Raw genomic sequence first — 115,343 nt, 5'->3', positions numbered from 1 at the left:
AAAGTCGAAGTATCACCAGACACCTCCTGACCAGCAGCCAAATTCCGTAATAACCGCCGCATAATCTTACCAGACCGTGTTTTCGGCAAAGCATCACTAAACCTGATTTCACCAGGACGTGCGATCGCCCCAATTTCACTAACAACGTGCTTTTTCAGATCCTTGATCAACTCCTCACTAGGTTGATAATTTCCATCCAAAGTCACAAAAGCTACAATTTCTTCACCTTTTAACTCATCGGGTTTACCCACCACAGCAGCCTCAGCAACCGCCGGATGAGAAACTAGGGCAGATTCCACTTCCATAGTTCCCAGGCGGTGTCCAGAGACATTTAGCACATCATCAACACGTCCCATCACCCAGAAATAACCATCTTCATCCTTCCTTGCACCATCCCCAGCAAAATACGTATATTTACCATCTTTCGGGGGAATATGTTCCCAATAAGTCCGACGAAAACGATCAGGATCACCGTACACAGTCCGCATCATTCCCGGCCAAGGATGACGTACTGCTAAATAACCACCTTCATTTTCCGGGACAGAATTACCATCTAAATCAACTATGTCTGCAATAATACCGGGGAAAGGTAAAGTGGCTGAACCGGGTTTAGTGGCGATCGCACCGGGTAAAGGTGTAATCATAATCCCACCTGTTTCCGTTTGCCACCAAGTATCAACAATGGGGCAACGTTCACCACCAATAATTTTGTGATACCAGATCCAAGCTTCAGGGTTGATAGGTTCACCGACAGTACCTAGTAACCGCAAAGATGAAAGGTTACGGGTTTTAGGATGGTGTTCACCCATTTTAATAAAGGCGCGGATAGCTGTAGGTGCAGTATAAAAAATCGTTACACCGTATTTTTCAACTATGTCCCAAGTACAACCAGGGTTAGATGCACGAGGCGCACCTTCATACATCACAGTGGTTGCACCGTTGGAAAGGGGTCCATAAACTATATAGCTATGTCCAGTAATCCAACCTACATCAGCAGTACACCAATATACATCCGTATCTTGCAGATCAAATATCCATTTGGTGGTGATATGGCTGTATAGGTTATAACCTCCTGTGGTGTGTACTACTCCCTTGGGTTTACCGGTACTACCGGAGGTATAGAGGACAAAGAGCATATCTTCGCTGTCCATGGGTTCAGCGGGACAGTCAGCGGACACACCTTTTTGTAAATCATGCCACCAGTGGTCTCGTCCTGCGGCCATCTGGGTTTTTTGACCTGTGCGTTGTACCACTAGCACATCTGTGACGCTGGTTACAGCACCATCAGCTAAGGCTTTATCTACCTGTTCTTTCAGGGGGACGATGGCATCTTTGCGCCAACCACCATCGGCAGTGACGACTACTTTCGCTTCGGCATCATTGAGGCGATCGCGTAAAGCTTCAGCACTAAATCCACCAAAGACAACGCTATGTGGTGCGCCTATTCTGGCACAAGCTAACATGGCAATGGCAGCTTCGGGAATCATGGGCATATAGATTCCCACGCGATCGCCTTTTTTGACACCCAACTGTTTGAGAACATTAGCAAACTGACAAACTTCCCGATGCAATTGAGCATAAGTGAGAGTCCGAGAATCTCCGGGTTCACCTTCCCAAATTAAAGCCGCTTTATTTTTTCGCCAAGTATGCAGATGTCTGTCCAGACAGTTGTAAGAAATATTGATCTGGCCATTGACAAACCACTTGGCAAAAGGGGGTTGCCAATCTAGGACAGTATCCCATTTTTTAAACCAACTTAACTCTTTTTCTGCCAAATCTGCCCAAAACTTTTGAGGATCAGTTTTTGCTGCCTCATAAAGACGCTGATACTCTGCCAAACTTTTAATATTAGCCTGTTGCGAAAAATCACTAGCCGGAGGAAAAAGACGTTTTTCCTGTAAGATGGATTCTATAGTCGGTTGAGACATAGTGAGCTAGACGAAATTGTTACTAAAAACTATTGTTAACAAACTTATGGTCGTCCGTGGGTAGATTTTCATTAAGCTTAGTCCGATCAGTTACAAATTTCCATCCCAAAGCCTTTTATGGTCAGCATTTAAAAGCTGAACGCTATCCGCTGATAGCTGACAGTTACCGTATAAACCTAAAGGAAATATTAAGTGTCATTGAGAAAATGAAAATTTGTATCTCTTGTAGCTGATTAAAGGGTAAAATAGTTGTGTATCACCCAAAAGCAGGATACTTCACGCCAGCTAAATGGGTAGAACTTAATTTTTTAAATAGTTGAATTCAAGGCATTACAACATTTTCAAGCAATTGTCAATGAAATCTCTTTTCTCCATCAAATTCTCACACCGAAACATGAATCAGATACTTATCTTACGAAGTATAAATTAAAAACAACACTTTTATTTACTGAAAAGTAGGGCTTAGTTTGCAAGCAAAAGAGATCAAGGATAAACTAAAATCACTCATCGAAAAAGCTTCGATGATAGACCCTCAATTAGCAAAAAGATTAAACGAAATCAATCGTTGGTTGAAATATACTCGCCCTGGTTCTCTTACTGCTAAACCACTTGTCCTTGCCTTTCTTCTAGAAATAATTACAGATTCAACAATTTGGTTAATTATTCAATCATTACCAACAGCAGCAGCACGTCAAGCCAAATTTGATCAAATGACCGCAAATGAAAGGTATTGGTATGGATACTTATTTCCCAAGTGGATAAACTCCACAGATGCCAAATTTTATATTTGGAAGAAAAAAATGATGGCAGGAGAATTTAATCAGTTAGATGATGATATTATTAAATCATTAGCTCAAACTATTGTGCGTCGAGAAGGTACATTTTGGCAGCGTTATATTGCCGACCTTTCAATGGCAACAGATTTAATTGTTAGTAATCATCAACACAAACCACTTTGTATTCAAGTTACCAGCGTCAGCGAAGAATTACATGGCAAAAAATATGAGAAGTGGCAAAATGCACTACAGATGTGGGAGATAGAAAGAGGATTGTTCCTCAGTTACAATCCCGGTGAGATAGGTTTTATCCACCAATTAGTTAATGTGGTGCTGTATAACAGTGACCATCTTTCCGAAGGAAAGTATGTCAACTTTTCCTAACCACAAATTTTGGAAATTGAAAATCACAATCCTTGCTCACATAGTTATCTGCTCACTACAGCATTTATGCTTAACCAAACAGAAATGAACAGCATTACTCAAGTTGATGAATTTGCTGAACTTTTAGCAGCAGCCCGTAAAATGCAGCAAGACTGGCTAGAATGTGGGGTAAATTATGTTCATCTTTATGTTGAAGATGCGGACGGAGATTGGTTAGAAACTTGGGGAAATGATGAAATATTAGGTAATTCTCTATTAGATTCTATTAAAGAATTTCTGATTAGTAATGATGATGTTGCTGTCAAAATCAGATATCGTTTAGGAGATCAACCACTATTTGAATTAGCTGTGGATTTGGAAGAATGTTTGCGAATTTCCAGAGAAGAGGAAACACCATCGGCAGTGAGAGATATTTTAGCTCGTTATCTTCATACTTGTGATCTGGAATTATCTGATTTAGTCAGTAGTTTAGTGACTAGATTTTTGTAAACTGTCAATAGAAAAATCGGTGATAACATCAGAGGATGTTGTTAAAGTAGTCAGGGTTTATCAATACTAAACCCCCTACATTTTACGATTTCCTCTTTTTGCTTTTTAGCATTCCTCAAATTGCTTGGTTGATTCTTTCAACAAAAACAAACTAAATTTAACAATTTTCAGTTTTTTATTTATATACTTCAAGTTAATGATTTCTACGCTCAAAACAGCCTCAAATTCTTCAATAGTTCCAAAACCTTTTTTAAAATGGGCTGGTGGTAAAACTCAACTACTTGAACAAATTAGTCAATTCCTACCCCAGCAATTGGTTAACGGTAAAATCAAAAAATATATAGAACCTTTTATGGGTGGGGGTGCAGTTTTTTTTCACATCGCTAATAACTATCAAGTTCAAGAATTTTGTATTTCCGATATCAATATAGAATTAGTCATTGCATATAAAACAATTCAAAATTATGTAGATGAATTAATTGCCATGTTGACGGATACCGAAAAACAATATTTATCTCTAGATGAAATTCAGAGAAAAGAATACTTTTATCAAATTAGAAATCAGTTTAATTTCCACAGAAACGATATCAACTATCAGGATTATAACTCTGGGTGGATAGAAAGAACAGCACAAATGATCTTTTTAAACAAAACCTGTTTTAATGGTTTGTTTCGGGTAAACTCCCAAGGTAAATTTAATGTTCCTGTGGGAAAATATAAAAACCCGAAAATATGCGATCGCCAAAATTTAAAAGCCGTATCCTTAGTTTTACAAAATGTCGAAATTCAGCACCAAGACTTTAGTAAATGGGAAAATTTGATAGATAGTCAAACTTTTATTTATCTTGATCCTCCCTATCGTCCCTTAAATAAAACATCCAACTTTACCGCTTATTCACAACAGATATTTAATGATGATGAACAAATCAGACTCCGAGATTTTTTTAAAAATGCAAGTAATCAAGGTGCTTTCTTAATGCTGAGTAATTCAGACCCTAAAAATGAAGATATCGAAGATGACTTCTTTGAAACAGCTTATGCTGGTTATCGAATAGAAAGAGTCAAAGCATCACGCCTAATTAATCGAGATTATTTAAACCGCAAGACAATTAACGAACTACTGATCATGAACTATCAATCATCATCCATCATCTAACTTTGCTCCTTAGCACCTTTGCGCCTTTGCGTGAAACCTCAAAATGTATTTGATTTAACGACAGAGGAAAAAAGACAAATCCAAGATATTTGCGATCGCCTACCCCATTTACATATCACATTTATATTATTTTGTCAATAGCCTAAAATCCAACCAGCAAATAACATAATCAAGATTTCCCAAAAATAGTTTCACCAAACGAGGAGAGAATTATTAATGTGAGTGAAATTCTGAGAGTTGCTATTTCTTAAACGCTTATATATCAAGACTTTCCTAAATTCACCAGCAACCGACATTTACAAATAGACACTATAACCCACTTTACAAATTCTCCTAAATCATAGCAGATCGCTGAAAGTATTGCAATACCGTAAATAAATAGAAATAATTCTCAATTAATTATTAAGAAAAGATAAAGGAAAAAACTTCATTCATGAGACATTTATAAGTGTTTACCTTTTAACTATAACTTAAATCTATCTTTTATCCCTAACCTTAAAACTTTGCGCCTTTGCGTGAGATACTTGTAAGGTGCATTAATAATAACGCACCAAAATACTAAACTACAAAATATTTAAAATCCTCCGCAACAAAATTTGATCATCCGGCTTAGGTTTCAGACGACCATTTTCCACATCTCGAATCCAACTTTGACTTTTACCTATCAACTTCGCTAACTCCCTTTGGGAAAGATTGATACTTTTGCGGGCTTCTAAAACCTGTTCAGCTAATAAATTATTCGTTGTTTTAATCACCCTTTTATTGCTGACATTACGCCGCTTTTTTTTCCTAGTTTCTGAACTTAACTGTTCCCATTCTGGCGGTAATTCAAAAGCAGCAATTCTGGCATTCATCAGCAAATTCCACTTACCGCGAGGACCACTATCAGTTAAGCGATGATCACCACCACCATCATTAATCCAAAATTCCAAAGCCTCATCTGGATCTTCAGGAATATCTACTAACTTTGCCCATAAAGGTTGAATTTCTGGGGGATAGGTAACAGGATCAAAACTGGCTTTAATTCCATAATGATTAAGAACTTCCAAATCATTTTCAAAAGTTCGTAAAAGTCGTTTGCGCTCATCTCGTTGTCTAGCAGCTAAAGTAACTTTTTCCTCACCGTAAGCAACACGCAGTAAAGTAGGAACAGTGATGCGTTGTTCTCTACCCATTTTGGTTTTAAAAAGTAACCATAACATTAATCTGACTGCGCCTTCATGTTGTTGCCAAAGACTCATCACTGTAGTTAACAGCGTTTTGGGTAGACTACCATATTGATAGAAACCAGTTCGTTCTTTTGAGCCTTGTCTATTTAAAAAATGCCGCGCCCAAATGCCAGCTTTGACCTTTAATGTCAATCCAATCAAATATTTACACCCTTGCTTATCTTCTTGAAAATGATGTTTAACATCTGTCAAATGCCACAAAGGACAATCTTGAATAGAAAAACTAGGAACTTTACCCCGTTGCGGCCAGTCAATAGAAACTAAGAGTGAGCAAGCTTGCTGAACAATGTTTTTGATCAAACATATCTTGGCGGTTTTGTTGAGGTCTTTACGTTTTTCTAACCCCAAGTATTTTTCAATTTGGCGCTCATCAACAGTAAATTCTTCTTCCCAAGGTTGATCTACCGCAGTAGCATGAGCAGCAAAAATCAAATGAATACAAGCGGCGCGAATGTCGAGATTTTCAACCGCTTGTAAACTTTGAGCCAAATTACTATCTTGAAATGGATCTTGGATATGAAAAGAAATTGCACCGCGACCTTGATTAACTTTTCGGCTGTAGTGTAAATTGCCTTCTCCATCTTGTTCCCAATGTAGTGATTTACGTTGTGCAAGTAGATTGCAAGCTTCCCAAATAACTATTGCCGAAGCAAAGGGGTTATTCTTGCCATTAGAAAATAAATAAGCACTGGTAGGTTCTCGTACTTCTAATTTGGATCTACCTCTTTTTGCTTGCCAAGGTTTAGGGGAATTTGTTGGACAAGCAATGACACATTGTGGTTCTGGATAATAACCCTCACAATTGTTACAAAGACAGGGATCAATCCAATATTCATCATTTTCTTTTTTGATTGCACCCGTAGGACATTGGGGGCGGCATTTATCACATCCAGCACAAATTTTCGTAGGAATTGTATAAGGCATGGGACTGTTTCCTAGTCTAATTGCTGAGATGTTTGGTGTAAGTCTCCCCGTGATGCCTCCTCTTGATTCATAACTTGCTACCAAATAATCTCCATGACAAGAAAAGTTCTTCTCGCCTTACTTCTAGGTGAACAGTTATTAGTTTTCAGTTATGACTGTTCACGTAATTTAGAACTTTGAAATTAAGGCTTTATAGCTTCTTCATTAACTATACATTTCATAAAGATTTCGCGAAGTTTGTTCACAATGAGCGTGGGGAATTTTCTTAATATTTATGTTCTGCGATGACAGGAAATCATTACATAAACTGTTTTTCAGGAACACCTTAATAATTTAAAATTGTTTTTAAATACAGTAATTTATCAAAATAGCAATCAGGGAATATTCAATATTAAAAAAATCACGAACAGGATCCATAAATCATTTTTTGTTCACGATTTACCTTTGAGTATAAATGCAGGATATGATAAATATAACTTAGATAATCATAGAGTTTGTATAGATATTTGCATAATCTTAAATCAAGATTGTTTAGTGTTCATGAATACGATTTATACTTATTTTTTGGCATGATATATCATTTAACCTGGGGATTTTTTGCCAGAAATTATCAACATCTAAATTTATTGATCAAGATTATTATCTTGCCTGAAACTCTTGCTAATTAGTATATGTGATTAAATTCATTAATAATAAATCACATTTATTTAGTTATTTTTTACTATCTCAATTGAGACTATTTATCAAGTCAGAAAAGCTTGATAAAAAAGTTAATATTTATCATCAAAATCTCAAAATATTAGGCTAACATTAAGAGTAAATCACCAACTGACTTATAAGCGAAATTGCTGAGGATAGATTCATGGCAACATTGACAGGCGTAACTTTTGGCGGCGGTACTTGGACACCTAAATTTGCTACAGAAATTGACAAGGATAAATGTATTGGTTGTGGCAGATGTATTAAAGTTTGTGGTTACAATGTTTTAGGTTTGATGGCATTGAATGAAGAAGGTGAATTTGTGGAAGATGAAGATGACGAAGAAATAGAACGCAAAGTAGTAGCAGTCACCAATGGAGGAAACTGTATTGGTTGTGAAGCTTGTTCTCGGATTTGTCCTAAAAATTGTTATTCCCACGCCACATTAGAACAATAATAATTGTGGGAATTAATTAAGGTCAGTAAATGACAAGGAGACGTTATTTATCTCCGTCAATAAGCATCACCAAATTATTAGAGGGGAATACTCAATCCTTACTTAAATTAGTTAAACAGTTCATCCTCAACAAAAATATGAGTTATTAATTGTTATTGATTAACTATCTTAAAATTATAAAATTAATATGAATTACATTGTATCAACACATATAGTAATCCTATTTGAGTTATGAACTGGTTTTGGAAACGAACCACAGAGAACACAGAGGACACAGGGGTAGGAAAATCAGAAATGTATGTTCATATTTTATTTAGGATTGCTATAGTAATTAGCAAATATTGCTCAGGATAAAAATATTATTTTTACAAAAATTTTAAATATGAGCTAGAGATATGAAAAAAATATGGAAGTTTAGCAATTTTTGATTAGCTACAAGCTAAAACTGTAATAAGTAAAAGCCCAAAAATGTCATATTTCAGAAGTCAGTAGCCATCAGACAAGATAGATAAAATTAACATTTTATTTCTTGGCTTTTGTCTTTTCATACTGATTACTGATAACTGATCAAGAACAGGTAGTAAATATGCAAAAAGTTCCTGTGTCACTGTGGACACTTTTAGCGGGGATGTTTATTGCCCCTATCAGTATTTGGATTGGCCAAAATCATCATTTATTGCCAGTACAAGCATCAAAACAAGCACCTTTGGTAGACGGTTTTTTTAACATTATGTTTACCATTGCGATCGCACTATTTTTGATTGTTGAAGGAACGATTTTGATTTTCTTGTTTGTTTACCGTCGTCGTCCTGGAGATAATAGCGATGGTACACCGGTAGAAGGTAATTTAGCCTTAGAAATCTTTTGGACAGCCATACCTACAGTAATTGTCATTGTTTTAGGTATTTACAGCGTCAATGTTTATAACCAAATGGGTGGTTTAGAACCCGGTAGTCATCCCCATAGTCATGTCGCTATGGCTGCTACTATGGATGATACTCAATCTTTAACAGCGCCTAATATTGGGATTGGTATTGGTGCAAGTCCCCAAACTCAAAATAAACCAGCAGACTTGGTAGTTGATGTTAAAGGAATACAATTTGCTTGGTTATTTAACTATCCCAACACAGGCATTTTAACAGGAGAACTTCATGTTCCTGTAGGTGCTGATGTGCAGTTAAATTTATCCGCAGATGATGTCATTCATTCTTTCTGGGTTCCCCAATTTCGCCTCAAGCAAGATGCTATTCCTGGAATACCCACAGAACTCAGATTTGTGGCTACAAAACCTGGTACATATCCCGTAGTTTGTGCAGAATTATGTGGTGGTTATCATGGTTCAATGCGAACTCAAGTGATTGTTCACACTCAAGCAGAATTTGATAGTTGGTTAACAGAAAATCAGTTAGCACAACAGCAAGAAAAGCCTCAAATTGTAGCTGTCAACCCTGCTAATTTGTCAACTTCTGAATTTCTTGATCCTTATGTTCAGAAAATGGGAATAAGTCAGGAGTTAGTAATTAGTAACTGACAACTTTTCCCCATTCCCCATTCCTAAAAAGTATGACACAAATAGAATTTCCTAGAAATATACCACCGGAAGATAGTCAACAAAAGACAATGCTGGTAGCTAATTCTCAACATCAAGAACCTTGGAAATTTAAAGATTATTTCACCTTTAATATTGATCACAAAGTGATTGGGATTCAATATTTGGTGACAGCCTTTGTCTTTTATTTAATTGGTGGATTGATGGCGATCGCCCTGCGAACCGAATTAGCCACACCACAATCAGATTTTCTCGATCCCAATCTGTACAACGCCTTCATGACCAATCATGGCACAATCATGATCTTTTTATGGATTGTTCCCAGTGCCATTGGTGGATTTGGTAACTATCTAGTACCCCTGATGGTCGGTGCTAGAGACATGGCATTTCCGAAACTAAATGCGATCGCTTTCTGGTTAAACCCCCCCGCAGGATTACTATTATTAGCAAGTTTTATTTTCGGTGGTTCTCAATCAGGTTGGACAGCTTACCCACCATTAAGTTTAGTCACCGCTAACACCGCCCAAACAATGTGGATTTTAGCCATTGTTTTAGTCGGAACTTCCTCAATTTTAGGTTCATTAAACTTCGTCATCACCATCTTAATGATGAAAGTTCCCAGCATGAAATGGGATCAAGTTCCCCTATTTTGCTGGTCAATTTTAGCAACTTCCGTCCTCGCACTTTTATCTACCCCCGTCTTAGCAGCAGGTTTAATTTTGCTGTTATTTGATATTAACTTCGGTACATCCTTCTTCAAACCAGATGCAGGTGGTAACGTCGTTATTTATCAACATCTATTCTGGTTTTATTCCCACCCCGCAGTTTATTTAATGATCCTGCCCATTTTCGGGATCATGTCCGAAGTCATCCCCACCCATGCCAGAAAACCAATTTTTGGTTATAAAGCGATCGCCTTTTCCAGTGTTGCGATCTGCGTTGTTGGTTTATTCGTTTGGGTACACCATATGTTCACCAGTGGTACACCCGGATGGATGCGGATGTTCTTCACCATTTCCACCTTAATAGTCGCCGTTCCCACAGGTGTAAAAATCTTCGGTTGGGTAGCAACCCTCTGGGGTGGCAAAATTCGCTTCACCACCGCCATGTTATTCGCCATTGGTTTACTTTCCATGTTCGTCATGGGTGGTTTAAGCGGCGTAACCATGGGAACAGCACCCTTTGACGTTCACGTCCACGACACCTACTACGTAGTTGCACACTTCCACTACGTCTTATTTGGTGGTTCAGTCTTTGGCATTTACGCAGGTATCTATCATTGGTTTCCCAAAATCACCGGTCGGATGATGAACGAAACCTGGGGAAGAGTTCACTTTATCCTCACCCTCATCGGTACTAACCTCACCTTCCTCCCCATGCACGAACTCGGATTACAAGGAATGCCCCGCCGAGTCGCCATGTATGACCCCCAATTTGTCAGCCTCAACCAGCTTTGTACCATCGGCGCATTCATTTTAGGTATTTCCGTCATTCCCTTCGCTTACAACGCCTATAAAAGCTGGACAGAAGGAGAATTTGCCGGTGATAACCCCTGGGAAAGCCTTACCCTAGAATGGACAACCAGTTCACCACCAATCATTGAAAACTGGGAAGTATTACCCGTCGTCACCCATGGCCCCTATGACTATGGACATAACCAGGAAGAATCATCATCAGCGACAGAACCTATAGGTTAAAACGCAGACATAGACATAATTTACCCACCTTGTACTCAAGTACAAAGCTAATAGCAAAAGTCGGTTAAAACCGACTAACAAATCAGGTTTTCAGTCCGTTTTAACGGACTTGGGCTATTAGACTGGGAATTCATTCCCAGGGGGGTGAGATAGCTAATCGAGAAACGAATACTAGGTAAATAAAATGACAGCAATTACAACCAGTGAACATCACGAAGCTGGACATGAAGAACATCCAGATTTAAGAGTGTGGGGACTATTAACCTTTCTCGTTTCCGAATCATTAATGTTTGGGGGATTTTTCGCCACCTATATATTTTTTAAAGGTACAACCCCAGTCTGGCCACCAGCAGGAACAGAAGTAGAATTATTCATCCCCACCATTAACACCATCATCCTCGTTTCTAGTAGCTTTGTCATTCATTTAGGGGATGTCGCTATTAAAAAGAATAGCGTTGGTTGGATGCGGTTTTGGTATTTCATCACCGCAGTCATGGGTGCAGTATTCCTAGCCGGTCAAGTTTATGAATATCAAAACTTAGGCTATGGTTTAACCACCAATGTTTTCGCTAATTGCTTTTATATCATGACCGGGTTTCACGGACTTCATGTATTTATCGGACTGTTATTAATTTTAGGAGTTTTGTGGCGTTCTTTCCGTCGTGGTCATTATTCTTCTGCTAAACATACAGGTATTGAAATGGCGGAAATTTACTGGCACTTTGTGGATATTATTTGGATTGTTCTCTTTACTTTGGTTTATCTGCTTAACGCCTTTTAAATGTCAGTCCGTAGTCCGTAGGGTGTGTTAGCGACAGCGTAACGCACCATTATCCATGGGTTGGTGCGTTACGGATTTCATCATAACACTACTTCTTAACGTTTTTTAAATGTAAGGTTTTTATCAATGCTAAACCCTTACCCATTAACTTGCTCAAAAATCTGTAATGCTGGTAAATTTAAACTCTTAAATTGTGGAGAAATAACTAAATCATTCCCAGCAAAAATACCAACTTCATGATAAACTTTATCAACTAATTCTAAAACTAAAATACTTTGTTTTTCTGGATCAATAATCCAATATTCAGGAATACCACAATCTTGATATTGTAACCGCTTCGCTACAAAATCTCTATCTCTTTGTAATTCTCCAGGACTGACAACTTCCACTACTAACAAAGGTGGTAACATTGTCAGGCGAATAGTATTACGGTTTGCTAATAATTTAATATGTTCTTCTTGAATAATAGTCAAGTCAGGATAACGGTTTCTTGGTTCTCCCCTCACTTCCAATTCTAAACCATGTCCTCTGACTCTATCAATTCCAATTAATAATGCAAATATTAGCAAAATACGATTAGCAATTTGTACATTAGTTCCTGACTTTATCGGTAGTTCTATTAATTCCTCGTTGTATAATTCATAGAGTTTATCACTGCCATCATTGTATGATAAATATTCCTCAAAACTGGCAAATCTTTGTTTAGTTTGTACCATGACAATTACTCCATGATTACGGATAGTTTAATTTTAACATTATTTATAAGTATTACAACAATCATCCAATCACATCCTGTAAATCCTTAAATCCTGATTCTGACAATTAACCGCAATTCTGCTATAATCATCATAACTTCAATGTAATTACTGACACCATAATGATTACTACTATCGAGCGTCGTTATAGTTTAGAAGAATATCGCGCTATTGAAGAAAAGTCAGAAACACGCAATGAATATCATGATGGGGAAATTGTACCAATGCCAGGAGGATCACTCAACCATAGCCGTATCGGTCGTAATATATTAACATATCTTACATATGTTCTGCGTGATAGTCACTTTGAACCAATTAATAGTGATTTACGGTTATGGATACCTGAATATAAAAGAGGTTTATATCCAGATGTAATGGTTTTTGCAGGTGAACCACAATTAAATGAAAATCGCAATGATGAAGTTTTAAACCCTACCTTAATTATAGAAGTATTATCCCCTTCTACCGCAGATTATGACCACAAAGACAAGTTTAGAATGTATCGTTCAATTAGCAGTTTTTGTGAATATTTATTAGTTGCACAAAATGAAGTTTTTATAGAAAAATATAGTAAACTTTCTCAAGGTTGGTTATTAAGTGATTTTAATAATTTAGAAACATCTATTTCTTTAGAGTCAATTGGGGTTGAATTACCAATAAAAGAAATTTATCGTGGTGTTGTTTTTGATTAGATCCCCGATTTATTTATATCAATCCTCTAATTCATGATAAATTTCTTTTCTGAAATTGAGATTCTACCATTATAAATGTTGCAGATAATCGCTATCTAAAAACCAACGTTCATCAATAAATTCTAAATTCTCATTATAAACAAGTATCAACTCACCAACTTTTTGATAAGTAGTTTCTACTGCAAAATTAGTCTCAACAACAGAAAATTTGAGGTTAAACTTGAGTTGTAAAAAGCGTTCTTGATTAGTCACACCTATAGAACTACTAATTAATTCTGCTTCTAGGTTACGAGGTAAATTAATTGTTTCATAATATTTATCTTGTTCATCCCAATAACCGCATAATTGATAATCACATAGTTCTAGATGTTCATTAACAAGAATTTTAGCATCTAAATTTTCCACTATCTCAGTAAAATCTTGCCAAACTTTATGATTTTTTAATTGCAATTTAATCATAGTTATTGTAGATTAATGTTCTGTTACCCAACCAGGAAAGTGTAGTACACCATCAATAAACTTTGCATGAAAACGTTTATCGCCACCTTTACCTAATACCTTTGATTTTAAATCAAAACCTTCTTCTTGGGAAGCAACCAGTCCAACATTACCCCGTGCTGATACTTGTCCTTTATGTATTGCTTTTAAATGTTTACTGTTTAAATCATATTTTATTCCTAGTTTTATTTGCTCACTGGAAAATGATACTAATAAGCCATTAGCTGAAATATATACAATATCTGCTTGAATATCTGTCCAATTATTAGGTAAATCTCCCATTGAATTTACTATTGTTATTGATGGTATTTTAAAATTTGGAGGATGATTTTATCATTTTTTTTGCCTTTTGATCATTATTTTATCTCAAAAGTCGGGTATCTTTGCAGACATCCTGATATTGACTCATGGTAGCTGCTGAGTATTTTTATGGTTAATTAATAGTATAAACCCTAATCATTAACCCTATCTGCGTTCATCTGCGTTCATCTGCGTTTATCTGCGTTAAACTCACTTTCCCTCACATAAGTTTTTTCAATCTCAAGATCACCAAAAAAGTTTCACTCCCCAAATTTCGCAACAAAATATCCCTATTCTCAAAATTATTAAAAATAATTCCTAATAAAATCACGAACCTTGGTTATTTCAGCCATTGATATTGACACCTACTTTTTTTCTGGTATGATACCTATATAATCCAAGGGAGACAAATATCTAAAAACCTCTCAACCTCCCCTCTGCGTCTCCGCGTCTCTGCGTGAAATAAGAAATCATCAAACATAAAAAATATCACACAAAGTCTGCACTAACTTATCAATATGTGCTGGTTCATGAATTGCCATCAAAGTAATCCTGATCCGACTGGTTGGTACAGTAGGAGGACGTATCGCAGGTGCAAAAATTCCCGCCTCTTTCAACTTCTGCCCCACAGTTAAAGCCGTCGCTGCATCAGGTAACTGAAAACATAAGATCGGTGACTCTGTTGGTAATATTTTTAAGTTAGGTAAATTTTCCGTAACCAATTGTTTTAAATAATCAACATTTGCCCATAGTTGCTGACGGCGTTCTGGTTCTTGTTGTACTATTTTCATAGCTGCTAAGGCTGCGGCTGTGTCTGCTGGTGATAGGGCTGTGGTATAAATCCAACTAGGAGCGCGATTTCTTAAAAAGTCAATCAAGTGATGACTTCCTGCAACATAACCGCCTAAACTTCCCAAGGCTTTGCTTAATGTCCCGATTTGAATTAAATCACTCCCAGTACAGCCAAAATGCTCTACACAACCACCCCCCATTTTCCCCATGACACCGGTAGCGTGTGCTTCGTCTATTAGCAGCATACAGCTAAATTCTGCGGCTAAGTTTAAAAGTTCTGGTAGGGGACATAAATCACCATCCATACTAAAAACGCTATCAGTCAAAATTAAACAGCGTCTGTATTTTTGACGTTCTTGATTTAACTTAGCTGTCAACGCAGAAATATCGCAATGGGGATATTCCATCACGGTTGCAGCGCTGAGAATTGCCCCGTTTTTGAGGCTGGAATGGTTATATTGATCGGAAAATATTAAATCTCGTTTCCCAACTAAAGCCGTAATTGCACCTAAATTAGCTAAATATCCAGAACTAAATACTACAGCGTCCTCCGTTTGTTTAGTAGATGCGATCGCCTGTTCTAACTCCCTGTGTAATTGCCGATGTCCGCTGAGTAATCGAGAACCTGTACTACCAGTACCAAATGCTTGAATAGCTTGAATTGCTGCACTTTGTAAGCGTTCATCAGCTGCTAAACCCAAGTAATCGTTACTGGCGAAATTAATTACCTTTTGCCCAGATAACAGCACCGTTGCACCGGGTAGACTATCTACTGTTTGTACAGAACGATACCAGTTAGCCCGATGAATGGTTTCTAAAGATGCCTCTATCCAAGCATAAGGATTTTTGTTCATAACTCAGCACTAAAAAATTCTGTCACCTGTTACCTGTCACTTGCGACCTGAACCACTTCATTACTACTCAGATAAGCGATCGCTTGTTTAATCCAGTCTTCCACATAGGCATCCTTGGTTAAACCGACATCTTCGCTGACGACGTGCAAGGCATGACTGACTTCATTAGCAGTATATCCCAAAGCAAAGAGAGTCATTTGCACTTCTTCCAAAATTCCCGGTGCTGGACCTCCTGTAGCCACAAAAAAGCCCGCTGATTTGCGCCATTCTATCAACTTGCTTTTTAATTCTAAGCATAGACGTTCTGCGGTTTTTTTACCCACACCAGGGGTTTGAATTAACATCTGTACATTAGCAGCAATAATCGCTTGGACTAACTCTGGTAATTCCAAAGTATCCAAAAGTGCGATCGCTAATGCAGCACCAATTCCACTCACAGACAACAGGTGACGAAATAAATCCCGTTCCGAGGGAGAAGAAAACCCATAGAGTAAAGGAACTTCTTCCCGAATCTGGTAATGGGTAAAAATTTGTACCACATCACCAGTATTAGTTAATTGACCACCAAGGCGCTGGGGAATTTGTAAATCATACCCCGTGCCATTGACTTCTAAAGTCAAGATGGTGCGATTGGCGCTAACCGTTTGCACACCAGCCACGATACCTTTGAGATAACTTATCATTCTAGGAAACTAAAGTAGTTTAATCCTTCCATAATCCCCGCAGCACAAAAGTTTTGTGCTAGGTAACGGTAATCAGCAGGATTTTGATTATGCCATTGTAATAACTCAGGACGAGCATTACCGACAATGATTCCCCGTTCGTTACCTACTGCGAATAAAGCAATATCATTACCTGAATCGCCACAAACAACAGTTTGCTCGGCTGCAAATTTGCACTTTTGGCGTAGAAATTGCATTGCTTGACCTTTATCGCTGGTAAGGGGCAAAATGTCAAGGTCTATTCTGCTACGGTAGAACCCATTTGGGAAAAGCAAGTTTTAAAACTGCCTGTTGCTTCTAATCTTTCTAGTCAGGCAATGTTAAAGGCTTTGGGTGAGGCAACTGGGGTTTATATTGGTTGGCTAGATTTTAGTTGAAAGTTTTTCATCTAAATGAAATGATATAGATGTGGGTGAACGTCGGCTTCATGCCGTGTGTTTGAGTAGCTTGCCTATTTAAACAAACGTACGTACTAGGGTGGGTTGAAAGAAAAACAAATTCTGGAATGCGATCGCTAGTAAAGCAGGCTTGAATTTAAAATAGTTACAAAATAGAATTGATTATGGAAGGGTTGAAAGGCGCACTGCATTCGGGATTATTATCAAGATTTTTAGTATACCTAATCTAAGTGCTATGAAGTAAGTCAACTTTACTTCATAAAATGAGCGACAGTAATTTGCGAATGTACAAATCGGGATGACTGGATTCGAACCAGCGGCCCCTGCGTCCCGAACGCAGTGCGCTACCAAACTGCGCTACATCCCGTTAAAAAATTACTATATCAGAACCACCATATCACAATTATAGGCAAATCAAAAAAGTAAATTTTTCATCCAGGACTTTGCTTGCTACCATTAAACTTGTATAACTTCAGTGATAAAAACGAATTGTGACTGTAAAACCAGACTGGTTGCGGGTAAAAGCACCGCAGTGGGAGCGAGTTGGTAACGTTAAAGAAATTTTGCGGGATTTAGCCCTAAATACGGTTTGTGAAGAAGCATCCTGTCCTAACATTGGCGAATGCTTTAACGCTGGAACTGCCACATTTTTAATTATGGGGCCAGCTTGTACCAGAGCCTGTCCTTATTGTGATATTGATTTTGAGAAAAAACCTCAACCCCTAGATCCCACCGAACCCACACGACTAGCTGAAGCTGTACGTAGAATGCAGCTAAACCATGTTGTCATTACTTCTGTGAACAGAGATGATTTAGTAGATGGTGGTGCATCCCAGTTTGTTAAATGTATTAACGCGGTTCGTGAAGTATCACATACAACTACTATAGAGGTACTAATTCCTGACTTATGCGGTAACTGGGAAGCCTTAGAAATCATTCTCCAAGCCAAACCAGAAGTAACAAACCACAACACAGAAACCATACCCCGCCTATATCGTCGGATACGTCCCCAGGGCGATTATCAACGGACATTAGAATTATTAAGACGAACTCGCCAAATTTGCCCCAGTACCTACACCAAATCTGGTATCATGGTCGGTCTGGGTGAAACTGATCAAGAAGTTCGTCAGGTCATGGCTGATTTAAGATCGGTAGAATGTGATATTTTAACTATTGGCCAATATCTCCAACCCAGCCCAAAACACTTACAAGTAGCTGATTTCATAAACCCCGATCAATTTGCAGCCTGGCAAGCTTACGGAGAAGAAATTGGATTTTTACAAGTTGTTTCTTCACCATTGACAAGAAGCTCCTATCATGCAGAACAAGTTAGAGGATTAATGAAACAGTATCCCAGATAGGAGAGATAATATTAAAAACCTACCCTTGTGAGATCTCCCCCCCTCCCATTAACAATGACTACATCAAAAACTATCGCTATTTTAGGTGCAGGTGCTTGGGGTTCAACCCTAGCAAATTTAGCGTCTTTGAATGGTCATCGGGTAAGTTTGTGGTCACGTCAGGGCAATCTTGCTTTAGAGGATGTTTTAAAAGATGCAGAAATTATCCTCTCTGCTATTTCTATGAAAGGTGTCAGAGATGTAGCTTTATTGGTTAAATCTTACCCCTTATCTCCAGACACAATTTTTGTTACCGCTACAAAAGGATTAGATCCAAAAACCACCGGCACCCCTTCCCAAATTTGGCAGACAGAATTTCCTAATCATTCTGTAGTTGTCCTGTCTGGTCCTAATTTATCTGAAGAAATAGCACAGGAATTACCAGCTGCTACCGTAGTAGCCAGCAAAAACTTGGCAGATGCAACAACCGTGCAACTAGTCTTTTCTTCCAGTAAGTTTCGTGTATATACTAATCCTGATTCAGTAGGAGTAGAACTAGGTGGTACACTGAAAAATGTGATGGCGATCGCAGCTGGTGTTTGTGATGGTTTACATCTGGGAACTAACGCCAAAGCAGCTTTATTAACTCGTGGTTTGACGGAAATGGTCAGAATCGGTAGAGTTTTAGGCGCGAACACAGAAACATTTTATGGTTTATCCGGTCTAGGAGATTTGTTGGCAACTTGCAATAGTTCTTTAAGCCGTAACTATCAAGTCGGTTATCAATTAGCAAGAGGGAAAACCTTAACTGAAATTCTCGCTTCCTTAAAAGGAACTGCCGAAGGTGTCAACACCTGTCAGGTATTGATGCAAATATCTCAGCAACAAAATCTGACCATTCCCATTACTGAGCAGGTTTATCGCTTACTGGAGGCAGAAATTACACCGCAAAAAGCTCTGAATGAACTCATGTTAAGAGATATCAAGTCAGAGTATCACTAAGATCATCACCAATAAATTTACCCCAGCTATTGCCTGAATCACGCTGTCATATCAGCATTTTCTCGTAAATGAAACCAGTTAGTTACCAAATAATCACTAAAAAAATTATTAAATTGTCAGGAAATTACTTTCCCCATGCTGTAATCATAGTTATGTAGTTTATCAACAGCAAAATTACCAGGAATATGTTTATACCTGTTGTTAAATCAACAGCCACGATTCCTGAAAATACCTATATTAACTTAGGTAATTGATTTTTTCCAGTCTGACTGTGACCGGAAATATCTATAATTTCCACCAACACACCACAGTCACTGATAAATTTCGGTAAAAATGAAATCCCATCTCCTGTTTCATAAGTAAACTTTAATACCATTAACCTGTTTTAATCAAATTTGTCGGCTAACTTGATTGATCTGGTGGTAAAAATCATTTGCCACCCAAATAAATCATCAAGTTCAGCCAAACCAGTACAACCTTTTACAAAGAATTGTACTGTCAAGCTCAATTGTGTTATTTAAACGTGAATTACGGGAACAATAGCAACAGTTGATTAGCTGACCGTAATCTATTCGTACCTTCACATTAAGAAATTATGCCAGCAACATCTTTCTATACAGATGCAGCTTACGATTCTCCAAAGTCTAATTCAACACTAGACTCTGATTTTAATGTTGAAAATAGTGATTTGTCTCTAGAGGAATTACAGGATTTAGAAGCAGTAGCTGCTGCTGATGCTCAAAACTTGGCTGCTAACACCAACCGACGCAGTACAGACTTAGTACGTTTATACCTTCAGGAAATTGGTAGAGTACGCTTATTAGGGCGAGATGAAGAAGTTTCAGAAGCCCAAAAAGTACAGCGATATTTACGGATGCGGATCACTCTTGCCAATGCAGCAAAAGAAGGTGATGTTGTATTAGCCAATTATTTACGGCTAGTTGAAGTCCAAGAGCGTTTAGTATCTGCACTAGGACATCGCCCTTCATTAGAAAGATGGGCAAGTACCGCTGGGATTGAATTATCTGAACTCAAGCCCACACTTTCAGAAGGTAAAAAACGCTGGGCAGAAATTGCTAGTTTGACAGTAGAGGAACTGGAGAAAATTCAATCTCAAGGACTCCACGCTAAAGAACACATGATCAAGGCTAATTTGCGTCTTGTGGTGTCCGTAGCCAAAAAATATCAAAATCGTGGTTTAGAATTATTAGATTTAGTCCAAGAAGGTACTCTAGGTTTAGAAAGAGCGGTAGAAAAATTTGATCCAACCAAAGGATATCGTTTTAGTACCTATGCCTATTGGTGGATTCGTCAGGGAATTACTAGAGCGATCGCAACCTCTAGTCGGACAATTCGCCTTCCTGTTCATATTACCGAAAAACTCAACAAAATTAAAAAAGCACAACGGAAAATAGCCCAAGAACAAGGTCGTACCCCTACCTTAGAAGATTTAGCAGTTGAACTAGATATGACAGCTGCCCAAGTACGGGAAGTTTTATTACGTGTTCCCCGTTCTGTCTCCTTAGAAACCAAAGTAGGTAAAGACAAAGATACAGAATTAGGGGAATTATTAGAAACAGATAGCGTCACCCCAGAAGAAATGTTAATGCGAGAATCTTTACAAAAAGATTTGCACCATTTACTGGAGGATTTAACTACCCGTGAGCGGGAAGTAATTCTGATGCGGTTTGGTTTATCTGACGGTCATCCTTACTCATTGGCAGAAATAGGCCGTGCTTTAGACCTATCAAGGGAAAGAGTCAGACAAATTGAATCCAAAGCCCTACAAAAACTCCGCCAACCCAAACGTCGTAACCTCATCCGCGACTATTTGGAATCTTTAAGTTAAAAGAGGGAACAGGGAACAGGTGATAAGTAGTCGTGCAAAATAAATTTCATATTTAGGGAAGGTGACAGGTGACAGGTGACAGGTGACAGACAAGAGATACAGAGATTTCTATTGTTTTCCCAAATGTGCAATCAATTTTGCCCAGGTACTTAGTAAGAAAATTACCAGTGACCAATGCCCAATGCCCAACTAACAAATATTCTCAATAAGTCATGATTGTTGCAAATCCCTCCTGATATTTGTTATATTCTCAATTAGAAGGCTTTGTTGAGAAAATTTAGTATGACTGTCTACACAACTGGTTCACTCAAGGCAGAACTAAACGACCGTGGTTGGCGTTTGACTCCTCAACGCGAAGTAATCCTGCACATTTTTCAAGAATTACCACAGGGAGAACATTTAAGTGCCGAGGATCTTTATCATCGCCTAGAAACTGACGGTGAAGGCATCAGTTTATCAACCATTTATAGAACCTTGAAACTGATGTCTAGGATGGGAATTTTGCGGGAATTAGAATTAGGTGAAGGACATAAACACTATGAACTAAACCAACCCTATCCCCATCATCATCATCATTTGATTTGCGTCCGTTGCAATACTACTATTGAGTTCAAAAACGAATCTATTTTGAAAATTGGGGCAAAAACAGCCCAAAAAGAAGGATATCATCTACTAGATTGTCAACTAACTATTCATGCTGTTTGTCCCAAGTGCCAAAGGGCATTAATGCCTATTTAGGGTTTGCTGTTCGCGGAGCGTGGCGTAGCCATAAAAGTCCTTTCGTGGAGGCAGGTGACAGTTGACAGGTGACAGTTTCAAGAGTTAGATGGGAACGATTTTTCCTTGGAGTAGGAATTAAATGCAAGGTTTTTAAGTTTCCACCTCGTAAAAGCTTGCACTTTTTTTACCTGAAAACGGCTCAAACCCTTTCCCTGTAATGTTTTCACATTTATTCACCAAGTCCTATTTAGTTATTAGGAGTGATGAATTCAAGGATAAGAGGGGGAGAGGGGGAGAGTGGGAAGTTAATAATTTAATTACCCATTACCAAAAAAATGGGTCGAAAGCCTTGCCCTTCTAGGGCGACCTTGATATAGTTATGGTCATGAAAACACTGAAGTTTAAGTTATATGAACACAAAAGGAGTAAACACCTCAAACGGATGATTAACGCCGCAGGGGTGATTTATAACCATTGTATTGCTCTACATAAACGGTACTACCGAATATGGGGCAAACACTTAAACTGTGCAAAACTTCAGTCACATATTGCTAAGTTAAGAAAACGTAATTCGTTCTGGCAATTAGTAGGCTCTCAAGCAGTACAAGATATCTGCCAGAGAATAGATAAGGCATACCAATTATTCTTCAAACACAACAAGAAAGGAGTAAGACCACCAGAGTTTAAGAAAGTTAAGAAATATAAATCTTTAACTCTTAAACAAGCTGGCTATAAATTCTTAGGTAGGAACAGGGTAAAGATTGGAAAAAGAGTATATCAATTTTGGAAATCTAGAGAAATAGAAGGAAAGATTAAAACAATAACCATAAAGCGTACTGCATTAGGTGAAATGTTTATGGTTATTGTAGTTGATAATGAGTTAGAACCAGAAATCAAATCAACGACTGGTAAGATAGCGGGGTTTGATTTCGGTTTAAAAGTTTTCCTAACTTGTTCTGATGGGACTAAAATTGATTCTCCAGAATTTCTAAAACAATCTCTAAATGCTATCAAGAAAGCTAGTAGATATCATTCCAAAAAACTAAAAGGATCACATAATCGTGAACGAGCTAGAAAGAACTTAGTTCGTAAACATGAAGATGTTTGTAACAAAAGACGTGATTGGTTTTGGAAACTAGCTCACACATTAACTGATAAGTTTGATGTTTTATGTTTTGAAACTTTAAACCTCAAAGGTATGCAACGTCTTTGGGGTAGAAAAATATCAGACTTGGCTTTTGGTGAGTTTTTGCAAATACTAGAGTGGGTAGCCCAGAAGAAAAATAAACAGGTAGTTTATATAAACCAGTGGTATCCATCCAGTAAAACTTGTTCTGTTTGTGGACATATTTTAGAAAGTCTAGATTTGGCGATTAGACAGTGGCGTTGTCCATCATGCAATTCTTTTCATGGACGTGATGAAAATGCGGCTAAAAATATTCAAATGGTTGGGGCATCAACCATTGGGTTAGGCGATGTGAGACTGGCCATGCCAGCAATTGCTGTTTGATCCCAGAATCCTCACCCTTCTAGGGTGGGGAGTATGTCAACCATTCTACTTTTCCTCAATTTCTGCTTCGGCTTCATGTACGAGATTACGCAAATTTTCTAAAGTCTGAGTATTTACGTCTTCCCATAAACCCCGTTGGTTAGCTTCTAGTAATCTTTCGGCTATGTCCCGTAAAGCCCAGGGGTTTTTGTTGTGAATAAATTCACGCACTACAGAATCTTGTAAATAATTATCTACAATTCCTTGGTACATATAATCTTCCACACACTGGGAAGTTGCATCATAAGCAAAGAGAAAATCAACTGTTGCGGCCATTTCGAACGCACCTTTGTAACCGTGACGCATGACTCCTTCTATCCATTTGGGATTAACGACACGGGAACGATAAACCCTAGTAATTTCTTCTTTCAGTTTGCGGACTTTAGGCTGTGATGTATTGGCATTATCACCAAAGTAGGTTTCGGGGTTTTTGCCTTGGAGAGAACGCACCGCAGCAGTTAATCCACCTTGAAACTGATAATAGTCGTCAGAGTCTAATAAATCATGTTCGCGGTTGTCTTGGTTGTGGAGAACCACTTGCATTTGTTTTAAACGTTGCTGAAAAACTTCTTTAGAGGTGACAGTATTTTGGTTGTCTGTTTTCCCGTAAGCGTAGGAACTCCAATTAATGTAAGCTTGGGCTAAATCTTCGTCAGTTTGCCAGTTTTGAGAAGCAATTAAACCTTGGAGTCCAGCACCATAAGCACCTGGTTTTGAACCAAAAACACGATAAAGTGATTTTTCGTTGGCAGCTTCTACACTCAAACCCTGTTGAGTCCATAACTCAGTGTCTTGCTTGACTGTCTCTGCTAGGGGGTTTTCTGCTGCTGGTTCGTCTAATGCTGCTACTGCTGCGACTGCTTGGGAAAATAAATCTATGAGGTTGGGGAAAGCATCCCGGAAAAAGCCGGAAATTCTCAAAGTGACATCAACGCGGGGACGACCGACAATTGATAAAGGTAAGATTTCAAAATCTACAACTCTTCTGGCTGCACCATCCCAAACTGGCTGGACTCCTAATAAAGCTAAGGCTTCGGCAATATCATCACCGCCGGTTCTCATGGTAGATGTTCCCCAAACTGATAAACCTAGTGTTTTGGGATATTCTCCATGTTCTTGGGTGTAGGTTTCGATCAGGGTTTCGGCGGCTTTTCTGCCGACATCCCAGGCGGTTTCTGTGGGTATGGCGCGAATATCTACAGAGTAAAAGTTTTTACCTGTGGGTAGAACTTCTGGTCTGCCCCTGGTTGGTGCGCCAGATGCAGCACTGGGTATGTATTTACCGTCTAGTCCTTTGAGTAAGTTGGTAATTTCTTGGGTGGTGTTTTGCAGTGCTGGGAGCAGTTTTGATTCTATCCAGTGGAGAACTTGTTTTACTGTTCCCTGTTCTTTGTTCTCTGTTCCCTCTAGTATTTGTTCTACTAGAAGTGCGGCTTGTTCTTCTAGGAGTTCGACAACATCGCCGTGGGTGCGACATGATTTTAATCTCACGCAGAGGAGGACACTTGCTTGGGCGGGTTTCCCGACTTGAGCAAAGTGTCCGTCGCGCAGAGGCGCAGAGAGGGTTTGAGGAGGAATAAAGGGGTCGCTGTAGTTGGTGGTGAGGGGGTCGAGGTCTAAACCCCATGCTTCTGCTATGGCGCGGGTAATGCCGATGGAATGACGGTTGGGGATGCGGGCGATCGCTACTATTAAGTCTCTGAGTTGTCTACCTTGGGGAACTTGTCCGAAAATGTGTAAGCCGTCTCTAATTTGGGCTTCTTTGAGTTCGCACAAATAACCATCTAAGGAATTTAAAATTAAATTTTCAAAATCGGTGATGTCTTGTTCGTTGGTGATACCTAGGTCTTTGTAGAGGTTTTCTTTGATGACTAAGGCTTGAATGCGATCGCGTAAGGTTGGTAAACGGGAAGGATCTAAACTTTCGGCTTCGTAATATTCATCAATTAGGTTTTCTACTTGTTGCAGCCCACCGTATAATTCGGCGCGTGTCATGGGGGGGGTGAGATGATCAATAATTACAGCCTGAGAACGACGTTTAGCCTGTGAACCTTCACCTGGATCATTAACAATAAACGGATATAAATGAGGCATAGCCCCAAAAGCGACTTCAGGATAACAAGTTTTGGATAAAGCCACACTTTTACCTGGTAGCCATTCTAAGTTGCCATGTTTACCCACGTGGGCGATCGCATCACTACCAAAAACTTCTCTCACCCAATAATAAAAAGCTAAATAGTCGTGAGTTGGTTCTAAATCAGGGGCATGATAATTTAAACTCGGATCATGTTCATAACCCCGTGAAGGCTGAACCCCCACAAAAACATTACCAAATTGAATACCAGAAACAGGCAAAACCCCTCTTCTCTCTGCGCCCTCTGCGCCTCTGCGGTTCGTTTCCTCAACAGCACCCCAACGCTCAACAATTCCCTGTTGTACAACTTCGGGTAAGGTAGAGAAATATTCTTGATATTCCTGCACAGAAACAGATTGATTTACAGATTTCCAATCTTTACCTTCTGGGTCATTTGTCACCCCGGCGGTTAACATCTGAATTAATTCATCACCATCAGCGGGGATATCTCCAACTTCATAACCGGCGGATTTTAAAGCTTTAAGAATTTCCACGCAACTGGCGGGAGTGTCCAAACCCACCCCATTAGCCAGCCTACCATTGGTGTTGGGGTAATTTGCCAAAATTAAGGCTATGTGCCGTTCTGAGGGTGATTTTTGGCGTAATCTCACCCAATTTGCAGCTAGTTGAGCCACAAAATCAATGCGATCGCTAACTGGTTCATAAACTACAACATCAGTTTCTAAGTCATTGTTGCGGGTTTGTAGAGTTTTAAAAGACACAGCCCTAGTAATAATCCTGCCATCTACCTCTGGTAAAGCCACATTCATACCCATATCACGGGGAGTTAAACCCTGTAACTGTGACTGCCACTGTTCAACGGAACTGGCACAGAGAATAACTTGTAAAACCGGCACATCTAATTTTTCCCACAGTTCAATTTGAGGGGTTTCCGTTTCCAATCTTGCTAAAGAAAAACTCGTAGTATTCAGTAACAGGTTAATATGCTCAGAATCTTCAGGTTGAAAAAACTTGAGCATCTCATCATCAACACCAGGTTCTTTTAAAGAGGAAACAAAAACCGGCACAGGTTGTAAATTTTTGGCTACTAAAGCCTGACACAAAGCATCAATAACTTTAGTATTTCCCGCCAAATAATGGGCGCGGTAGAACAAAATTCCGACTTTAGAAGGTGACAGGTGACAGGTAACAGGTGACAGTGTAGAAGAAGTAGAAGAAAACGTTCCTTCATAGAACCCCACACGGGGAATAGCTTTTGGTGGGGGAGGGTTGAAATTAGTTGATAGAGAAAGATCCGTAATCAATTGCAGCGCATTCAGGAAATTTTCAACACCACCTTCTCGGAAGTATTGCCAGATTTGCTGAACGATTTCTGATGAAATAGTAGATTTAGAGATCAAATCGGGATCAAGAGCGTCATCTCCAGGCATTACAATTAGAGTTATGCCTTGACGTTGTACAATTTCCTGCACTACCTCTAAACCATAAGCCCAATAGGAACTTCCTCCTAATAGGCGTAAGACGATAACTTGAGCGAGTTCTAAAACTTGTTCACCATAAGTATCTATACTTATCTGTTGCTGTAACTGCAACAGGTTAGCGACTCGTACTGCTGGAAATTGTGCAGGTAATTTTGGGACTGCTGCTGCTAAAGTTTGAATGTCGGTATCAGCAGCGGTGATAAACACAAAAGGGGCTGGAGTTTGTTCTAGAAAAATTAAACCTTCTGACTGATTCCATCCACCTGGTGTAGCACTGATTCGATGCATAATTCTTTCTGACCATCTTCAACTTTTGGTTAGGACATAATCACAAACAACTAGGAAGGATACCGTAAATCCTACGGACAGGCTACGTCAACTCGCAGCGTATCAGTAGGAAAGGGGTTAAGCAACAAGGATTTTAAGTTATCTTTGCCCCTGATAAATTACCTATTGTCCTACGTAGACATTCAGCCCATCTCATTAAAATACTGAAAATGCTGAGTTCTTCCAATTTGAGCTTTTCTCGTACCTTGCCTGTGATTGTATTTAATCGGCTTGGGGAATTGTTGCAGCAGATGGCTCAAACAATAGGCAGTTCTGCTTTAATACTCACAGAAGATTTGCTGGCACAGATTATAATTCCCGTTGAATGGCAACAAGAACGGTTTACTCTGCTAGTTTCTGATCAGTTTAGTGCATTACTGCTAGGAAATCAGGAAACGGAAGCGGGAACAGAAGTTCCCCCAGATTCTTTAAACACCAGTTTAATATTGAATCATGAGGCGATCGCTACATTTATTTCTCAATTAAAAAACCTGTTTGCTTCTGATTCTCTCATTTACCACAAAATTGCCCAATATCAGCAAATTATTCCTCGTAATGATACAAATCTGCAAAGTAAATTTACTTTGTTGTTATTAGAGTATTTACTACCACTACTGAATACAGAAGTGGAGTTACCTATGATTTCTCACCCATCGGAAGGTTTTATTTGCAAACCTGTGGAAGATGCTTTGAGCAAACAAATTGCTCAAGAAAGACTTTTGCATCAGGTAACAACACAAATTCGCAAAAGTCCAGATTTGCAAGTCATTATGGACACGGTAATTACACAAGTAAGAGAGTTTTTAGAATTAGATAGATTAATAATTTATCAATTTTTACCATCTCAATTTAAGACTACAAATACATCCCTCAATCAATCCTTTAATTCTCAATATTTACCACCAACGGTTTTCAATCAGAAATTTCTGGAACAAAGTCACCAACAATATAATGCTTCTGTAGTTTATGAGTCACTATCTTCAACTAATATTTCTGCTCTTTTAAATTATCAAGAAGATAATTGTTTGATCACTAATTATAAATACTTAGATAAATATTGTAAAGGGTTTGTTTTAGCTATAGATGATGTAGACAAAACTTATGTTTTAGAAGAGTGTTTACTAAAATTTTTAAGAGCTAGTCAAGTCAAATCTAAATTAGTAGCACCAATTATTTTTGAAGAAAAAATTTGGGGTTTGTTAATTGCCCATCAATGTCATCATATGCGCCGTTGGACAGAAAGTGAAAAAAGTTTGTTATCTTCAATTGCTGAACAATTAGCTATAGCGATTCATCAATCAGAATTAATGCAATCTCTCCGTGAGGCTACACAAACTCTGACTAGAGACAAACAAACTTTAGAACAAAGAGTGATTGAACGAACTGTGGCATTAAGAGAAGCTTTACTAGCCGCAGAAGCTGCTAATCGTCTCAGAAGTGAATTTTTAGCAACTATCAGTCATGAATTATTAACTCCTTTAACATATGTAATTGGAATGTCTTCTACATTATTACGCTGGCCTTTGGGTGAATTAAGTCAAAGACAACGGGATTATTTACAAACCATCCATGATAGTGGGGAACACTTATTAGAAATGATCAATGATATCCTCGATTTATCACAAATTGAGGCGGGGAAAACAGTATTAAATATTGTTGATTTTTCTTTAGTAAAAACTGCACAAAATATTTTAGATTCTTTATTAGAAAAGGCAAGCAATAAAAAAGTAATTCTAAAACTCGATTTACAAATTAACCCAGCAAATGATATTTTTAGAGCTGATGTTGGTAGGGTAGAACAAATCCTCTGGAATTTATTAAATAATGGAATTAAGTTTACACCTGAAGGTGGTGATGTGACTTTGCGTTTGTGGGTGGAAGAGAATACAGCTATTTTTCAAATAGAAGATACTGGTATTGGTATTCCCGAAGAAAAGTTAGCTTTGTTGTTTGAGAAGTTTCAACAGCTTGATACACCTTATCGTCGTCATTATGAAGGTACAGGGGTGGGTTTAGCTTTAGCTAAACAGCTTGTAGAATTACATCGGGGTCGCATTGAAGTAGAATCTACTGTGGGTGTAGGTTCAATTTTTACTGTTTGGATACCACAGCAGTTAGGAGTTAAAGGTTAAAAAAGTTAAAGACTGAGTTTGCTAATCTCTAAGTTCAGTGTTTATAATATTAGCAAACTCAGATGAACAAGCAAAAAAGTTTACATTTCATATTATATTTACCAGTATTACTACTATCAATATTTAGTAGTAAACAAGCAACTGCACAAATTATTCCTGACAACACTCTCCCTCATAACTCTCAAGTACAACCTGGTTGTTTAGTCTGCGAAATTAACGGTGGTACTGTTAAAAATGCTAATCTATTTCATAGCTTTAAAGAATTTTCTCTTCCTACAAATGGACAAGCTATTTTTAATAATGGTTTAGAGATTCAAAATATTTTTACCAGAGTTACAGGAAATAATATTTCTAAAATTGATGGTTTAATTAGGGTTAATGGTAGTGCTAACTTATTTTTTATTAACCCGCATGGGATTATATTTGGTAACAATGCTAGTTTAGATATTGGTGGTTCATTTGTAGGTAGTACAGCCAATAGGATTAAATTTTTAGATGGGTCAGAATTTAGTAGCCAAACTCATGCAAATACATCTTTATTAACTATAACTACACCTATTGGTTTACAGTTTGGTAATAATCCTGGGACAATTCAAGTACAAGCTAAAAATGGCTTAGAAGTACAACCAAATCAAACCTTAGCTTTAGTTGGTGGAGATATCAATTTTCAGGGAGGAACAATTAAAACTAATGGGGGAAGATTAGAATTAGGTAGCGTTCAAACTAAAGGATTAGTTAATATTACTACTACAAATCAAGGATTTTTATTAGGGTATAATAACACAAATAATTTTGGTGATATTACATTAACGTCCAAAAGTAATATAAATGCTAGTGGTATAGGTGGGGGAGAAATGCAGATGCAAAGTAGAAATTTGCGAATCAGTGAAGCTTCCCGCATTGCATCTTTAACTTTGGGATCATTATCTGGTGGAAATATTAAAGTTAATGCTACCGATACCATAGAAATGATCGGTATTGGTGATTTTGAGAATAAAGCAGAAAAGGTAGTTAACCCTATGACTGATATTTCTCAAATAGAAGATGGGTTTTTTGTCCTGAGTATTGGTTCTGGAAGTACGGGAAATTTAGAAATTAATACCAATAAATTAGTGTTAAGAAACGCATCAGTTTTATTAGTTTCTACTTTGAATAATGGTAATGGTGGAAATTTACATATTAATGCTGATGAATCGGTAGAGTTAAATGAGTCTTTATTAGCAACAGGAAACCGGATACAAAGTAGTGGAAATTCTGGTGATTTAATTGTTAATACTAAAAATCTAATTCTTGTCAATAGGGGATTTCTTGGCAGCACTGCTTTAGGTACTGGAAAAGCTGGCAATATTAAGATTAATGCTGCTGAATCAATAGAACTCACTTCTGGTGAATTCTTCACTGAAGATTCTAATGGTATCAGTGTCAATACAAATATCAATTCTTCTACATTACAAACCGCTGATGCTGGAAATATAGAGATTAACACTCAGCAATTAATTGTTAGAGAAAATACTGTCATCTCTGCTTCCACGTTGGGATTTGGTAATGGAGGAAGTTTAACTATTAATGCTGAAGATATTCAGATATTTGGCGATGCTGCGGAAAATTTTGGTGGGTTAGCTACTGCTTCCGAAATTAACGCTACAGGAAACGGTGGAAATTTAATTATTAATGCTCATAATTTACAAGTGCAAGGTGGCAGAATTAGTGCTAGTACGGTTGGTGTAGGTAAGGCAGGAGATATAAAAATTAACACTAAGAATTTACAAATTTCAGATCAGGCAAAAATTACGGTAGAAGCTTTAGGGACAGGTAATGCAGGTAATTTGAATTTAGTAGCTGAGTCAATTTTGATGGATAACTTTAGTATCATTAGTGGTAACACTCGTAGTAATAGTACAGATATTAGCCAAGAACAGGCTAGTATTAATTTACGTTCTCAAAATTTGATTATGCGTCATGGCAGCAAAATTACTACTAATGCAACTGGTGATAATGTGATTGGGGGTAATATTACCATTGATGTAGATGTTTTAGCTGCATTAGAAAACAGTGATATAACTGCTAATTCGATTGACTTTCGTGGTGGTAATGTGATGATTAGTTCTCAAGGAATTATTGGTACAAAATTTAGGGATCAATTGACTTCAGAAAGTGATATTACTGCTACTGGGGCAAGTCCTGATTTGAGTGGTAGTGTACAGATTAATCAATTATCTACTGATCCAAATCAAGGGTTAATTGGGCTTTATAGTAGTGTGATTGATACTAATAATCAGTTAGCAAAAGGATGTAATAATAGTGGTAAATTAGCTGATGAAGAAAATAAATTTACTATTATTGGTAGTGGTGGTTTACCATCAAGTCCTGATGATTTATTTACAGGTACGAATCCATTAGTTGATTTGGTGGAATTAGTTCCTATTCAAGAAGATAATCAAAATATTAAAAAAGTAGATGTTCATAAAAAATTACCGCTAAAAATTGTAGAAGCACAGGGATGGGTCAGGGATGAAAAAGGTAATATTTATTTAGTTTCTCAGGGACAAGAAGCTTTTCTTCAGAGTCCTATTTTATCTAAAAATTATTGTTCTATCCGTTGATAAAAAGATGATTATTAAATTAGTAAAAACCATTATCAAACTGAAATATGTTAAATATATTAAACATTTTTGTTTAGGGTTATTAAGTTTGATATTAATTTTGTCGCAAATGGAATACACTTTCCCATTGATGCAACAACCTGTCATAGCTGCGGTTAATATTGAGTCCAATTCTGTTGGTTCTTTAGTAACAGATGGAAAGCAAAGGTATCAAAGAGAACAGTTTACAGAGGCGATCACCCTGTGGCAACAAGCAGCGGATATATTTAATCAAACAGGGGATAAACTTAATCAAGCCGTTGTATTAGGAAATTTAGCTTTAGCATATCAACAGTTAGGTAAATTGGATTTAGCTAATCAGACTATATCTAAAAGTGTAAATTTACTTAGTCAGAGTCAAAGTTCGCTAAATGTAGCACAAATTTTAAACATTCAAGGAAGTCTGCAACTATCTCAAGGGAAAGCTGAAAATGCTTTGAATAGCTGGGAAAAAGCCACAGATATTTATCAAAAAATAGGGGACACAACGGGAGTTAATCGCAGTTTATTAAATCAAACTCAAGCATTAAGGGTATTGGGATTATATCCCCGTGCTAGGAAGATTTTAGAACAGATCAATGAGAATTTACAAACACAGCCAGATTCGGTGTTAAAAGCTGCTAATTTAGTTAATTTGGGTGACACATTACGAGTTGTGGGCAACTTAGACAAATCCCAAGAGGTATTAAAACAGAGTTTAGAAATTGCTAAAAAATTAAATTCCCAATCTGATGTAAACCTAGCATTATTAAGTTTAGGTAATACAGCTTTCTCGCAACGCAAAAATCAAGAGGCACAAAAATATTATCAACAGGTAATTAATACTACTGATTCACCTGATTTAAAATTAAAAGTTCAACTCAACCAATTACAGATTTTTATAAATACTGAAGAATGGCAAGCAGCTAAGGTTTTAATTGACCAAATTCAGCCCCAAATAGATAAATTACCAATCAGTCGTACCAGTATATATGCACAATTAAAACTTGCCCAAGGATTACAAAAATTAGGGGAAAAACAAACGGCCGCAAAAATATTATCTATAGCAATTCAAGCAGCTAAAAAGATAGATGATCAAAAATCGGAATCTTACGCTTTGGGATATTTGGGTAAACTTTATGAAGACAATAAACAATGGCATGAAGCCCAAAAACTCACAGAACAAGCATTAGTTTTATCACAAAGTAATAATGCTGGGGAAATTAGCTATCTTTGGCAATGGCAATTAGGCAGAATTTATCAAGAAACTGGTAATTCGGAGAAAGCCATTATAGCTTATGATCAAACGGTCAAAACATTAGGTTATCTGCGAAAAGATTTAGTTGCTAGTAATAGTAATCTGCAATTTTCCTTTCAGGAGAGTATCGAACCAATTTATCGGGAATTAGTAAGTTTGTTATTAGAAAATAAACAAACTAAAACAGGCAAAGACATTAATCAGGGAAACATAGAAAAAGCCCGTGACTTAATTGAATCTTTGAAAATAGCAGAATTAGATAACTACTTCCAAGAAGATTGTTTGAGTGGTGAAATCGCTAAAGTTGATCAAGTAGATCCCCAAGCTGCACTAATTTATCCGATTATTTTGAGAGATCGTTTAGAAGTAATTATCTCCCTCACAAATCAACCTCTAAAACACTATACAACAAATATTCCTCAACCAGAACTAGAAAAAATATTGCGAGAGATGCGATCATCCATCAGACCAAATTTAGGAAATAGACAACGTTTAGAAATTGCCCAAAAACTATATAATATTCTCATCAAACCCACAGAAGCAGATTTAGCAGCTAACAACATCAAAACCTTAGTATTTGTCCTTGATGGGGTAATGAAAAATTTACCGATGGCTGCACTTTATGACGGTGAAAAATATTTAGTAGAAAAATATAGTTTAGCCCAAACACCAGGTTTACAATTACTTTCACCCCAACCCTTACAACAAAAACCTTTAAACATTTTAGTTGGTGGTATTAGCGAAGCTAGACAAGGATTTTCACCCTTACCAGGAGTAGCGGTAGAAGTTAAAGGAATCACCTCAGAAATTCCCAATCAAGTATTATTTAATGAAACATTTACCACCGCGGATATTCAAAAGATCATCCGGGAAATTCCCTTTCCAGTAGTTCATTTAGCCACCCACGGACAATTTAGTTCCAATGCGGAAGAAACATTTATTCTCACCTGGGATAATCGAATTAATGTGAAAGAATTAGGGGAAATACTCCAAACCAGAGAAAAAAATAACAATAACCCCATTGAACTATTAGTTTTAAGTGCCTGTCAAACCGCCCAAGGAGACAGACGCGCCCCACTAGGAATTGCAGGGGTAGCAGTTCGTTCTGGCGCACGTAGCACCCTAGCCACATTATGGTCAGTTGATGATAAATCTGCGGCGGAATTTATGGTGGAATTTTACCGTCAATTAGCCCAATCAAAAGTTACCAAAGCCGAAGCCATACGTTTAGCACAGTTAAAATTACTGCAAAAACCAGAATTTAGTAATCCTTACTATTGGGCCCCATTTGTATTGTTAGGAAATTGGCTTTAATTATTAATTATTCATTGGTTATTAGTCATTTATATCAACATGAATTTACGTTTGTATCTCTACCTGTTGGCATTAATTATTTCTCCTATTCTTGCCGAACAAACTACCGCTCAAATAATTCCAGATAATACCCTCCCTAATAATTCTCAAGTCCAAAATGGTTGTACAAACTGTGAAATTAACGGTGGTACAACTCGCGGTGTTAACCTTTATCATAGTTTCCAACAATTTTCTGTACCTACCAACGGACAAGCCGTATTTAACAATAGTTTGGGCATAGAAAATATTATTACAAGAGTTACAGGTAATTCTATCTCTAATATTGATGGTTTACTGCGTACTAATGGCACTGCTAACCTGTTTTTAATTAACCCCAATGGAATTATTTTTGGTAACAATGCAATCTTAAATATTGGCGGTTCATTTACAGCAACTACATCTGCAAGTTTAAAGTTTTTTGATGGTAGTGAATTTAGTGCAACTAATCCCCAAGCACCGCCATTATTAACCGTTAGTATTACACCGGGTTTGCAATATGGTTCAAGTCAAGCAGGTGCAGAAATCAGGAACTTGGGTAATATTTCAGTCGGACAAGACTTGAATTTAATTACAGAAAACCTATTTTTACAAGGAACAATTAACGCAGGTAATGATATTAAGTTTGCGGCAAATAGTAATGTACAAATTCAAGATAGTAATATCACTGCTGTTGGCGGCGATATTGATATTGATACAGCACAATTAAACTTAACTAATACCAATATTAACACTAAAGCTACCATTGAAGGTGGAGAAATTAATATTAATGTTAGTGATGCTACTACCTTGAATAATTCAAGTTTAAAAATGGACAGTATTTTTGGTGAAATCCCTGGTAATATTACCATTAATACCAATAAATTTAAACTGGAAAATCAATCATTAATTGGTGTTAATCAACAAGGTACTATCATCATTGCTGCTGACACATTAACTCTTGATCACCAATCTCAAATTACAACCAATACAATAATAGGAACTAGCGGCGATATTGAGATTAAAAATTTAACATATTTAGAAATAAACAATAGTGAAATTTCTGCTAACACAGTAGACGGATTAGCAGGAGATATAATTATTGATGCTAGTAATTTTATTAAACTTGACCAAAATAGTCGCATAGCATCAGAAGCTAATGGTAGTGGTGATGCAGGTTTTGTAGATATTAAAACCAATGAATTTACCATGATAGGTAATTCAGAAATTAGTATTAATAGTCCAGATGATGCTGGTTTTTTGCGTCTTACCGCTAACAATGTTACTCTTAATCAAGAAGCAAAAATAGTAGCAAATGCAGGAACAAATGGTGGTGAAATTGAGTTACTGGGATTGACATCTTTACATTTAAATAATAGTCAAATTTCTGCCAACACAATTGATGGTACAGCAGGGGATATAACTATAAATGCTAGTGATTTTGTGAATTTAGAAAATGGTAGTCGCATAGTATCTGAATCTCTGGGTAATGGTTTCGCAGGTTTTGTAGAGATTCAAACAGGACAATTTACCATGATAGGTGCTTCAGAAATTAACGTTAGTAGTCCAGGTGATGCTGGCTTTGTGCTTTTGCAAGCTAATACTGTTAATCTCAATCAAAAATCAAAAATAGAAGCAAATAGCATATCTGGAATTGGTGGGAATATTCTATTACTAGATTTAAAATCTTTACAAATGAGTAATAACAGTGAAATTTCGGCTTTTACATCTACTGGTGAGGCTGGATATATCATTATTGATGCCAGTTATTTTGTGAATTTAGAAAGTGGTAGTCGTCTAGTATCTGAAGCTATTGCTAATGGTTTAGCAGGTTTTATAGAGATTAAAACAGGACAATTTACCATGACAGATGCAGATATTAATATTAATAGTAGAGATAAAAATGCAGGTAATTTAACAATTGTTGCTGATACAGTCACTCTTGATCAGAATGCAATCATAAAAGCTAATACCCTATCTGGTATTAGTGGTCATATTCAATTACTAGAGTTAAAATCTTTGCAAATCAGTAATAATAGTGGAATTTCAGCAGCCACAATTAACGGTGAAGCAGGAGATATCACTATTAATGCTAGTGAGTTTATTAATCTTGATACTGGTGCTACAATTTCTTCTGGAGCTATTGATCAAGGTGAAGCAGGATTCTTAAACATTACTACTAACAAACTTACCATGAATAATGGTGCAAACATTAATGTTAATAGTAAAGATAATATTGCCGGAGATTTACATATTTCAGCTGCTACAATTAGCATGAATGAAAATGCCAGAATAGAAGGTAATACATTTTCTGGAATTGGTGGACATATTCAATTAGAAGATTTAACATCTTTAACTCTAAATAACAGTTTTATTTCTACTGCTACTATTAATGGCCAAGCTGGAGATTTAGATATTACAAGTGATTCTATTAATTTAGAAAATGGTAGTATTCTGGCATCGGAAGCTACAGGTAGTGGTAATGCAGGTAATATAAATATAACTACTGGAGAATTTACTATTAATAATCAAGCCGGAATAAAAGTGAGAAGTGAAAATAATGCAGGTGGTAATTTATCTATCACTGCTAATACTTTAACTCTTAATAATCAAGCCCAAATTAATGGGGAAACATCATCTGGTATTGGGGGAAATATTCAACTCGAAAAATTAACATCTTTGCAGTTAAGTAATGATAGTTTTATTTCAGCTTCTACTATTGATGGAGAAGCAGGAGATGTAATTATTAGTGCTAATGATTTTATTAATTTATCCAGTGGTAGTCGGATAGCATCGGAAGCTATAGGTAGTGGTGATGCAGGTTTTATAGCTATAACAACTGGGCAATTTACTATTAATCAATCTCTTACTACCGTTAGTAGTCCGCAGGGAGAAGCTGGATTTTTGGAAATTACAGCCGATAATTTGTTTTTAAATCAGGGGAAATTATCAGCAGAAACCGGAGTAGGAGAAACAGGAGAAAACGCGATTATTAATTTGTTTTTACAAGATTTATTGTTAATGAGAAATAATAGTAATATTTCTGCCCAAGCTTTTAATGCCGCTCAAGGTGGTAATATTAGTATTGACGCTAGAGATGGTTTTGTAGTTGTTTTTCCTTTTGAAGATAGTGATATTAATGCCAATGCTGATAGAGGTAATGGGGGGATAATTGATATTACAACTCAAAGCATTTTTGGGACAGAATTTCGTCTAGAAAATACATCAAAGAGTGATATTACGGCTAGTTCTAGATTTGGTGTCAATGGTGAAGTTAATATTAATACTTTGGATGTTGATCCCGCACAGGGAATTTTATCTTTACCTTCAAGTTTATTAGATATTTCTAATCAAATTGCCCAAGGATGTCGTAAAAACGGTCAATTAACTAATCAAGATAATAAGTTTACTATCACTGGTAGAGGTGGTTTACCATCTACTCCTCATGATTTATTTACAGGTACAAATATTCTGGTTGATTTAGTTGAGATATTACCTAATCAGCATCATCAACATAACATTGAAAATGATCAATCTGGCGTTAATAATGATAACTCGTCTAGGGAAATTGTAGAAGCACAAGGATGGATAGTTGATGCTAATGGTAATGTTCACTTAGTAGCTAAAGTAGAAAATGTTCAGCCTCAAAGCCCGGTTTTAAACCCTGGTTTTTGTCGTCAAAACTGATATTAGATTATGGCGGAAATATTTTGATTGGGTTGGATAAGATTTACAAACCCGTCATCTTATTTATTTTGTGATAGTTCTTCCTTATCGAAATCAATGATATCATTTATGGAGATAGAAGTCAATAGCTTATTCTCTATAAATGGGATTTTTTTATCAAAATTACCTGACCACTTGATAGGATGATAAATAAGAATTCAATATGACATTTTCAGGATAGGAAGATATAGTGACAATCCAAGAACATAAAATAACAGTAAATGGTTTAGAGTGGTTTTATCGGGAAGCTGAATCTATTGGTAGAAGTGATTTATTACCGGTGGTGTTGTTACATGGGATAGTTTCCCAAAGTTATAGCTTTCGGAATATTTTACCAAGTTTAGCAGCACAAGGAACAAGAGCGATCGCCCCAGATTGGATTGGTTATGGATTTTCTGGTAAACCGGAAAAACAGGATTTTGCTTATACTCCCGACGCATTTATCAAAGCTTTAGATGAATTCATCCAAGCGATAGAATTAGAGAAATTTTCTTTAGTTGTCCAAGGATTTTTAGGTTCAGTTGGTTTACAATATGCTTTGAGAAATCCTGATAAAATAGCAAATATTGCCATTTTAAATGCACCTATTTCCACATCTGCAAAACTACCTTTTAAACTCAAACAAATGGGTTGGCCTTTTGCGGGTGACATGATAACTCAAGACCCATTATTAGTAGATAGAACCTTAGAAGGTGGTAGTCGTTTCCGGATTGAAGATCAAGATTTAGATGTTTACAGAAAACCATTTTTAAAAACTTCTGCATCTGGTCGTGCTTTGCTGACAACCATTAGAAATATGCAATTAGAAACAGCAATGACAGAAATAGAAACAGGTTTTCAAACATGGAAAAAACCGATTTTAGTGCAATGGGGAATGATAGACCCTTGGTTATCGGTAGATGGTGCAGAAGGTTTTGTTAAATCTGTATCTGATGGGGAATTGATTAAATTAAATAATGTGGGACACTATCCCCAGGAACATTATCATGAGGTGATTTTACAGGATTTATTACCTTTTGTCCGTTGTTCTAGCTAAAATTAAACAGATACCCGACTTCTTAATTTAAGGATTTACCTAAAAAAACTAATTGAGAAGTCGGAAATCTGCATTTGAGGAATAATATAAAAATAAAATAATCTTATACAGAAATATGAAACTTTGAGATATCAAATACAGTCTTAATTGACAATACGATATTATTTACAGGAATTTATGATGTTGAAACTGTCAAAATTTACCGCTGCGAACTTAGCAACACTAATCTTATGTTCTACATTTGTAGTCACCTTCTCAAAACCTGTGATATCAGGTGAACCAATCATGGACAGAAATTGTGGTTTCAGTGAGAGAACACCCAAAACTTTTAAAAAACTCACCCCCCAAAATAGAGGTCGTATTTGGTCAACACATCAATTGAAATCCAATAATCAACGATACTATTTTCAAGTATATAAATTTCCAGACAATACAGGGGTATTTTGTTTAGGAATTGCTGGAAAAAATTTACCCAAAAGACTGAAAAAGGCGGAAATTCTACAAAATAAATTAATTGAAAAAGTTGAGCAAGATAATTCTCAAATGAATCATTACATAGTCACAGTTAAAGGAGGGAAAAAAGATGATTTTTTGAGAACTACCTATAGATTAAATTTGAGTAATCCTCAAAATCCAAAAGTATCAACAATTTTGATAGTATATAAAAAATGAGATAAGGAATATAAAAAACATCTTTATTATCATTCACATAAAAATAGTATAATTAACACAGATTAAAAATATTGAACAAGTAGTTGAAAATATTCATCAAATTTTATAGCTCTGTTATTTTACCCCAAGCAACCCAGAAATTTCGATACAATCAATAAACTCACATAAAATCAAACCTATCAAAATGACAACCACGACAAAAACCAAACTCCCCGAACTCTTAGCACCTGCGGGTAACTGGGAATGTGCAGAAGCAGCAGTAGAAAATGGTGCAGATGCAATTTATTTTGGTTTAGAAAAGTTTAATGCCAGAATGAGAGCGGATAACTTCACCATTGCAGACTTACCCGAATTAATGGAGTTTTTACATCTGCGGGGAGTCAAAGGATATGTCACCTTAAACACCTTAATTTTCCCCTCAGAACTAACAGAAGCGGAGCGTTACCTCAAAAATATCATTGCGGCTGGTGTAGATGCTATTATCGTCCAAGATGTGGGTATTTGTCGTTTAATTCGTCATCTTTCCCCAGACTTCCCCATTCACGCATCAACTCAAATGACTATTACTAGCGCTGCGGGGGTAGAATTTGCTCAATCTTTAGGATGTCAATTAGTAGTTTTAGCGCGGGAATGTTCAATTAAAGAAATTAATAAAATCCAAAAACAAATATTAGAAAAAAACATTATTTTACCTTTGGAAATATTTGTTCATGGTGCATTGTGTGTAGCATATTCTGGACAATGTTTAACCAGCGAAGCATTAGGAGGACGTTCTGCAAATAGGGGAGAATGCGCTCAAGCTTGCAGAATGCCTTATGATTTAATTGCAGATGGTGAAAATGTCTATTTAGGTAATCGCAAATATTTATTGAGTCCCCAAGATTTATCAGGTTTAGAAGTATTACCAGAATTAGTAAAATCAGGAGTTACTTCTTTAAAAATTGAAGGAAGATTAAAAGCACCAGAATATGTTGCTAATGTTACGCAGGTTTATAGAAAAGCATTAGACGAAATAGCTAAATTTAATCATGTTGAAAAAATCAAAGCACAGGATAAATATAATTTAGAAATGGCCTTTTCTCGCGGACTGTATACAGGATGGTTTGAGGGAATAAATAATCAAGCATTAGTTCATGCAAACTTCGGTAAAAAACGCGGTGTTTATTTAGGAGAAGTTACCCAGATTCAAAATGAACAAATCACTATAAAAATTGCTGCACCTGTAAAACCTGGTGATGGTGTGGTTTTTGATAGTGGACACCCAGAAGAAAAGGAAGAAGGGGGAAGAATATATACAGTTGTAGAAACAGGAAAAGAGGTAATTTTAACTTTTGGTAGAGATAATTTAAACTTCCGCAAAATCCGTAAAGGTAACAAAGTTTGGAAAACCAGTGACCCAGAATTAGATAAACAAGTTCGTCAAAGTTATGATGGTGAATATCCCCAATTTACTAGACCTATTAATATAGAAGTTTATGGGGAAGTGGGAGATAAATTAATAGTTATTGCTGATGATGAAATTGGTAATCTTGTTAAGATTGAATCAGAAATTTTCTTAGTAGAAGCACATACCAAACCTCTGACAGAGGAAAAGTTAAGGGAACAATTGGGAAGGTTAGGGAATACAGGATTTTATTTACAAACTTTGCAAAATCACATCATTGGTAATGTGATGTTACCTGTAAAAGAATTAAATAAAATACGTCGGGAAGTTGTGACTAAGTTGGAGGAGTTAAGAAGTAAACCTAAACTTTGGCAATTGAATCATAGTGCAAAATGGCAAGATTTAATAAATATTGAATCTTCTCCAATTTCTGATGCACCTTCCCTGATTGTTTTAGTTAGAAATATCGAACAATTAAAAGTTGCACTCAGTGCTGATGTTAAAACTATCTACTGTGAATTTGAAGACCCACGAAATTACAAAGAAGCTGTAAAAATATCTAGAGAATTAAATTCATCTGCCAGTATTTTTGTTGCACCACCTCGTATTACTAAACCCGGAGAAAATTGGATTTTACAACAAGTTAAAAATGCTGATGCAGATGGTTATTTAATTAGAAATTACGACCAGTTAGCATATTTTGCTGATGCACAATGTATTGGTGATTTTTCCTTAAATGTTGCTAACTCTATCACCGCAGATTATTTTATCAAGGAATTTAATTTAGAAAGAGTGACAGCATCCTACGATTTGAATATTAACCAATTGGTAGATTTAATTAGTAGTTATAAACCGCAATTTTTGGAAGTAACAATACATCAACATATCCCCATGTTTCACATGGAACATTGTGTTTTTTGTGCTTTCCTTTCTGAAGGAACAGACTACACAAACTGCGGACGTCCTTGTGAAAAACACGAAGTAAAAATTAGAGATAGAGTGGGTACTGAACACATCCTCAAAGCAGACACAGGATGTAGAAATACACTATACAATGGTACTGCTCAAACTGGTGCAGAATATGTGCAAAAATTAATTGATTTGGGTTTACAAAATATGAGAATTGAATTTCTCAACGAAACACCAGCACAAGTAGAAACAACCATTAATTATTATCAACAATTGCTGCGAGGAAAAATCACAGGTCTTGAACTTTGGAAAACATTAAAGTTGCAAAATCAAAAATTACAAAATCAATTAGGTGTGACTCGTGGTGCTTTGAGTAACTAATAAATAACTTAACCTAAAAAAATATCAGATACTCGACTTCTTTATTCCTCTGTGTCCTCTGTGTCTGTAGTGGTTCGTTAAATCAAATTAACTAAGAATATTTACGGTACTATTACAAATAAGTGCAATATATAATATTGCAATATTCGTAAATACTTCTTACTACTTACCATGTCAAATTTAGCCCCCCAGTGTCAGGAATTGCAAACACAAGTAGAAACAATTCTCCAACTACTACACCAAGAACCTGCTTTACGTTCGCAAGATATTACACCTGTACAGATATCTTTAGATAAAGCAATTTCTCCCCGGTTTGAAATTGTTTTTGCAGGTGCTTTTAGTGCTGGGAAATCAATGTTAATTAATGCACTGCTAGAGAGAGAATTACTATACAGTGCAGAAGGCCACGCAACAGGTACAGAATGCAAAATTGAATATGCACCAGCAAATGAAGAAAGGGTAGTTTTAACCTTTTTAAGTGAAGCTGAAATTAGAGAACAAGCGGTTTTATTATCTCAACAATTGGGATTTACAGGTGTTGAAAATATCAACAAACAAGACGTAATTGATTTACTGCATCAAGGTTGTCAAGCAATTTTGCAACAAGAAGGAGGAGAAAGTAAATCAGAACGTGCAAAACAAGCAAAAGCATTAATTTTATTATTAGAAGGATATGTCGCAAATAGAGATAGAATTAATACCTTGAATAATGCGATATATTCAATGGAACAATTCAATTTTTCTAATTTGAAAGAAGCTGCGGGATATGCAAGACGAGGTAGTAATAGTGCGGTTTTAAAACGGATTGAATATTATTGTCATCATCCCCTATTAGAAGATGGAAATATTATTATTGACACCCCAGGAATTGATGCACCAGTAGAAAAAGATGCACAAGTAACTTATGCAAAAATTCAACATCCAGATACCTCCGCAGTAGTCTGTGTTCTCAAACCTGCATCATCGGGAGATATGACCAAGGAAGAAACAGAATTGTTGGAAACAATGCGGGAAAATGCAGGTATTAGAGATAGAGTATTTTACATTTTCAACCGCATTGATGAAACTTGGTACAATAACCAACTCAGACAAAGATTAGATAATTTAATTACTGGACAATTTCGGGATAGTCAAAGGGTTTATAAAACCAGTGGTTTATTAGGTTTTTATGGAGGTCTTTTAAAACAAACCAGCGAATTAGATAGATTTGGTTTAGATTCGATTTTTGCAGAAAGTGTCAAAGGGTTAGATGGGAAAGAAGACACACCGCAATTTGTTTACGCTTTCAATAATTATTGTGTGAGTTCTGGAAAACTTGCTCATAGTCAATTTCGCATTTCTCTTAATGGTTTTGAAACTCCTAATACAAACTATGTGAGAATTTTAAGAGAACAGGGAACACCATTAATTAAACAACTGATTCAAGATAGTGGAATTGAAGAATTTAGAAACGGAATTACCAAATATCTGACAGAAGAAAAACGTCCGCAGTTATTTAAAAACCTCGCAGATGATTTAGAAGACATTTGTATCAAAATCAAAAAACACTATCAAACTATACAAATTGACTTAGATAGTCAACCGCGAGAAATCGAAAGCATGAAAGAATATGAGTTGCAAAAATTAAATCAGCAACTCCAGCAAGTTGGTAGAGATTTTAGTCAACATATTAATGATGAGGTGAATAAAATCATTAATAATCATTGTCCAGAATTTGAAGATGATTTCCGACAATTACAATCAAAAATGATTCGTCGTTTGGATGAATTGTTAGATACTTTTTCTGTAGCTGATGCTTATCGTCGTGCAACTTTGAGTCATCCTAGAAATGCAACTGCACCTTTGTTAGCTATTTTGGTGGAAGCTTTTTATTATCTTTCTAATCAGTTGGAAGACATTTTAATTGATAGTTGTCAACACGTGATTGCTAATTTGTTCCAACAATTAATGGAAAAGATTAGAAAATCAGAATATTACCGTCAATTGTATCGCTTGTTAGGTAATGATGGGGGAATTGAATTAGAGGTAAAAGCAATAGAAACAGCGACTTCTCAAGCTATTGTTAGTTCTGCAAGGGTGGAATGTGATAGGTTTGTACGCGAAAGTCCGAGATTTTATGATGAAGGTACTTTTTCAATTTATCAATTTCGGCAAACTTTACAACAAACATCTCAAAGTTACGATGCAGAAAGTGTGGTGGAAGCTGAACCTGCAATTAGACAATTGTTAAAGTTGGATTTTGAACCCAAGGTTTCTTTTACTATTCGTCAATCTTTCCGACAAACTTTAAATCAAACTATTAAAACTCAGTTGTTACCTATGGGGGAAAAGCAAGCTGATGAGATTTTACAGCTTTATCCCCAAGCGCGTGATTATTTACAGGAAACTTTGCAACAGGAAGCTGAGGAAAAGATTGCTAATAATCAACGTTTGTTGAATCAGGTTGAGGAGAAAATTCAGGTGTATAATTCTGCGGTTTTGGGAATTAATAGTTGTTTGCAAGCTATGCAGTTATATGAACATTTACTTCCTGTAATTGGGGGTGAGGAGGTATAGTATAATTTTTTGGGTGAATGCGGTTTTTCTGTGTTCACCTAATAATAGGTTTCTCACGCAAAGACGCAAAGACGCTAAGGAAGAAAAGAGATGGATGAGAAGTTTGAGATTTTGGATATTGAAGAAGGTGATGTTGTGATTGATTTTCATAACGCTACTTTTAAATTAAGTAAGCTATCTTCAGCTATGAAAGATCAAATACTATCTAATGGTTTGCGGGAACTCAATAATAGATTAAATCACCAAGGTGGTGGTGAGCTTCCAGCTTATAAGAATGAATATTGGATAGACAAAGGTGTTAATTCCGAAGTTTTAAAACCTGGTAAAAATTGGCAAAAGGGAAAATGTAGAATTAAAGTTACTCTAGAATTTTGTCCCGATGAACCGGAGGTTGAAGAAATACCAGAAATCAAAGAACCTGAATCACCTCTTGATGATTTACGTCGTCAAATAAATGATTTATCATCATAAATTGATTATCAGAATCAGGATGTACAGGATTTTATAAAAAGCTGAAAATTATATACTGACCTTATATGCGGAAAATTAATTTATGTTAAAAACAATAATTTTACAAATATTATTTAGTCTAATTTATAGATACAATATATAAAAAATATGCTAAAATTAAATAATCACCAAATACCCAAATCTAAACATCCAATCAAATCCTGTAAATCCTGATTCTGACAAATATTAAATAAATGCCTAAGAAAATCCGAGAACTAAAACAAATGCTTAAACAAGCTGGTTTTATAGAAATTCCCGGTAAAGGAAGTCACACAAACTGGATACATCCATTATATAATGGAAAAATCACTATTTCTGGTAAAGATAGTGCTGATGCTAAAAAGTATCAAGAAAAAGAAGTCAAACAAGCTATTCAAGAAATAGAACATAAAACAGAAAATGATGAACCTTAAATATCAAATGATAATTCAATGGTCAGAAGAAGATAACTGTTTTTTGGTAGGATGTCCCGATTTTCCTGGACAAACTTGGCGGACACATGGAGACTCTTATCAAGAAGCAGTTAATAATGGAATTGAGGCTTTAGAATCATTAGTAATAGCTTATCAAACGACAGGTGAAAATCTTCCACAACCAACATTTAATCAAGCTGCATAAATACAATATTCATAAATTGGATATATCTTGGTTTTCACTATCTTTTGTGGTTAAGATTGAAATATTAAATTACATCCTGTAAATCCTATAATCCTGAAAATCCGGATTCAGACAAAGAAATGATTCAAATTAAAAATAAACTCACCCTTGAAGAATTTCTCTCACTTCCTGAAACTGATACCATATATGAATTAGTTAACGGTGAAGCTATACCTAAATACAAAAATGAGCAAATGTCACCTAAATTTTTTCACGGTTCAACTACAGGATCATTATTTATATTATTATCTACATGGGGAAAAGAAAAAGGTCGTGTTGTCATTGAATGGAGTGTAAAATTAACCAAAAATCAACAAGATTGGATACCTGTACCTGATTTAACTTATGTTTCTTATGAACGTCTTCCTCTGGACTGGTTAAAAGATGAACCTTGTCCAGTTACACCAGAGTTAGTAATTGAAATTATTTCTCCTGGTCAAACTTTTGGAGATATGATTGAAAAAGCTACTTATTATTTACAAGCTGGAATTACTTTGGTTTGGGTAGTAGATACAGTTTCACAAACTATCACAGTTTTAACATCTTCTTCTCTCCCAACTACTTATAGAAATCAGCAAATTATCACTAATGAATTATTATCAGGTTTGCAAATTACACCTGATGAAGTTTTTAAAAATGCTGGGTTAATTCGTTAAATTAATTATTAAGCGCATCCTGTACATCCTCAAATCCTGGATATCCTGATTCAGACAACATCCACCCATGAACAACATCAAAACCCGAATTGACAAATTCAACCACGGAAGAAATCCAGAATTATTAAAGTTAAAATACAAAAAACTTGCAAATGATCAATTTTCTTTCTTTCGCGGAACTTGTCATCTATTCTATGAAGATTTACCTCCAGATTCAATTATAAATTCTGCACCTCTCACCTGGATATGCGGTGATTTACATTTAGAAAATTTTGGTACTTATAAAGGTGATAATCGCTTAGTTTACTTTGATATTAATGACTTTGATGAAGCTGTACTTGCACCTTGTACTTATGATTTAGTCAGGTTTATCACAAGTATTATGGTAGGTTCTCATGCTGTGGGTATTAATGATGCAGAATCTCTACATTTAAGTAATATTTATTTAAAAACCTATACTAAAAACCTTGCAGATGGAAAAGCTAGAACTGTAGAAAGGAAAACCGCTAAAGGTTTAGTCAGAGATTTATTGAAAAGTTTAAAAAAACGCAACCGTGTGAAATTCTTAGATAAATACACCAAAGAAAAAAAAGGTGAAAGAAGATTATTAGTTGATAATCAACGAGTTAATAAAGCTACCGATGACGAACAAGAAAAAGTAAAAGCATTAATTCAATATTGGCATCATACCACAAATCAGCACCCTGAATTTTATCAAATCTTAGATATTGAAAAACGTATAGCTGGTAATGGTAGTTTAGGTTTAGAACGTTATATCATTTTAATAGCAGGTAATGGTTCTCCTGATGATAATTATTTATTAGATTTTAAAGAAACTCCTACAAATTCACTCAAACCTTATTTAAAAGTTCCCCAACCAAAATGGGAAACACCTGCTGCGAGGGTAGTTGCAATTCAAAACCGCTTTCAGGGTATTGCACCTGCTTTATTAGAAGCTATCAATGATGGTGAAAAATCCTATGTTTTAAAAGAATTACAACCAGAAAAAGATACAGTTCATTTGCAAGCTTGGGATGGAAATTTAGAACATTTAGAAACATTAATTCAAACGATGGCTGAAATTACAGCTTGGGGTCATTTACGCAGTAGTGGTAGACAAGGTTCTGCAATTGCTGATGAATTAATCGCTTTTGCTCAATCTTCAGAATGGCATAATTCTATTATAGAATATGCACGTAATTATTCAGAACAAGTTACCCAAGATTTTCAAGAATTTTGTCAAGAATTGAGTTAGTTAAAATGAACAAAACCCCACGTATTCCTATCCCCCCAGAAGTGAGAAAATTTGTTTATCAAAGAGATAAATATCAGTGTCAAAGCTGCGGTAAAACTAACCAAGAAACTAACCTTAGTATTGATCATATTATCCCTTTATCTCGCGGTGGAAAAAATGATATTAGTAATTTACAAACTCTCTGTTTAACTTGCAACAAAACCAAAACCAATAAAATTGATCACCGTTTTCACCGACATTTTGATCTTTAATAAAATCAGATAACCTACCTCTTTTAGAAGTAGGACATCTTAAAATCTATTCTTCCTCCTCTGTGTCTCTGTGGTTTTTTAAAAAAATATTAACCAAACATCCTCACCAAAAACACACCCACAACGCGCAGGAATACTAAAATCTACATCCTTAGCATTCCATTTTATTTCCCCTTTTCCATATAACAAAGTTTGTGGTTGACTTTGTAATTTACCACCATCAAAATTACCTGTAACAGACTCATTACCAACATTCACAGCAATTATTAATTCCTCATTTTTCCAAATTCTGGCAAATACATAAACCGTTTCTTGTACATGAAGAAATTGATAATTACCAACCCTTAAAGCTGTATATTTATGACGCAAAGAAATCAATTGTTTATGAATTTTCAGAAGTTCTAAATTCCAATTTTCTTCTAAAGGAAAACCACGACGACAATCAGGATCTAAACCACCAGGTAAACCTACTTCATCACCATAATACACACTAGGCGCACCAGGAAAAGTAAATAATAGTAAAGTTGCTAATTCTACAGTTGCAATATCATCACCTGCAATAGTTATTAATCTTGCTGTATCATGACTTGCTAATAAATTCAATTGTGTAAGTTGAATTTCCCAAGGATAAAGCTTTAACAAATCCTCAATTTTTTTAGCATAATCAGCAGCAGATAAAGGTGGAAAAACTTCATAATCTCGCCCTTTTACCTGTTCTAAATTTACACGTTCTCCCCCAGTAAAAGCAATAGTTGGTCCTGTAAATAAATAGTTCATTACCCCATCAAACTGTGTTCCATCCAACCACTGACGGGAATCTCCCCACACTTCCCCAACAATATAAACATCAGGATTTATTGCTTTAATTCTCTCTCTAAATTCTTGCCAAAAACCAGGAGTTTTAATTTCAAAAGGTACATCTAAACGCCATCCATCAATCCCAATTCTCACCCAATATTCGGCAATTTCCATGATATATTCCCGCACCTCTGGATTATCATGGTTAAATGTTGGTAAAGAACGAATATCTGCCCAACTTTCATAATTTGCAGGTGCATCACCTGTATATGGTGCAAGTGGCCAACCTTGGATTTTAAACCAATCTACCCAAGGTGAATGGGGTCCATTTTCTAATATGTCATGGAAGAAAAATATACCCCGACTTGCATGATTAAAAACTCCATCCAGAACGATTTTAATATTACGTTCATGTGCTTCATCTAGCAAATCTTGAAAAGCGTGATTACCACCCAATAAAGGATCAATTTGATAGTAATCATGGGTGTGATAGCGGTGATTACTAGCAGATTGAAAAATGGGAGTAAAGTAAATTGCGTTAATTCCTAAACTTTGAATATAATCTAATTGTTCGACAATTCCCCATAAATCACCACCTTTGTAACCTTGGAGTGTGGGTTTTGCATCCCAATCTTCCCATTTAGGATTATTTAATAATCGTTTGTGAGATTTTGTGCTTTTGGCGAATCTATCAGGGAAGATTTGATAAAAAACCGCGTGTTTAACCCAATCTGGTGTGTGAATTTGCATAATTACTAAGAAAACATGAATTTGTCAATATATCCAATAAACTCTCCAAGACTAGGAATAGTATTTACAAGTTTTATATATATAAATTCATAATCTAAATTGGCCGCTAGTCTATTTAGTTGTTTTTCGCTCTTATTATAACCTTTTCCTAGATGATTATAAATATTTCTTATATCATCTGAAGGTTTAGGTCGTGCTTCCATATCATCAGTTTGCGGATTAAATCCCAAAAGGTCTTGAATTTTATCTAGTGTTAAACTGCTATCCAATTTAAGAAAATGATTATATTCTGCTAAAAACCATGCTTCTACTTCCATCACAGCAAGCACTATATTTATAGGAATTACTCCTTTTGGTAAAGAATAATTTAAACTTCTTTGCAATCTCGATTTTTCAGATATAGCAATCGGATAAACATCTCTTAATCCTATTATTCTCTCATAGCCATCTACAGATAAAGATTGATATTGTTCTCTCATATCTGAAACAACAGTTTCATCATTACAGGAGTTATAAATTAAAACATAGAATTTTGTTTCTGACGTAACAATATCTTTCATTATTACTTGAGCATATTTGCTTTTTTCCCTCGATTTAATCTCTATAGAAATCTTTAATTTACCTGCAATTTCTGTTAATAACTTTTTGACAAAAATTTGTTCTGTTTTCCCCTCCACAAAAATAGCTAATTTTTTCACTGTTCTATATTCTCCTCATCACCGAATCCTTCTAGATAGAATTGAGTCGCAAAAAAGTCAAAGTTGTTTAAACCCGTAAATTTAAAGTCATCAAATATTTCTTTTGAATTATGTATATTGTGCAGTTTAGCTAATCCTGCTTTCCTTTCAATTACTGACCAATATTCCAAGGGAATACCGTTCATAATAAATCGGTCATTTGTTGTCATTATTAGCTGAACTAATCCATTTTCAGCTTCAGCTTTATTAATAAGTAACTTAATCATCGCTGATGACCTTTCAAAATCGAGTCCTTCCCCAATATCATCTATTAAAATACAACTTGGTTTTTTAGCTAAAAGTGCGTAGTTTAATTGAATTATTAGAGATAATACTCTAAACATACCTTGGGATATTAATCCTTGTTCGGTTTTAGCTTTTAAATCGCTTTCTTGAACATAAATACATTGTAGTTTGATAGGCAGATCATACTGTTCGTTCGATATGGAAAATAATGATGGTGTTTTAGTTTCTATTTGAAATATGTTGTACCCTATTGACAACATATCTGATGTAATAGCTTGAATAAAATTTTCTCCAAATTCTTTTTCTCCTGCAATGAATATATCAACTACTCTATCTGTATCTTTTAAATCTATATTTTTTGTTTTCACCTTAGTTGAACCAAGACATCTTTTTCCTAATTCTGTACCAAATTTATAATATCTCAATGAATTTGCCCAATTATAAAGTTCTTCAAATTGAGGATGTTGAATAGAATCTCTACGTTTGAAAATTGCTAATCCATTTGGTGGGGTTTGAAAATCAATGTCTTGACCTAACTTTTCAGCCCAAACTTTACCCTCTCCCGATTCTTTTCTATCCAGGTAAGTCTTAGAACCAATGGTAAAAATTTCTTGGACTACCTCACCATTTTCAACTTTCAATATATATACTTTTTTCTGTTCTTGCTGATTAGAATCAAAAATTAATTTGCATTCTTTTAACTGATCGTCAGCTTCAAGAAATTCATCACCTGAGAGTAAATTAGATATTAGGTTAATAGCTTTAAGTATTCTCGATTTACCAGAGGCATTTTTACCAACAATTAAGTTTACATTACCTAATTGACAACCATCTAAACGCCACTCACTGGGCTTACCTTGATCCTCAGAATATTCTACAAAATCTAATTTCATATAGTTACACTTTTTACACTTAATTAATTTAACAAGAGTTGATTACTTTCAATTAGCAATCATACTAAATCTAATCCTACAGGAAAATATTTAGTCGTTAATTTTGTTTTACTGTCGCTTCACTGAAAATAATCAGCCTAGTTGTACATTAGGGGAAACGCACCCCATATTTCCCTCATCCCTTACTAATACATTAGTTCTATATTTTCCCGCTCAAACCCCCAATCTCAAAAAATCTTCCCCAAGATTCTTTGATCCCCCCTTATCAGTTGCCACTCATCGTCCTAAACTGTAGGTGAGAGTTGAAAGGCAGTCTGGAGAAATTTTGTGAAAAAAGTTTTAGCAATCATTCTTGGTGGGGGTGCGGGTACACGACTATATCCGCTAACTAAACTCCGTGCAAAACCCGCAGTACCCGTAGCTGGGAAATATCGGTTAATAGATATTCCAGTCAGCAACTGCATTAATTCAGAAATCTATAAAATCTACGTTCTCACACAATTTAACTCAGCATCTTTAAATCGCCATATTGCCCGCGCTTACAACTTTGGTGGCTTTAGTGATGGGTTTGTAGAAGTCTTAGCAGCACAACAAACCCCAGAGAATCCCAACTGGTTTCAAGGTACTGCTGATGCTGTACGACAGTATATATGGATGTTACAGGATTGGGATGTAGATGAGTTTCTCATCCTTTCCGGTGATCATTTATATCGGATGGACTATCGCCAATTTATCCAACGTCATAGAGAAACCAACGCTGATATCACACTCTCTGTAATTCCTATTGATGATCGTCGCGCTTCCGATTTCGGTTTGATGAAAATTGACAACTCCGGTAGGGTGATTGACTTTAGCGAAAAACCCAAAGGTGACGCGCTCAAACAAATGCAGGTTGATACTACCATATTAGGGTTGACAAAAGAGCAAGCTGCTTTACAGCCATATATCGCCTCAATGGGGATTTATGTCTTCAAAAAAGATGTGTTAATCAAATTACTGAAAGAATCTTTAGAAAAAACAGATTTCGGTAAAGAAATTATTCCTGATGCCGCCAAAGATCACAACGTTCAAGCATACTTGTTTGATGATTACTGGGAAGATATCGGGACTATTGAGGCTTTCTACAATGCCAACTTAGCCTTAACACGGCAACCAATGCCACCTTTTAGCTTCTACGATGAAAAAGCACCAATTTACACCCGCGCCCGTTATTTACCACCTTCTAAATTATTGAATTGCGAAATCACAGAATCAATGATTGGTGAAGGTTGTATTTTGAAAAACTGCCGCATTCAACATTCAGTTTTAGGTGTGCGCACTCGGATTGAGTCAGGTGCTGTGATTGAAGAATCCTTAATCATGGGTTCAGACTTTTACCAACCCTCCGTAGAACGCCAATCTACACTAGAACAAGGTGACATCCCTATAGGTATTGGACAAGACAGTATTATTCGTCGTGCCATTATTGATAAAAATGCCCACATCGGCCGCGATGTAAAAATTATCAATAAAGATAATGTCCAAGAAGCCGAACGGGAAAAACAAGGTTTCTACATTCGCAGTGGCATTGTAGTTGTTCTCAAAAATGCCGTTATTCCTGATGGCACAGTTATTTAGTGATAGGTAATGAGTAATAGGTAATGGGTAATGGTTCAGGGGTAAAAGTTTTTTAATCTTTAAGTTTTAAGTTTTAATGGATTTCTGTCACCTGTCACCTGTCACCTGTCACCTTCCCAATGACTAAACTTATTTTGCTGATTGGTCTTCCTGGTAGCGGTAAATCAACTTTGGCAAAAAAATTAATCGCAGAAAGCCCCCAGATGCAACTGATTTCTACAGATGCTATCCGGGGGCAACTGTTTGGTGCAGAAGCCATCCAAGGATCTTGGTTATTAATTTGGCAAGAAATAGAAAGACAATTTCGACAAGCTACAACCGCCAACATATCCACCATTTTTGATGCCACCAATGCCCAAAGAAAAAATCGCCGGGAAATTATAGAATTAGCCCGTGAGATTGGTTTTACTCACATTACAGGCATCTGGATCAAAACTCCAGTTTGGGTATGTTTAAAACGTAACCAAAACCGCGATCGCCAAGTCCCTGAAGAGGTAATTTTGCGAATGCACCGCCAACTTAGGGATGCTCCTCCCAGCTTAAATGATGGAATAGATGAGATTATTTATTGGGGTGATGGGGTGATATCAAATCAAAAGTCAAAATTAATAACTTCTGCACTAATGACTAATGATCAATGCCCATAATATATCAACGGACAAGGCTGTTAGGACATCAACTAAACCCAAAACTTAGACAATGTAATGTAAGGCTGATAGCACTGTCACCTCTCACCTGTTCCCTGTCACCTGCTATAAGTACGGTAATTGCCCTGGCACGATGAGCAACAACCACACTTGATTTTTGATATTCTTTGCTAATTTAAGATCATCATCCTGTTGGCTGGCATTATACCTGGCAAACAGTGAATATCATATCTTAGACAAAAACTTAACCTAAATTTTTACAGGAGGCTGGTAGATGGCTGCAACCGACTTTAAGGACTATTACTCAATTTTAGGAATCAGTAAAACTGCCAGTCCAGAGGAAATTAAACAGGCTTTTCGTAAATTAGCCCGTAAATACCACCCTGACGTGAACCCTGGTAATAAACAAGCCGAGGCTAAATTTAAAGAAGTTAACGAAGCTTACGAAGTTCTTTCTGACCCAGATAAACGTAAAAAATATGATCAATATGGTCAATACTGGAAGCAAGTAGGTGAAGGAGGTTTCCCCGGTGGTGGTGCTGGGGTAGATATGGGTGGTTTTGACTTTAGTCAATACGGCAGTTTTAACGACTTCCTGAACGAATTATTTGGTGGTGCAAAAGCCGGTGGTGGCAGTAGACAAAGTTACTCCTATCGCACTTCTACAGGTAGACCAGGTAGCGGTTTTGGTGGTTTTAACGATTTTGGGTTTCAAGATGCTGGTGGTGCTGCTGCCCAAGATACTGAAGCTATCATTAGCTTAACCTTTGCTGAGGCTTACGCTGGTGTGAAAAAACGGTTTAGTTTAGGTAATGAAACTATAGAAGTTCGCATCCCAGCAGGAGCAAAAACAGGTACTCGTTTACGAGTGAGGGGTAAAGGTCAATTCAACCCCATGACTCAACAACGGGGAGATTTATATTTAAAGGTAGAATTACAAGCCCATTCTTTTTTCCAAATTGAAGGTGATAATCTCGTTTGTGAGGTGTCAATTACTCCTGATGAGGCGACTTTGGGAGCTTCTATTGATGTACCTACTCCTGACGGAAATGTAAATGTTAAACTGCCTGCGGGTGTTCGTTCCGGTCAGTCTCTACGTTTACGTGGTAAAGGTTGGCCTTTAACTAAAGGTGGACGTGGTGATCAAATGGTGAAGGTGGCGATCGCACCCCCCAAAGACCTCAGCGCCCAAGAACGAGAATTATATGAAAAACTCCGGGCTATCCGCACCTATAACCCCCGTAGTCATTTGGCACAGATGAGGTTATAAGCAGACAGGGAGATAATGGGGAGGTACAGCAGATTTCAGACCCATGAGGTACAAACTACCAATCACAAAAAATCTTGTGGGGTGGGCATCTTGCCCGCCAAGGGTGTACCTGATCGGGAAGTGCTGTAATTACAAATTGTGTTTTATTATAGGTTTAAATTTCCAATTAAATTAGGTATTACCTATGGGGATTAAATTAGATAATTCTGTATTTAATCTTTGTAAAATTTGTTTTATCACCATTGCAGTCCAATCAATATCAGCTGCTTGGATATATTTTCCTAATGTTAATCTAATCCCTCCTAAAGCGGCTGTTTGTGAATATCCCATTGCTAGTAAAATTGGACTAGGGTTTAATTTTCCACTATTGCAAGCTGCACCTGCACTAATACCAATTCCGGCTAAATTCAATTGTCTGACTAAAGTTTTACCACTGATTTTTTTACCATCAGCATATTCTAAACAAAAGCTAACATGATGGGGTAAACGATGAATTTGATCACCTGTAGGAACTAAACCAGGAACATCTGCTAACAGAGAAAATAGGCGATCGCGCATTTTGGTCAATCTAATTTTTTCTATTTCTAATTCCTTTACTGCTAACTCCGCAGCAACTCCAAAACCGGCAATAGCTGGTGTTGCTTGTGTACCAGAACGCAATTTCTGTTCCTGGCCACCACCACCCAACAAAGGTATTAATTCCACACCTGGACGTACATATAAAGCACCTGCACCCAAAGGACCATATAATTTATGACTAGATAAACTCAATAAATCTACAGATAAATTATTAACATCTATTGATAAACGTCCGGCAATTTGCACAGCATCAGTATGGAATAAAGCACCATGAATTTTGGTAATTTTTGCTAATTCTGCTATTGGTTGAATAGTTCCTACTTCACTTTGTCCATAAATTATGGATACCAAAACTGTATTATCTTGCAAAGCTGATTTTAAATCTACGGGATTAACTCTACCTTGATTATTTACACCTAAACGGGTAACTTCCCAACCCCAGTTTTCTAACATTTTTACAGGTTCGGAAATAGCAGAATGTTCCACACTAGAAATAATGATATGTTGGGGTACAGAATAACATCTTGCTACACCCATAATAGCTAAATTATCAGCTTCTGTTCCCCCGGAAGTGAAGATAATTGATTCAGGAACAGCATTGATTAAATTTGCAACTTGTATTCTGGCTGTTTCTAAAATTACAGCTGCACGGTTGCCCCATTCGTGTAAACTGGAAGGATTACCCCACTGTTGAGTTAAAACTGATTGCATCGCGGCGATCGCTTCTGGACGAGTGGGAGTAGTTGCACTGTAATCTAGATATATCTGCATAACATGAATAATTTTGATTAGTAATTATCAATCTTGTCTAATTCAATACTACTAATTTTAGAAAAAATAGTAATATTGATCCTGATCCTTTATCTATTTGTATCAGATTATCGTGTTTATTTTTCCTCATTTTAGATATTTATCTTATCTCTTTTTATTTTTCTTTACCCTCTCCGGTTGTCAACAAGTCCAATCTTTAAATCAGCGTTTATCACCATTACCCCAAGATCCATTAATTCAAGTTTACTTTAATCATGCCCAATCTTCAGAATATCAAGAAACCTATCGTCAGCAAAAAAGATTAGGTGATGACTTAGAAAAACAGATTCTTGATGTTATTTCCCAAGCTGAATCTACAATAGATATAGCAGTACAAGAACTACGTTTACCAAAAATTGCTCAAGCATTAGCAGAAAAACAAAAAACCGGGGTTAAAGTTAGATTAATTTTAGAAAACAACTATTCTCGTCCTTGGAGTAATTTCACAAATACAGAAATTCAAAACCTCAACCAAAGAGAAAAAGACCGATATAACGAATTCCAGAAATTTCTAGATATCAACCAAGACAATCAAATTACACCAGAAGAAATCAATCAACGGGATGCTTTAGTAATAATTCAAAATAATCAAATTCCTTGGCTAGATGATACCGCTGATGGTTCGGCTGGCAGTGGTTTAATGCACCATAAATTTGTGGTTGTTGATAATCGGTTTGTAATTGTTACTTCTGCTAACTTTACTTTAAGTGACACATCAGGAGACTTGAGTAATGCTAGTAGTTTAGGTAATGCTAACAACCTATTAAAAATTGATAGTCCAGAACTAGCAAATTTATTTACAGCAGAATTTAATATTATGTGGGGTGATGGACCAGGAGGAAAACCAGATAGTAAATTTGGACTTAATAAACCAATTCGTGAACCTCAAAAAATCAACTTAATCAATAATCAAATTACTATCAATTTTTCTCCCATTTCACCTACTCAACCTTGGACTAATTCTAGTAATGGACTGATTGCCAAAACTTTAGATACAGCGACAATAAATGTAGATTTAGCATTATTTGTATTTTCTGATCAAAAAATTGCCAACACTCTTAAAAACCGCCATACTCAAACTGTAGAAATTAGAGCCTTAATTGAACCACAATTTGCTTATCGTTCCTACAGCGAAGCCTTAGATATGATGGGTTTAGCTTTAAGTGATAATTGTAAATATGAAGTAGATAATAGTCCTTGGCAAAATCCTATTACTACCGTTGGAGTTCCCACATTATCACCAGGAGATTTATTACATCATAAATTTGCAATTATTGATAACAAAACAATAATTACAGGTTCACATAATTGGTCAGAAGCAGCAAATCATGGCAATGATGAAACCTTATTAATTATTGAAAACCCTCAAATTGCCGCTCATTTTCAACGAGAATTCAACCGTCTGTATACAACAATTAAACCAGGTTTACCACCAAGAATAAAAGCTAAAATTGATGCCCAAGTTAGTAAATGTCCCCAAATCAAAACCCCATCATCTTTTCAATATTCAATTGGCAAACCAATTAATTTGAATACAGCCACCCAAGCGGAATTAGAAAGTCTACCAGGAGTAGGAGCAAAATTAGCTCAAAAGATGATAGTTGCCCGTCAAAAGCAGAAATTTACATCTTTGCAAGATTTAGAAACTATCCCCGGAATTAGTGCCAATACAGTTAATAAATGGCAGGAAAGAGTAACATTGAACTGAGATCAGTTTGGTTTGGTATAATAAGCAAGTTAGCTTTTAAAATAAATCAGAAGTGTTGAAATTTAGCCTTCTATAAAAATCATGACTCAAGCAACTACAAGAATTTGTATACTAGGTGGGGGTTTTGGTGGACTCTACACCGCCTTACGTTTAAGCCAGTTACCCTGGGAAAATACAACCAAACCAGAGATTATTTTAGTAGATCAGAGCGATCGCTTTCTGTTCTCTCCCCTACTTTACGAAATACTCACAGGTGAACTACAAACCTGGGAAATAGCCCCACCATATCAAGAACTGCTACAAGGTACAGGCATCCGCTTTCATCAAGACACTGTTTCCGCAATTGACACCGACAAACAACAAGTCCAACTAGAAAAAGGGCAAACTATCGCCTACGACAGATTAGTATTAGCATTAGGTGGCGAAACACCCTTAGACTTAGTTGCCGGTGCGTCCGAATACGCTTACCCATTCCGCACCATCACAGATGCTTATCACTTAGAGGAACGCTTGCAAGTGATAGCAGAATCAAACCCGGAAAAGATTCGTGTTGCCATAGTTGGTGGTGGTTACAGCGGTGTAGAATTAGCTTGTAAACTAGCCGATAGAATCGGCGAAAAAGGTAGATTTCGGCTCATTGAAATCGGTGATCAAATTTTAAGAACCTCCCCAGAATTTAACCGCGAAGCTGCTAAAAAAGCCTTAGACCAAAGAGGGGTATTTATAGATTTAGAAACCAAAGTAGTATCAATCGCAGAACATACCATCTCCCTAGAGTATAAAAATCAAATAGATGAAATTCCTGTAGACTTGGTAATTTGGACAGTCGGGACAAGAGTTTCCCCAGTGGTGAAAAATTTACCCCTGAAACACAATGAACGGGGACAAATTATCACTACATCCACATTACAAGTATCAGAACATCCCCAAATATTCGCGTTAGGAGACTTAGCTGAATCCCATGATGCTGAAGGTAAGCAAGTACCCGCAACCGCCCAAGTAGCATTTCAGCAAGCTGATTATACAGCCTGGAATATCTGGGCATCTTTAACAAACCGTCCTTTACTTCCCTTCCGCTATCAACAATTAGGAGAAATGATGGCCTTGGGAGTAGATAATGCTACCCTCACAGGTTTAGGTGTCAAGCTAGATGGTTCTCTAGCGCAAATTGCCCGTCGGTTAGCTTATTTATATAGATTACCAACCTTAGAACATCAATTAAAAGTCGGTTTTAGTTGGTTAGTTACACCGATTATTAACGCCCTTTCTGAGTAGAATAGGAGACAGGTGCTACGCCACGGTGACAGAAAATAGAGAAATTAAAACATTTTTATTCGTTACCTTACTGTCACTAAGTGTTACTAAATTTTATTTCTGGACTTCAGCCATGTCATTCTAGTTCATGGGTAAATAGTTGTGGGAAATTATGAAAAAACCAAAAGTAATTTTTTTAGATGCAGTAGGTACACTTTTCGGTGTTAAAGGCAGTGTGGGCATGGTTTACAGCCAAATAGCCCAAGATTTTGGTGTGACAGTTTCCCCAGAAATTTTGAACAAGGAATTTTTTAAAAGCTTTAAAGCAGCACCCCCACCCATATTTCTTGATCCTGATCTTCATGATGTTCCTCAGCGTGAGTTTGACTGGTGGCGGATTATAGTTCTTAACACCTTTGAAAGTGCAGGTGTAATCAAAGAGTTTTCTGATTTTTCAGCTTTTTTTAGTGAACTGTACATTCACTTTGGTACTGCTGAACCTTGGTTTGTTTATCCAGATGTTCCCCTAGCTTTGGTAAATTGGCGACGTTTAGGCGTTGAACTGGGTGTATTATCTAACTTTGATTCTCGTTTATACTCAGTATTAGACAGTTTAGGACTCAAGGAGTATTTTAAATCTATTACCATTTCTACCCAAGTACGTACAGCCAAGCCAGAGCCGGAAATTTTTAACATTGCTTTGCAAAGTCATAACTGTTCACCAGGGGAAGCATGGCATATCGGTGATAGCATTACAGAGGACTATCATGCCTCTCGTCAAGCAGGATTGAGGGGTATTTGGATTAACCGCCAGCAAAATTATTAACCCTGTCAAATACTGGTATTAAATTCACATTAAATATCCTTGATTTCACTGTACTAGAATCGTGATTTATGGATTAGCTTGTCATATATAAAACCCTAACATCAATGCAAATGATGTAAACTTTCTTTAAATCACACACACTTTCCTATTTTAAATGTTAAAAATATTACTCTATTTGATATAAAAATCAGTAATTTAACCCCTTTAAACTAATGACTAGAACCTTATCACAAATTTGGCAGCAGTTACAACAATGTTTTTCAGCAGAAATAAATATAAATCAAAGCATAGAAACGGGTACAGCCATTTTAGCTGCAACACCAAAAATTGATGAAAATTCCCTTAATTTGGAATTAGTAAAAACTTTATTACAAGATTCATCTTCGTTATTAGATGTGCTGTGTTTACCATTAGCACAAATCCTAGAACCAGAATTATCTTATATATCACTTGGTGTTAATTTCCTGAAATTATATACGGAAACAACTCAAGTAATTCCCACTTTAGAAGAATGTGTATTAATAATTAGCCAAGCAGCTTATTTAGAAAGTATCAAAGAAATTCTGTCTTTATATCCATTAATAAACTGGGATGCAAACTTAGAAAAATTGCCAGATTTTAATAGTAGAATCGCAATTATTCAAGATATTGAATTAGATGAAACAACTACCAAAGATATAATTTTATGTTTTCAAGAGTCAGAATTAGCAGTAATTTTAAATCAAATATTATTAGTGAGATTAATATCTCCAAATGTCACTAAGTTTTTAGCTAATCTGTTGACAAAAAGGATTGCAGCAAATACTCATCGTCATATTATTAAAGCTTTCACAGAGTTAGGAGAAGAAATTCAAAATTTAATTACTAAAACCTGTGGAAATTGGGAAGGTCAAAAACAAATAATTCAAGGAATTGATAAATACTTGCAAACTTATATAAAAAATCAACCTTTAGCCACATTTTTGGATCAAAGCTATTCTTGGAAAGATATTTATATTCCCCTCAAAGCTCAAACTCTAGATCAGAACCCTCATGTAGTTGATTTAGAAGCTTGGGTAAAAGGAGTTATTTTCAATCAGCATAAATTAGATCGAGTGATGTTGATTCAAGGTGAATCAGGTAGCGGTAAAAGTTTATTTTGTCTAATGTTTGCTGATTGGGTAAGGCAACATTTACATCCTCTCTGGACACCAATTTTAATTAGTTTAAAAGATATTAATAGTTTAGGTGATTCTTTAGCAGATATTCTAGAAGCAGAAATAAAAGAGAAGTTAATTGATAATAATTATAATTTTTTAACTAATAAAAATACAAAATTACTATTTATTTTAGATGGATTAGATGACTTAACTGTTAATTTGGAACTATTCCTAAAACAAGTGATTTCATTTCAAGAAAAATGTAATAATCAAGATGAAATGGGACATCGGGTTTTAATTACTACCAGAATAAACACTTGGCAATATATTTCTAGTATACCCGATAATTTAGAAAGGATAGAAATACTGCCATTAGATCAACAACTCCAAGATAAATGGTTCAAAAAATGGATAGCACTACCAGAAAACAAAGGTCAAAAAACAGATATTGAACAATATTTATCTAGTAAAAAATGTCCGGCTGCTATTAATAAAATTGTCGCAGAACCGTTGTATCTGCATTTATTATCATTAATGTATCGAGATACTACTTTAGTATTTAATAATTTAGAACAAGCTAATAAAAAAACTGTTAAGGTTATAGTCTGGCAAGAATTTATAAATTGGCTAATTTCTAAGCAACATCTGAGTTTAGATAACAATGATGGAGATAGTCAAGATTATCTAAATTATCAATCTGATTTAAACAACTTGCTCACAGAAACTGCTTTTTCTATGATCCAGTCTGGTGGTGTGTTTGCTTCTATAGCAATGATTGAATCTAGGTTAGAAGAGCAACAAATAGATATTGCCGAAACCTTAAAAAATTTCTACTTTATTCAAGCTAAAAAACAAGCAAATAAAATAGAATGTTTCCATAAAGGTTTTAGTGAATTTTTGTTTGCAGAAAACCTAGCTAAATCTCTACAAAATTGGTCAAAGCTTGAAAATGAAGCACAAATTCAAGAAATGAATTGGCAAATCTATGACTTGTTAGGATTTGGGAAAATCACCCCAGAAATTATTGAATATGTGATGGGTTTACTGATACAGAAGGAAGATTTATATTGGATTAATCTATTTAAGGTATTAGAAAACTTTTACTCTAACTGGTATCAAGGCAAATTTATTGACACACCGGAAGTAACTTTAGCGCAAACCAAACTGCAACAATTACAACAATACAGCACAAATCAGAGAATTGAAAACTTAGGTCAGCGTCAAGTAGATATTTATGCTGGTTTAAATGTGATGATTTTGCTGTTAGAAATACAGCGATATGCCCAAGAGCATGATGTATTGAAAGAATATATAATTTTTTATCCCTCTGGAGAAACCCAAGGGGATAAGTTGACCTCAAATTTGTTGGGAATTATTAATTACTGTAATTGTTTGCAGGAAGATAGTTTTAAAAGCATAGTTGGCAACTTTTTTAGTGCTACTAATCTCAGAGGTACTTACCTATTCCAAGCCAATCTCAGTGGTATAGATTTAAGTCAAGCAGACCTAAGTCGTGCAGAATTGAGCCGTACCTATTTATGGCAAAGTAATCTAAGTAATGCTTACTTGATAGCGGCTAAATTGATTCAAGCAGATTTACGTGGTGCTGATTTGAGTGGTGCAAACATGATTCGGACTGATCTCAGAGGTGCAGACTTGAGTAATGCTAACCTTCAAGATGCAGATTTAAGCAGAGTAGACCTGAGTGGTGCTAATTTAAAAGGTGCTAACCTCAGCGGTGCGTACATGATTGGTGCAAACTTAGGGGATGAAGTATTTGGTTATGTGCGTTGGGATAAAAACACCAACTGGGAGAATGTAGAAGGGTTAGAAGCGGCTAAAAATCTACCAACGGCCTTAAAGAAACAGTTAAAACTAGAATAACAGCAAAAATAGCACTAAATTGTTTCCTAGATTCAACAGGAATATTAAGATAAGACCCTAGGGATAGTTAAGTATTTTCTGGAAAAGCGTAAATTACGCAATTCTGACTAGCCTCCACCAATCTGGAAGTAACGATATATTTGAGAATCTATCCTGTCATTCACTGTTTGTTATTGAATCTATGAAGTCTTATTTAGCCGGCGCTATTCAAATGACCAGTGTGCCTGATTTACAAAAAAACTTGAATCAGGCAGAAGAATTAATTGATTTGGCTGTACGCCAAGGTGCAGAGTTGGTGGGTTTACCAGAAAATTTCTCTTTTATGGGAGAGGAAAAAGATAAACTGGCCCAGGGAGATCTTATTTATCAGGAAACAGAAAAATTTCTGATCAAAATGGCACAGCGCTTTCAAGTGACTATTCTTGGCGGCGGCTTTCCTATTCCTGTTAATGGTACGGGTAAAGTTCATAATACCGCTTTATTGATTGATGCTAATGGTCAAGAATTAAGTCGCTATCAGAAAGTGCATTTATTTGATGTTAATGTCCCTGATGGTAATACTTATCAAGAGTCTAGCACCGTCATGGCTGGCCAGGAGTTACCCCCGGTTTATGGTTCGGAAACTTTGGGTAATATTGGACTTTCGATTTGTTATGATGTCCGCTTCCCGGAACTGTATCGTCATTTAGCACAGCAGGGAACTGATGTGATTTTTGTTCCTGCTGCTTTTACTGCTTTTACTGGAAAAGACCATTGGCAAGTATTACTACAAGCTAGAGCGATAGAAAATACTTGTTATGTAATTGCACCTGCTCAGACTGGGACTAATTATAATCGTCGTCAAACCCACGGACACGCCATGATTATTGACCCTTGGGGGACTATTTTAGCAGATGCGGGGGATAAACCAGGAGTGGCGATCGCGGAAATTAAACCCACCAGGTTAGAACAGGTACGCCGACAAATGCCATCTTTACAACATCGCGTGTTTTAGGTAGTCAGATACCCGATTTCTCTAAGATATCGGGGATCTATGTCTTGTTATAATTAATTCAATAACTAAATTTGGGTTTAGCTGATGACAATTACACTCATTGAACGAGAAATAGAACCCATTTTAATTAGCGACCTCACCTGGAGAGAATTTAAAGCTGTTGAACAACTAATTGACCGCCCAGGTGTGAGGTTGTCTTTTTTAGATGGTGTATTAGAGATTAGAAAAATGCCAGGGAAAAAACATGAAACAATCAAAAAACGTATTGCTGCTTTACTAGAAATTTATTTAGAATTTTTGGGTTTAGATTTTACTCCCACAGGTTCTGTTACGCTAGAAAGTGAATTGGAAAAAGTCAAAAGGGAAGCTGATGAATCCTATGAATTAGGAGCAAATAGGAAACATCCTGATTTAGTAATTGAAGTTGTTGTCAGCAGTGGAGGAATTGACAAACTGGAAGCATACAAACGCCTAAATATTCCTGAAGTTTGGTTTTGGGTAAATGATGAATTGTTACTTTATAGTTTAGGAAATCAGGAATATGAAAGGGTTTCTAAATCCCAACTTTTACCAAATTTAGATATAGATTTATTGATGGGCTGTATTTATATAGAAAACCATGCTCAAGCACTGCGGGAATTTCGATTAGGTATTATAAAATAATCAAAATATCAGAAATTTATCAATCATAAGGATTCAGGTAAGAAGTCAGGTAAAGCGATAAAATATCCTAAAAAGTATCAACTCACAACCTAACTTCCACGAAAGCCAACTATTCAACTATTTCTATCAAACAATAAAAAACCGGGAAACTTAAAAGCCCCCGGTTAATAAATATTTGGATATAGCCTCGCTATAACCGATTTATTGCTAATAGAAATTAAACTTTAGCAACACCTTTCATGACTAATTCGCCCTTAGCATACTTAGCAGCAAAATCTTCTAAAGAAACTTGCTTAATCTTGCTTGCGTTACCAGCAGTACCGAACTGTTCATAACGGTCAGCACAAACTTTCTGCATATATTTAATAGAAGGTTTGAGGAAGTGACGAGGATCAAATTCTTTAGGATTAGCAGCCAAAGCTTCACGTACAGCCGCAGTAATAGCCAAACGGTTGTCGGTGTCAATGTTTACCTTACGAACACCACTCTTAATACCTTTTTGGATTTCTTCTACAGGTACACCGTAGGTTTCAGGAATAGCACCACCATATTGGTTAATCAGTGCAATCAAATCTTCAGGTACAGAAGAAGAACCGTGCATTACCAAGTGGGTGTTAGGTAAGCGGCGGTGAATTTCTTCAATGCGGCTAATAGCCAAAATTTCACCGGTTGGTTTACGGGTAAATTTATAAGCACCGTGGCTAGTACCAATAGCAACAGCTAAAGCATCCACTTGAGTTGCTTCTACGAAGTTAACAGCTTCATCGGGGTCGGTTAACAATTGAGAATGGTCTAATGTACCTTCAAAACCGTGACCATCTTCAGCTTCACCAGCACCGGTTTCTAGAGAACCTAAACAACCTAGTTCACCTTCAACACTCACACCCAAGGAGTGAGCAACATTCACAACTTCGCGGGTAACATTTACGTTGTACTCAAAGCTGGCAGGTGTTTTAGCATCAGCTTCTAAAGAACCATCCATCATCACACTGGTGAAGTTGTTCTTAATTGCTGAATAGCAGGTAGAAGGAGCATTACCATGATCTTGGTGCATGACAATGGGAATCTGAGGATAGGTTTCTACCGCAGCCAAAATCAGGTGGCGCAAGAAGTTTTCCCCTGCATAGTTACGAGCGCCGCGAGAAGCTTGTAAGATTACGGGGCTATCTGTCTCAGCCGCCGCTTTCATAATTGCTTGAATCTGCTCTAAGTTATTGACGTTAAAAGCTGGGATGCCGTAACCGTTTTCAGCAGCGTGATCTAAAAGCAGCCGCATGGGTACAAGCGCCATAAGTAATCCTCCTAATGTGTTTATCAGCTATCAGTTTTAGACAGGCGTAATGTCTACGCTAAATATGAAAGAGTTTTTTCAACTTATAGGAAATTATATCTAGTATGGGGTGTTTCTGTTGAAAAAGTTTGCGGTCTGACTCTATCAAGGTAATCTATAGTTTCCATGTACTGTTGTGATGTTGGTTACTGTCAATGGTGTTGGTTTCGTAATTTAGATGACAGGGAATAGGTAATTGGTAGTGAGTGGGTAATTGAAAAACTTTCGCCAGCGTTGCTGAATCATGGGATGATTTAATTCAATACAGGTATTTCTCAAGACTTCAAGTAATGAAGTAATCATCGAAGTCAGGAATCTATGATTCAATTATTCATTACCTTCAATGGGTGCAAAACCCTGACGTTGAATATTTTCTGTGATTGTTCTTGGTTCCAGGAATTGCAATAAATAATCTGGTCCACCGGCTTTTGAACCAACACCAGAAAGTTTAAAACCACCAAATGGTTGACGGCCCACAATTGCCCCGGTACTATTGCGGTTAATGTATAAATTACCGACTTCAAAATCCGTTTGTGCTTGTTCAATGTGGGATGGTGTGCGGGAATATAAACCACCGGTTAAAGCGTAATTTGTAGAGTTGGCAATTTCTAATGCTTCCTGAAAATTCTTGGCTTTAATTACTGATAAAACTGGCCCAAAGATTTCTTGCTGTGCAATGACTCCATCAGGGGGAACTTCAGAAAAAATCACTGGTCCGATAAAATAACCTTGACTGGGTGCAGGTAATTCCAAAGCTAACTTCGCTTCTTTTTTGCCGATTTCAATGTATTCTAAAATCCGATCCCGCGCATTTTCATCAATAACTGGACCAACTTGGGTACTAGGTAACTCCGCTGCACCAATATTTAATGACTTGGTTGCTGCTACTAACCTTTCTACAACCGTATCATAGATAGGATTGAGAACTATGACCCGTGAACAAGCGGAACATTTTTGACCACTATAACCAAAAGCAGACTGTACAACTCCCACAACAGCCTGGTCTAAATCAGCACTTTCATCAATGATGATGGCATTTTTGCCACCCATCTCCGCAATTACTTTTTTCATGTGTTTTTGACCAGGTTTTAAAATTGCGGCTTCTGCGTAAATTCTACATCCAACTTCCTGAGATCCAGTAAAAGCTATTACATGAGTATCAGGATGATTGACCAAATAAGCACCGACTTGAGAACCCTTACCGGGGACATATTGAAACACACCTTTAGGTATCCCGGCAGTAATTAATATTTCCGTCAACTTGGCAGTGATGATAGAAGAAGTTTCCGCTGGTTTCAGTAGAGTACAATTCCCGGAAACCAAAGCAGCAACAGTCATTCCACAGGCGATCGCCAGAGGGAAATTCCAAGGAGAAATCACCACCGCAATACCTTTAGGTTGGTAAATATAACGATTATTTTCCCCAGCTACATCATAATTTACACCCTTTTCTAACCGTTCCATCTCCTCAGCATAATAAAGACAAAAATCTATAGCTTCCGAAACTTCCGCATCAGCTTCCTTAACAGGTTTACCCACTTCTAAAACGACCCAAGCCGAAAGTTCAGCGCGTCTTTCCTCCATCAACCCAGCAGCTTTCCGCAAGATATCAGCACGTTGCTTCACAGGTGTTTGCTTCCAACCAGGGAAAGCAGCTTTAGCAAACTTCATTGCTTCCTCAGCCTGTTCAACACTCAAAAGCCCAACCTTACCCAACACCTCACTAGAATTAGAAGGATTTACCGAATCCACAAAACTGGTAGTATCAACATATTCACCATTCAACAAAGGTAAATAAGTCATCCCCAACTGCTGACGCACCTTTTGGAAAGCTTGGTGAGAAACCCGTCTTTTCTCCTCCTCAGCATAATCAGTATCTGCAACACCAACAAACCTCTTCTTCTCCTCTCCGCGTCTCTGCGTCTCTGCGTGAGATAAATCGATCTGAGGAGGAGCTAACAACTCATCAACAGGCTTATTTTCCAGATTTTGCCGTAAAAAAGAACTATTCGCCGTATTTTCCAACAACCTGCGAATTAAATAAGCCATTCCCGGTAACAAATCACCATAGGGACAATAAACCCGAACCCGATAACCCTTGTCTACCAAAGCCTTAGCAATTTTATCACCCATGCCATAGAGAACTTGCATTTCAAAGCGACGACGGGGGACATTGAGACTTTCTGCAATAGCGATCGCCCGAGATTGGGATCTGACATTATGACTACCGATGGCAGAATAAACATACTCGTGATTTTCCAACAACAGCTGAGTTATCACCTCAAAATTGGCATCTGTGGCGACTTTATCGTTATAAACTGGCTGTTTCCAGTGTTTTTGTTCTGATTTGATCGTTTCCTGATCCCAGTAAGCACCTTTAACCAAACGCACAGTCAGAGGATAACCGCGCTGTTTTAACCAAGCAATGATATTTCTGACATCTTCTTCACTGTCACGCAGATATGCTTGGATGGTGATCCCGATATCGGTACGTTGACGGAATTCCTCTTCCATTAACAGCTTTTTGAGAATATTTAAAGTAATATCTTTAAAAGCGTATTGTTCCATATCAAAATGGACTGCTGCACCCAATTCCTGAGCGCGACGGAGTAGAATTTTAATGCGATCGCTAACTTTCTGTTCGCTACCATCAGCATTTAACGGATCAAACTGGGAATAGAACGCAGTTAACTTCACAGAAACCTGAACTTTAGGCAGCATTTCCCCATCAGCTTCGTCAATAGCGGGGATAGGCACCCATTTTTTTGATGCTTCTACCAACTGCTGCATTAACTCTAAGTATTTTTCTAAATAAGATTGAGCTTCCGTTTCCGTAATTACCGCTTCACCAAGTAAGTCAATAGTGAAAGCCATCTTTTCCTTACGTAGCTTTTCAACGGTTTTGATCACTTGCTGAATAGTTTCTCCAGAAATATACTTATGTGCTAAAGTTTCTACAGCAGTTCCCACAGTGCTGGCTGCTACCTGACCCGGCATAGAACTAGGGTTAGTAAAATTCAGCATTCCCTTCAAAGCTGTGGGTAATTCTACAGACTCATCTCCTAAATATTCTTGTAAATGGGAGGCAATTTCTGATTTACTATGTAAAGAGGGTAAAGTGTCAATAAAACGAAACAATTGTACCCTGAGTCCAGGATTACTCATAGCCCAGGCTAGTAACTTATCATCCCAGCGCATTTGATCACGCAAAGAACCTAAAAAAGAGCGATTTTCCTGAGTAGCAGCTAAAACCTGTTTAGCTATTTCTTGGGTTTTAGCTTCGTAAGTATCGTTTTCTACTTGTAATACCATAAGTTTTTTGTAGTAGTTATTGGTAATTTCAACTGTCACTTAGTAACTGTCACCTATATGGTGTAAAACTGTGATACGGTGCTGTCCATAAAACAGCAAATTTCAACTTGTAAACCTTTTCAACAAATATTTTTAATGTAGTTGCTGTGAATACCTGGAAAAACTTGGCTTTAGTATCATTAAAGATAGCTATCGTCTGCTTAGTAGGTTGCACAAATAAGCCAACAGATCAACAACTGGAAGTATGGCTTAAAGAAGCAAGCGATCGCAACGCTGAAATTTTGGCAAAAAAAGCTAAAAACATTCAACAAAGTGAGTGGAAGTTAGTTATACAAGGTCAGACATTGACAGGGAAAACAGAAACATTAAACTGGTCACAGTTACAAGATTTAGCCACCGTCAATATTAATACCGTTGACGCTAATAACATTGTTAATCCTAATAAAGTATTTACATTTACGGGTATTTCAGTAAAATCATTAATCCAAGAATTTGCAGTTAATCAAGAGGTAAAAGAAGTCACTTTTGTCTGTTATGACGCTTACCAAGTAACTATAAAAATAGAAGACCTATTGAATTACCCCATTATTTTAGCAATTGCTAAGGATGGTCAACCAATTCCACGTAGTGAAGGAGGTCCAATTTATTTAATCTTTCCCTATAGTCAGCATCCAGAAATTCAAAAAAAATATGATGATGAAATGTGGGCATTTTATGTCACACACGTTATATTTGGCACAGAGAAAGCCAAAGTAAGTATAGGTACAAGTGACCTGCAACTAGCTAACTTAGACCAACTACCACAAGTAACCATCAAAGAAAAAGTTGCCTATGGAGTGAAATGGCCTAGTGACCAAGTAGAACTACATGGTGTGAGGATACAGGATGTGCTTTCTCTAGCAGGTATTACCCTCAAACCTAAGCAAAGTGTGTTTGTGAGTGGTAAACCAGAAATTTACCAAAAACATTCAGCAGAACAAAGTTTACCCTTTGATATCATACAGAAATGCAATGTTATTCTAGCTACTAGATGGGGTCAGGAAAAACAACCAATTCCAGCTAGTCTGGGCGGTCCTATAACTCTAGCTGTGAGTAACAAATGTCCAGCAGAAGTAAAAGAATTTAAATGGGTGACATTTGTGCAAGGTTTAACTGTCAAATAAAGCCATGAAATTTTTTATATTCCGTTCCATTCACACCCAAATATTGACCTCGACTACATTAATAATTGTTGCCTTAATCAGTTCGATCTTAACAGTTTGGGCCAATAGTGAAAGCAACGCCTACAGGATAGAAAAGCTGAATGATGCCAGAGTTATATCTAAAGTTTTAAGCTACACATATTCTAATGAACTTTCTCAAGAAAATTGGAGTCAAATTCGTGTCAATCTCAATTTATTAATGAGAGAAAATGATGAAATTGTCTATGTGATTATATCAGACTCATCTCAAGAAGATAAAATTATTGCTGCTTTCCCCAACGAGCTACAAAATGATTATATTCCTAATATTGTTCCTTATAGTGTAACTAAAAATTCCCTGGAATCAAAGCAAGAAACTACTATCATTGAGACAGTTATCCTCCGTGATATTTTATATAATAATCAATTGAGAGGAAAGCGAGGAGAACAAGTCATGGAAGTATCCTCAGATATTCTGAAAATATCTGGTAAAAAGTTGGGAAGATTACGAATAGGTATATCTCTAAAAAAAGTTAATGAAGCTGTAAATAATGCAATTCATAAAGCCCTAGTTATGGGTTTTTTAGGACTTAATTTTGGTTGGATATGTGCCTATATTTTAGCAAAAGAATTAAGTGATACAGTTAGAAGTTTACAGATTAGTGTGACTAAAATTGCCAAGGGTGATTTAAAACAGAGAGTAGAGACTAAATATTTACCAGATGAAATTCGTGCCTTAGCAAACTCCGTAAACCAAATGTCAGCAGAGTTGCAAATATCATTTAGTAAATTACAAAAAACAGTAGAATCTTTTGAGAGATTTGTCCCAGATAAATTTGTCTCAGTTATTGCCCCCCAAGGCATAGAAAACATTGAAGTTGGTATGGCTTCTACCAGGAAAATGACAATTTTATTCTGTGATATTCGTGGTTATACTTCTATGTCAGAAGTAATGGCACCAATGGAAATTTTTTTATTTTTAAATGATTATTTAGCCTGTCTAGGAAAAGCCATTGACGAATCAGGAGGATTTATTGATAAATATATAGGTGATGCAATTATGGCACTTTTTGATGATGAGGCCACAGACTCAGCCATACAAGCAGCAATTGCCATGCAACAGGCTTTAGATAAGTTTAATGATCAGCGATCGCAACAAGAATTACCAATTATCTCTGTGGGTATTGGGATTCATCGTGGTACAGTAGTTATGGGTACAGTTGGTTTTACTTCCCGCATGGATTCTACAGTTATTGGTGATGCAGTTAATGTTGCTTCTCGCATTGAAGGACTAACGAAACAATATAATTGTGAAATTCTAGTCACAGAATCAGTTATCAAAAACCTCTGCCATCCTGAATCGTTTTCTCTCAGACTTGTAGATGAATCTGTTAAAGTTAAAGGTAAAGATGAACCAATCGCAATTTATGAATTAGAAATTAGACATTAGTAATTGCTTATTAATGATTTATAATTAAATATAAAATACAGCGTATTACAGATAAATGGGGTACAAATAATAATCAAAAATCCTCACATATAAAGGGTTAGCTTGCTGAAAGCTACTGTAATGAAGTCTAAAAATTAAAGTATAATTTTATGGATAGTAAAGAACTAGCACAATATATAGAAACCACAGATAGTATTGCTAAACCTTGGTTATTGGTACAACTGCGACTAAAAAAACTCCAAGAAAAGCAAAACACAATATCATCAGCAACCTATGAACAAGAACTAGCTGATATTTACCAAGACTTAATGAATTTAGGTGAATGGTGGCAAGGAATAGAAGAAGAAGTATTTTAGTTAATTTGAATTATTAGTTATGGGAGGGAAAAGTTAAAAAGTAAAATATAAATATTCTTCCCCTCCTTTCCCTATTGCCTGTTCCCTATTTTGTGTCATCATATAAAACCTGGTTAAAAAAGAATGATTACGGTGTAAATAGTCATGGATTATCGGGAAGCAGGTGTTGATGTCGAAGCAGGTAGAGCTTTTATCGGCCAAATTCGTAATTTGGTACACAGTACCTTTAGACCAGAGGTAATAGGGGGTTTAGGAGGGTTTGGTGGTTGTTTTCAATTACCTACAGGTTATCAAGAACCCGTTTTGATATCTGGTACAGATGGTGTGGGTACAAAGCTGAAAATTGCTCAAGTTCTCAACCGTCACGACACCGTAGGTATTGATTTAGTCGCAATGTGTGTTAACGATGTGTTGACATCGGGGGCAGAACCATTATTTTTTCTGGACTATTTAGCTACAGGTAAACTGGACAAAGAACAGTTAACCCAAGTAGTTGCAGGAGTTGCTACAGGTTGTAAATTAGCTGGTGCAGCTTTGTTAGGTGGAGAAACCGCAGAAATGCCCGGTTTTTATCAAGTCGGTGAATATGACTTAGCTGGTTTTTGTGTGGGAATAGCAGAAAAAAGCCGAATGCTAGATGGTTCTCAGGTACAAGTGGGAGATGTCGCTATCGGTTTAGCTAGTGCAGGTGTTCACAGTAACGGTTTTAGTTTAGTCAGAAAAATTGTCAGTGATGGTGGTTTTGCTTGGGACCATACTCCAGAATTATTCAATGGAGAAAGCATCGGTGCAACTTTCCTTACACCTACTCGTATTTATGTCAAGCCGGTTCTAGCAGCGTTAAAAAATGGCTTAGAAGTTCATGGTATGGCACACATTACTGGTGGTGGTTTACCAGAAAATTTACCCAGATGCTTAGGAACGGGCCAATCTATAAAAATTCATCCTGGTAGTTGGCATATTCCTCCTGTGTTTGCATGGTTAGCCCAGGCTGGATCAGTTAGTATGGAAGCTATGTATAATACTTTTAATATGGGTATTGGATTTGTATTAATATTGCCACCCCATGCAGCAGAACTAGCAATTAACCATTTTCAATCACAAGATATTCCTGCTTTTGCTATTGGTGAAGTTGTTACTGGTTCTGGGGAATTAGTAAGTCTTTTTACTTAGAGAGTTGGTTGATATTGGCAAATACAACAGTAATTATCATTGAAAGTGTTTTGATACTAGAGTTTTATCTGGCAGATTGTTTATAATCTACGTGTAATCTGCTGTAACTCTTTTTTAAACCAGCTGTTTGCTAAATTTTCGCGCTATGATATTAGCAGTGTTTATAAAAAATTAGGCAAAAGTTTAAACTTTCTTTATAGAAGTAATCAAGAATACTCATGACTATAAGCATTGAGATTTGCTAACTTAGTTTTAATAAATCTCAAAAAATAATTACTGTAGTTGAAAGTGTAGCGGCAAATACTAGTATGAGGTGCTAGCAACTTCTATGATTTAAGTTTTGCGTTTGAGTTTATTCAGAATCTCATATTCTTGTTCAGAGGGGGTTATGGTTGTAAATTTTGCCCGGACTAGTGCTTCCACAGAACTTTTAAAACAAGTCTTCCAAGGCATTAATGCTCAAAGTTGTCCTAAGTTGTTCAACTTTCATATGCACACAGTATACTCCGATGGTAGATTGTCTCCAGATATACTAATGGAACAGGCGATCACCATTGGTTTAAAAGGACTGGCTATTACTGATCATCACAGTGTTTGTGGGTATCAAGTAGCACAAAAGTGGTTGGAGGATTGGCAATGGAATCATGCAGATAGCAGTATTCCTTACCTGTGGAGTGGTGTAGAAATAAATGCCAAATTGTTAGATGCAGAAGTGCATATTTTGGCCTATGGATTTGAAATCAAGAATTCCTGTATAAAACCTTACTTGCAAGGACTAGCAACCACAGGTAAAGAATATCAAGCAATTAATGTCATAGCAGCTATTCATGATGCCGGAGGACTGGCTGTACTAGCCCATCCAGCCCGTTACAGGCGATCGCACTTTGATTTAATTCCCAAAGCAGCGGAGTACGGTATTGATGGCGTTGAAGCTTTCTACGCTTACAAAAATCCTAACCCGTGGAAACCCTGTAAAGTGCAAACAGCGGAAGTAAAAATGTTAGCGGAGGAATACGGTCTATTTAGTACCTGTGGCACTGATACTCATGGGTTAAACCTACTGCAACGTTTGTAGATATATATTTTTATACTCCTGGTTTTTTAGCCAGGTAGTGTAATAATAGGGTTGATTTATTAACGTGGATAAAATTCAATTTGATCTTTGAGAATTTTCAGATCATATTTCTCAAAAAAACCGTGACCTAACAAACCAATTTTAGCTTTAGGTGCGACAGTAACCTGAGCATTATTCACGACAGCACCACCTACACCGATTGTTAAAACTCTGCCTGTTTGCAGTTCAATAATACTACCATCAGCAATACTGGCTTTTACCTTTCCAGAGGCTTGAAAATTCAGAGCTTGAGCTATTTTTTGAGTAATTAAAATCCCCGTAGCACCAGTATCAAAAACCATCTCAAAAGTTTGACTACCATTAAATGTGACATCTATAATTGGTGTTTTACCGATACGACGTTTAATAGGTATTTTAAAAACTGTGGGAGTTGATGATGGTGCTGTCGTCATACCGCAGAGTGTCCCCAAGCTGACAGTTTTGCCGGATGATGTCACCATATAACAACCACCGGGATCATTAGCTGTAGCTACGGACGGTACTGTTAAAAACATCATTCCCGATATAGCGGCAATTCCTATATTTTTAAAAATTTTCATTGCTGGTATGTCCCTGAAACTGCTGGAAAATCCTTTACATCTAGGATAGTCGAAAATACAGATTATACATACAGCAGAAATTCTGATATTTACGGAAATAGGGGGAAATTATCAAACTATGAAGGGAATGGACTTTTCTGTCAGAATCCTTAATGGGTGACAAGGCGGGAGAAGATGAGATGTGGCATTAATGTAATAATGTAAAGGGGATGAATTATATATAAATGAAAATGAAGTTGAGCGGTGAAAACCTAATATGGATATAAATATATTCAAGATTGGTGTTATTTAAATTTAAAATCAACCAGGGTTTAAATTTTTATATCCAGCTTCTAAACCACATCCGTAAGCGATAATCCTCTACAGAAAGAGGTAAACCCAAATAAATAGGTAGCCAAAAAATAAAGGCAGCTATAATCATAAAAGTAATAGTTAAGCCAACTATACGCCATTCTTTGCGATAGCTGCGAAGACATTGATCAACAAACCAAGCAAGGGCTATGAATGTAAATACCACCGCACTCATATAATGATAGATAAATACACAGCGATTTACTTTCACCCAAGGTAATAAATTAGCAGCATAATTAATAACTATATATAAACCAATCCAAGTGTCAGTACCGATATTTTTAGGAATAAATAAGCATTTTTGTTGTATTCCTGGTAAAATAATCTTAATAAATAACATTGATATTAAAAATATTATTGCTATTAAACCAAACCACCATAAAAAAGGATTACCTATGGCATGGACATCATAGATAATTTTACCAGCATCACGAGGTAAAGGTGGACCAAATACAGGTAAAGGATCTCTGATATTTTGAGTAGTTTGATAATAATAAGCCATTGGCCTAGTTAATAACGGCCATTTATACCATGCAGCACAGTAAGGATGAATACTAGGATTATTGCCACCTAATTGCAGATGAAATTGCAAAATTTGTTTATGAACTTCTATAAATCCATATCTTGTATCTAGTTGCAGGTGAGGAATCCAAATTAAACTATATATAATTCCGGGGATAATTCCTAGAAAAAACGCCATCTGGAAAATATTGATTTGTGTAATTTTTTGTAATATTATTTGCTCATAATTTTGGTTATCTTGAGGATTCAAGTTATCATTTTTTAAAAATGATTGTAACCAACTAATTAAGCAAGCTGTAATCCATATTCCATAAACACCTGCTAGAAACCATAAACCATTCCATTTTGTTCCTACGGAAGCACCAAAACTAATTCCAGCTATTATTAAAGCAACCCAACGTTGTTTATTTTGTTTTTCCAAGGCTAATAATAAACACAAATTCCCAAGTAGTCCAAAGAAAACTATATAGATATTACTTAAAGCATAACGAGATTCTACTAAAAATAAACCATCTAATGCTGTAAATAAACCTGCTAATAAAGCAAAGCTGCGCCGATAACTTAGTTGATAAGTGAGTAAAATAATTATGAAGGGAATTAATGAACCTATAAAAGCATTTGTCCACCGATAACTCCAAGGAGATAATAAATAACCTGTTGCACCATTAACGGTATTTTGCCAAAAGGGAATATGATTACCAATCCAAATTCCCAAGCCAATGATATATTGACTGAGGGGAGGATGGGCATTAAAAAATGGTGTTTGTGTCAGATAGTTATTGCCAAATTGAGCAAAGTAAACTTCATCAAATACGAGGGTATTAAATCTATCTAATCCCCAAAATCGTAAGCTAAATGACAGAATAAATATGAATATTGTACCGAGACGAAACCATTTTTTAGTCATTTGTTATTATTCGTTAGTCATTGGTTACTATTAAATTTTTTACTATTTTATTTTTTTAACTAAAAGTAATTCAATAGCATTCTAGTTACTGGTTAATCCTAATGGGTTCATTTCCTACTTTTTGTGACATGAATGGAAGCATAACTATCTAAGTTTACTACAGCATAAATAGCTGAAAAATTCAACTGACTAAAGCTGTAATTTAGTATAGCTTTATCTGCTTCTGTGGCATATGTTTTACCCGAAATAGATTGCAAATACTTTTTCTGCATCTTGTTCAGGTATTCAGCTACGGATAATTAAGCGTTATCTTTCTAAAAGATTAGTCATTTTACTTTGATGATTAGTAATTGAGTTGTATTCAAAAATTCAAATCATTAGAGATAATAAATAACTGTACATAAAATATCAACTAAATACACCATGTCTCAATTAGAAAAATTCTTGAAAATGGCAGAAGATGAATTAACGGAATATAGCACTGATGCAAGAAAGATGGAAAAACTACGCAGGAAGATTAGTTTATCTCTCTCCTTAGTACAACAACAACAAATGAAAGCTGAATTATTAGCGACTATGCCATCTGGTACAATTGCGGAGATAGTCGAAGAACAAAGACAAGCTGTTGCTTTGCCATTTTGGGGTATTGCTGGTTTGGGTTTATTGTTTGGAATTCCCCTCAATCAACCAGTCTGTTTTTTAGCATCTATATTAGGTACGGTAGCAGCTATTAGAATCCAGAAATGGGGCTGGAAATTACAAGCTAATCGCCTGTTATTACGTACTTTAGAGGATATTGAGGCGCGAGTTACTCAATCTAGTAATTATACTCAAAACAGCTAAATCATTTGATTCTATAGGTAGGGATTTAGCAGTGCTAAACCCCTACACATCAAAGTTTTTCTTCATCTCACAAAAGTCTATTTCCCAATCGTGTTTAGTATAATTACTTGACAATTGTGTGTCAAATAAATACATCTATAAAGATTTATGATTCTATTTATACTCACAAAATAATGATTCAGCACATTTTAACATCATTCTTGTGGGTTTTAACTGTTGCTGTGGGATGCGCTTGTCCAACTGCAACTTTTATTTTTCATTGGTAAAATAGATTACTAATATAAACAAAATAATATCTACAAAAGCTGCTGATATTGGTAAACTAACAATTGTTACTGTGTGTAATCGGTTATTACTAACAAGGTGTTGATGGAGCTAAATATGATGACGAAGTATGATAGGATATTCAAATCACAAGACGTATCAGAAGAATCACTGAGTCCAGAGGAAGCAGTAGCAGCTATAGCCGTAATTACCGCAATAGTAGATTCTTCCCTTGAAGACTTAGATACGGAAAGTTTAGCGGGTATTCTCTGGGAGTTTCAGATTTTTGACGAATACTCAGAAGAAGAAATGCAAGAAACCGTTGATCGAATGGCAGCGATCGCTAAACATGAAGGTTTGGGAGCATTATTTAATACTGCCAATATGAGTATTATTGATGAGATAATATTGGATGCTTTTGCTGCTGGGGTGGTAATGCTGCTAGACGATGAAACCTTAACTATTCCCACACAAAAACAACCTTACATTCAACATCTACAACAAGCCTTAGAACTAGAAGATATAGAAGCAGAAGAAATGATTAGGGAATTAATAGCTGCAATAGAAGCAGGAGATAAACAGGAAGAATATGTAGAAGAATACGAAACAATTATATTAGATGAATTTGGGCAACAAGTATATCAATCACCTTTGGGGAATTTTATTGTTCCTATTCCAGTGAATCCAGAACAGGGTGGAAAAATTCAAAGTCAAGAAGGAATGGTTGGTTTTTCCGATGATGTTGGCACTTTACTAAGAATAGATTATTATCCTATTCCCTCTGAATCATTAATAACAATTGAATCCCAAGGAGAGGAAAAGTATCTACATTCAGTTTTGATTGAAAAGTATCTACCACAAGCTATTTTTGCCCATATTGAAGGTGCAGAGATAAAATATACAGAATATCTGAAAGATTCTTTAAAAGGCTATTATTATGTATTAGTTGATATGCCGAAAGGATCAACAATTTCTAAACAAGAAACTAATGGTAATGCTGTTAGATTAAATGCTTATCGGGGGTTATTATGTTTTATCAATCATGATTTTTTGTATATATTTAGCAGTCAGCGGACATTTTTTGATGGTGATATTCCTGGTAATATTTTGGAAGAAGCTGATGATATTAAACAGAATATTTTAGAGTTTATTGAAACAATTGAGTTTAGTTAGTTGTTAGGTTTTATAGTCAGGGTTGAGGGGTGATGTCTTGAAGGTACATCCCCTAGTTAATTTAATCAGTTTAAACTACAAGAATTAACCCACTTAAAAATTAATCCGCCGATAAATTTCATTCATGGGAATTTCTACATTTAAACTGTGCAGAAAAACTGATTTTTCAATTTGATCATAAGCTTGTAATTGCCAAAGATCATGATTTTGATTTTCCTGTTTATAATAATGCTCAATATAAGGTTCTGTTTGACTCACTAACAGATATTCACAAAAACTAGAAATTGCGCGATATTTTCTGAATTTATCCCCTCTGTCATAACCTTCAGTAGAAGGAGAAAGCACCTCAATAATTAATAAAGGGTTGAGAATTTCATCAGTGCGATCGCCATTAAATTCTGGTTCACAGTTAATCACCATCACATCAGCATAAGTTCCATGATTAAATTCAGGAATCCAAATTCTTAAATCACCATTATAAGTTTGAAAATCAGTATCTCTCAAAGCTACATTCAGCAAAGTAGTAATATTTACACCTATACGGCTATGAACTTCTGAACCTCCAGGCATAACAATAATTTCTCCATTACAATATTCATGTTTTTCTGTAGCTGTTTCCTCCATTGCGCGATATTCTTCTGGAGTGAAGTTTGTTTTTTCAACCTCTGTTGTGGGGTTTGGTGGGTGGGTTTGAGAAATAACCATGATTACATTTCCTATTTATAATATTCAGCAACATACCATAGTTAAATTTGGGTATATAAATATTTTACAGTGTCAATGATTCAAGTTGCAACAACCATGAATTAAAGTGAGGACATTTATTCCTAATTGTTTCTAAACCTATTAATTCAGCTAATTGTGAACCATCAGCAACCTTTCCTTTTTCATAAGTAGGAAACTGGGAAATAATACGTTTACTAGGTGCTGTTTCTATACCATCATTTATTAATTCAGGAGTTTCATAACTATCAACAATATTCTTGAGAATTTTAACTTTTTCTGAACAGTTACCATAATGTTTATTAAAACAATTTGGATCAGCAAACAGATAAGCTTCGTATTCATGGAATTGAATATAGGGAACAAATCGTCTATCATCAATATCATCAGCAAAAGCTTTCTCTAAAAATTCTACTCTTTGTATAGGATTTTGACGGAGTTTTTCAGATTCATTTAATCCTGGAAATTCAGGAGCGATCGCATACAAATCAATCATCGTTGTAAAGAAAACATTAGCTCCTTTCTCCTGTTTGATAAAACGCAAAATATCATCTCTCATTGGTTCATATTTTCGACCACCTCCACGATGAACTTTACCTTTTCTCCTAGCATGAGCTATCAATATAATTTTCTCCAAAAAAACATTATATCTAGCCAGATGTGGTGTAAGGATATTATCAGCAAATGTCTGTTCAGTTTGTCCTTCAGCAAATAAATAGAGTCTAATCATTAGTGGGGACCTCCACCAATGATATTTTTTTCCCAAATTTCTCCTAAACTATATTCTTCTAACCAAGCTTCTAACTCTTCTGCATTTAACCTTTTAAATATTGACTCCTTATCTACTCTATCTACTGTAATTACATCTTCAGGATTAAAGTTATCTAAAAAAGCAGTAGATTGGGTACTAATTAAAATTTGTGTATGATAGGAAGCCTTACCAAAAATCGCCGCTATAATATTTAAAGCATAAGGATGTAAACCCAATTCTGGCTCATCAACAATAATTAATTTTAGTATTTGTTCTTCAGGTTGCAAAAGCAAAGTAATTAAACAAATAGCACGCAATGTCCCATCAGAGAATTGATGAGGTCCAAAAACTTGTTCCGATCCTTTTTCTCGCCAATTCAGAATAACATTATTACCTCTAGGTTCAAGCACAAAATCATCAAAAAATGGGGCGATTAAACGAATAGTTTTAATAATACGCTGATAGGCTATGTTATTGTCTTCGCGTAATCTCAGAAGTAATGCGGCTACATTTCCCCCATCAGACATTAATAACTTATTATAACCAACATAACAGGATTGACGAATTGCTGACGTAGAAGATGTATCATGAAAGTGGTAAACACGAAATTGATCTAACAAGTAATTAAGAGGGATAGCAGTTTGCAAACCTTCTGCTACTCCATCAATCATTTTTGATTCCTGATGTCCTGAACCCAAAGAATTAAAAAGTGATAGTAACCGAGAGTTATTTTCTAACCCCTTTGCGCTCAAATTTTCTTCGCCAAAAATTAGTGTATCTCCTGCTGCATGAAGCAAATTAAAATGATATTTATATGCAGCACCTCTAAATTCAAACTCTAATTGTGCTTCTATTTGTGGTGTTACCTTGGGTCCAAAGTGCAATAGAGATTGAGCATAACCAGATATAGCAATATATTGTTGCAATCTATCGCTCATCATCTCATTTAACATCTTAAAAAACGAAATGAGATTACTTTTACCTGCTCCATTAGCTCCAATTAAAATATTTAAAGGACGCAATTCAAGATCCATATTTTTAATAGACTTGAATCCATTAAGTTTTAGTCGTTGTAACATAGTTAATAATTAGTATTTCTAAACTTTATTCTAAGTCAAAATTGCTCCCCCCATTAACCGCGCATACCTATACTGCAACTCATCCTGCATCAATGGCCAACGCGCCAAACTCACATCCATATCAATCACCTTCTCCGCAGCTTGACGCGCTAACAACAACACATCCTCATCTTCCACCAAACTAGCCAAAGTAAAATCCGCTACCCCAGATTGTCGAGTCCCCATCACTTCCCCAGGGCCACGAAACCGCATATCCATTTCCGAAATAAAAAACCCATCCTGGGACTGTTCCAACACTTTCAACCGCTGTTGAGCATCAGGACTCCGAGAACTACTCATCAATAAACAATAGGATTGTGCAGCACCCCGACCAACACGCCCCCGTAATTGGTGTAACTGCGATAACCCAAATCTCTCCGCGTGTTCAATTAACATCACCGTGGCATTAGGCACATCCACACCCACCTCTACCACAGTCGTAGAAACTAAAATCTGGGTTTCATTATCCCGAAATTTAGTAATAGCTTCATCCTTTTCTGCGGAAGTCATTTTTCCATGTAATAACCCAACTTGAAAATCGGGAAAAACACTTTCTTGTAATTTCCGATGTTCATCAACAGCGGAACGCAAATCTAATTTTTCCGACTCTTCCACCAAAGGCAAAACTACATAAATTTGTCTACCTTGGGCAACTTCTCTCCTCATTAAATCATAAGCTTGGGGTCTTTGCTGACCAGTTAATAAAGATGTTTTAATTTCTTGTCTTCCCGGTGGTAATTCATCAATTTGACTCACATCTAAATCACCATGAACTGTTAACGCCAAAGTTCTCGGAATAGGAGTAGCAGTCATAGTTAAAACGTGGGGTTGTTCACCTTTTTGTTGTAACTTTGCCCTTTGTTCTACCCCAAACCGATGCTGTTCATCAATCACAACTAAACCCAAACTTTGAAAATTCACTTTATCTTGAATTAACGCATGAGTTCCCACCAAAAGAGGTAATTCACCTGTTTCTAACTGAGCATGAATTTCTCTTCTTTTTGCTGTTTTTGTTGAACCTGTTAATAATTCAACTGGCAAATGTAAGAGATTAAACCAACTAACTAATTTTCGATAATGTTGTTCTGCTAATACTTCCGTCGGTGCCATCAATGCCGCTTGATAACCAGATTGAATAGCCGCTAAAATTGCCACCACAGCTACCACCGTTTTACCTGAACCGACATCACCTTGAACTAAACGATTCATCGGTGCAGGTTTTTGTAAATCATTAAGAATATCATTAATAACCCTTTGTTGAGCATTGGTAAATTTAAAAGGTAAAATCTCATTAAACTGTTCTAATAACTTACCTTTGGGTGCTAAAACCGCGCTAGTTTGAATTGCCTTAGCTTGTTTTTGTCGTTGTAATAAACCCAGTTGTAAATAGAAAAATTCATCAAATACTAAACGCCGTCGAGCTATTTTTAAAGTATCACTATCTTTAGGAAAATGAATATTAGGAATTGCCTCTTTTAATTCCATCAATTCATATTTTTTTCTTAAACCCGGTGGTAAAGGATCTTTAAAATTAACCGCCGCAGGTAACGCCGCAATTACAGCTTGTCTAACTGTATTTGCCATTACTCCTTCAGTTAAACCATAAATAGGAACAACTCTACCAATAGTAAAAGATTCTATCGTATCACCGGGATTTGCTAATACTTCAATTTCAGGATTATCTAAAGTTACTCCATATTTACTAGCTTTCACTAAGCCACAAGCAGCTATCACACTACCCACAGCATAACGCCGTTTTAAACTTTCTTGCCAACCACGACTACTAAATCTTGCCCCAGCATAAAAACGATTAACTCTAATTTGTCCAGTATTATCTTTTAATAGTAATTCTAAAATAGTTAATTTCTTATTTTTAGGACTGGTAAAACAATTACAACGCTTGACTGTAGCGATAATTGTAACTGTTTCACCTCCTTGTAATTCTTGAATATTAACTTGGCGAGCATAATCAATATGATCACGGGGATAATAAAATAACAAATCCCGGACCGTTAGTAAATTTAACTTTGCCAAATTCTCGGCTCTTTTAATGCCAATTTCTGGTAAATCGCTCAGTTTTTGATCAATTTTTGGAGCAAGTCGCTTACTAACTTCGGCAACCATTGGGGTTGTCTTGATGGTTTTAGTTTTATAATTTGCTCTTGGTTCTTCTGGTTCTTTAGTTCCCTCTTCTAATTCTTTTTGTAGTTGGTAAAGGTATCTTCTTACTTCTGCGATTAAATGCTGTCTGATTTCTACACTTGTATTTGGATAATCAGCAAATTGTCTGGCTATTTGATGCCAGCGCGATCGCTCTTTTGATGGTAAACTTTGGGGGAATTTCCCAAAAGTCAAACTCAGAAATTCACTAAAGCGATATTGTCTACCCATCAAATCTGTAAAGCCATTTTCAGCCTCTACTGTCAAGGCTTTATGTAATCTTATCCAATCAGGTATTTCATTAGTCATTTATCAAGGGAATAGGGAATCGGGTAAGGAATTGAGAGAAGTTCTTTGATTTTGACTTTTGACTTTTGAATTTTAACTGTCGCGTAGTGGTTAGTCCTCAAACCAACTAGCACGCCAAGCGGCTTCTGCTTCTGCTATGCTCAGTTCTTTATGTTTTTTCTGATATTCTTTTCCGAGTTTATTTAATTGCAATAAGATATTACGGATTTGTTTACGTGCTGACAAAAGCGTGTTATCAGCAAATTCAATGTCTCCTAATCTCAAGTTAATAGTTATCAGTGGTGTCAAACTGGTATTTTCTGCATCTTGCTCATTACTGATTTCAATTACTAAGTTTAAAAGGTTGGGTGGTCCTGGCATTACTTCGGCTGATGCTTCTGATGCTGCCGCTGCTGCCGCTGCTAAAATTGGCTGTGGTAATTTTTTCGGTAATATCCCAGCTTTTTGCAATAAAGAATTAGCCTCTTGAGATGTTTTTCTTAATACATACTGGATTTGTTCTTCTAAATCCTGATGCCATTGTGCGACTTCCATAGGATTAGAAGGATCTAAATATTTTTGCCTCTTAGAGGTAGATTCTTGATCGTTTTTAGTGTCTTCAAGTTCTTCAATTTCTTCTGAGTCTTCAATTTCTTCTAAGTCTTCTAAGTCTTCTAAGTCTTCTAAGTCTTCTAAGTCTTCTAAGTCTTCTAAGTCTTCTGAGTCTTCTAGGTCTTCTAAGTCTTCTAGGTCTTCTTCTTCAGTCTGAACAACATACAATAGTAATTTTTCAGCCCCCTTTTTACCTAATTTGCGGATACCTTGTTGTAACTGTTGCCGCTGATTAAGTGATAGCTTCATAAAACTATCAGGATATCCCTGGGTACACAGGTGATAAGTTGCCAAAATTAACTGTTTTTGTAAAGCTTCTCCAAGAAGAGTTAAATAACTCAGATAATTGCTATGGAGTTCTATGGCGATCGCTCCAATTCCTTGTTTTAAATTTGTAATATCCTGCTCTATGCGCTCAATTGCTCTGGCCATATCTTACCTTTTGTCTCCATCTGAATTTTATCAAGAAAGGTAGGAGATAGAGACTAACAGATATGAGGAAAACCGCACTCTGTTCTTGCTACATCAGCTTTAATCCCATATTTTAAGTACCTGGGCAAAATTAATTGCACATTTGGGAAAACAATAGAAATCTCTGTATCTCTTGTGTGTCACCTGTCACCTTCCCTAAATATGAAATTTATTTTGCACGACCACTTATAGCAGAAGGCAAGAGGCAAAAGACAAAAGTTAAATCCTGACCCTAATTAGTTTTAGATATTACTAATGCCCTAAACGCTTTGTCTATTGCTATACCTACTCTCAATAAAATACAGGTCAGCAAAATCTGCTAGACCTGTTATTTAAGTAGTTATTTAATCAAAAGTCTATAGTTCACTGTCAATAGGTAATTATTGAATAATCATATACTATCAACCAATAAACTATAGACTAATGACTCATAGGGTAAGCATCTAGCTCTTAGTCCATCAGCTTTCCAGGCTAAAACATAAGAAATGAGAACTCAATTATTTAGCACCCATTTGAGCAGCTACTTCATCAGCAAAGCTCACTTCTTGTTTTTCAATGCCTTCACCCAGTACATAACGGACAAAGCCCTTAACTTGGATATCTTCGCCTACTTTAGATTGAACTTGTTTCATCAAGTCTTCTATGGAAATACTTTGATCGCGGATATAAGGTTGATCCAGCAAAGTAATTTCTTTTAGACGTTTTTCAATTCTACCTTGAACAATTTTTTCTCTAATGTTCTCTGGTTTATTACCCAAATCATCCTTGCCCATTTCAATGTCTTTCTCTTTTTGAACAAATTCGGCAGGAATTTGATCTACACTCACGTATTCAACATTGGGACAAGCGGCAACTTGCATTGCTACATTTTTTGCCAGACTTTGGAACTCTTCATTACTAGCAGCTGACTCTGTTTTTGCTCCTAGTTCAACTAATACACCCACTCGACCACCTGTGTGGATATAGCTGTCTACTATTCCTGATGTGCCTGCTGCTGGAGCATATGAAACAAAACGTCGTACCTGAATATTCTCACCCAAGGTAGCAGTTGCTTGTTTAATAGCTTCATCTACAGTCAAGCTGGAATTTTCAATGTAGGGTTGAGCCAACAAAGACTCTACACTATCAGCAGTTGCTGCTTGTTGAGCCAGGGTTTTAACTAAGGATTTGAAAGCATCGTTACGAGCAACAAAGTCTGTTTGGCAGTTTACTTCGATTAATACACCAACCTTACCATCAGGTTGAATGTAGGTTTCCACCAAACCCTCAGCAGCAATCCGAGAACTCGCTTTGTCTGCTTTAGCAATACCTTTTTTTCGTAACCAGTCTATGGCTGCTTCTATACTGCCATCATTTTCTATCAGCGCTTTTTTACAGTCCATCATGCCAGCGCCGGTTTTTTGACGTAGCTCTTGGACGAGTTTTGCAGATATTTCCGCCATGTTGCCTCAATTCCTATTTCATTTCACGACTCAATTACTTTGAATTAGTAATTGTTAAGACAGGAGTTACAGTAGTGATCACAATCAGGGTGAAGTACATGACTTTACCCTTCAAGCATCCTCCATTATTTATTATTATTCTTCATCTTTGTCGTCGTCGTTCGTCGAGTCTGTATACTCGCCCTCTTCGTAGTCGTAATCTCCCTCAGCACCTTCGTAATCTTCGTAATCTTCTTCTGCTTCTAGCTGACCATGACGACCTTCATAAATAGCATCTGCTAATTTACCAACAATCAGCTTAATTGATCTGATTGCGTCGTCATTGGCTGGGATGGGAATATCTACTACATCTGGGTCACAGTTTGTATCCAACATGGAAACAATAGGAATACCCAGTTTCTGGCATTCTTGAACTGCGTTGTACTCACGTTTTTGGTCAACTATCACCACTACGTCTGGTACTTTACGCATATTTTTAATACCGCCCAAGTATTTTTGTAGCTTCGTCATTTCCCGACGCAGCATTGATGCTTCTTTCTTAGGCAATAAATCTAGGGCGCCGCTTTCTTCCCGACGTTCTAAATCTTTAAGACGATCTGCTCTGGTTTTGATGGTTGCCCAGTTGGTGAGCATTCCCCCCAGCCAGCGCTGGTTAATGTAGTGAGAACCACAACGAGCGGCTTCTTGGGCAATAATTCCTGCTGCTTGGCGCTTTGTACCTACAAACAAAAATTTCTTCCCTTGCTCTGATTGGGTTCGCATATAGTTATATGCTCCATCCATTAATTGGGCAGTTTGCACCAAGTCAATAATGTGTACACCATTACGAGATGTGTAGATGTAAGGTGACATTTTGGGGTTCCAACGTCGGGTCTGATGCCCAAAGTGAACTCCTGACTCCATCATTTGAGCCAACGAAACTACTGGCATATCTTATAACTCCTATTCGGGTTAAACCTCCACCCAGGTGCATTTCTCACTTAGGAAACACCCGAATTCCTGGATGTGCGGAATTTAAACAACTACACTAGGGTAACACAAAAATTATGCTATTGCAGTTTAGATTGGAAATTTTTAGTATTATTCAGATTATGAAGTTTTTTAATATCAAGAAAAGAGTAATAAACCTAAAGATATCTAAAATAAATTCCTATTAGATACAAAATTTCTGGTAATTTATAAATAATTGGTTCAGCTACAAAAATTTTCCTATCAAATAAACCAAGTAATTTATCGCCTATCACCATTTACGTTTCAAGGGTTGCGGCATGAATATTGTGACACTGTTGATTGTTTGGATAGTCACGTCTATTAGTCTGTGGATTATTAGTAAGTTACCGTTAGGCGTTGAAATTGATACTCCAGGGAAAGCTTTTTTTTCCGCAGCCGTTTTAGGCATTATTACAGCATTAGTTAGGCCAGTTTTAAGTGTTGTATTTACAATACCTAATCTCGTCACCTTTGACTTGTTATCTGGTATCTTTACATTCATGATTGCTGTTGCTTGCTTTAGTATTGCTGCTTGGTTAGTAGAGGGTTTCCGCTTACGTTATGGTATCTGGAGTGCTGTTTTAGGGGCTTTTGCACTTACTATTATCAACAACATCATCTACAAATTACTCAATGTTTAGCGAAACTAAATTGTAATTGATAACTCGTAATTCGTAATTTTTTGACTAATAAGTTTGAATTACGAATTACGAATTACATATCACAAATTACCAAATTCCTTATTCATTGTTACTTGGGGGTGTGGCTGGGGTTTTAGATTGTTGCTGACGTTGATCGCGTTTTTTGCGTTCAGCTAAAAGCATATCTTCCATCACTATCAAGGCTTGTGCCATTTTATCTAGATTAGAGCGATATAACTCTAAATCTTTACTGAGTTTATCTGCGGATAAGTTTAATCCATCAGTGATTGCTTTTAGTGCCTCACTACGTTGCTGATCATCTTTTACAAGTTCAGAGTCTGCTAGTTCCAATAGGGAAAATAAACCAATGGCAAACAGACGACTATATTTGAAGTGAGAACTTTCAGCATTTGCATTTGGGGCTGAACTTTGAGCGATCGCTTGCAGTTGTGCTTGCAAATCAGCATCTTGATCTAAGGGAGTGGTCTGACTCATCCAAGCAATTAGTTCCTGAACTGGCAAACTTTGCGCCAAAGCTTGTAACCTAGCCGCATCTTGCCGATAGCGTTGAGGATCTTGCTCTATGGACTGACATAAGGCATTGAAAATTGATGTTAGATCCTGTTCTGGTTGATAGCCTTCCATGAAGCGGTCAAAGGTAGTGACTACTCCTAAGGCATAGATGGAATTGTAGCTAAAATCAGCGTTTACAGACAGTAGGTGCATTTCTACCATCAGTTCTTCCACTACCCGACGGTAAATAGTGTTGATGGGACGGGTGTGAAGACTATAGAAACTTCGTTTTGTATCAGAAACTGTACGGACGTTATTCACAAAGAAATTATTAAGGGAGACGTATTTTTATTTTCTCGTTTAAAGGCTAGTTTGCCAAGTTATATCAACAGATGACTATTTTGCTACACAATTATCCTGTAATTATTGTAATTATAGTTATCAGTAAGCTGACAAGATCACAAAGCTAACTGATCCTAACAATCAATTGGTGGTTTTTTCTTGTTGCCTTTTGGGAACACCTTTGCCGAGCATTCTAGAAGTGTCAGAACTATCTAGTCAACAGGATAAAATTGTCAATCTGTGCGCTGCCGATCTTCTGTTTAGAGCAGTCTTCACATTTTTATCACACCATAGCCTCATCTGCTAACTGTGAGCTTTTATGCGGAAGTAGACTCATCTGCTAATGAGCGCAGAAAGCGATTAGGCTGGGATTTCGATTCGGCGGATGGGTTATGCTCTGAAGTATTCTTACTGTTTTGTTCAGAACTGTTATTTTCTTGGTGGAGTAAGTTGGGAAATACAGCATCTATAGCTTCTTGTTCTGTTTCAAATATCTCAAATACCGTATCCATCATTGTCACCTCAAATACCAGTTTCGCATCTGGATGAACATTACAAATGCGGAAACTGCCTTTAACTTTATCAGCATCACGCATTCCCGCTACTAATGAAGTCAGGCCGGAACTATCAATAAAATCTACCTGTGCTAGGTTGACAACTACATGACGACTCAGTTTAGAAATACATTCTTGTAATTTCAAGCGAAATTGCCAAGCTGTTGTGATGTCTAGACGCTCTTTTGGCTTTAAGACAATTACTATGTTTCCCTCTGGATTTGCATAGGTTTTTTGGTCTATATTCACTCTGATCTCCGTGATGTTTTGTGCAGAACTACTTATTTCTCTGAATTGCTTCAATCAGTCAAATAAGCCATGTCTAACCAGGATTAGCTACTGTACTTAATGACTATATTTAGTAGTTTAACTCACAAAAAACCATGCTGAGGATCTAGATTCAGTAGATGATTAATTTGTTTACTGAGCCTGGGTTTGGGGAAATTATAGCTTTGATAGATGAGATATCAAGAGGCTGTTTTAGTGATAAATTCCCAACACGCAGAAACATCTTGCTTGATATTTTATTTCTTCAAACCAGCCCCAATCCTTCATTTTTCATTGACCTATGTAAACTTTATCTACTGCATCTAGATAAAATTATGTAGTTGAACCTAAGTCAATCACTGAATTACTGTTGATTAGTTTTCCAGTTAATCCAATCTTGTGGTTTCAGAAATGTATTGTATAGTTCTGCTTCAGGAGAATTGGGTTCTGGTTGGTAGCCATATTCCCAACGCACTAGAGGAGGTAAAGACATGAGGATTGATTCTGTGCGTCCGTTGGTTTGTAAGCCAAAAATTGTACCTCGGTCATAAACCAAGTTAAATTCTACATATCTACCCCGACGGTACAACTGGAAATTCCGTTGGCGATCGCCATATTCCATTCCATTTCGTCTTTCTACAATTGGCACATAAGCCGGCAAGAAAGCTCCACCACAGTCTTGCACCAAAGCAAATATTTGTTCCCAAGTGCGGGGAGGTAATGCTCCTACTTGGTTACTGTAATTGGCTGCTTCTCCCTTGGGATCTGGGCCACGATAAATAGTACCTTGTCCATCTTGATAATCTAAAAATAGACCGCCAATACCTCGTGTTTCTCCACGATGTTTGAGGTGGAAATATTCATCACACCAGCGTTTAAAGACGGGATAATATTCTGGATGATGTTGATCGCAAGCTTGTTTCAGGGTTTGGTGGAAATGGGTAGCATCTTCTGCAAAGGGGTAATAGGGTGTTAAGTCCGCACCACCACCAAACCACCACACTGGGCCTGCTTCAAAATAACGGTAGTTTAAATGGACTGTGGGTACATAAGGATTTCGAGGGTGTAACACTAAAGAAGTCCCTGTCGCATAGAAACCATGTCCTGTTGCTTCTGGACGCTGGGCTAAAATGGAAGGGGGAAGATGAGAACCCCAAACTTCTGAAAAATTCACACCTGCTTGTTCAAAAATTGCGCCGTCACGCAGCACACGCGATCGCCCACCACCACCTTCTGGACGTTCCCAGCTGTCTTCCATAAATTTGCCACCACCATCCAAGGCTTCTAAACCTTGGGTGATTTTGTCTTGCAATGTTTTCATGAACTGACTAACTCTAGCCTGAGCGTCAGGGGCTGGAAGAAATTTCGATGATTCTGTTGTCAGAGTGGGGGTTTGCGAGTTAGTCAACATAGATTCCCGAAGCTAAATTTACAATTTCTGTCAAAGCTACAAATTCTCATTTTAAAAATTTATTGACACTTAAAACCAAAAAATCTGGCTCAATTTGCCAAAACAGCTTTTTCTGAGTTGCCAAAATCAACAAGTATCTTGACTACAGCACTTCCCGGTGTTATGAGGTACATATATAGCGGGCAAGATGCCCGCACCACAAGAGTTTCATGATTCAACTTTGTACCTCATTAGAGCGGAATCTGCTGTAAAGCTATTTTCCACTAAATGCGTCTAGACTTACATATTCATTAAGATTCTTTGCAATTTTTGTGGAGATAAGTCTGTTGTTAACAACATACCCTAGACACTAGACTAAGTGAGTGATTTCTAAACATAACTATATTAAGAAAAGTAAAGATATAGTTATATTTTGCTATCTTCTATCTGCTCTGAACCAGGAACTTACTTTATCAGTCATGATGCTGATAATTTATTTATTCAATGCTGTTTGCGTAGCTTGCCGTCAGGCATTAGCTGTTTGCTGACGGCTGAATGCTTAAACAGATTGTCGCCGGGAGGACTAAAGACTATGCAAAGTTGGTTATCCAAACTCATCTATCGTAAACGTCGTCGGCTTTGCGCTTCGTTGGTGCGGACTTATCGAGAGATTAGTTTTGCTTCTGTAGATGAATTATGGCTCAAAGTTGTTGATTTAACTGATGTTTCCTGGAATCCACTATTTAAAAGTACAAATGTTCCATTAGGCTTAGTACCTAAACCTGGATTAATTTTCCAAGCCGTAACTCGCTTTTGGCCAATTCCCATTCATATTTTTGTAGAACGGGTAAATCCCAAACAAATGCTAAGTATTCGTGTATTAGCAATTCCTGGAATTGAGGAACGTATCACATATCAAGTGGAGTCAACTGTTTGTGGTAGTTACTTATCCTATTCTGTCAACTTACGAGGTTGGTTATCACCCCTAGTTTGGTCATTTTTGCGCCCTTATGCAGATCAAGTAGCACGTTCCTTGGTGGAAGCGGTAGAACAAGCAGCTTTACAAGCGGTTTCAGGAAACAAAAAATCTTTGGATGATAGTTGTTTTGATTTTTAGGAAACAGGGAACAGGAAGATATGGAGAGATAGGGAAGCAAAAGATTTTTACCAATGCCCCATGCCTAATAACCAATGACAGATAACCAATGACAAATGACTAATGACTAATGACATAACAAAGTTAAGATGCAAGTAGGTGAAAATGAAAATTTATTAAGCTTGATTAAGGCGGCAACGGTATAAACCATGTATGATGTCCTCAATTCTCAGTCAGTTCTAGAAGTTTTGCGACCAGTAGAAGATCCGGAACTTCGTAAAAGTCTGGTAGAACTGAACATGATTCGCAACATCAAAATTGATGATGGCAAAGTTAGCTTTACTTTGGTGTTAACCACTCCCGCCTGTCCTTTAAGGGAATTTATTGTTGAAGATTGTAAAAAAGCTATTCAGAAACTCCCCGGTGTAACAGATATTAGCGTAGAGGTGACGGCAGAAACGCCTCAGCAAAAAAGTTTACCCGACCGGACAGGAATTGATGGGGTTAAAAACATTATTGCTGTGTCTAGTGGTAAAGGTGGCGTTGGTAAAAGTACAGTGGCAGTAAATATTGCAGTTGCACTAGCACAGACAGGGGCAAAGGTGGGCTTGTTAGATGCGGATATTTATGGGCCCAATGACCCAACTATGCTAGGTTTAGCTGATGCAGAAATTTCTGTTCGCTCCACAGAAACAGGGGACATTCTCGAACCTGCTTTCAATCATGGGGTTAAGTTAGTATCTATGGGCTTTTTGATTGACCGTGATCAGCCTGTAATTTGGCGCGGTCCAATGCTCAATGGCGTAATTCGTCAATTTCTGTATCAGGTGCAATGGGGGGAACTCGACTATTTGATTGTAGATATGCCCCCAGGGACTGGAGATGCTCAGTTAACCTTAACCCAAGCTGTACCAATGGCGGGAGCAGTAATTGTTACTACACCCCAAAATGTAGCATTACTGGATTCTCGTAAGGGTTTGCGGATGTTCCAGCAGATGAATGTAACAGTATTGGGGATTATTGAAAATATGAGTTATTTTATCCCCCCAGATCAGCCAGATAAAAAATATGACATTTTTGGTTCTGGTGGCGGTTCAAAAACAGCCGCAGAATTAGAAGTTCCTCTCTTGGGTTGTGTACCTCTGGAAATTTCTACCAGAATTGGTGGTGATACTGGTATACCCATTGTGGTTGCTGATCCAGATTCAGCTTCAGCGAAGGCTTTAAAGGCGATCGCTCAATCTATCGCCGCTAAGGTATCAGTTGCTGCTTTGACATAAGGGTAGGTAATGGGTAATGGGTCATGAATAATATCCCAATTACCAATTACCAATCCTCATTTACAAGTTCAAGTTGTTTTTTGCACAATGTTGTTAAAACGTTCGCTCCCAAAAATCCGCTGGCAATATTGGCTGAAGCCGTGGCACCAAGTAGATTGGTTGTTATTATGTTTGCCCATTGCTGTGAGTCTGTTTGGCGGTCTAATGATTCTCAGTACAGAACTTAGACACCCAGCAAATGATTGGTGGTGGCATTGGTTGGTAGCTGGTATTGGCTCAATTATTGCCTTATTTTTAGCTCGTATCCGCTACGAAAATCTGGTTCAGTGGCACTGGATCACCTATGCCATAACTAATTTCAGCCTCATAGTGGTTATGTTTGCTGGTAAAAGTGCTAATGGAGCGCAACGATGGATCGGCATTGCTGGTTTCAATGTCCAACCTTCTGAATTTGCCAAAATTGGGATGATTATCACCCTAGCTGCTTTGTTACATAGGTGTACTGCTTCTAAATTAGAAAATATTTTCCGCGCCTTAGCAATTACAGCTGTCCCTTGGGGATTGGTATTTTTACAACCAGACTTAGCTACTTCACTGGTATTTGCTGCCATATTTTTGGGAATGCTGTATTGGGCAAATGCTAATCCTGGCTGGTTAATATTGATGGTTTCCCCGATAGTATCTGCTATTTTGTTTAGTATCTCCTGGCCTTTGTCTGAACCAATAGTGTTATTAAAAGAACTAACTTTTAGTCCTTTGGGTTTGTTTTGGGCTGGTGCTATGGGTATTGTAGGTTGGCAAACTCTACCATGGCGCAAATTTAATCTTGGTGCGATCGGCTCTTTTGGTATCAATATATTGGGTGGTGAATTAGGAGTTTTTGCCTGGAATCATGTTTTACGGGAATATCAAAAAGATAGACTTAGTGTTTTTATGAACCCTGAACATGATCCTCTTGGTGCTGGTTATCACTTAATTCAGTCTCGTATTGCTATCGGTGCAGGAGAACTCTGGGGATGGGGTTTGTTCAAAGGCCCTATGACTCAGCTAAATTTCGTCCCTGAGCAACACACAGATTTTATTTTTTCCGCAGTGGGTGAAGAGTTGGGTTTTGTCGGTTGTTTGGTGGTGCTATTTGTTTTCTGTTTAATTTGTTTTCGGATATTACGCATAGCTCAAACAGCTAAAGATAATTTCGGCTCTTTGCTGGCTATTGGTGTTTTATCTATGATCATTTTTCAACTAATTGTGAATGTGGGAATGACGGTTGGTTTAGCTCCTGTGGCGGGAATTCCTTTACCTTGGATGAGTTATGGACGCTCTGCTATGCTGACTAATTTTATCGCTTTGGGTATAGTCGAGTCTGTGGCTAATTTCCGGCAACGTCAAACGTATTATTAAACTAGGGAAGAGGGCATTGGGTACTGGACATTGGGCAAAATCTTTTCCTGCCCATCTCCCTAAGTCTGTTGTCAATGACAATCAAAGCTCAAATAATATTAAGCTAATAACAGAGAATAATTTGAGGGTAAACACATGATTCTGCCTGGAGCTACCGTTCGCGTCAAAAATCCCGCAGATACATATTATCGCTACGAAGGACTTGTACAACGGGTGAGTGATGGTAAAGTCGCAGTAATTTTTGAAGGTGGTAACTGGGATAAAATTATTACTTTCCGCTTGCCAGAGTTAGAACTTGTAGACACCACAGCTACAAAAAAAGGAAAATAGTTCATTAGTCATTAGTCAGTGGTGAATACAAAAAATTGACAACTGATAGTACGGGTTTAGCATTGCTAGACCCCTACAACTTAAACTTGATAAATATGCGTTTACCTTTACCACAGTTTGCCACTGGCGATCGCCATCCTCACCATATTGGGGAGGTGATAGAAACTGCAACTACGGAATTTTTAGCACAGTGTCTAGAACCGGAAGATTTAAGTTTTCCCGCTATGCCACCTTTTGGTAGCTGGGTTTGTGCTACGGATGAAGAATCTGGAAATCAAATCTATGCTGTGGTATATTATGCCACGACAATGCCTATAGATTCTGTACATAGGGCGAGAGCTTTGGGTTTATCATTACAATCTTTACGGGAAGAACAACCCCAAATATTCGCTATGCTCAGAACTGAATTTAGAGCAGCAATTGTTGGTTTTGAACAACCTGAACAAAGTTTTAATAATAACCAAGGCATATATCAGTATTTACCACCAAGACCACCCCAAATCCACCAAGCTGTCTATCGCTGTCCACCAGAAGCAATTATCAAGTTTACTGATAAGCTGGATTTTTTAAGGACTTTGCTCCTCATTAGTGGTGCGCCTGTAGAATCTTTAGCCGCTTCTGCTATTCGTGAAGTTTATCAGCTACGTAAAGCTGACAGAGAATGGTTAATTAGGGCTGGAAGACATCTGAGTGTGTTACTAAAAGATGACTATGACCGCTTACGGTTTATTTTAAGTCAAATACACCCTTAATCAACTGTTAGGCGTGACATTGTGATGATATTTTGCTTTCCTACTTTATTCTTTATGCTCAGGAATAATCTAGAAAAAACATTTACGCCAATTTACTTATTAATCCTGACATAGAATAATTTGTCAGATCAGAATAAAAGTAGAAGTGAAGCAATTACAAAAAAACTACAACTGAAAAACTCTACTTTCAATTATTTATTTTCTGGGTATTTTACATATTACAGCACTTAAATAAATTAAACTAAAATTAAACTAATATTTAGCACAAATATCAAACCAATAATTGTTTTAGATAATGCTAATTTTGCCACCTCTACCACAAATTTTAACTTTAGACTCAAATAATCAAGTTCTTGAACAAGAACCAATTATTTCTACTGCAATTTTATTGTTGATTGTAATTGTAATACCGATTATATTTGAGAAATTAAAGTTACCAGCATTGGTGGGTCTAATTATCTCTGGAGTAGTTCTTGGTCCGTCATGCTGGCATTTATTTGAGTCGGAAACACTAATAATTAGTTTATTATCAGATATTGGGTTAGCTTACCTAATGTTTGTAGCAGGATTAGAATTTAACATTCAATTTTTTCGTCGCCAGCAAAGTCGTTCACTATTATTTGGTAGCCTAATTTTCTGTTTACCTCTCATACTAGGAACATTGGCAGGAAAATTTCTAGGATTAGATTGGCATATTTCTATATTAATAGGTTGTTTGCTGCCATCCTATTCGCCTTTGACTTATCCTATTATTAGTCGTTTGGGGCTAGTCAATAATCAGGCTGTCACTATGACTATGGGGGCTAAAGTCTTTACAGATATCGGGACATTACTAATGTTAACTTTGGCGTTAGCAAGTTTTGATAGTGGGGTATTTAGTTTTGCTCATACAATTAGTAAATTGGGATTAGTTATTATTTACTTTGTGATTGTTTTAGTTGGATTCGACTGGGCAAACAAAGAATTTTTATACCGTTTTGGAGATGAAGAATTTAACAAGTTTTTATGTGTGTTGATGTCTGTATTTTTTGCTGTTGTCATTGCCCAATTAATGGGGTTGACAAAAATTGCTGGTTTCTTTTTGGCAGGTTTCGCCGTTAATGAATCAGTGGGTGAGAGTCCAGTTAAAGAAAAATTAATTTTTATAGGTAGTGTTCTGTTCATTCCCATTTTATTTATTGATCTAGGTTTACGGATTGATTTACCTGCTTTATTTCAGGGATACAGCACAATCAAATTATTAATAATAATTTTGAGTATTTTATTAGCTAGTAAATTTTTAGCGGCTATTTTCACAAAACTTGTTTATCGCTATAACTGGCAAGAGACTCTGACGATTTGGTCTCTATCTATTCCTCTGGTAAGTATAAATTTAGCAGTGGCTTTAGGCGGATATGGCACTGGTTTATTTTCCGTAGAACTATTAAACTGCGCTATTATTTTGGTGCTGATCACTGCAATTGTTGGACCTTGGTTAACAAGTTTGGTGGCTAGTAGTGCGGTGGCATTGACATTTGCCGAAGTCAGGGATGTACCTCGAATTACCTTATCTAAACAGTCAGGAGAGTCCACACAGCGAGAATTTACGATAGTTGTACCTGTTTCTAATCCTGAAAATCAAAAGTATTTAATCGAAATGGCCGCATTGTTAGCCTGTCAGTCCCAGGGCAAAATTTTACCTTTGGCGATCGCCGCAGCTACGGCAAAAATGGATACTCCTCAGCTACAAGCAGCTTGTCAGCACAGTGAAAGGTTATTGGCACAAGCTACAGCCCAAAGTGAGTCATTAGGCGCATCAGCAGAACCCTTATTAAGAATTGATGATGGTTTTGCTGACGGCATTTGTCGGACGGCTCGTGAACAAAGGGCAAATTTAATTATTATGGGTTGGGGTAAACGCACTGGTTTGAGGGCGCGGTTATTTGGAAATATTATTGATAATGTGCTTTGGGCGGCACACTGTCCAGTGGCGATCGCCAGTTTAGTCGAATCTCCCAGCAGAATTGGGCGTATTCTCATCCCGATGGAGAATTTAATCAACCCATCACTTACACCTCTACATTTTGCTCAGACTTTAGCAGATGCTAATCAATCCCAAATTACGGTGATTAATATTTGCGATCGCCGCACCAGTAGCGATGAAGTCACAGCTAGAAGATCCCATATTTCTAGTTTAGTCTCTCAATTGGTCATACCAAATCCGCCAGATATTCAAATTATCACCCACGAAAATCCCATCCAAGCAATTTTACAAGCAGCCAGATTGTATGATTTAGTGATTTTGCCTTCTATGCGTCATCTGACTACTCCAGGAGGGTTAGCTATCAGCGATGTTGCCGACGAATTGTTTAGGCAACTCACCTGTTCAATCATTATTCTTGGAGAACCGCAGCATGATCAACAAGCTACGTTTTCAAACAATCCTCCTGATCAAACAGACTTGATACAATCCTGGGTGTTAAGGTATAAATAAATACTGCAACTATTTTGACAAAAAATTTGATATTTTATTAAAGATTTGATGAAATACACACTCAATCTGATTTAGTAATTTGAAAATAGTCTTTAATTTTGACAACTGCCCCCCGCAAGCCCTACGTAGTATGATTAGATTACATTAATTCAGTGTTATTTCTCAACAAGCTATTGTTTTGTACCCAAACTGAATAATCTGAAAATGATGATTATACCCTGTACAAATATCTGTAAAATATCTGGAAAACTATGAGAATTTTGGTAACTGGTGGTGCTGGTTTTATTGGCTCTCATCTAACTGACCGATTAATGACGGAAGGTCACGAAGTTATATGTATTGATAACTTCTATACCGGACGCAAGCAAAATCTCCTCAAATGGTTGAATAACCCTAAATTTGAGATTATCCGTCACGATATTACCGAACCAATTCGGTTAGAAGTTGATCAAGTCTATCATTTAGCCTGTCCTGCTTCCCCTGTGCATTATCAGTACAACCCAATTAAAACCGTCAAGACCAACGTGATGGGAACACTGAATATGCTAGGTCTAGCCAAACGTGTCAAGGCTAGATTTTTATTAGCTTCTACCAGTGAAGTGTATGGTGATCCAGAAGTCCATCCACAAACAGAAGATTATCGAGGTAACGTCAACCCCATTGGTATTCGTTCCTGTTACGACGAAGGTAAAAGAATAGCCGAAACCTTAGCCTTTGACTATCACCGAGAAAATAATGTTGATATTCGTGTAGCCAGAATATTTAATACCTACGGACCGAGAATGCTAGAAAATGACGGTCGAGTAGTTAGTAACTTTGTGGTGCAAGCATTACAGGGTATTCCCCTAACTGTCTACGGAGAAGGTAAACAAACTCGTAGTTTCTGCTATGTTTCTGACTTGGTTGATGGTCTGATCAAACTGATGAACGGTGAATACATCGGGCCGGTAAATCTTGGTAATCCTGATGAATACACCATTTTAGAACTAGCACAGGCTGTACAAAATTTGATTAACCCCAACGCAGAAATCAAGTTTGAACCCCTCCCTGCTGATGATCCCCGTCGTCGTCGTCCTGACATTACTATGGCAAAAACCCGGTTAAATTGGGATCCTACTATTCCTTTACAAGAGGGATTAAAACTGACAGTAGATAATTTCCGTGAACGGATGAATAGTAAGTAAGTCTTGATTTGTAATTTATCATTAGTCATTAATTTAACAGTGACTAATGATTGATAACTAATGTCAACAATGATAATTGGAGCTTAAACAATGCGTGTTTGTGTAATTGGGACTGGTTATGTAGGTTTAGTGACAGGTGTTTGTTTAGCACACTCTGGCCATGATGTTATTTGCATAGATAACAACGAAGAAAAAGTCAAATTAATGAAATCTGGGCAGTCACCAATTTTTGAGCCTGGACTTTCGGAAATTATGCAGTCTTGTATTCAAAACGGTAATATTCAGTTTTCTGCGGATTTAGCAGCGGGAGTAACTCACGGGGAAATTCTGTTTATTGCGGTGGGAACTCCTCCTTTACCCAATGGTGAAAGTGATACCCGTTATGTGGAAGCTGTAGCTCGTGGTATTGGAGCTAATCTCAATGGTGGTTATAAGGTAATTGTTAATAAATCTACTGTACCCATTGGTTCTGGTGATTGGGTGCGGATGATTGTCTTAGATGGTATTGCTGAACGCCAGAAATCTGCCGAAGAGAAATTGCCAGAAATTGCTAATCAGTTTGATGTGGTTAGTAACCCAGAGTTTTTGCGGGAAGGTTCGGCAGTTTATGACACCTTTAACCCAGATCGGATTGTTTTGGGAGGAAATAGTCAACAAGCGATCGGCATGATGAAAGAATTGTATGCTCCCATTGTGGAACGTAAGTTGGCGGCTGATCAGTCCTTACCACCTGTACCAGTATTGGTGACAGACCTAAGTTCAGCGGAGATGATCAAATATGCGGCCAATGCCTTTTTAGCTACCAAGATTAGCTTTATTAATGAAGTGGCAAATATTTGCGATCGCGTTGGTGCTGATGTTACTCAAGTAGCTAAGGGTATCGGTTTAGATTCCCGGATTGGTAACAAGTTCTTACAAGCTGGTATTGGTTGGGGTGGTTCTTGTTTTCCCAAAGATGTATCTGCCCTAATTCATACTGCCGATGACTATGGTTATGAAGCCCAGCTACTCAAATCCGCTGTAAGTGTGAACGAGCGACAACGTTTGATAGCTCTAGAAAAACTACAACAAGCTTTGAAAATCCTCAAAGGTAAAACCGTGGGACTGCTAGGCTTAACTTTCAAACCAGATACAGATGATTTACGTGATGCTCCCGCACTGAATTTGATTGAACAACTCAACCGACTAGGAGCTAAGGTCAAAGCTTATGATCCGATTATTTCCCAAACTGGTATGCGTCATGGTCTTTCTGGAGTGTTGGTAGAAACTGATGCAGAAAGACTAGCAGATGGTTGTGATGCTTTGGTACTCGTTACTGAATGGCAACAGTTCAACACTTTGGACTATGTAAAAATGGCTCAACTAATGAACCACCCTGTGATGATTGATGGTCGTAACTTCCTGAACCCTGAAGCAATGGCAAAAGCTGGTTTTCAATATGTAGGTGTAGGACGGACGGCGAAAAATTAAAAAAAATATTACCAACTCAGGTTTTTTCGGCTTCTAATCATTACCGCCCAGTTTTCACTGGGCGGTATCAAGTTAAAGTTTAAAATTTTTATTGGGTGTTAACCAGTGCTAGGAATTCTTTCTATTTCTGCATATCCACTAAAAATTAATTTCTGACCTTCTGTTTCTAGACGATTGAGCCGCATTTTGACACCATCTAAATCAAAGCGGTCTAAATCAACCATATTATCTAAAATTTCTACCAGTGCGACGCTTAAAGCTTGGGAAATGTCCCGCTGTGGTTCTGGTATTTGCTCCATTTCTATTTTGGGATTCTTAAAAGAAACCCTTCTTCGCTTTTCAATACCTACATTTAAAGTCATTCTCAACGGTACAATTTCCCCGTTATTTAAATCAGCTTGAGCGATAAGATGTAAGCTATTTCCCGGTAATAACTGGATTTCAACTTCAGTAAAGGAAACTGGTTGTCCACCAGATATGGCTGTTAAAGTTGGCTCGGAAAGGTTAAGCAAACGTTTTTTTACTAATTCCGCTTTGAATGCCTGATTAATACCTGCTTCTGATAATACTACTTGAGCTACTGCTTGGGTGGGTTGTTTCAGTTTGAGTTTGCCACTTAAAACTGAACTAAAGTCAATTGCCACCGCATCAGTTTCAAAAGACATTTCCTCAACTGCGAAGTCTCTCCGAATTACCAGGCCGCGACCGCTCATTTTAAAGCTATCAATGCTGCCTTGCAACAGTTTGCTGGAGGGGTGGCAGCGCACAAAGACTTCTACTGACTCGCTTTGGGTAAACAAATGGCGAATCGTTTGGCTTGCGACTGTGTTGAGCATCCGCTCTCCCCAATCTGTACCTTTGGGATCTGTTAAACCAGTAAGTCCGCCTAACATTAGATTCTGGATCTCTAGAAGTTCTTTGTACTTTTGTAACAAATTGTGAACAAGACTGCAAGCGATCCCCAGATTTATTGTTCTGATGGATGTGTGTAGTATAACTGATGGTTGAAAGATTATTCTTATGCGCTATTATAAATAACCAAAAAAGTTATCTCCAGTCTCGTATAAGCGAAAATTGTAAGCGATGCAGAATATTGTATGCCAATAAGGTACAGACATAAATGATAAAACTTTTGTGGGGTGGGCATCTTGCCCGCCAAGGGTGTACGGAAAGTGCTGTAAATTCATTCCATAAATTTTGGATAGAGTAATGGAGATCAGGAAGGACTTATCCTGTAGTTGAAAATCAACATCTTGCCAACTAATGACACTAGAATTCAGATTGTCGGGCTTCTCTACCTGCACTGTAGTAGTAATTGTAGCTAGTGAGTTTTTGCCTATCTCCGTTGGCAACTACACCTAAGACATTAATAGGGGAATTTCTCAAACTATCTTGGAGCTGCATAAGTGCAGATTTATCAGTCTTATCAATTCTAACTACCAATAGCATACCGTCTGTTTGTGGTGCTAAAAGCCTAGCATCAACGAGTCCCAACATAGGCGGAGCATCATAAATCACCAAATCAAAATTCTCATTGAAATATTCCATTAATTGCTTCATCTTATCTGAAGATAGCAATCTTGCTGGGTCTGGTGGGGCTGAACCAGCAGTAATCACAGATAATAGATCCATGTCAGGTAACTGTTGAATGACTTGCTCCACAGGCATATTAGAAGTAAGAACATTACTTAAACCCAAGAAATTATTTAATCCTGACAACTTGTGAACCTGGGCGCGGCGCAAATCTCCATCTACCAATAAAACTCGTTTTCCCAATGCAGCGGCTATCTGTGCTAAGTGGAATGATACTGTAGTTTTTCCATCTCCAGGCATCGTGGAAGAAACAGTTAGAGAACGAATAGGTTGATCAGAATTTAGTAGTTGAATATTTGCATATAAAACCTGTAAAGATTCCCAAAATAACCCTTGTCCATAGTAGTTGTTAGCCGCATTAGCAGACTGGCGACGAAAAACAGATAAAAGTCCGTTTTTTTGGATATTTATGCGAGATTCTGATTCTGAAGCGATGAGATTTGAGTATGAGGATTGATAACCAACAATACTTTTGTCTATAGGGAGAGTTCCCAAGAAAGGTAATTTGATTTTTTCTTTCAAACTAGCAACATCATGATAAGTATTATCAAGTTTTTCCAATAAGAAACCAATACCCACACCCATAGCTAAACTACTGAATAGTCCCATTAATAAATTTTGGGGTATGTTTGGTAATATCGGTAATTCACCTCGAGTTGGTGCTTGTATTAATTCCCAAGGCAACTCTGTCTGAGCCACTTGGATAACCAGGTTTTCACGGGTAGCTAGAAAACGGTTTAAACTTTCATTGGCAAGTTGTAAATTTCTTTGAATTTCACTATATTCTCTAGCTAGGATTGGTAATTGTTGAAATTTCTGTCTGGTTTGTTGTTCTACTCTTGCCAATTCTTGGCTTTTTACTTCTAGCAATTGAATAGCACTCATTGCTTCAGCTAATTTTAATCCTATGTATCGCTTTTGCTCATCCTCGATTAATGGTAAAAGGTTTTGTCTTTTTTCCTCTAATACTGCTATGGATGGACTATCAGGTTGAAAACGGACTAACTCTGCTGATAGTTGGGATTCTAATTGTCGTAATTGAGATATTAATTGGCTGTAAATAGATGCATCGTTTAATGTTGCTTTTTGACCTTCTGGTGTTGATAAACTTATATAAGTAGCTCTAGCTGAGGCTAATTGTTGATCAATTCCTAGTCTTTCTTCCTCTAGTTTTTGTAGTTGGGATGCAACAGCACTGGACTGATTCTCTGGATCAAGAAAATCATACCTTTGTCTAAAAATTTGCAGTTTTTGTTGTAATTGTGCTACCCGATTTCTAATAGCAGGTAGTTGGTCTTCTACGAATTGAAGTCCTTGGTTTAATTTAGTTTTGCGTTTATCTAAACTGTAGTCTAAATAAAACTTAGATAGTGTTTCTAATACTAAGTCAATTTTTTTACGATCTGGATTTTTATAACTTATTTCTATAACTTTTGTTGAACCTAATCGCCTAATAGTCAAGTTATTAATTAGTGTCTTATAAGTGATATCAGGATGGCTTGATTTTAGCTTTGGCAAAACATCTTTGATTAATTCTTCGCTTCTGAGTACCTGAATTTGACTGGCGTAGTCTAGATTAGACTTGGCAATAGAAGAATCTGGTAAAGGGATTTGTCCTAAGCTACTGTCGCTATTGACTGGCTCAACTAAAAGTTGGAAACTACCTTGATATATTGTTTTTGAATTTAGCGTCGAGTAAGTCACATAAGCCATCACAACAGAAACTACTCCCACTATGACTAATGCTCTACGCCGAATAATACCTAAAAAGTCTTTTAAGCTACCGTCATCTTCTTCTACTTCTAAGTAAGGAATATTCTGAGTTGGTAGTGTCTCAGGTGTGATTATTAATCTGCCATTCTCATTTGCCTTTGACATTTGACCAGGATTTTGGTTACTCATAAATTTCTATTATTTGACCTCTGTTTTCTTAATTATTTGACTATTTATCGTGTTTGTATTTTTTAAGTCTATGATTATTGTCTGTAATTATTTTCCATTGAAAATTTACAAAATACCATATTTTCACTATTAAACTACTTCCAAACCCTGATTGCTAATGGAAGTGGGTATATTTAGTCGAGATAGTTTGCCTGTGTGGGAGTTTTATATTGAATCTTGAAATGTTATGGGTTCAAAATAGGTAAAATTTATTTTTTCTTCCGTTGATATATCTGTATTACAGCACTTCCCGCTGTTATGAGGTACATATCTAGCGGGCAAGATGCCCGCACCACAAGAGTTTCATGATTCAACTTTGTAACTCATTAGAACGGAATCTGCTGTATATAGTTATACAGCACTTCCCCATGTTATGAGGTACACATCTAGCGAGCAAGATGCCTACACCACAAGAATTTCATTATTCAATTTTATACCCTTCATGAAAGAATTTTACTGTAAATATACAATACATACAGTGATAGTCAAGTAAGCTGACTTTATATTACTGAAGTCTCAGATACAGTTTTAACATTTTACACCTTTGCTGTTCATTTATTTATCTTATGGTCAAATATCTTTCTAGTCAAAGCTGAACAGCTTATTTATGTGTATAGTTTATTTTTTTAACAGGTATTTTTTCGAGAATGTCAATTGTTAAGGGTATAAAATTATGTCTACCTGGTGGCATACATTGGATGTCGAAAGCGAGGGTTAAAACTAGCTCCGGTACGTCCTGATACTATCCATAATAGGGAGCGTCCACTGTCACGGACAATGTGAAAAATAGATTCTTGAGGTTGTTCTGAGGGTATGGCTATGGGTGTAAAGGTAATTCCTTGACTACCGAGAACCAGAGTAGCGATTGCTCTTGCTCTGGGAAGGTGAAAGTCCGATGTAATTAGATAAATATGTTGAATATGATGCTGTTTAAAATTTTGAACCATAGTTGTAAAATTAGTAACAGTATCCACAGCACGGTAGTCAAGATGAAGACGATGTGTAGAAATACCAGCATCGTCAAAAATAGCAAAGGCTTGGGCTGGGAGAATACCTGTGGAAACCCAAATATCTAAATTAGGATGGTTTTGAGCAAATTCCGCTGTAAATTTTTCTCTTTCTGGTCCACCACCAAGGGTAAAAATAACTTGAGGTTGGGGTGCTTGATGAGAGGCGATGGCAATTCTCACAGGAATTACACTCATTAAAGCCAGTATAAACCCGATAAAACTAAGAATCCAGTATCTTTGCAGATGATTAAAGAATTGATTTCTATAGAACATCAATGTAGTACCAAATAATGGATATTGGATACTACATTAATATGTTTGATATTTTTGATTTAGTATCTCTTGATAGGTATATGCTAACTTTTTAGCAATTGCTTCCCAGGAATAGTCTTCCAGAGCAAAAATACGGCCTTTTTTACCCATTTGCTGCCGCTGTTGGGGATGTTCTAAAAGATGGACAATAGCTTCTGATAGAGATGCAATTTCTCCTTCGACAATGATGCCAGCTTCTGCTGCGGCAATATCTGGGGCAATTTGTACTCCTGGAGTGGTAATAACTGGTAAACCGGACACCATCGCTTCTGCTAAAGCAATACCAAAATTTTCCGAATAGGTAGGTAGTACAAATAAATCAGAACCTTGTAAAACTAAATCTTTTTCATATCCATTTACAAACCCCACGAATGAGGTTTGTTGATTAATATTTGCCGATTCCACCATTTTTTGTAAAAATCGAACATAATCATCTTCTCCAGAACCAGCAATGAGTAAATGAAATTTATGTTCTTGTTTAGCCAACTTACCCAATGCTTCAATCAATAATTCAGGACGTTTTTTGTAGTGAAGACGGGAGAGAAAAAGAACAATTGGCAATTCATTTGTGATATCGTATTTCTGTCTTAACTTAGAACTAGCATCTGCAATTAATTGAGGTGGATTTACTCCCAAGGGTAAAACTATTTTTTGTGTCTTAACTCCAAAATTGATGACATCTTCCCTTTCTCCCACAGAAGTACAATGAATGGCAGCAGCTTTATCTAAATTACGGTTTTCAATTAAATAACTATAAACTTGTTTTTTAACTTTGCTTTGTGCTAAAGCCCAAGGTGCTAACTGTCCCATAGTTCTAATTGTATAGGGGACATTCTGGAATTGAGAAATCATAGCAGCACAGGTCGGAAGATAGGAAAATAAATAATGGTTGTCTAAAAGATCGTAGTTTTTGATATTTTCCCATAACCAACTGCTAAAGGAGAATGAAGGTAAAAAAGCCTTGATTTGAGCATTAGGAGGAAAAAACCAAACTGGTAATCCTTGATATTCTATACATTCAAATAAAGGAACATCTAATAACGAACCATCATCATCATTAGTGGTGGCAATTTCTACATCTACTCCTTCTGTTCTCAAATATCTAACTAAATTTAATACTACTTGAGTTGGACCTCCCAATTTAGGACTTACAGAAGGAATGATATGTAAAACTTTCATAGTCTGATTAACTTAAAATGATTACAAACTTGCAATTTATATACGTGGATACTCTTTAGGTGAACGTTTAATACCCAATAACCCAGGAAAAGCTTTAGCAATAAATATTAATCCTACAATTGGTAACATGGATGTTGTAAACACTACCAAACTTCGCATAGAAATAGCAGCAGTGAAAAATCCCAAAGCACTAACCACAATACCATAACCGGTGGTGTGGAAAGCTGCTGTCCGCGACCACCAATTAGCTAAGAATCCTAGAGTTAAAGATACTAATATGACCGCAATAATACCACCCATCATATAAGCTTCTCCAATATAAGTAGCAGAAACTGTCCAACCTTCAGCACCTATGACTTCTTCAATAGATGTACTCAAACCTTCTGGTTTATCTGGCCAAAGCACTCTAGGTATGGGTTTAGTTAAGAATACTATGAGTAGTTCTAATCCTAGAAAATCATGTTGGACAGGAAAAGCATCTACCAACAAACCCATACTGAAAAGATTATAGTCAACAGATAGAGTTCCTTGTACTCTTTCAGTTGCGTATGTTGCTGTTGCTAAGTAGTTGCTAATTCCCATTTCTCTAAAACCGAGCATATGTCGGGTAGCAAAAATCATGGCATAACCCAAGATACCTACAGGAATTCCCATATTCAATAGATTAGGACTTTTTAAAGTTAGTAAATATCCACCTAAAAATGTAGCAAAATAGGCTGCTAAAATATTGCGAGTTCCACTGGCAAAGCCATAAAACAAAGTAAAAGTAAATATGAAAATAACTAAAAATATCTGCCAAATGCGGAATGATTGTCGGCGGTTCCAAATAATCCCAGCCAGGGGAGGTATCACATAGGTAAACAATTTTAATTCTGATAAAAATACTCGCCAATCACCTAACCGACCTCGACCCCAAGCTACATTAAAGCGTGGACCCAATAATTCTTCAATTACTGTTATGGGATTGAAATTAACTGACATGAATATATAAAAATATGCTAAAAGAGTTGATAATATAAATATACGAAATAGGGTTTTATCTGGGATATTATCAAAATCCAACCATTGTGGTGGTGCTGGTTTAAATAATATGATATGACGACCAATTGCTAAACCTCCGAAACCTATGAGTAGGACTTCCAGTGCTTTAATAGTTTGTTCAGAAGTTAAACGTTGGTCAAAGATTGGCTGGGGAAATAAAAACTCTATCAGTGTTAAGAAATAAAGAGCTAATATACAAACTAAATCAGATCGAAATAAGTTATTCCAGCCGCGCTGACTATCAAACAAAATACTAACGACTATCCCTATTCCTACGATGATAGCAACTTGACTAGCCATGCCACTGGGAGACATTTCTACACTTATGCTGATATAGCCTAAAAATAAACCACAAATAATAGCAAATGTTCCCGTCCATGTTGCTTTAGCAATGCGTTTCTTGAAGTTTGGTGGTTGTGGATAGTATGTATTTCTAGAAATATTCATATTTGTAAATGTTAGTTTTATGTGATTAATTTTTAATTTATTTAACTTGTTAATTCCAAATAAATGACATATTCAAAATTACCAACAAAGATACGATGATTTAGGTTAACGTGATAATCTTATCTTATTGTATGTGGATATGTATTTATCTACCATTTTTCCTAAAGAAAATCTTGCTTTTACAAGTTGATAACCTTGATTTGCTGTGAACTTCCGATTTTGAGGATTAATAAATTTATCTAATTCTTGAAAGTTTTCTTGCTCCGAGTTGATAAAACAAACTCCTTGGGGAAACTTTAACTCATTTGCTAAATTAGAGGTGATCAGACAAGGTAAACGCCAAGCCATTGCTTCTAATAATGCAAATGGTAAACCTTCAAAGGCGGCGGGATGAAAAAATCCATCTGCTGCGGCTAAATATGGTGTTACATCATTTTGCCAACCCAAGCGTTGAATATATTCTTGGGCATTGTTTTTTATTACCCATTCATCCCAAAGAGAAGTTAAACGTCCATCTCCTACCCATAAAAAACGAGCAGATGGTATTTTGTGTTTGAGGTAATTAGCCCATTGTAAAAATAGTAGTGGTTGTTTTTGTGCTTCTAGTCTCCCTACGGCAACTATTAGTAACTCTTCTGGATTAATTTTGAGTTGTAACCGAGATGCTTGTCTTTTGACCAAACGTTCTGTTTCTTCAGGTATATAAACTCCATTATTAATAATTACTATTTTTTGTGAGGATGAATTAGGTAATTCAAGCAATTGTTTTAATTCTTGACCACGATTTTCGGAAATTGCTACTATGGGATTTTGATATTTTTTTAATGTTGTTTTAGCAACTATATCCCGTAATTTTCCTAAAAATGCACCTAAACTAGCTTGAGTTTGGGTAATGTGGATAGTTGTTAAGGAGGGAATTGTTAAATTATTAATACTCGCTAATAAATCTAAACCATCTTCTAAATTCTGTTTGTTAAAATGAATAATGTCGGGTTTAAATTTGTGCCACTGATCAATAATTTCTTGACTAATCTTTGGAAAGATATGAGTGAAGGATCGTAATTGACGATTGTATGTGTTATTGTAGGGCGATCGCCAGACTTCGCCAAATTCTGCGAAGGAGTTAGCTAGTTCATCCATTATCGGATGTTCTGAACACCATAACCCCACAGTATAGCCTCTTTTAGCCAATTCTTGACCAAGATAAATTAAATATAGTTCACCTCCTCCCCTTGAACCTGAACTACTACTAACAAAAAGAATTCGCATGGAATTAAATAGAATCTAATTAATTTTTATCCAATCTTCGTTAATTTTTCAAACACATCTACCCATTTTTTTGCACCAATCGCTGGTGATAGTTCAGTCGCTTTTTGGATTGATTCTAAACTGGCAAGTTTAATTTTATCAGAGTGTCGTAAATAATTGATAAGAATTGCTGTTAATTTTTCAAGATTACCATTAGGAAATATATCACCATTTTCACCAGGTTTAATTAAATCATGTCCTGCACCCACCCCATCAGAACATATTACTGGTAAACCCGCACCAATAGCTTGATTTACTACCACACCCCAACCATCATAACGACTTGGTAAGACAAATAAATCAGCTTGATGGAAAAATTGCGGTAAATTTTCAGGAGACTGAAAACCTGCATATTCAATTTTCTGACAAGTTTTTTCAGGTAGTGTTTTTAGCAGTTGTGGAAGTTCTGCTTCTCTTCCTACTAATAATAATCTAGCATCACAACCTGATTGGATTAAATTATTAAACGCCTCAAGCAAAATATCAACCCCTTTCCTTGCTATCATTTGACCACAAAATAAAATAGTAATAGGATTTCGTGGTCTTGGTGGACAATTTTTACTAAAATTAGTTAAATCGCAGTAGTAAGGAATGTTAAAAATAAGTTTATTCGGAAATCGTTGCTGGTAATCTTGTTGTGCTATTTTACCAATAGCAGCGATCGCACTACAATGATTTAAAATCTGAGCTAAGTATTTTTGTATTGTTCCTTTAATTCCTTGTGAACTAGCAACCATTTTTTCACCCCAGAAAACACAAGGTACTTTTTTTGCTTGTAGTCTGAGTAAAATTTGAGTAGTAAGATTCATATAGCCATTAAGAACAACCACATCAGCTTGAGTAGTTGATGGTAAATGCCAGTTAAAATGAAATCTAGATAAACCCCAAGCTAAATGAAATCCTGGTAATATATGCTCATAAGATTGTAAAGGTTTTTCCGGCCAAGGAGAATCAGCACAAGCCGGTTCAAAATAATAAACTGTTAAATCTATTTCTGAACACTGAGAAAGTGCAGAAAATAAGTCTATTTGATATGGAGATGGAAGAATAGAATAGAAAACGACCTTTATTTTTGCTCTCATTAACTTAAAAAGTTATTGTTTGTACAACTGTTTAAATAACATTTATATATTTGTTATATAGGACGTTCTTTATTTCCATTTATAATGGCTTTCAAATAATCATATTGATTGTATATGGGTAAAGCAAATTGATTGTAAATTTCATTATTTTTCCGAAAAACCTGTAATTCATTTTGAAAAGGTGATCCCAAAGAGTTTATTTCCTGTTCAAACTTTTCCATAGCAAACTGATAAAGTTTTATATCCAAGGAATTCTTGCTCTTTAATTCTTCAATTAGTGCTGGATTGATATTTTCTTTGTTTTTGCTTTTCGCGCTGATATTTCTTTTTAAGTAATAGCTATTTTTCCAACCCAGTTTGTTTTTAAGTAGCAAAACTGATTCATCAAATCTCTCTGAAAAACCAACACATTCAAAGTGATTAATTATATTTTCCTGAGCTTGTTCCAACATAGAAACATCGAATTTACCCACTGGAGTACGATTAATAAATAAGTTGTTTTGATCTCCCACAATAAATCTTAATATCCCATTATCTAATTCCATGAGATGGGATTTAAAGAAAAATTCTTCCATCGTAGCATTGACAGCCTGTTTGTGATAATATGCTGTTGTGTTTGCCTTAGAGTAAAAATATAGTGATAACAACCGAGATATAGGTTCTCTTAGAAATGTAATATATTTAGATGGCTGAGGTAAAAACTCATGGACTCCATAACAAAAGTGTCCCATAAAATAGCAATCAGAAAACTGACAGGAAAGCATTTTCTCCTTTAAGCTTTTAGGAGGAGATACCCTGTTAATTTTGGTATCCACTTTATTAGCTATTCGTTGAAAAAAACTAGATCCATATCTACGTCTAATCATTTTTTGGACACTTAAACCTGCTGTTTTTTGAATATGAATAAAGATAATAAATTTTTCTGGTGACATAAGGTTTAATGACTTATTGATAATTTATTTGATAATTTCTAAATATTTGATTGCACTACCTAATACAAGATTGCATTGATTGAAATAAATTGAGATTATTAGAATCCAGCAGCGAATTTGAATTATTGATTAGACTTTTAAGTTTATCAGGATTTTCTAAAATATTCTTTGTCAAATGAGCAATTTCTTCACCCTTAACTTCCTCCAAAATCCAACCATTAATACCATTTTTTACTACCTCACCACAACAACGAGAAGTAATAATAGGTAATTTCCATGCTTGTGCTTCTAATTGAGTTAAACCAAACCCATCGGATAGAGTAGGAAACAAAAATATATCAGCCATTTGATAATATTGTGCTGTTTCACTTCTATTAACATGACCTATCCAACGCATTTGGGGATGGTTTTGTAGATGTGGTGGAATATCAATTTGTTGAGAACCAACTATCCAAAACTCTACAGGGTATCCTTCTAGGAATTGCACAGCATCTAATACAGCTACAATTCCTTTTCTTAAAATTACCTGTCCTAGAAATAATACCCTTAAAGGGCGCTCTTGAGAAAATGATTCTGGATAAATACGAATAAATTGATTAGCTGTTTCTGGGGGAGTATAAACCAAAGGAATTAGATGAATTTTTTGAGATTCAATTCCTGTTTTTTCTAGCAGTTGACGTGACCAATGGGAATTTACCACAATTGCATCAGCTATGTTACATTCTTCTTGCCAACTTTGCCAATATTGATTAGGTGCAGGTTGCCAGTTACCACGATATTGGGGGTATTTGTCATACTCTTGAGCCACAATTTTTTCCTCTTCAATTCCTGGGTCAATTTGACCTAAAACTGTGTACCATCCCTGTTGTTTGGCAAACTTAAATAATTCTAAGGCAGCATAGCTATAGGAAAATAAGATAGGAGGATGTGTCAAATTTTCAGATATTGATTTTAAAACTTTTATTGCCTTTCTTTGAAACCATTGATTTCTGGCAATGACTTTTTCCCAGCCTGTTGTTTTTTGGAGTTTTTGAGATAATTCAAATTGAATTAGAGAATTAGTAAATGATGTAACTGATGCTGGTTCTAAATCAGGATGATATCTTTCTCGTAAATTAGCTAATAAATTTTTAGGCAATAAATTCAATCCAGAGTGAGGTGATACCCAAGCATCTGTAATGAAATTTGCAAGCTGTCTATGTTGATGTAAAGCTCTGGGGATAGCGTAATTTTCACGCGCTCCGATTTGGCAGCATATCCAATTATCAGATGCTATAGACATTTTTTTATTGATAAAATGAATCCCCGATTTCTCAAAGAAGTCGGGGATATAAAACAATGAAGATAAATTTTGAGTTATGAAAAATACTTACTGTATGTAAGTCAATAACGACTACTAAACCAGTACAATGTCGGCAGCGGTTAATGTGGGTATACCTGTCAATGTGGCAAATAATCCACCTCCACCACTTCCATTCGTATCTAAGTTTGGATTGTAGTACAGGTTGCCATTATCCACGTTATAAACAAAGTAAGCATTGGACTGAAGTAATCTCACTCCACCATCGAATTGATCATCGTTAATACCAAAGTTGCCGGCTGTGAAGCCGTTGGTAACTGCACTCAAATCGTTACCTACAGCACCGACTAAAACCGCTTCGTTAAAGCTGGCAGTGTCAAGATTAATTATATCTCCTTGAACACTGTTAAAGTCTGTGATTGTATCTTGTTTAATAGATGTAGTACTGTTATTTCCTGTAGCTGCTAGACCTGCACCGCCAAACTCAAAAGTGTCAGCACCTAAACCACCTGTGAGAGTATCATTACCAGCACCCCCATTTAGAGTATCGTCACCACTTTGAGTCAATATTGTCGCTGAGTCGCCGAAGATGTTGTCATTACCAACACCACCATCAATAAGATCGTTGTCATTATTACCTTCTAAGAAGTCATCCCCATTACCACCATCAATCGTGTCATCTCCAAAAGATCCGAAGATACTATCGTTCCCATCCAAACCGATAAGTAAATTGTCTTCTCTGTTACCGATAATTGTGTTGTCAAGGGCATTACCTTCTGCAAATATGGGACCGACTCCGGGATCAAGAACGGCAAGCCGTAAG

89 protein-coding genes, 1 tRNA gene and 2 pseudogenes (2 of these 92 only partly in view) are annotated in these 115,343 nt (G+C 36.6%); 53 read left to right on the top strand and 39 right to left on the bottom strand.

What is annotated here, in order from left to right; all coding sequences use genetic code 11:
* Positions 1 to 1,928, bottom strand: partial view of an acetate--CoA ligase gene (gene acs / locus WJM97_RS18125; RefSeq protein ID WP_353930178.1) — the 5' portion only. Its footprint begins 43 nt before the window's first position; 1,928 of the gene's 1,971 nt are visible here — the first part of the coding sequence; the start codon lies at positions 1,926 to 1,928; its stop codon lies beyond the left edge, outside the window.
* Between the two features lie 467 nt (positions 1,929 to 2,395).
* Between acs and WJM97_RS18120 the strand changes: the two genes are divergently transcribed.
* The 3 genes from WJM97_RS18120 to WJM97_RS18110 all read left to right on the top strand — a co-directional run bounded on the left by WJM97_RS18120 (position 2,396) and on the right by WJM97_RS18110 (position 4,733).
* On the top strand, positions 2,396 to 3,088 hold the full coding sequence (locus tag WJM97_RS18120) for a hypothetical protein (RefSeq protein ID WP_353930177.1): 693 nt from the start codon (positions 2,396 to 2,398) through the stop codon (positions 3,086 to 3,088).
* 66 nt (positions 3,089 to 3,154) lie between these two features.
* Positions 3,155 to 3,577 (top strand): hypothetical protein, encoded by a 423-nt coding sequence (locus WJM97_RS18115; RefSeq protein ID WP_353930176.1) that lies wholly within the window; start codon positions 3,155 to 3,157, stop codon positions 3,575 to 3,577.
* 196 nt (positions 3,578 to 3,773) lie between these two features.
* Positions 3,774 to 4,733, top strand: a complete 960-nt coding sequence (locus WJM97_RS18110; protein WP_353930175.1) for a DNA adenine methylase — start codon at positions 3,774 to 3,776, stop codon at positions 4,731 to 4,733.
* Between the two features lie 563 nt (positions 4,734 to 5,296).
* Here WJM97_RS18110 and WJM97_RS18105 read toward each other — a convergent pair.
* A complete protein-coding gene (locus WJM97_RS18105) occupies positions 5,297 to 6,886 on the bottom strand; it encodes a helix-turn-helix domain-containing protein (protein WP_353930174.1) in 1,590 nt (529 codons plus the stop codon).
* 862 nt (positions 6,887 to 7,748) lie between these two features.
* Between WJM97_RS18105 and fdxB the strand changes: the two genes are divergently transcribed.
* The 4 genes from fdxB (at position 7,749) to WJM97_RS18085 (ending at position 12,069) form a co-directional block, all read left to right on the top strand.
* A complete protein-coding gene (fdxB, locus tag WJM97_RS18100) occupies positions 7,749 to 8,042 on the top strand; it encodes a ferredoxin III, nif-specific (protein WP_353930173.1) in 294 nt (97 codons plus the stop codon).
* A 586-nt stretch (positions 8,043 to 8,628) separates the two neighbouring features.
* Positions 8,629 to 9,573 (top strand): cytochrome c oxidase subunit II, encoded by a 945-nt coding sequence (locus WJM97_RS18095; protein ID WP_353930172.1) that lies wholly within the window; start codon positions 8,629 to 8,631, stop codon positions 9,571 to 9,573.
* A gap of 32 nt (positions 9,574 to 9,605) precedes the next feature.
* The gene (ctaD, locus tag WJM97_RS18090) at positions 9,606 to 11,288 is read left to right on the top strand and encodes a cytochrome c oxidase subunit I (RefSeq protein WP_353930171.1); all 1,683 of its coding nucleotides are present in this window, start codon (positions 9,606 to 9,608) and stop codon (positions 11,286 to 11,288) included.
* Positions 11,289 to 11,472: 184 nt separating this feature from the next.
* Complete coding sequence (locus WJM97_RS18085; RefSeq protein WP_353930170.1) at positions 11,473 to 12,069, top strand: heme-copper oxidase subunit III; 597 nt, start codon at positions 11,473 to 11,475, stop codon at positions 12,067 to 12,069.
* A gap of 137 nt (positions 12,070 to 12,206) precedes the next feature.
* Here WJM97_RS18085 and WJM97_RS18080 read toward each other — a convergent pair whose 3' ends face one another.
* Positions 12,207 to 12,785: a Uma2 family endonuclease gene (locus WJM97_RS18080; protein WP_353930169.1), complete on the bottom strand. Its 579-nt coding sequence runs from the start codon at positions 12,783 to 12,785 to the stop codon at positions 12,207 to 12,209.
* A 161-nt stretch (positions 12,786 to 12,946) separates the two neighbouring features.
* Here WJM97_RS18080 and WJM97_RS18075 point away from each other — a divergent pair, with 161 nt between their 5' ends.
* Positions 12,947 to 13,516 carry a Uma2 family endonuclease gene (locus tag WJM97_RS18075; RefSeq protein ID WP_353930168.1) on the top strand — a complete coding sequence of 190 codons (570 nt, stop codon included), beginning with the start codon at positions 12,947 to 12,949 and terminating at the stop codon, positions 13,514 to 13,516.
* A gap of 69 nt (positions 13,517 to 13,585) precedes the next feature.
* Here the strand turns inward: WJM97_RS18075 and WJM97_RS18070 are convergent, their stop codons facing one another.
* The 5 genes and pseudogenes from WJM97_RS18070 to WJM97_RS18050 form a co-directional block, all read right to left on the bottom strand.
* The gene (locus WJM97_RS18070; RefSeq protein ID WP_353930167.1) at positions 13,586 to 13,975 is read right to left on the bottom strand and encodes a hypothetical protein; all 390 of its coding nucleotides are present in this window, start codon (positions 13,973 to 13,975) and stop codon (positions 13,586 to 13,588) included.
* 12 nt (positions 13,976 to 13,987) lie between these two features.
* Entirely contained in the window at positions 13,988 to 14,296 is a 309-nt protein-coding gene (locus WJM97_RS18065) for a hypothetical protein (protein WP_353930166.1), read from the bottom strand.
* A gap of 491 nt (positions 14,297 to 14,787) precedes the next feature.
* Positions 14,788 to 15,960, bottom strand: a complete 1,173-nt coding sequence (gene bioF, locus WJM97_RS18060) for an 8-amino-7-oxononanoate synthase (protein ID WP_353930165.1) — start codon at positions 15,958 to 15,960, stop codon at positions 14,788 to 14,790.
* Positions 15,961 to 15,989: 29 nt separating this feature from the next.
* Entirely contained in the window at positions 15,990 to 16,643 is a 654-nt protein-coding gene (ruvA, locus tag WJM97_RS18055) for a Holliday junction branch migration protein RuvA (protein ID WP_353930164.1), read from the bottom strand.
* A pseudogene (locus tag WJM97_RS18050) lies at positions 16,640 to 16,924 on the bottom strand (HAD-IIB family hydrolase); the annotation flags it as partial. The gene ruvA and the pseudogene WJM97_RS18050, both read right to left, overlap by 4 nt.
* Here WJM97_RS18050 and WJM97_RS18045 point away from each other — a divergent pair.
* Complete coding sequence (locus WJM97_RS18045; protein ID WP_353933254.1) at positions 16,883 to 17,059, top strand: hypothetical protein; 177 nt, start codon at positions 16,883 to 16,885, stop codon at positions 17,057 to 17,059. The pseudogene WJM97_RS18050 and the gene WJM97_RS18045 overlap by 42 nt on opposite strands.
* A gap of 314 nt (positions 17,060 to 17,373) precedes the next feature.
* Here WJM97_RS18045 and WJM97_RS18040 read toward each other — a convergent pair.
* Positions 17,374 to 17,447 (bottom strand) — tRNA-Pro (locus WJM97_RS18040).
* A gap of 124 nt (positions 17,448 to 17,571) precedes the next feature.
* Between WJM97_RS18040 and lipA the strand changes: the two genes are divergently transcribed.
* Together lipA and WJM97_RS18030 are read left to right on the top strand one after the other, a co-directional pair.
* A complete protein-coding gene (lipA, locus tag WJM97_RS18035; RefSeq protein WP_353930163.1) occupies positions 17,572 to 18,441 on the top strand; it encodes a lipoyl synthase in 870 nt (289 codons plus the stop codon).
* 54 nt (positions 18,442 to 18,495) lie between these two features.
* On the top strand, positions 18,496 to 19,422 hold the full coding sequence (locus WJM97_RS18030; RefSeq protein WP_353930162.1) for an NAD(P)H-dependent glycerol-3-phosphate dehydrogenase: 927 nt from the start codon (positions 18,496 to 18,498) through the stop codon (positions 19,420 to 19,422).
* A gap of 232 nt (positions 19,423 to 19,654) precedes the next feature.
* Here the strand turns inward: WJM97_RS18030 and WJM97_RS18025 are convergent, their stop codons facing one another.
* Positions 19,655 to 19,798: a hypothetical protein gene (locus tag WJM97_RS18025; RefSeq protein WP_353930161.1), complete on the bottom strand. Its 144-nt coding sequence runs from the start codon at positions 19,796 to 19,798 to the stop codon at positions 19,655 to 19,657.
* A gap of 219 nt (positions 19,799 to 20,017) precedes the next feature.
* Here WJM97_RS18025 and sigC point away from each other — a divergent pair, with 219 nt between their 5' ends.
* From sigC to WJM97_RS18010, 3 genes are all read left to right on the top strand, one after another.
* Positions 20,018 to 21,271, top strand: coding sequence for an RNA polymerase sigma factor SigC (sigC, locus tag WJM97_RS18020; RefSeq protein ID WP_353930160.1), 1,254 nt, complete (start codon positions 20,018 to 20,020; stop codon positions 21,269 to 21,271).
* Between the two features lie 282 nt (positions 21,272 to 21,553).
* Entirely contained in the window at positions 21,554 to 22,009 is a 456-nt protein-coding gene (locus WJM97_RS18015) for a transcriptional repressor (RefSeq protein WP_353930159.1), read from the top strand.
* 367 nt (positions 22,010 to 22,376) lie between these two features.
* Entirely contained in the window at positions 22,377 to 23,501 is a 1,125-nt protein-coding gene (locus tag WJM97_RS18010) for a transposase (RefSeq protein WP_353930158.1), read from the top strand.
* A 45-nt stretch (positions 23,502 to 23,546) separates the two neighbouring features.
* Here WJM97_RS18010 and cobN read toward each other — a convergent pair whose 3' ends face one another.
* The gene (gene cobN, locus WJM97_RS18005; protein ID WP_353930157.1) at positions 23,547 to 27,404 is read right to left on the bottom strand and encodes a cobaltochelatase subunit CobN; all 3,858 of its coding nucleotides are present in this window, start codon (positions 27,402 to 27,404) and stop codon (positions 23,547 to 23,549) included.
* 209 nt (positions 27,405 to 27,613) lie between these two features.
* Here cobN and WJM97_RS18000 point away from each other — a divergent pair, with 209 nt between their 5' ends.
* The 14 genes from WJM97_RS18000 (at position 27,614) to WJM97_RS17935 (ending at position 48,776) form a co-directional block, all read left to right on the top strand.
* Positions 27,614 to 29,575, top strand: coding sequence for a GAF domain-containing sensor histidine kinase (locus WJM97_RS18000; RefSeq protein ID WP_353930156.1), 1,962 nt, complete (start codon positions 27,614 to 27,616; stop codon positions 29,573 to 29,575).
* A gap of 62 nt (positions 29,576 to 29,637) precedes the next feature.
* A complete protein-coding gene (locus tag WJM97_RS17995; RefSeq protein ID WP_353930155.1) occupies positions 29,638 to 32,178 on the top strand; it encodes a filamentous hemagglutinin N-terminal domain-containing protein in 2,541 nt (846 codons plus the stop codon).
* 7 nt (positions 32,179 to 32,185) lie between these two features.
* The gene (locus WJM97_RS17990; RefSeq protein ID WP_353930154.1) at positions 32,186 to 34,768 is read left to right on the top strand and encodes a CHAT domain-containing protein; all 2,583 of its coding nucleotides are present in this window, start codon (positions 32,186 to 32,188) and stop codon (positions 34,766 to 34,768) included.
* Positions 34,769 to 34,807: 39 nt separating this feature from the next.
* Positions 34,808 to 38,470: a filamentous hemagglutinin N-terminal domain-containing protein gene (locus WJM97_RS17985; protein WP_353930153.1), complete on the top strand. Its 3,663-nt coding sequence runs from the start codon at positions 34,808 to 34,810 to the stop codon at positions 38,468 to 38,470.
* Positions 38,471 to 38,699: 229 nt separating this feature from the next.
* Positions 38,700 to 39,545 carry an alpha/beta fold hydrolase gene (locus WJM97_RS17980; RefSeq protein ID WP_353930152.1) on the top strand — a complete coding sequence of 282 codons (846 nt, stop codon included), beginning with the start codon at positions 38,700 to 38,702 and terminating at the stop codon, positions 39,543 to 39,545.
* Between the two features lie 285 nt (positions 39,546 to 39,830).
* Positions 39,831 to 40,217, top strand: coding sequence for a hypothetical protein (locus WJM97_RS17975; RefSeq protein ID WP_353930151.1), 387 nt, complete (start codon positions 39,831 to 39,833; stop codon positions 40,215 to 40,217).
* 184 nt (positions 40,218 to 40,401) lie between these two features.
* Complete coding sequence (locus WJM97_RS17970; protein WP_353930150.1) at positions 40,402 to 42,891, top strand: DUF3656 domain-containing protein; 2,490 nt, start codon at positions 40,402 to 40,404, stop codon at positions 42,889 to 42,891.
* A gap of 171 nt (positions 42,892 to 43,062) precedes the next feature.
* The gene (locus WJM97_RS17965; RefSeq protein WP_353930149.1) at positions 43,063 to 45,447 is read left to right on the top strand and encodes a dynamin-like GTPase family protein; all 2,385 of its coding nucleotides are present in this window, start codon (positions 43,063 to 43,065) and stop codon (positions 45,445 to 45,447) included.
* A 90-nt stretch (positions 45,448 to 45,537) separates the two neighbouring features.
* Complete coding sequence (locus WJM97_RS17960) at positions 45,538 to 45,918, top strand: KGK domain-containing protein (RefSeq protein WP_353930148.1); 381 nt, start codon at positions 45,538 to 45,540, stop codon at positions 45,916 to 45,918.
* A gap of 233 nt (positions 45,919 to 46,151) precedes the next feature.
* A complete protein-coding gene (locus tag WJM97_RS17955) occupies positions 46,152 to 46,370 on the top strand; it encodes a type II toxin-antitoxin system HicA family toxin (protein WP_353930147.1) in 219 nt (72 codons plus the stop codon).
* A complete protein-coding gene (locus WJM97_RS17950) occupies positions 46,357 to 46,575 on the top strand; it encodes a type II toxin-antitoxin system HicB family antitoxin (protein WP_353930146.1) in 219 nt (72 codons plus the stop codon). The genes WJM97_RS17955 and WJM97_RS17950 overlap by 14 nt, the downstream gene beginning before the upstream one ends.
* 119 nt (positions 46,576 to 46,694) lie before the next feature.
* Positions 46,695 to 47,270: a Uma2 family endonuclease gene (locus WJM97_RS17945; protein ID WP_353930145.1), complete on the top strand. Its 576-nt coding sequence runs from the start codon at positions 46,695 to 46,697 to the stop codon at positions 47,268 to 47,270.
* Between the two features lie 67 nt (positions 47,271 to 47,337).
* Positions 47,338 to 48,525 carry a DUF2252 family protein gene (locus WJM97_RS17940; protein ID WP_353930144.1) on the top strand — a complete coding sequence of 396 codons (1,188 nt, stop codon included), beginning with the start codon at positions 47,338 to 47,340 and terminating at the stop codon, positions 48,523 to 48,525.
* A gap of 5 nt (positions 48,526 to 48,530) precedes the next feature.
* Entirely contained in the window at positions 48,531 to 48,776 is a 246-nt protein-coding gene (locus WJM97_RS17935) for an HNH endonuclease (RefSeq protein ID WP_353930143.1), read from the top strand.
* 78 nt (positions 48,777 to 48,854) lie between these two features.
* Here the strand turns inward: WJM97_RS17935 and WJM97_RS17930 are convergent, their stop codons facing one another.
* The 3 genes from WJM97_RS17930 to WJM97_RS17920 are packed head-to-tail and all read right to left on the bottom strand — an operon-like array spanning position 48,855 to position 52,200.
* Positions 48,855 to 50,324 carry a glycoside hydrolase family 13 protein gene (locus tag WJM97_RS17930; RefSeq protein ID WP_353930142.1) on the bottom strand — a complete coding sequence of 490 codons (1,470 nt, stop codon included), beginning with the start codon at positions 50,322 to 50,324 and terminating at the stop codon, positions 48,855 to 48,857.
* A gap of 5 nt (positions 50,325 to 50,329) precedes the next feature.
* Entirely contained in the window at positions 50,330 to 51,022 is a 693-nt protein-coding gene (locus WJM97_RS17925; protein ID WP_353930141.1) for a DUF4276 family protein, read from the bottom strand.
* The gene (locus WJM97_RS17920) at positions 51,019 to 52,200 is read right to left on the bottom strand and encodes an ATP-binding protein (protein ID WP_353930140.1); all 1,182 of its coding nucleotides are present in this window, start codon (positions 52,198 to 52,200) and stop codon (positions 51,019 to 51,021) included. Before WJM97_RS17920 ends, WJM97_RS17925 begins: the two co-directional genes overlap by 4 nt.
* Positions 52,201 to 52,527: 327 nt before the next feature.
* On the opposite strand from WJM97_RS17920, the gene WJM97_RS17915 reads away from it, so the two are divergent.
* The 3 genes from WJM97_RS17915 to WJM97_RS17905 all read left to right on the top strand — a co-directional run bounded on the left by WJM97_RS17915 (position 52,528) and on the right by WJM97_RS17905 (position 55,734).
* Positions 52,528 to 53,817, top strand: coding sequence for a glucose-1-phosphate adenylyltransferase (locus WJM97_RS17915; RefSeq protein ID WP_353930139.1), 1,290 nt, complete (start codon positions 52,528 to 52,530; stop codon positions 53,815 to 53,817).
* Between the two features lie 119 nt (positions 53,818 to 53,936).
* A complete protein-coding gene (locus tag WJM97_RS17910; protein WP_353930138.1) occupies positions 53,937 to 54,464 on the top strand; it encodes an AAA family ATPase in 528 nt (175 codons plus the stop codon).
* Positions 54,465 to 54,738: 274 nt separating this feature from the next.
* Complete coding sequence (locus WJM97_RS17905) at positions 54,739 to 55,734, top strand: J domain-containing protein (protein ID WP_353930137.1); 996 nt, start codon at positions 54,739 to 54,741, stop codon at positions 55,732 to 55,734.
* 171 nt (positions 55,735 to 55,905) lie between these two features.
* Here the strand turns inward: WJM97_RS17905 and WJM97_RS17900 are convergent, their stop codons facing one another.
* Positions 55,906 to 57,084, bottom strand: coding sequence for a cysteine desulfurase family protein (locus tag WJM97_RS17900; RefSeq protein WP_353930136.1), 1,179 nt, complete (start codon positions 57,082 to 57,084; stop codon positions 55,906 to 55,908).
* A 112-nt stretch (positions 57,085 to 57,196) separates the two neighbouring features.
* On the opposite strand from WJM97_RS17900, the gene WJM97_RS17895 reads away from it, so the two are divergent.
* The 6 genes from WJM97_RS17895 to WJM97_RS17870 all read left to right on the top strand — a co-directional run bounded on the left by WJM97_RS17895 (position 57,197) and on the right by WJM97_RS17870 (position 65,591).
* Positions 57,197 to 58,831, top strand: coding sequence for a phospholipase D-like domain-containing protein (locus tag WJM97_RS17895; RefSeq protein WP_353930135.1), 1,635 nt, complete (start codon positions 57,197 to 57,199; stop codon positions 58,829 to 58,831).
* A gap of 81 nt (positions 58,832 to 58,912) precedes the next feature.
* On the top strand, positions 58,913 to 60,106 hold the full coding sequence (locus WJM97_RS17890) for an NAD(P)/FAD-dependent oxidoreductase (protein WP_353930134.1): 1,194 nt from the start codon (positions 58,913 to 58,915) through the stop codon (positions 60,104 to 60,106).
* A 151-nt stretch (positions 60,107 to 60,257) separates the two neighbouring features.
* Positions 60,258 to 60,911, top strand: coding sequence for an HAD family hydrolase (locus WJM97_RS17885; protein WP_353930133.1), 654 nt, complete (start codon positions 60,258 to 60,260; stop codon positions 60,909 to 60,911).
* A 212-nt stretch (positions 60,912 to 61,123) separates the two neighbouring features.
* A complete protein-coding gene (locus WJM97_RS17880; RefSeq protein WP_353930132.1) occupies positions 61,124 to 63,934 on the top strand; it encodes a pentapeptide repeat-containing protein in 2,811 nt (936 codons plus the stop codon).
* Between the two features lie 181 nt (positions 63,935 to 64,115).
* A complete protein-coding gene (locus tag WJM97_RS17875; protein ID WP_353930131.1) occupies positions 64,116 to 64,928 on the top strand; it encodes a carbon-nitrogen hydrolase family protein in 813 nt (270 codons plus the stop codon).
* An 84-nt stretch (positions 64,929 to 65,012) separates the two neighbouring features.
* A complete protein-coding gene (locus tag WJM97_RS17870; protein WP_353930130.1) occupies positions 65,013 to 65,591 on the top strand; it encodes a Uma2 family endonuclease in 579 nt (192 codons plus the stop codon).
* Positions 65,592 to 65,808: 217 nt separating this feature from the next.
* Here WJM97_RS17870 and fba read toward each other — a convergent pair whose 3' ends face one another.
* Together fba and pruA are read right to left on the bottom strand one after the other, a co-directional pair.
* Positions 65,809 to 66,882 (bottom strand): class II fructose-bisphosphate aldolase, encoded by a 1,074-nt coding sequence (gene fba, locus WJM97_RS17865; protein WP_353930129.1) that lies wholly within the window; start codon positions 66,880 to 66,882, stop codon positions 65,809 to 65,811.
* Positions 66,883 to 67,248: 366 nt separating this feature from the next.
* Positions 67,249 to 70,233, bottom strand: coding sequence for an L-glutamate gamma-semialdehyde dehydrogenase (pruA, locus tag WJM97_RS17860; protein ID WP_353930128.1), 2,985 nt, complete (start codon positions 70,231 to 70,233; stop codon positions 67,249 to 67,251).
* A 146-nt stretch (positions 70,234 to 70,379) separates the two neighbouring features.
* Here pruA and WJM97_RS17855 point away from each other — a divergent pair, with 146 nt between their 5' ends.
* From WJM97_RS17855 to WJM97_RS17835, 5 genes are all read left to right on the top strand, one after another.
* Complete coding sequence (locus tag WJM97_RS17855) at positions 70,380 to 71,396, top strand: molybdopterin-dependent oxidoreductase (protein ID WP_353930127.1); 1,017 nt, start codon at positions 70,380 to 70,382, stop codon at positions 71,394 to 71,396.
* A gap of 4 nt (positions 71,397 to 71,400) precedes the next feature.
* Positions 71,401 to 72,864 (top strand): adenylate/guanylate cyclase domain-containing protein, encoded by a 1,464-nt coding sequence (locus tag WJM97_RS17850; RefSeq protein ID WP_353930126.1) that lies wholly within the window; start codon positions 71,401 to 71,403, stop codon positions 72,862 to 72,864.
* Between the two features lie 149 nt (positions 72,865 to 73,013).
* Complete coding sequence (locus WJM97_RS17845) at positions 73,014 to 73,220, top strand: hypothetical protein (protein ID WP_353930125.1); 207 nt, start codon at positions 73,014 to 73,016, stop codon at positions 73,218 to 73,220.
* Positions 73,221 to 73,364: 144 nt separating this feature from the next.
* Positions 73,365 to 74,393: a phosphoribosylformylglycinamidine cyclo-ligase gene (gene purM, locus WJM97_RS17840; RefSeq protein ID WP_353930124.1), complete on the top strand. Its 1,029-nt coding sequence runs from the start codon at positions 73,365 to 73,367 to the stop codon at positions 74,391 to 74,393.
* Between the two features lie 388 nt (positions 74,394 to 74,781).
* On the top strand, positions 74,782 to 75,468 hold the full coding sequence (locus WJM97_RS17835; RefSeq protein ID WP_353930123.1) for a PHP domain-containing protein: 687 nt from the start codon (positions 74,782 to 74,784) through the stop codon (positions 75,466 to 75,468).
* Between the two features lie 59 nt (positions 75,469 to 75,527).
* On the opposite strand, the gene WJM97_RS17830 is transcribed toward WJM97_RS17835, so the two are convergent.
* Together WJM97_RS17830 and WJM97_RS17825 are read right to left on the bottom strand one after the other, a co-directional pair.
* On the bottom strand, positions 75,528 to 76,067 hold the full coding sequence (locus WJM97_RS17830) for a retropepsin-like aspartic protease (RefSeq protein ID WP_353930122.1): 540 nt from the start codon (positions 76,065 to 76,067) through the stop codon (positions 75,528 to 75,530).
* 319 nt (positions 76,068 to 76,386) lie between these two features.
* Positions 76,387 to 77,847 (bottom strand): phospholipid carrier-dependent glycosyltransferase, encoded by a 1,461-nt coding sequence (locus WJM97_RS17825; protein WP_353930121.1) that lies wholly within the window; start codon positions 77,845 to 77,847, stop codon positions 76,387 to 76,389.
* A gap of 423 nt (positions 77,848 to 78,270) precedes the next feature.
* Between WJM97_RS17825 and WJM97_RS17820 the strand changes: the two genes are divergently transcribed.
* Positions 78,271 to 78,690: a hypothetical protein gene (locus WJM97_RS17820; RefSeq protein WP_353930120.1), complete on the top strand. Its 420-nt coding sequence runs from the start codon at positions 78,271 to 78,273 to the stop codon at positions 78,688 to 78,690.
* A 384-nt stretch (positions 78,691 to 79,074) separates the two neighbouring features.
* Positions 79,075 to 80,127 (top strand): hypothetical protein, encoded by a 1,053-nt coding sequence (locus WJM97_RS17815; protein WP_353933204.1) that lies wholly within the window; start codon positions 79,075 to 79,077, stop codon positions 80,125 to 80,127.
* Between the two features lie 93 nt (positions 80,128 to 80,220).
* Here WJM97_RS17815 and WJM97_RS17810 read toward each other — a convergent pair whose 3' ends face one another.
* From WJM97_RS17810 to rpsB, 7 genes are all read right to left on the bottom strand, one after another.
* A complete protein-coding gene (locus tag WJM97_RS17810) occupies positions 80,221 to 80,832 on the bottom strand; it encodes a Uma2 family endonuclease (RefSeq protein ID WP_353930119.1) in 612 nt (203 codons plus the stop codon).
* Positions 80,833 to 80,896: 64 nt separating this feature from the next.
* Entirely contained in the window at positions 80,897 to 81,580 is a 684-nt protein-coding gene (locus WJM97_RS17805; protein WP_353930118.1) for a DUF4276 family protein, read from the bottom strand.
* A complete protein-coding gene (locus WJM97_RS17800) occupies positions 81,580 to 82,680 on the bottom strand; it encodes an AAA family ATPase (RefSeq protein WP_353930117.1) in 1,101 nt (366 codons plus the stop codon). The genes WJM97_RS17805 and WJM97_RS17800 overlap by 1 nt, the downstream gene beginning before the upstream one ends.
* A 30-nt stretch (positions 82,681 to 82,710) precedes the next feature.
* The gene (gene recG / locus WJM97_RS17795; protein WP_353930116.1) at positions 82,711 to 85,188 is read right to left on the bottom strand and encodes an ATP-dependent DNA helicase RecG; all 2,478 of its coding nucleotides are present in this window, start codon (positions 85,186 to 85,188) and stop codon (positions 82,711 to 82,713) included.
* Positions 85,189 to 85,278: 90 nt separating this feature from the next.
* Positions 85,279 to 86,211, bottom strand: a complete 933-nt coding sequence (locus tag WJM97_RS17790) for a hypothetical protein (protein ID WP_353930115.1) — start codon at positions 86,209 to 86,211, stop codon at positions 85,279 to 85,281.
* A gap of 536 nt (positions 86,212 to 86,747) precedes the next feature.
* Positions 86,748 to 87,692 (bottom strand): translation elongation factor Ts, encoded by a 945-nt coding sequence (gene tsf / locus WJM97_RS17785; RefSeq protein ID WP_353930114.1) that lies wholly within the window; start codon positions 87,690 to 87,692, stop codon positions 86,748 to 86,750.
* A 135-nt stretch (positions 87,693 to 87,827) separates the two neighbouring features.
* Positions 87,828 to 88,622, bottom strand: coding sequence for a 30S ribosomal protein S2 (gene rpsB, locus WJM97_RS17780; RefSeq protein ID WP_353930113.1), 795 nt, complete (start codon positions 88,620 to 88,622; stop codon positions 87,828 to 87,830).
* A 338-nt stretch (positions 88,623 to 88,960) separates the two neighbouring features.
* On the opposite strand from rpsB, the gene WJM97_RS17775 reads away from it, so the two are divergent.
* A complete protein-coding gene (locus tag WJM97_RS17775) occupies positions 88,961 to 89,323 on the top strand; it encodes a phage holin family protein (protein ID WP_353930112.1) in 363 nt (120 codons plus the stop codon).
* A gap of 99 nt (positions 89,324 to 89,422) precedes the next feature.
* On the opposite strand, the gene psb29 is transcribed toward WJM97_RS17775, so the two are convergent.
* The 3 genes and pseudogenes from psb29 to hemF all read right to left on the bottom strand — a co-directional run bounded on the left by psb29 (position 89,423) and on the right by hemF (position 92,410).
* Positions 89,423 to 90,157, bottom strand: coding sequence for a photosystem II biogenesis protein Psp29 (gene psb29 / locus WJM97_RS17770; RefSeq protein ID WP_353930111.1), 735 nt, complete (start codon positions 90,155 to 90,157; stop codon positions 89,423 to 89,425).
* 485 nt (positions 90,158 to 90,642) lie between these two features.
* Positions 90,643 to 90,981, bottom strand: a pseudogene (locus tag WJM97_RS17765) (STAS domain-containing protein); the annotation flags it as partial.
* A gap of 382 nt (positions 90,982 to 91,363) precedes the next feature.
* On the bottom strand, positions 91,364 to 92,410 hold the full coding sequence (gene hemF / locus WJM97_RS17760; protein ID WP_353930110.1) for an oxygen-dependent coproporphyrinogen oxidase: 1,047 nt from the start codon (positions 92,408 to 92,410) through the stop codon (positions 91,364 to 91,366).
* A gap of 571 nt (positions 92,411 to 92,981) precedes the next feature.
* On the opposite strand from hemF, the gene WJM97_RS17755 reads away from it, so the two are divergent.
* The 8 genes from WJM97_RS17755 to WJM97_RS17720 all read left to right on the top strand — a co-directional run bounded on the left by WJM97_RS17755 (position 92,982) and on the right by WJM97_RS17720 (position 102,375).
* Complete coding sequence (locus WJM97_RS17755; RefSeq protein ID WP_353930109.1) at positions 92,982 to 93,506, top strand: SRPBCC family protein; 525 nt, start codon at positions 92,982 to 92,984, stop codon at positions 93,504 to 93,506.
* Between the two features lie 188 nt (positions 93,507 to 93,694).
* Positions 93,695 to 94,765 carry an Mrp/NBP35 family ATP-binding protein gene (locus tag WJM97_RS17750; protein ID WP_353930108.1) on the top strand — a complete coding sequence of 357 codons (1,071 nt, stop codon included), beginning with the start codon at positions 93,695 to 93,697 and terminating at the stop codon, positions 94,763 to 94,765.
* 87 nt (positions 94,766 to 94,852) lie between these two features.
* Entirely contained in the window at positions 94,853 to 96,166 is a 1,314-nt protein-coding gene (gene rodA, locus WJM97_RS17745) for a rod shape-determining protein RodA (RefSeq protein ID WP_353930107.1), read from the top strand.
* Positions 96,167 to 96,301: 135 nt separating this feature from the next.
* A complete protein-coding gene (locus tag WJM97_RS17740) occupies positions 96,302 to 96,496 on the top strand; it encodes an NAD(P)H dehydrogenase subunit NdhS (RefSeq protein ID WP_353930106.1) in 195 nt (64 codons plus the stop codon).
* A 95-nt stretch (positions 96,497 to 96,591) separates the two neighbouring features.
* Positions 96,592 to 97,248, top strand: a complete 657-nt coding sequence (locus tag WJM97_RS17735; RefSeq protein ID WP_353933203.1) for an HAS-barrel domain-containing protein — start codon at positions 96,592 to 96,594, stop codon at positions 97,246 to 97,248.
* A 295-nt stretch (positions 97,249 to 97,543) separates the two neighbouring features.
* Positions 97,544 to 99,721, top strand: coding sequence for a cation:proton antiporter (locus WJM97_RS17730; RefSeq protein ID WP_353930105.1), 2,178 nt, complete (start codon positions 97,544 to 97,546; stop codon positions 99,719 to 99,721).
* 251 nt (positions 99,722 to 99,972) lie between these two features.
* The gene (locus WJM97_RS17725; protein WP_353930104.1) at positions 99,973 to 100,905 is read left to right on the top strand and encodes a UDP-glucuronic acid decarboxylase family protein; all 933 of its coding nucleotides are present in this window, start codon (positions 99,973 to 99,975) and stop codon (positions 100,903 to 100,905) included.
* A gap of 90 nt (positions 100,906 to 100,995) precedes the next feature.
* Positions 100,996 to 102,375 carry a UDP-glucose/GDP-mannose dehydrogenase family protein gene (locus WJM97_RS17720; RefSeq protein WP_353930103.1) on the top strand — a complete coding sequence of 460 codons (1,380 nt, stop codon included), beginning with the start codon at positions 100,996 to 100,998 and terminating at the stop codon, positions 102,373 to 102,375.
* A 98-nt stretch (positions 102,376 to 102,473) separates the two neighbouring features.
* On the opposite strand, the gene WJM97_RS17715 is transcribed toward WJM97_RS17720, so the two are convergent.
* The 10 genes from WJM97_RS17715 to WJM97_RS17670 all read right to left on the bottom strand — a co-directional run.
* Entirely contained in the window at positions 102,474 to 103,268 is a 795-nt protein-coding gene (locus WJM97_RS17715; protein WP_353930102.1) for a DUF2993 domain-containing protein, read from the bottom strand.
* 376 nt (positions 103,269 to 103,644) lie between these two features.
* Positions 103,645 to 105,870 carry a polysaccharide biosynthesis tyrosine autokinase gene (locus WJM97_RS17710; protein ID WP_353930101.1) on the bottom strand — a complete coding sequence of 742 codons (2,226 nt, stop codon included), beginning with the start codon at positions 105,868 to 105,870 and terminating at the stop codon, positions 103,645 to 103,647.
* 716 nt (positions 105,871 to 106,586) lie between these two features.
* Positions 106,587 to 107,192: a YdcF family protein gene (locus tag WJM97_RS17705; protein WP_353930100.1), complete on the bottom strand. Its 606-nt coding sequence runs from the start codon at positions 107,190 to 107,192 to the stop codon at positions 106,587 to 106,589.
* Positions 107,193 to 107,228: 36 nt separating this feature from the next.
* Positions 107,229 to 108,410 (bottom strand): glycosyltransferase, encoded by a 1,182-nt coding sequence (locus WJM97_RS17700; RefSeq protein WP_353930099.1) that lies wholly within the window; start codon positions 108,408 to 108,410, stop codon positions 107,229 to 107,231.
* 36 nt (positions 108,411 to 108,446) lie between these two features.
* The gene (locus tag WJM97_RS17695) at positions 108,447 to 109,898 is read right to left on the bottom strand and encodes a hypothetical protein (RefSeq protein ID WP_353930098.1); all 1,452 of its coding nucleotides are present in this window, start codon (positions 109,896 to 109,898) and stop codon (positions 108,447 to 108,449) included.
* Positions 109,899 to 110,003: 105 nt separating this feature from the next.
* Positions 110,004 to 111,167 (bottom strand): glycosyltransferase family 4 protein, encoded by a 1,164-nt coding sequence (locus WJM97_RS17690; RefSeq protein WP_353930097.1) that lies wholly within the window; start codon positions 111,165 to 111,167, stop codon positions 110,004 to 110,006.
* 26 nt (positions 111,168 to 111,193) lie between these two features.
* Positions 111,194 to 112,288 (bottom strand): glycosyltransferase family 4 protein, encoded by a 1,095-nt coding sequence (locus WJM97_RS17685; protein ID WP_353930096.1) that lies wholly within the window; start codon positions 112,286 to 112,288, stop codon positions 111,194 to 111,196.
* 53 nt (positions 112,289 to 112,341) lie between these two features.
* Positions 112,342 to 113,220, bottom strand: a complete 879-nt coding sequence (locus WJM97_RS17680) for a sulfotransferase family 2 domain-containing protein (RefSeq protein ID WP_353930095.1) — start codon at positions 113,218 to 113,220, stop codon at positions 112,342 to 112,344.
* Between the two features lie 55 nt (positions 113,221 to 113,275).
* Entirely contained in the window at positions 113,276 to 114,502 is a 1,227-nt protein-coding gene (locus tag WJM97_RS17675; RefSeq protein ID WP_353930094.1) for a glycosyltransferase family 4 protein, read from the bottom strand.
* Positions 114,503 to 114,616: 114 nt separating this feature from the next.
* Positions 114,617 to 115,343 carry the 3' portion of a calcium-binding protein gene (locus WJM97_RS17670; protein WP_353930093.1) on the bottom strand. The gene runs 389 nt beyond the window's last position, so the window shows 727 of its 1,116 coding nt (coding positions 390-1,116); its start codon lies off the right edge, out of view — the gene reads right to left on this strand; the stop codon is at positions 114,617 to 114,619.

It is taken from the genome of Okeanomitos corallinicola TIOX110, from assembly GCF_038050375.1.
Classification (GTDB): domain Bacteria; phylum Cyanobacteriota; class Cyanobacteriia; order Cyanobacteriales; family Nostocaceae; genus Okeanomitos; species Okeanomitos corallinicola.
Note: the sequence above shows the minus strand (reverse complement) of the source record. Positions and strands in the feature narration are given on the sequence as shown.

Coding starts and splice junctions, on each gene's coding strand:
- WJM97_RS18115 (WP_353930176.1), top strand. CDS start 3,155: ATGCTTAACCAAACAGAAATGAACAGCATTACTCAAGTTGATGAATTT.
- WJM97_RS18110 (WP_353930175.1), top strand. CDS start 3,774: ATGATTTCTACGCTCAAAACAGCCTCAAATTCTTCAATAGTTCCAAAA.
- WJM97_RS18105 (WP_353930174.1), bottom strand. CDS start 6,886: ATGCCTTATACAATTCCTACGAAAATTTGTGCTGGATGTGATAAATGC.
- fdxB (WP_353930173.1), top strand. CDS start 7,749: ATGGCAACATTGACAGGCGTAACTTTTGGCGGCGGTACTTGGACACCT.
- WJM97_RS18095 (WP_353930172.1), top strand. CDS start 8,629: ATGCAAAAAGTTCCTGTGTCACTGTGGACACTTTTAGCGGGGATGTTT.
- ctaD (WP_353930171.1), top strand. CDS start 9,606: ATGACACAAATAGAATTTCCTAGAAATATACCACCGGAAGATAGTCAA.
- WJM97_RS18085 (WP_353930170.1), top strand. CDS start 11,473: ATGACAGCAATTACAACCAGTGAACATCACGAAGCTGGACATGAAGAA.
- WJM97_RS18080 (WP_353930169.1), bottom strand. CDS start 12,785: ATGGTACAAACTAAACAAAGATTTGCCAGTTTTGAGGAATATTTATCA.
- WJM97_RS18075 (WP_353930168.1), top strand. CDS start 12,947: ATGATTACTACTATCGAGCGTCGTTATAGTTTAGAAGAATATCGCGCT.
- WJM97_RS18070 (WP_353930167.1), bottom strand. CDS start 13,975: ATGATTAAATTGCAATTAAAAAATCATAAAGTTTGGCAAGATTTTACT.
- WJM97_RS18065 (WP_353930166.1), bottom strand. CDS start 14,296: ATGGGAGATTTACCTAATAATTGGACAGATATTCAAGCAGATATTGTA.
- bioF (WP_353930165.1), bottom strand. CDS start 15,960: ATGAACAAAAATCCTTATGCTTGGATAGAGGCATCTTTAGAAACCATT.
- ruvA (WP_353930164.1), bottom strand. CDS start 16,643: ATGATAAGTTATCTCAAAGGTATCGTGGCTGGTGTGCAAACGGTTAGC.
- WJM97_RS18030 (WP_353930162.1), top strand. CDS start 18,496: ATGACTACATCAAAAACTATCGCTATTTTAGGTGCAGGTGCTTGGGGT.
- WJM97_RS18025 (WP_353930161.1), bottom strand. CDS start 19,798: ATGGTATTAAAGTTTACTTATGAAACAGGAGATGGGATTTCATTTTTA.
- sigC (WP_353930160.1), top strand. CDS start 20,018: ATGCCAGCAACATCTTTCTATACAGATGCAGCTTACGATTCTCCAAAG.
- WJM97_RS18015 (WP_353930159.1), top strand. CDS start 21,554: ATGACTGTCTACACAACTGGTTCACTCAAGGCAGAACTAAACGACCGT.
- WJM97_RS18010 (WP_353930158.1), top strand. CDS start 22,377: ATGAAAACACTGAAGTTTAAGTTATATGAACACAAAAGGAGTAAACAC.
- cobN (WP_353930157.1), bottom strand. CDS start 27,404: ATGCATCGAATCAGTGCTACACCAGGTGGATGGAATCAGTCAGAAGGT.
- WJM97_RS18000 (WP_353930156.1), top strand. CDS start 27,614: ATGCTGAGTTCTTCCAATTTGAGCTTTTCTCGTACCTTGCCTGTGATT.
- WJM97_RS17995 (WP_353930155.1), top strand. CDS start 29,638: ATGAACAAGCAAAAAAGTTTACATTTCATATTATATTTACCAGTATTA.
- WJM97_RS17990 (WP_353930154.1), top strand. CDS start 32,186: ATGATTATTAAATTAGTAAAAACCATTATCAAACTGAAATATGTTAAA.
- WJM97_RS17985 (WP_353930153.1), top strand. CDS start 34,808: ATGAATTTACGTTTGTATCTCTACCTGTTGGCATTAATTATTTCTCCT.
- WJM97_RS17975 (WP_353930151.1), top strand. CDS start 39,831: ATGGACAGAAATTGTGGTTTCAGTGAGAGAACACCCAAAACTTTTAAA.
- WJM97_RS17970 (WP_353930150.1), top strand. CDS start 40,402: ATGACAACCACGACAAAAACCAAACTCCCCGAACTCTTAGCACCTGCG.
- WJM97_RS17965 (WP_353930149.1), top strand. CDS start 43,063: ATGTCAAATTTAGCCCCCCAGTGTCAGGAATTGCAAACACAAGTAGAA.
- WJM97_RS17960 (WP_353930148.1), top strand. CDS start 45,538: ATGGATGAGAAGTTTGAGATTTTGGATATTGAAGAAGGTGATGTTGTG.
- WJM97_RS17955 (WP_353930147.1), top strand. CDS start 46,152: ATGCCTAAGAAAATCCGAGAACTAAAACAAATGCTTAAACAAGCTGGT.
- WJM97_RS17950 (WP_353930146.1), top strand. CDS start 46,357: ATGATGAACCTTAAATATCAAATGATAATTCAATGGTCAGAAGAAGAT.
- WJM97_RS17945 (WP_353930145.1), top strand. CDS start 46,695: ATGATTCAAATTAAAAATAAACTCACCCTTGAAGAATTTCTCTCACTT.
- WJM97_RS17940 (WP_353930144.1), top strand. CDS start 47,338: ATGAACAACATCAAAACCCGAATTGACAAATTCAACCACGGAAGAAAT.
- WJM97_RS17935 (WP_353930143.1), top strand. CDS start 48,531: ATGAACAAAACCCCACGTATTCCTATCCCCCCAGAAGTGAGAAAATTT.
- WJM97_RS17930 (WP_353930142.1), bottom strand. CDS start 50,324: ATGCAAATTCACACACCAGATTGGGTTAAACACGCGGTTTTTTATCAA.
- WJM97_RS17920 (WP_353930140.1), bottom strand. CDS start 52,200: ATGAAATTAGATTTTGTAGAATATTCTGAGGATCAAGGTAAGCCCAGT.
- WJM97_RS17910 (WP_353930138.1), top strand. CDS start 53,937: ATGACTAAACTTATTTTGCTGATTGGTCTTCCTGGTAGCGGTAAATCA.
- WJM97_RS17905 (WP_353930137.1), top strand. CDS start 54,739: ATGGCTGCAACCGACTTTAAGGACTATTACTCAATTTTAGGAATCAGT.
- WJM97_RS17900 (WP_353930136.1), bottom strand. CDS start 57,084: ATGCAGATATATCTAGATTACAGTGCAACTACTCCCACTCGTCCAGAA.
- WJM97_RS17890 (WP_353930134.1), top strand. CDS start 58,913: ATGACTCAAGCAACTACAAGAATTTGTATACTAGGTGGGGGTTTTGGT.
- WJM97_RS17885 (WP_353930133.1), top strand. CDS start 60,258: ATGAAAAAACCAAAAGTAATTTTTTTAGATGCAGTAGGTACACTTTTC.
- WJM97_RS17880 (WP_353930132.1), top strand. CDS start 61,124: ATGACTAGAACCTTATCACAAATTTGGCAGCAGTTACAACAATGTTTT.
- WJM97_RS17875 (WP_353930131.1), top strand. CDS start 64,116: ATGAAGTCTTATTTAGCCGGCGCTATTCAAATGACCAGTGTGCCTGAT.
- WJM97_RS17870 (WP_353930130.1), top strand. CDS start 65,013: ATGACAATTACACTCATTGAACGAGAAATAGAACCCATTTTAATTAGC.
- fba (WP_353930129.1), bottom strand. CDS start 66,882: ATGGCGCTTGTACCCATGCGGCTGCTTTTAGATCACGCTGCTGAAAAC.
- pruA (WP_353930128.1), bottom strand. CDS start 70,233: ATGGTATTACAAGTAGAAAACGATACTTACGAAGCTAAAACCCAAGAA.
- WJM97_RS17850 (WP_353930126.1), top strand. CDS start 71,401: ATGAAATTTTTTATATTCCGTTCCATTCACACCCAAATATTGACCTCG.
- WJM97_RS17845 (WP_353930125.1), top strand. CDS start 73,014: ATGGATAGTAAAGAACTAGCACAATATATAGAAACCACAGATAGTATT.
- purM (WP_353930124.1), top strand. CDS start 73,365: ATGGATTATCGGGAAGCAGGTGTTGATGTCGAAGCAGGTAGAGCTTTT.
- WJM97_RS17835 (WP_353930123.1), top strand. CDS start 74,782: ATGGTTGTAAATTTTGCCCGGACTAGTGCTTCCACAGAACTTTTAAAA.
- WJM97_RS17830 (WP_353930122.1), bottom strand. CDS start 76,067: ATGAAAATTTTTAAAAATATAGGAATTGCCGCTATATCGGGAATGATG.
- WJM97_RS17825 (WP_353930121.1), bottom strand. CDS start 77,847: ATGACTAAAAAATGGTTTCGTCTCGGTACAATATTCATATTTATTCTG.
- WJM97_RS17820 (WP_353930120.1), top strand. CDS start 78,271: ATGTCTCAATTAGAAAAATTCTTGAAAATGGCAGAAGATGAATTAACG.
- WJM97_RS17815 (WP_353933204.1), top strand. CDS start 79,075: ATGACGAAGTATGATAGGATATTCAAATCACAAGACGTATCAGAAGAA.
- WJM97_RS17810 (WP_353930119.1), bottom strand. CDS start 80,832: ATGGTTATTTCTCAAACCCACCCACCAAACCCCACAACAGAGGTTGAA.
- WJM97_RS17805 (WP_353930118.1), bottom strand. CDS start 81,580: ATGATTAGACTCTATTTATTTGCTGAAGGACAAACTGAACAGACATTT.
- WJM97_RS17800 (WP_353930117.1), bottom strand. CDS start 82,680: ATGTTACAACGACTAAAACTTAATGGATTCAAGTCTATTAAAAATATG.
- recG (WP_353930116.1), bottom strand. CDS start 85,188: ATGACTAATGAAATACCTGATTGGATAAGATTACATAAAGCCTTGACA.
- WJM97_RS17790 (WP_353930115.1), bottom strand. CDS start 86,211: ATGGCCAGAGCAATTGAGCGCATAGAGCAGGATATTACAAATTTAAAA.
- tsf (WP_353930114.1), bottom strand. CDS start 87,692: ATGGCGGAAATATCTGCAAAACTCGTCCAAGAGCTACGTCAAAAAACC.
- rpsB (WP_353930113.1), bottom strand. CDS start 88,622: ATGCCAGTAGTTTCGTTGGCTCAAATGATGGAGTCAGGAGTTCACTTT.
- WJM97_RS17775 (WP_353930112.1), top strand. CDS start 88,961: ATGAATATTGTGACACTGTTGATTGTTTGGATAGTCACGTCTATTAGT.
- hemF (WP_353930110.1), bottom strand. CDS start 92,410: ATGTTGACTAACTCGCAAACCCCCACTCTGACAACAGAATCATCGAAA.
- WJM97_RS17755 (WP_353930109.1), top strand. CDS start 92,982: ATGCAAAGTTGGTTATCCAAACTCATCTATCGTAAACGTCGTCGGCTT.
- WJM97_RS17750 (WP_353930108.1), top strand. CDS start 93,695: ATGTATGATGTCCTCAATTCTCAGTCAGTTCTAGAAGTTTTGCGACCA.
- rodA (WP_353930107.1), top strand. CDS start 94,853: ATGTTGTTAAAACGTTCGCTCCCAAAAATCCGCTGGCAATATTGGCTG.
- WJM97_RS17740 (WP_353930106.1), top strand. CDS start 96,302: ATGATTCTGCCTGGAGCTACCGTTCGCGTCAAAAATCCCGCAGATACA.
- WJM97_RS17735 (WP_353933203.1), top strand. CDS start 96,592: ATGCGTTTACCTTTACCACAGTTTGCCACTGGCGATCGCCATCCTCAC.
- WJM97_RS17730 (WP_353930105.1), top strand. CDS start 97,544: ATGCTAATTTTGCCACCTCTACCACAAATTTTAACTTTAGACTCAAAT.
- WJM97_RS17725 (WP_353930104.1), top strand. CDS start 99,973: ATGAGAATTTTGGTAACTGGTGGTGCTGGTTTTATTGGCTCTCATCTA.
- WJM97_RS17720 (WP_353930103.1), top strand. CDS start 100,996: ATGCGTGTTTGTGTAATTGGGACTGGTTATGTAGGTTTAGTGACAGGT.
- WJM97_RS17715 (WP_353930102.1), bottom strand. CDS start 103,268: ATGTTAGGCGGACTTACTGGTTTAACAGATCCCAAAGGTACAGATTGG.
- WJM97_RS17710 (WP_353930101.1), bottom strand. CDS start 105,870: ATGAGTAACCAAAATCCTGGTCAAATGTCAAAGGCAAATGAGAATGGC.
- WJM97_RS17705 (WP_353930100.1), bottom strand. CDS start 107,192: ATGTTCTATAGAAATCAATTCTTTAATCATCTGCAAAGATACTGGATT.
- WJM97_RS17700 (WP_353930099.1), bottom strand. CDS start 108,410: ATGAAAGTTTTACATATCATTCCTTCTGTAAGTCCTAAATTGGGAGGT.
- WJM97_RS17695 (WP_353930098.1), bottom strand. CDS start 109,898: ATGAATATTTCTAGAAATACATACTATCCACAACCACCAAACTTCAAG.
- WJM97_RS17690 (WP_353930097.1), bottom strand. CDS start 111,167: ATGCGAATTCTTTTTGTTAGTAGTAGTTCAGGTTCAAGGGGAGGAGGT.
- WJM97_RS17685 (WP_353930096.1), bottom strand. CDS start 112,288: ATGAGAGCAAAAATAAAGGTCGTTTTCTATTCTATTCTTCCATCTCCA.
- WJM97_RS17680 (WP_353930095.1), bottom strand. CDS start 113,220: ATGTCACCAGAAAAATTTATTATCTTTATTCATATTCAAAAAACAGCA.
- WJM97_RS17675 (WP_353930094.1), bottom strand. CDS start 114,502: ATGTCTATAGCATCTGATAATTGGATATGCTGCCAAATCGGAGCGCGT.